Origin of the sequence: Streptomyces sp. NPDC102490 (genome assembly GCF_044765285.1) — a bacterium.
Classification (GTDB): domain Bacteria; phylum Actinomycetota; class Actinomycetes; order Streptomycetales; family Streptomycetaceae; genus Streptomyces.
Map to the genome: position 1 here is coordinate 1 of NZ_JBIWJU010000017.1, position 115343 is coordinate 115343.

Below are 115343 nucleotides of genomic sequence, written 5' to 3' on the forward strand. Positions count from 1 at the left end.
CCGCTGATGGAACCGATGCTGGACGACTTCCGGGCCGTCGCGGAGAGCCTGTCGTTCAGCGAGCCCGTCATCCCGGTGGTGTCCACGGTCACGGGCGAGCCGGCTGTCGGCTGGGACAGTGCCCAGTACTGGGTCGGCCAGGTCCGCGAGGCGGTCCGCTTCGCCGACGCGGTGCGCACACTGGAGGCTGCCGGGGCATCCCGGTTCCTGGAGCTGGGTCCGGACGGTGTGCTGTCCGCGATGGTCCAGCAGTCCGTCGCTGATGCTGACGGGGGAGTGATGGCGGTCGCGGCGACCCGTCGGGACCGCGACGAAGCCGAGACCCTGCTGTCCGCCCTCGGCCGGCTGCACACCACCGGCGTCTCCGTCGACTGGACGGCCTTCTTCGAGGGCACCGGTGCCCGCCGCGTCGACCTGCCCACCTACTCCTTCCAGCGCAAGCGGTACTGGCTCGACTCGCCCGCAGTCCTCGGGGACGCGACCGGCCTGGGCCAGCTCACCGCGGGTCACCCCCTGCTCAGCGCGGTCGTCCCCTCGCCGGAGGACGGCGGCCTCGTCCTGACGGGGCGCCTGGCCCTCGACACCCATCCCTGGCTCGCGGACCACACGGTGCTCGGCACCGCGCTGCTGCCCGGTACGGCCTACGTCGAGATGGTCCTGCGCGCCGGCCGGGAGCTGGGCTGCTCCCTCCTGGAGGAACTCACCCAGGAAGCCCCGCTGGCCCTGCCGGAGTCGGGCGGCACCGCCGTCCAGGTGGTCGTCGGCGAGGCCGAGGCCGACGGACGCCGCACCGTTTCGCTGTACTCGCGCACCGAGGACACCGACCTCCGGGACGCCCGTACCGAGGACACGACCGCGCGGCCGTGGACACGCCACGCCCGGGGCGTGCTCGCCCCGCGGACCGCGCCCGGGTCCATCGAAATGGAGGCGTGGCCCCCCGCGGGCGCGGAGCCGGCCGACGTGACCGGCCTCTACCAGGAGCTGGCCGCGGCCGGACTGCACTACGGGCCGGTCTTCCAGGGCCTCAAGGCCGCCTGGCGGCGCGGAGACGAACTCTTCGCCGAGATCGGGCTGCCCGAGGAGGCACAGGGCGACGCGGCCCTCTTCGGGATCCATCCGGCACTGCTCGACGCCGCCCTGCACGGAGACCAGATCCTCCGCGGGGGCGCGGAGGACCGGCGTACCACCCTCCCGTTCGCCTGGAGCGGGGTTTCCCTCCACGCCACCGGCGCCACCATGCTGCGCGTCCGGCTCACCAGCCCGGCTCCCGACGCGCTGTCCCTGAGCATCACGGACCCGACCGGCGCTCCCGTGGCGACCGTCGAACGGCTGGTACAGCGTGAGATGTCGGCCGCCGCCCCCGCCGCCGACGGTGCCGTCTTCCGGATCGAGTGGGAGCCGGTCCTCGTGCCCGAGACGGACGACCCGTGCGTCACCGTCGGCTGTGTCGTGCCCGGCCACCCGGCCGTCGAGGAACTCGCCCAGCTGGACGAACTCGCCGCCCTGGACATGCTGCCGTCGACCGTCCTGCTCCGAGCCGACGGCCTGCTCGCCGGCGAGGGGGCAGCCGAACTCCCCGACCGGGTACGGCAGACCGTCACCGCCCTGCTCACGACGCTCGCCCGGTGGCGCTCCGACGACCGGTTCGCCGACACCCGTCTGGTACTCGTCACCGACGCCGCCGTCGTGGTGGACCCGGCGACCGACGCCGTCGACTGCGTTCAGGCCCCCTTGTGGGGGGTCGTGCGTGCTGCCCAGGCCGAGAACCCCGGCCGTTTCACCGTCGTCGACATCGACGCGGACGAGGAGTCCCTGCGCGCTCTGCCCGGCGCCGTCGCCGCGGCCGAACCCGAACTGGCGCTGCGCCGGGGCAAGGCGTTCGTACCGCGCTACGTCGAGGTGAGGAGTGCCGCCGGGCGGACCGAACCGGCCCCGTGGGACGGCGAGGGAACCGTCCTGGTCACCGGCGGGACCGGCCTGCTGGGCTCCGTCCTCGCCCGGCACCTCGTCACCGCGTGCGGGGTGCGGCACCTGCTGCTGACCAGCCGGCGCGGCGCCGACGCCCCGGGCGCCCGGGAACTCCAGGCCGAACTGGCCGAGGCGGGTGCCGAGGTGCGCATCGCCGCGGTCGACGTCTCCAGCCGGGCGGCTCTGGCGGACCTGCTCGCGGCGATCCCCGCCGAGCATCCCCTCACCGGTGTGGTGCACGCCGCGGGCCTTCTCGACAACGCCCTGGTCGGATCGGTCACCGGGGAACAGGTCGACAGGGTGCTGCGGCCCAAGGCGGACGCGGCGTGGCACCTGCACGAACTCACCCGCGACCTCGATCTGCGGGCCTTCGTCCTGTACTCGTCGGTGGGCGGCCACGTGCTGGCCGCGGGCCAGGCCACGTACGCGGCGGCCAACGTGTTCCTCGACGCCCTGGCCCACCACCGCCGCGCGGCGGGCCTGCCCGCCACCTCGCTGGCCTGGGGGCTGTGGACCGGTACGGCCGGCGACGGCCTCGACCTCAGCGAGGCCGACCTGCGGCGCATGAGCCGCTCGGGTGTCCACGAGCTGTCCTTCACCGAAGGACTCGCCCTCTTCGACGAGGCTGTGCCGATGTCCGAGTCGGTACTCGTGCCGGTCCGGCTCGACCGGGCCGTGCTCCGTGCCCGCACCGACGAGGTGCCCGCCCTGCTGCGGGGTCTGGCAGGGCGTCGTACGCGGCAGCCGGCCGCTGCCACCGCCGCCTCCGCCTCCACCGCCGCTTCCACGGCGCAGCACGAGGGCAACGAGGTCGAGAACCGGCTCGCGGCGCTGTCCGGACCGGAGCGGGAGCGGTACCTGCTCCAGCTGGTGCGGGGTCACGCGGCGGCGGTCCTCGGAGTGAGCGACGTGGCGGCCGTGCCCGCGGACCGCGGGTTCACGGAGCTGGGCCTGGACTCGCTGGGCGCGATCGAACTGCGCAACCGCCTCCAGAAGGCGGTCGACGTCAGGCTCCCCGCGACCCTCATGTTCGACTATCCGAACGCCGGGGCGCTGGCCGAGTTCCTCCTGGAGGAGCTCGCCCTCGAACCGGCCGGCGAACCGGCGGCCGCCGATCCGGACGAGGACACCGTGCGGGCTCTGCTGCACTCGCTGCCCACGGCCAGGATCCGCGAGGCGGGTCTTCTCGACGCGCTGCTGGCCCTGGCCGGACCGCAGGACGCCACCGAGACCGCCACCACAGTGACCACGACGACATCCACGCCCACGGACCCGGACCCGGCCCCGGCCCCGGACGCGCAGACCGAGCCGGAGCAGGACCGGAGCACGGCCATCCGGGACATGGACGTCGAGGACCTCGTACGCGCGGCCCTCGGGAACTGAGCACCCGGCCCGCCGTCCGCGGCGGGCCGGAGCACGACGGCCAAGAGCCCGGCGAAAGGGGGCGTACCCCTTCGCCGGGCTCTTGGCCGTTCGTCCGTCAGTGCCGCACGCTGCCCGTGCTCCCCAGTTCCAGGTCCATCGGCAGGTCACCGCGGCAGCTGATCTGCAACTTGCGGTACACCTTCGTCAGATGCTGCTCGACCGTACTGACCGTCAGGTAGAGCTTCGCCGAGATCTCCCGGTTCGTCAGGCCCTGAGCCGCCAGCGACGCCACCCGCTGCTCGGAGGCGCTCAACCGGGCCTCCGTGGGCGTCCCCGCGAGCTCGGACGCGCTCCGCGCCCGGTCCTGGTCCCGGTCGCGGTCCTGGTCCCGGTCGCAGTCGCGGTCCTGGGGCAGGGCGTCCGGCAGTATCTCCTTGCACACGCCTGCCGCTCCGCACTCCTGCGCCTGGTTCCAGGCCGCGCGCAGCATCGACGCCCTCCTGGCCGTGGACCCGTCCGCCTGGAGCGCACGGCCCAGGTCCGCCATGGCCCGCGCCGCCTCCAGCCGGTCCCCGGAGCGCTGCAACTCGGCGACGGCCTGGCCGAGCACCGCCACCCGCTGCTGTGCCCCGCCCGCCAGCGCCCTCAACCGCAGCGAGACACCGCGTACCCACGGCATACGCGCGTCGGGGTGCGCCAGCTGCTGGAGGGCCAGCTTCTCCGCCTGTCGTGCCTTGCCCAGGCGCAGCAGCGCCTCCGCCGCGTCCGTGCGCCAGGGCAGGTAGGCCGGCCGGTCCACGTTCCAGCGCTCCATCAGCCGGCCGACCTCGCAGAAGTCCACCAGTGCCGCCTGCGGTCGGCCGGCGGCCAGCTGGTACATGCCGCGGGCCCGCAGGTAGTCCAGTCCGTGCAGGGAGGACATCAGCCTCGGCGGCACCTGCCGCTCCGCGTACGCCGCCGCGTCGCCCTCCCGTCCCATGGCGACGCAGGCCCGGATCAGAACCGCCGCCGGGGCATGGGCGAAGGTGCCGCCGTATCCGTCGGGCAGCTCTTCCAGAGCCGCCGTGGCCCGGGCGTGGGCGCCGCGGACGTCGCCCGTACGCAGCAGTGCCTCCGCCTGGAGGGAGGAGAACACCGCGGCCCAGCCGGGGGCTTGGCACAGGTGGGCCTCCTGGAGGATCTTCCCGCTCCACGTCACCGCCCGCTCGGGATGCTCCGAGCAGATCAGCGAGCGCACGGCCTGCGCCGTCCGCGCCAGGCCGGCATCGGTCAGCCGCGCGGACTCCAGCAGCCGCTCGGCGGCCTCCGCGCCGCGGTCGACGACCGCGTCCACGACGGACGTGTCGCCGTCCGCGGTCTGCGGGCCGGGCCGCAGCCCCTCCGCGTCCGCCACCCGGCCCTGCATCACCAGCAGTTCCGACACCGCCTGGGTCCAGGATTCGTCCAGGCGACCCGCACGCGCGGCGTCCAGCAAGGTACCGGCCTGCCGTTCGGCCGCGGCCGGATCGAACCGCCAGGCGACCTGCGCCGACCGGATGCGCACCGCCTGCCGCAGCCGTTCGTCGTCGCAGCTGTCGTCGGCGAGTTCGAGCAGCCGCATCGCCTGATGGGCGTCGTTCGCCGCGAGCAGGTCCTCGGCGGCGTCGCGCAGGACATCGATGTCCTCGCTCGCGGCGCCGCGGGTTCCCGGCTGCGTGTCGTCGTCGGCGGCGGCCAGCAGGTGCCCGGCCACGGCGGTCGCGGGGCTCCACGCCCTGCGCAGTACCCGGGCCGCGCTGCGATGCAGTTCGGCCCGCCCGTCCGGGCCGGTCGCCTCGAGTACGGCCGCCCGTCCCGCCGGGTGGCGGAACGTCACTCCGTCCAGTACGCCGCAGGCGTCGAGGGCGTTCAGCGCGCGGTCCACGGTGGACTGGCCGCATTCCAGCACCTGGGCGATGCGGGACGCGGACGCCGGTTCGCCCAGTACCGCCACCGCCCGGGCCACCGCGGTGACCGCGGGTCCGGAGCGGTGCAGGCAGGTCGACACGGCGCGGGCGAAGGGCCCGCCGTGCGCCGGCCCGGCCTGTCCCTGCGGCTCTTCGAGCAGGGCCCGCAGCAGGAGTGGGTTGCCGCCGGTGACCCGGTGCAGTTCGGCGGCGCGTTCCTCGTCGCCTCGGGGGGTGTCCGCGCGTGGGTCGCCCCGGAACCGGGCGGCGGCATCCGCGACCTCGGTGGGTGACAGCCGTTCCAGTCTGAGGCGCCGGAAGTGCGGCTGGCGCATCAGCTCGGTGGTGAAGTCCGCGTCGTGCCCTTCGACGGGGAGTGTCTCGGTGACCACCACGAGGACCGCCGCCGACCGTGCGTGCCGGGCGAGGTACTGGAGGTAGCGCAGCGAGGCGTCGTCGGCGTACTGCACGTCGTCGACGCACACGACGACCGGCCGGTCGCGGCTCAGTTCGCGCAGTTGCGCGCAGAACGCCTGCATGGCCCCGACCCGGGTGTGCACGACGGTGCCGTCCGGTTCGGCCGGCGGGTTGTCCGGCATGACGAGTGACGGTTCGCAGTCGGCGAGCTGACGCAGTACTCCGAGCGGGTCGTCGCGTTCCGCGGCGCAGGCGACGGCGTTCAGGACGACGGAGCCCGCCGCGGCGGCGCGTTCGGCGACGGTGTCGATCAGTGCGCTCTTGCCGCATCCCGCGGCGCCTTCCGCCAGCAGGATCTGGGCACGGCCCGCCGTGCATTCGGCCAGTGCTCTGTCCACGGCGCTGACCACCGCAGTTCTGCCCACAAACGTCATGCCGACCCCCGTCGTAGTGACCCACCCCTAAACCTCGTCCTACGGTGCAGGGGGCGCCTACAGGGGTGGTCGAGCGAAGGCAGAGCTGTGGGCCAAGGGTGACTCAGGGGTGTGTCACGCAGGGTGCGTCGTAGACCAGGCCCGCGTCGCGCATCTCGTTCACCCAGACCTCGAGGTCCGCCCGGACGTTGACCGGCTCGAGCCCCCACACCTGGGCCAGGCCGTGGGCCGCGGCTGCCATGTCACCGTCGTGCTGGCGCAGGGCGATCCACATGGCGGTGCCCACCGGGCCGCTCGAAAACCGTGCGATCCCGTCGGCCGTGGTGGCCAGGATCTCCATCTGCCCGTCGGCGTCGACGGTGAAACTCAACTCCGGCGCCGGTCGAACACACACAGACACCTCCGTGCCGACTCGGGCGGGCAGGTCGATCGAATATCCCTCAAGTTAACCGTTCGGCACCTCCGATCCACGTCCCCGGACGGACTCTGGGGTGGGTGGCAGCCCCCTACATTGCCGGGAAGCACCCCTTGAGGCCGGCCATCACTGAACCCATATCTACATAACAGCAAACAGCCGAATGCCCTGGTGACCGGGTCGGCCAAGGTGAGGACACGCGTGTCCGGGAGACCGGAGACCCGCATTGTCCGTACCGGACCAACCCGTACGACCCGGTTCGACACGAGCCGAAACGACGGGCTGGCTGACGAACGGGACCTGGCGATCCTCAGCTTCTTGCTGTTATGTAATGCATGAGCACGCGGACACGGCCAAGGGAGACACGTTGCCAAGACTGACCCTCGTCCTCGTCCTTGTCGCCGCCGGCGCGACGGAGCTGAGAGCCGCATGAGCATCCCGGCCCGCGGCACCGCCGCAGTGGAACGGTTCGTGGCCTCGCTGCGCGCGGAATCCACTCGGCGCCTGCGCAGGACGTACCTGGACGAGTACGTCGCATGGCTCGCCGAACAGCAGCAGTGCGGCACCGGCCAGGTCACCACCGGGGGCCTCCTGGACGAGGAGAACGCCCTGGCGTGGCTGGCCGCCGCCCAGCGCGGCCTCACCCGGCGCCGCCCGGGCCTGCACGGACCCACCGCCCCTGCCGCGACCAATTCCATGGCCGCCCGCACCAGCTCGGTCAACACCTTCTCCCGGTACTGCGGCCGCCCCCTCGCGCTGCGCCCACCGGCGGCGGAGTTCGCCGACCGGCTCACCCCGACCGAGGCACACCGCACCCTGCGGCTGCTGACCGGCCACCACCCGGCCGGAATGCTCGAAGCGACCTGGGAACGCTCCGTCGCCCTGATCGCGCTCGCGGTGTGCACCGGACACGGCACAACCGCGCTGCACCCCATGCGCCTGGCCGACCTGGAGCTGGAACGCCCACTGCCGCGCGCCCGGGTCGCCGGCGACTGGTACCCGCTGGACGCCGTCTCCCGCGACGCGCTCGCCCGCTGGAAGGCCACCCACCAGGCACTCACCGCCGGGCACCTGAAGGCCCTGAAGGGCGGGCGGGTGGAAGAAGTGTGGATCACCACCGCACCCGGGCGACCGCGCGACGGCCGGCCGGCACCCCCGGCCGGCCTGCCCGCGGCCGTACGCACACTGGAGTCGGCGCACCGAAAGCTGACGGCCACCGCCCTGGGCGCGCCCCTGCTGCTCGAACAGTTCTGCGGGGCCTCGGGCTGACCGGCGATCAGGGCAGCGGCTACAGCGCATCCCCGAGGGGCAGACGGCCCAGGGACTCGGACAGCTGGCGCACCGACACCGAACCCGTCTCGGGCAGACCCGCCTCGATCCAGGCCCGGCGCGCCGCCTCCTTGTCCCCCTCGGCCGCGGCCAGCAGGTTCTCCTTCGCGCTGTGCTCGTGCACCGGGTCGGTGTCCGAGCCGTAGTCGGTCAGGTGGACGACGGTCCGCACCTGCAACTTGGCGTTGGAAGCCATCTGCTCGTTGACGCGGTACACGCGCAGCCGGTGCCCGACCAGAGCCCTGGCCCGTTCGATCATCGCCCGGCCCACTTCGCTGTCCCCGCGGTCGGTCCGCAGGCGCTCCAGCTCGCCCGAGGTGTTGCGGACCAGCAGAAGCCCACGCGTACTCGTGGACTCGATGCGCACACAGAGCAGGGTGGCCGTGAACTGCTTCGCGGCGTCCAGCCTCTGGAGGTCCTGCCCGACGGTGTCGGCGAGAGCGTAGAGATGAACGGCCCGGGCCCGGACCTGTTCGGTCCACGCCGCCTCCTCTCCGGGCGGGCAGGGACCGACCGCACGGGCGGCCGCGAGAGTGAGTTCGAGGTCACGGGGGTTCACCCGCCCCATTCTCCCCGGCGCGGAGAAACATCCACGTCACACCCCGCACTGACGATAGGGCTGCACCACCGCCCTCGCACCACCCCGCGCTACAGGTCCGTGTCTCCCGTCTCCACGCGGAAGGGGTAGGTCCCGGCTGCGGTGAACGCGTCGTGGATCGGCCTGATGAGCGAGGTGAGGCGACGGGCGCCGGCGTCGCCGATCGGCGTCCACAGCGCCGCGCAGTGCGCGTCGGTCTCGGCCTCGATCTGCTCGCGCGCCGCGATGCCGGCCTCGGTGGCGGTGCCATCCGCGTTGAGCCAGCCGCGTGCGACGAGGCGTGCCGTTGCCGCGGCCACCTCCGCGTCGTCCCACAGCCGGGTGGCTCGCGCGATGGCTTCCGGGAAGTGACCTGTCGCGGTTTGCAGCACGTTGCAGTCACACGGCCCGACGCCGCCCGCCGCGAGCACGGTGAAATGCGCGTCGCCGCGCCACTCGCGCAGCACCGTGATCTGCTGCCACAGCGCGACGAGCGGATCGGCCGGGAGGGGGACCGAGGCGTTGGCGGCGGCCATCGTCTTCCCGGCGTAGTCGGCGCTCGCGACGACCGGGTCGATGAGCGATCGTGCCTCGGCGATCTGATCGGCGGTGAGGCGCACGCCGACGCGCCGCAAAGCACGGTCGACGGCTGCGAAGCGAGCGGCCTGCCACTCCTGCGGCGGCGCGGTGTCCCAGACGCCTGCCATGGCCCGCACCGACCGCGGGCTGAAGTTGTAGAAGGCCGCGAGCGTGACCTGCCAGGGCACTGCGCCCATCGCGGCCGACCGGAACGCGAAGTACGCCGGTGCGTACTCGGTCACGCCCAGCCTGGCGGCCTCTTGCGGTGCCTCGGGTATGAAGTAGACGAACAGGTGGGCCGCGTTGAGGGTGAGGCTGACCTCGCGGACGGCGTTCAGATCCTCGTCGGCGCGAGCGAAGGTGCTGGCGAGATGCATCGTGGTGGTCTCCCGGCAAGTGGAATGACTGAGGTCGTTCTTGGTGCGGCCGGTACGTCAGGACGGCTCCGGCGCGGTGATCCGTGCGGAGATCGCGCCGAGTTCCTGCACGTCGATCCGGACCGTGTCTCCCGGTGCCAGGTAGGGACGGCGGCCGGACAACTCCTGGATGCAGCCGGTGCCCACGGGACCGCTGGCGATGATGTCACCCGCTCGCAGCGAGGTGCCGCGCGACGCGTGCGCCAGCATCTCGCCGAACGACCAGTGGATCTCGTCCCAGCTGCCGCCGCCGTAATGCTCGTCGTTGACGTACCCGTCCATCCGCAACGCATAGCCCCGACCCGAGCGGTAGGGCTCCAGTTCGTCGGGGGTGACGAGGAAGGGACCGAGGCTGGTCGCGGTGTCCTTGCTCTTGGACGGGCCGTACACGAACCCCATCTCGCGCGCGGAGATGTCGCGTGCGCTCCAGTCGCAGTAGACCAGGTAGCCGGCGATGTGTTGCTCCGCCGTGGCGGCGTCGAGGTTCGAGCAGTCCCCGGCGATCACCGCAGCGACCTCGACCTCGTAGTCCCACAACTGAGCGCCCGGGGCGATGGCGACCTCGTCGTGCGGTCCCTTGATCGCCGCCGGGTTGGAGAAATGGAAGAGCGGATACTCGTACCAGACCGGGCTGACCGTGCCGTCGCCGCCGGCTGCCTTACCCGCGTTGCCGACGTGGCGTTCGAACGCGGCGAAGTCCCGGACCGCCGGGGGTACCGGTATCGGTGCCAGCAGGTCGACGGTGGCCGACTCGACGATCTCGGTCGGCTTCCTGGTTGCGGCGGCCTCCAGCCCGCCGTCGGCGCGCAGCAGCTCCAACAGGTCCGTGCCCACGGCGTGGATCGTGTGGTCGCGCAGCACGCCGCAGCGCGTGGAGCCGTCGGCGGAGCGGTAGCTGACCCACTTCATCGGGCAAGCACCCCCCGGGTGCGGTCGTAGCGGCGTCGGGCGTCGGCGAGGGAGGGAGGTCGGCGCGGAGTCGGCGGGCCGTCGGCGGTGTCCGTACGCCTGGGGCGCGGGAACCGGGCGCCGGGCTCGGCCTCGGCGCTGTCGGTCCCGACGGCCACGAACCGGTCCCCCCGCCCGATGCGGTCCGTGCCCCCGCTGATCTCGATCGGCATCACGCGGCCACCGTCCGCGCGAACTTGACGATCTCCTCGACGAACAGCTCAGGCTGCTCCAGGGCGGCGAAGTGGCCGCCCGCGGGGATGTCATCGTTGAAGTAGCGCAGGTCGCGATAGGCGCGCTCGGCCCAGATGCGCGGGGTACGCGTCAGTTCGTCCGGGAAGACGCTGACCCCGACGGGAAGGTCCAGCTCGGTGGGAGCGGGCGGCTGCCGGGCGTACTCCCAGTACAGGCGGGCGGAGGAAGCGGCGGTGCCGGTGAACCAGTACAGGGAGATGTGGTCGAGGATCTCGTCGGGGGTGAGGGCGTCGGGCCGGGCCCAGTCGAGGAACTTCTCGTAGATCCAGGCGGCCTGCCCGGCCGGGGAGTCGGTCAGGGCGTAGCCGATGGTCTGCGGCCGGGTGCGCTGCACGACGTGGTATCCGGAATGGACGGCGAGGAAGCGGCTGCCCTGTTCGAGTGCGGCCTTCTCCTGCGGGGCCGGGTCGTCGCCGACCGGTGGTGCGGCGAGGAACTCGGGGAAGTTGACGTGGATCGCACGCAGGCCCGTCAGGCGCTGCGCCCCCATGCGGGTCGCGACGACACCGCCCCAGTCGCCGCCCTGGGCCAGGTAGGAGTCGTAACCGAGGCGCCGCATGAGCACGCCGTACGCGCGGGCGATCCGGTCCGGGCCCCAGCCGGTCGAGGCGGGTTGGTCGGAGAAGCCGTAGCCGGGCATCGAGGGGACGACGAGGTGGAAGCCGTGCTCGGTGAGCGGGCCGACGGTCTTGAGGAACTCCAGGAACGAGCCCGGCCATCCGTGCAGCAGCAACAGGGGGGTGGCGTCGGGGCGGGGTGAGCGTACGTGCATGAAGTGGAGGCCGAGACCGTCGACGGTCGTGCGGAACTGGCCCAGCTCGTTGAGCCGCCGCTCCAGATCGCGCCAGTCGTACCCGGTGGCCCAGTACTTGAGCAGCCCCTCAAGGCGCTCCCGCTGCACCCCCTGGCCGCTGTCCGGCGCTGTCTCCCGGCCGGCAAGGCGTACCCGGTGCAGCCGGTCCCTCAGATCCTCCAGGGCACTGTCCGGAATGTCGATACGAAACGGTGTCACGCTCTCCGATGTCATGGTCACCACGGTGCGGCCGCGACGAGCGCGCAGTCCAATGATTGTTCCGGCACAGGTAATACAGGCTGCGTATAAGACCAGCTAGAGTGGGGTGGTGTCCGAACGCTTCCCCGCCCCCGTGGACCTCGACCTCCGGCTGGTGCAGTGCTTCACGGTGGTCGCCGAGTACCGGCACTTCGGCCGTGCCGCCGAGGCGCTGCACACCACCCAGCCGTCGCTGAGCCGGCAGATCCGCCGCCTCGAACAGCAAGTGGGCGTCCGTCTGCTCGACCGCACCACGCGCGGCACCCGGCTCAGCGAGGCCGGCGAGGTCTTCCTGCCGCAGGCGCAGGAGCTGCTGCGCACCGCGGTCGAGACGATGGCCCGAACCCGGGCCGCGGCCCGGCCCAGCAGCATCACCATCGGCTACACCAAGGGGCTGGTCATCACGCCGGCCGTGCGGGCCCTGCGGGACCGCCATCCCGATGCCGAGGTGCACACCCGCCTGCTGGACTGGAACGACTCGCGCGGCGCGCTGCTGGAGCACCGCGTCGACGCGGTGGTGACGCGGCTGCCGTTCCCCACCGACCGGCTGCGCGTCACCGTCCTGTACGACGAACCGCGCGTGCTGGTCGTGCCCCGGGACCACCGTCTGGCCGGCCAGGAGTCGGTCACCCTCGGCGACATCGCCGACGAGCCGATCCCCCACGTACGCCAGTCCGACCCGTTGCTGAACGCCTACTGGCGGCTCGACCCCCGGCCCGACGGGCGGCCCGCGCCCGACGGCCCCCTGGTCGAAGCCCTTGAGGACAAACACGAACTCATCGCCGCCGGGCAGGCCGTGGCCATCGGACCGCCCCTGGACCACGCGACCGGCCTGCATCCCAGCCTCACCACCGTCCCGTTGCGCGGAGTCGAACCGAGCCAGGTCGTACTCGCCACGCGCTCCGGCGACCGCGGCCGTCTGGTCACCGCTTTCCGCAAGCACGCCGAGGCTCTGCTCACCGGAACCCACCGTGCGGAACCGATCCGCACGCCATGACCAGCGGCAGCTCCGCCCGCACCCGCAAGCGACCATGGCCCGTGCCTGGTCCGCCGCCACAGCGTCCCGACGAGATCGGGGATGTCCTTTAGCGCCGGGCCGTGCTGTCGGACGCGAGGTCACCGGGGTGGCCCGGCCGGGTGTGGTGGGTCAGACGATGGCGAGCCGGTCCACGAGCAGCCCCACCCGCTGTTCGGTGTGCTCCCGCGGCAGCCGTCCCGACCGGGTCAGGGTCGCCACCCCGTGCAGGGACGCCCAGAACACCTCGGTGAACAGCTCCGGGGCGACGCCGTCCCCGGTGACCTCGCCGAGGCACTCCAGCAGTGCGGCGAAGGCGTCCTTGAGAGGCTCCGGGGTGTCCTCCTGCGCGTACGCCAGACCGCCGTCGAGCTGGAAGATGGCGTCGTAGACCGCCGGGTTGCGCTCGGCGAAGTCGAGGTAGGCGTGGGCGAGGGCGCGCACCCGCTCACGCGCGCCGTCCACGGCGGCGGTCGCGGCCCGCACCGCCGCGGCCAGCTCGGCGGCGCCCTGGAGGGCGACGGCGCCGATGATCTCGCGCTTGCCGCGGAAGTGGCTGTAGAGGACGGGCTGGCTGTATTCGATGCGTTCGGCCAGCCGGCGGGTGGTGACCGCGTCCCAGCCCTGCTGCTCGGCGAGTTCACGGGCCGTCGCCACGATGAGGCGCTCGCGCTCCGCCCGTTCCCGCTGCTTGCGTTCCTGTACCGACATGACTCGATCCTAGCACCGCTAGGCAAGAGAGCGCCGACAGCCCCGGCGTTGCCTCCTCCGGCGCCTTGTGGGCGCGCCCACCCCCACCTGACGAAGCACTACCGGTAGGAGCCGATCACTGGGGGGTAGTCCGTGTATCCCTCCGCGCCGCCCGCGAAGTGCGTGTCGGGGTTGCCGGCGGCGAGAGGGTGGCCGTGGGTGAATCGATCGACGAGGTCTGGATTGGCGATGAAGGGGGCGCCGAAGGAGACCGCGTCGGCCAGCTGCTGTTCGAGCAGCGCGTTGCCGCGCGCTTGCGTGAAGCCGAGGTTGGCGATGACGGCGCCGCGGTAGTGGGCGCGGTAGCGGGTGAACGCGGTGAGGGTGTCGGTTCCTGTGCCGGGTTCGGGGCCGAGGAGGTGGAGGTAGGCCAGGTTGCCGTCGTTGAGGCGCTTGAGGAGCTGGTCGTACTCGTCCAGCGTCTCGGCGTCCGCGGTGAAGGCAGGTCCGTGATTCCAGTAGGGCGAGAGTTTGATTCCGATGCGGTCGCTGCCCCACACGCTGGTGACGGCGTCCAGGATGTCGAGGAGGAACTGGGCCCGCTTTTCACTGGTGCCGCCGTAGGCGTCGGTGCGCTGGTTGAGCCGTGGGTTGAGGAACTGGGCCACCAGGTGGGACACCTGGGCGTGGATCTCCAGGCCGTCGAATCCGGCGCGCAGGGCGTTGGCGGCCGCCTGCCGGTAGGTGCCGATCGTGGTGGCGATCTCCGCGGCGCTCAGGGCGCGTGGGGTGAGGGAGTCCTTCGGGCCGTCGGGGGTGTAGGACATCTCGTGGGGATTGATCGCCGAAGGCCCGGCGGGGAGCCTGCCGCCGTGGTGATCCGGGTGGGAGGCGGCACCGGCGTGGCCGAGTTGCGAGACGATCCTGCCTCCCGCGGAGTGCACGGCTTCGGTGACCTTGGCCCAGCCGGCGGTCTGGGCGTCGGTGTAGATGCCCGGGACGTTGATGAAGCCGATCGCGTCCGTGCTGACCCAGGTCCCTTCGCTGATGATCAGGCCGGCGCCGGCGCGCTGCGTGTAGTAGGTGGCGTGCAGGGCGGTGGGGGCCAGATCCTCGTTGTCGGCTCGGGAGCGCGTCATGGGAGCCATGACGACGCGGTTGGGCAGCTTGAGCGCACCCAGTTGAACAGGCTGCAGGAGGGGCTGGGTGCCGGGTACCGGGGTCAGGTCGGACATGAACATCTCTTTCGTGACGGGAGGCGTTCCGCGCGCATACGAGGAGCACGAGCGGGTGGGTGGGATCAGTCCTGCTTGAGGGCGTGAAGGGCGGACAGGGGACCGCCGAGCTGGATGAGGCGTCCTCCCTCGCGCAGCGTTCCGAGGTCGACGGGAGCGAAGCCGAACTCGGAGGCCAGGTCTCTCACGGTGTTCTTGGCAGCGGCGTCGTCGCCGGCGAGGAACAGCACCTGGCGCCCCGCCTCGTGGCGGGGATCGGCGGCGATGAACTGCCCGTAGAGGGCGTTGAACGCCTTCACCACGCGTGCGCCGGGAAGCAGGGAGGCCACGTATTCGCTGCCGGTGAGGTCGCCCAGGTCGGCGATCTCCGGTTTCGGGGAAAGGGAGGCGAACTGGTTGGTGGCGTCGATGACGATGGTGTTGTCCAGGCCGGGGAGCCCGGCGACGGCGTCAGGGATCCGCGGCCAGGGGACCGCGAGCACGACGAGGTCCGCGGCGACGGCCTCCGCAGGAGACGCGGCTGCCGCGAGCGCGCCGAGGTCCTCGACCAGCGGGGCCAGGGAGGCAGGTCCTCGGCTGTTGCTGAGCACGACCTCGTGGCCGTGCCGGATCGCGTGCCGGGCGATGGCCTGGGCGACTGCGCCGGCTCCGAGCATGCCGATCTTCATCAGGCGGCCCCGTGTCCGGAGTCGGCCGTCCGCGGTGTGGTGAGCAGGACGGTTCCCCTCTTGGCCGGGCGGCGGGCGTGCTCGATGGCCGCCTTGAAGTCGGCGAGGTCGTAACTGGCCGCGACGTCAAGCAGGTCCGGCGTGTTCTGCGCCAGGTCCTGGGCGAAGGCGACATCCTCAGCCCGCTCCCCCGGGGTGCGGCTCAACCAGTGCAGTATCGACACTCCCCGCACCGTCAGCTCCCGCGCCACGAGAGGCAGCGCCTCCAACGACGTCGTGCCGGAACCCAGATGCCCGTAGGAGATCAGAGTGCCGCCGTCGGCGAGCAGTTCGGCGAGGTCCTGGGTCATGGAACCGCCGACACAGTCGAGGACCACCTGGACGCCCCGCTCGCCGGCATGGCGGCGGACTTGTTCCCGCCAGTCGTCGTCGCACGTCGCGACCGTGGGCTGGGAGGGGTACGACGTCCGCATCTTCTCGGCACCGGAGGTGCTGCGCACGAGGTTGATCAACCGCAGGTCGTGCCGGACCGCGGCTGCGCTGACCAGCCTGCCGATGGACGAGCCGGCGGCGGTCTGAACAACCGGACCCGTCTGCCCGCGCAGGGCCTCCTCCATCGCGCGATACAGCATGTGCAGCGTCAGCGGGTTGACCAGCATCAGGGCTGCCGTCTCGGCACCGACCCCGTCCGGCACCGGCACCGCCAGCTCGGCTGGGACCACGACGAAGTCGCTCCACGTTCCCGGGGCCGGGAAAACCGCCACCCGCTGACCCGGGCGCAGTGTGCGGACGTCCGCTCCGACGCTCTCGACGACGCCCATCCCCTCCACTCCGGGAGTCCGGGCCCCCGTCTGCTGTTCGGGCTGCCCCGGCAGACCCTCCACACCGATCAGGTCCCCCGGGTGGATGGGCCGGACCAGCATGCGGACCAGAACCTCTCCGCTGCCGGGAGCCGGCCGGCGGGCCTCCTCCCTCAGCGTCAGTACCTGGGTGGCTTCCCCTTGCCGCGTGTACTCCACGGTGCGCACAGGCGCCTCCCCTCACTCTTTGATGATGCTCAACATTAAAAAGAATGATGAGGGGTAACATCGAAAAACGTCAAGCACTGCCGACTCAGGAGGGCGGCCATGCCGCGGATCACCAGGGAAGACAAGGCCAGGAACCGGCAGAACATCGTCGAGGCGGCCGGGCGCATGTTCCGCTCGAAGGGCGTCGACGCCGTAGGCATCGCCGAACTGATGAAGGAAGCGGGCCTGACCCACGGCGGCTTCTACAACCACTTCGCGTCCAAGGAAGACCTGGCCGCCGAGGCGTGCGGCGCCTCGTTCACAGCCTCTCTGGGCTCCCTGGAGCAGCTTCTCGAGGAAGGCGCCGATCCCACCGGCCCACCGCTGAAGCGAGTGGTGGACACCTATCTTTCGGCCGCCCACCGCGATGCCCCGGACGGCGGCTGCCCCTCCGCCTCCCTGGTCGTCGATGCCGGACGGCACAGCGACACGATCCAGAGCGTCTACGCGGCCGGCGTGGAGGGGTACCTCACCGGCTTCGCCGAGGAGTTCGCCCGCGAGCACGAAGGGGAGATCACCCCACAGGAGGCGCGGGAGCGCGCGGTGCTGCTGTTCAGCCGGCTCGTAGGGGCGATGGTCCTCGCCCGCGCCGTGAGCCACGTCCAGCCCGACCTGTCCGACGAGATTCTGCGGACCTGCCGCGCCCGCCCTCTCGACTGACCGGCCTCGCACCCGCAGGCCCTGCGCCGTCCCGCCCGGCGGCGAGCCGCACGGTCACGGCAGCCTTCGGGTCAGGCCGGCGGGTTGGGGGTGTACCTGGCGAGCATGGTCTGGACGGCCTCTTCGACGGCGTGGTGGATGTCGGAGGCTGTGGGGTTCCAGCCCGTCAGAAGCATGCGGGGCCACAGGACGTAGTTGGCGATCATGCCGAGGAACTGGTTCGCGGCGCTCTCGGTGTCGGGCACGTCGGCATTGCCCGCCTCACGCTCGGATTCCAAGTAGCGCTGGACGGAGGCGAAGTAGGGCAGTTTGCCGAGCTGGAACTGCATCCGTCCCAGCTCGGGGAAACGAGGCAGTTCGGCGATGACGATCCGGAACAGGCCTGTCATGCGGGGCCGGCCGATCAGATCGGCGTAGCGGTGGCCGATGGCTGTCAGCCCGGAGCGCAGATCTCCCGCCTGCGGCCGCGCAGCGGTATCGCCGGCGTCGCGCTGCCAGGACTCGGTGACGATGGCCTCGAAGAGGGCCGCCTTGGTGGGGAACTGCTTGAACAGGGTGGACTTCGAGACCCCGGCCGCTTCGGCGATCCGCGCGAGGGAGGTGCCGTCGTAGCCGCGGTCCAAGAACAGTTCTGTGGCCGCGGAGGTGATCGCCTCGCGCTTCTGCTGGGCGAGCCTGCGGTGATGCGCGGTGAGTTCTGCTGCCATGCGGAGAGTATGCCGCAGTCCCGAGGCGAGTCACTTGACTCGCCTCGGGGGTCCGCTTACGGTGCAGCACTAAGGCGAGTCGAGTGACTCGCCTCTGAGCTGCGGCACCTGGACACATCCTGGCTGTCGCACGGTGGAGGACGTCATGACAGTTGGCAAGATCGCTTTGGTGACCGGTGCGAATCGCGGCCTCGGGCGCAGCGCGGCCATCGCCCTGGCCACCCGCGGGGTGCGGGTCGTGGTCACCCACCGCGGTGATGCGGCCGGGGCCGAGAAGACGGTGGAACAGGTGCAGGCCGTGGGCGGGACAGCCGCTGCTCTCCGGCTCGACATCAGCGACGTCTCCTCCTTCGCGTCCTTCACCTCCGCACTGGGCGCGCAGCTGGAGCGCTGGGGTACTTCGCGGCTCGACATCCTGGTCAACAACGCGGGAGTGGGAGTCTTCGGGCCGCTGGAGACGGTCACGACCGACGACTTCGACACGGTGATGGGCACCAACGTCCGGGGCACGTTCTTCCTCACCCAGTCGCTCGTGCCGCTGCTGGCCCAGGGCGGCCAGGTCATCAACGTTTCGACGTCACTGACCCGCCACACCAGCCCCGCCACCTCGGTCTACTCCGCCTCGAAGGCCGCCGTCGAGGCTCTGAGCCGCACGCTCGCCGCGGAACTGGGACCTCGCGGCATCCGGGTCAACTCCATCGCCCCGGGGCCGACCGCCACCGACTTCAACGGCGGAGCGATGCGGGACGACGCCGGAATGCGCCAGGTCCTGGCCGGACAGACCGCGCTCGGCCGCGTCGGCGAACCTGAGGAGATCGGCGACGCCATTGCCACGCTGGCCTCCGAGGGACTGCGCTGGGTCACCGCCCAGCGCATCGAGGTCTCCGGCGGCGCCCTCCTGTGACGCCGGGCGACGGCGGGTGGATGGCAACGCAGGGGACCTACTGGGCGGTGTAGCCGCCGTCGACGGGCAGGGCGATGCCGGTGACGTAGCCGGCGCCGGGGCTGGAGAGCCACAGGACGGCCTGGGCGATGTCGTCGGCGGTGCCGAGACGGGCGATGGCCTGGCCGGTTTCGGCCCGGGTGCGGTCGAGTTCGCCGCCCTCGATCATGGCGTCGACCATGGGGGTGGCGATGGTGCCGGGGCAGACGGCGTTGATGCGGACGCCGCGGGGGCCGTATTCGAGGGCGGCGCTCTTGGTCAGGCCGATCACGCCGTGCTTGGTGGCGTGGTAGGCGGCGCGGCCCGGGTTGCCGACGAGGCCGCCCAGGGAGGAGCAGTTGACGATGGCGCCGCTGCCCTGGTCGCGCAGGTGGCGCAGTTCGTGCTTCATGCTCGCCCAGACGCCGCGCAGGTTGATGTTCTGGACGCGGTCGAACTGGTCGGCGCTCTCGTCGGCGGCGTCGGTGAGCGGGGGCATGACGCCGGCGTTGTTGTAGGCCATGTCGAGGCGGCCGAAGGTCTCCACGGTGCGGTCGACGGCGGCGGCGACCTGGTCCTCGTCGGTGACGTCGCAGACCAGGGCGAGGGCCCGGTGCCCGGCATCGGTGAGTTCCTGCGCGGCGGCCTCGACGGCTGTCTCGTCGATGTCGGCGAGGCCGACGGCGGCGCCGGCTTCGGCGAAGGCGCGGGCGGTGGCCAGGCCCATGCCGGAGGAGGCTCCGGTGACGAAGGCGACCTGGCCGGTGAAGTCGTAGGCGGGGTTCATGGAGATGTTTCCTCGGACAGGAGTGCGGCGGGGCTTCGGACGGGGTGCCGGAGGGTTCAGGTGGTCTGGCCGCCGTCGACGACGAGGGCGGCGCCGGTGGTGAAGGCGGCGTCGGCGGAGCACAGCCAGAGCACGGCGGAGGCGATCTCCTCGGGCGTGCCGAGGCGGCCGACGGGTTCGTCGGCGACAAGTCCTTCGCGGCCCCCGGGGCGGGTGTCGCCGAAGCGGCGGATCATCTCGGTGTCGACGATCCCGGGGCAGACGGCGTTGATACGGATGCCCTGTGCGGCGTGGTCGAGGGCGGCGGAACGAGTGAAGCCGATGATCCCGTGCTTGGCGGCGGCGTAGGCGGCCTGGCCCTTGAAGCCCTTGACCCCGGCTCCGGAGGAGACGTTGACGATCGCCCCGCCGCCGTCCTGCTTCAGCATCTGCCGGACCTGCGTCCTGGTGCACAGGAACGCTCCGGTGAGGCTGACGCCGAGAACGCGGTCCCACTCGGTCCTGGCGGTGTCGGCGGCCGACTGGACGGGCTGCTCGACGCCGGCGTTGTTGAAGGCGGCGTCCAGGCTTCCGAAGCGCTCGACGGTCCGGTCGACCGCGGCGTGGACGTCGTCCTCGCTGGTGACGTCACAGGTGAGGGCGAGGGCTTCGCCTCCGGCGGCGTCGATGAGGCGGGCGGTTTCGTGCAGGCCGTCGCCGGACAGGTCGGCGAGGGCGACCCGCGCGCCCGCGCGGGCGAAAGCGAGGGCGGTGGCCCGTCCGATGCCGCCCGCGGCGCCGGTGACGAAGGCGGCCTTGCCGTGGAAGTCGTAGGTGACGCTCACGCGTGTTCTCCCTTCGGGAAGCGGGCCGCGGGCGCCCGGCCCGGAGGCGGGTCAGCGCCGCGGAGCGCCGGTGCGCCGGCGCCGGGGTGGAGGAGGTCGGGGGTCAGGAGGTGGCTTCGAGGGTGATGCGGGTCGCCCGGCCGAGCCGGTCGGCGCCGACGTCGAGGTGGCCGAGGACGAGCAGATCCGGGGAGGGGGCGGGCCCGTCCCGGTAGAAGAGGGCCAGGTTGCCCCAGGGGGCGTAGTAGGCGATGTCGCCGACCGTGGCCGCGGCCGGTTCGGGGGCACCGGCGGTGTCCAGCGTGCGCGGCAGGTCGGCGACCCGCTCGGTGCTGTGGAAGTCCTTCAGGTCCAGGGTGAGCGGCAGCAGCGCGGCGAAGTCGCGGGCGGCGGGGCTGTCGTTCAGGACGGCGTCGACGGGGCGGCCGTCGAGGGTGACCCGGATGTTCATGGACGTACTCCTTCCGGAGGCGGACGAAGAGAGGGAGGCCACCGGCTCCTGCTGTCCCGCCGAGGCGGCGGCGGAGGGCGTGGCGGCCGGGGCGCTCCCCCGCGTCCCGCTGGAACAGGCGCCCACGGCCAGCAGCAGGACGGCCACCGAAGCGGCGCAGCCCGGTCCGCGGCGGACTGCGGAGTGCACGAGCGGTGCCTGGGAGGTGGTCATGCGGGCAGGGGCTCGGCGTAGTGCCGGAAGGCGCCGCGCTCGGTGTGGAGGGCGTACAGGCGCTCGGCGAGCGCGTCGGGGCTGGAGTGCTCGGCGTCCGGGCGGATCGCGCCGGGGACGATCAGCTGGGCGGCGTGAATGTTCTCGGGCGCGAGGGCGTCGTGGAGCATCGCCGCGTAGGCGCTCTCGGCAGCGAACGCGACCGAGGTGCCGGCCACCTTGGGATTCGGGCGTACGGCGCTGCCGCCGTTGACGAACAGCAGCGTGCCCCGGCCCAGCTCCCGCATCCCCGGAAGGACGGCGTGCACACAGGTCACCGGCCCCATGACGGAGAAGGCCAGCGGGTCCTCCAGGTCGGCGGCGCTCGTCTCCAGGACCGGCTTCATGAAGTCGCCGCGGGGCACCGGGCTGAACTGGAGGACCTCGATCGGCCCCAGCTCCTTGGCCGCCGTGTCCAGGGCCGCGGTCAGGGAGGCGGGGTCGAGGACGTCGGCGGTGAAGCCACGCGCCCGGATGCCCCCACCGTCGAGTTCGCCCGCGAGGGCGTCGAGGTGATCGGCGTTGCGGGACAGGAGGGCGACGTGGTGGCCGGCGGCGCCGAACCGGCGGGCGGCGGCCAGCCCCAGGCCGGGGCCGGCGCCGACGAGAGCGAACGTGGTCACGGTGAGCCTTTCAGGTGCGGCGGTGCGGACACCGGGCCGGACGGACCGGGGTGTCAGTCGGTGGCCGGGGCGGCGGTGTACTCGCCGTCGGTGACCGGGTTCAGCCAGTGCACGACGGCGTGGTCGTCGTCGCCCTCGTTGATGGCCACGTGGACCATCAGGCGGTTCGGGGCGGCGCCGTGCCAGTGCTCCTCGTCGGCCTCGAACAGGACGCGGTCGCCGGGCCGGATGACCTCCACCGGGCCGCCGCGGCGCTGGCACAGGCCGACGCCCTCGGTGACGAAGACGGTCTGGCCCAGCGGGTGGCGGTGCCAGTGGGTGCGGGCGCCGGGCATGAAGTGCACCAGGGAGGCGGTGACCCGGGAAGGGGCCGGGGCGGCGGCGACCGGGTCGATGTAGACGTCGCCGGTGAACCAGTCGGCCGGGCCCTTGACGGTGTCGAGCGAGCTGCGGGTGATCTGCACGGTTGCTCCTTGTGCGGTGGAGGGGGTCGGTCAGGGGGTGAGGAGGGTCTTGATGGCACGGCGCTCGTCCATGGCCGTGTAGCCCTCGGCGACCTGGTCCAGGGGCAGCGTGAGGTCGAAGACCTTGCCCGGGTCGATCCGGCGGGTGAGGACACGGTCGATGAGGTCGGGCAGGTAGCGGCGTACGGGGGCGGGACCGCCGCGCAGACCGACGTGGGAGAAGAACAGCTCCTGCCCGTCGACGGCGACCTCGTGGGGCACACCGACGAAGCCGACGTTGCCGCCGGGCCGGGTAGAGCGCAGGGCCTGGCTCATGGCCTGGGCCGTGCCGACGCACTCCAGGACGCTGTCGGCGCCGATGCCGCCGGTCAGCTCCTTGATCTTCGCCACGCCCTCGTCGCCGCGCTCGGTGACGATGTCGGTGGCACCGAACTCCCGGGCGAGCTTCTGCCGGGACTCGTGCCGCGACATGGCGATGATCCGCTCCGCGCCCCTCTCCTTCGCCGCGATCACCGCGCACAGGCCCACCGCGCCGTCACCGACGACCACGGCGGTCGAGCCGGGCCCCACCTCGGCGGCGTCCGCGGCCCACCAGCCCGTGCCCATCACGTCGGAGACGGCCAGCAGACCGGGCCACAGCTCCTCGCCGGGTACCTCGTCGGTGGCGACCAGGGTGCCCTGGGCGTTGGGGATACGGACGTACTCGGCCTGGCAGGTGGACATGAACTCGCGGCGCAAGCAGCTGGACTGGAAGCCGTTCTTGCAGTTCTCACACGTGTTGTCGGACGTGGCGAAGGAGCCGACGACGAACTGCCCCGGCCTCACCGCGGTGACCCCGGAGCCGACCTCCTCGACGAAGCCGACGTACTCGTGGCCCATCGGGTGCGGGTCGCCGATCGGCTCGGCGCCGCGGTAGGGCCACAGGTCGGAGCCGCACACGCAGGTGACGGCCGTGCGGATGATCGCGTCGGTGGGGTGGAGCAGCTTCGGGTCGTCCAGGGACTCGAAGCGGACGTCGCCGGGGGCGTGGATGACTGCGCCGCGCATAAATGAGCTTCCTTCGCGTGCCGGAGGCGGGCGGTCCCGGAGGCCGGGGCCGTCGCCGGGTGCAGGGCCGAGTGCGAGATCCCGTCGTGTGACCGGGGGAAAAGCACCACGTCATCCAGGTAACCCGCTCTTCGCGCGGGGAGCGAGACACCATCAAGGGGTGTACCGCCAGTACATCCCTATGGGCGCGGGCCGGACGTACCGTCGAAGGCGTGGACACCCGAGCAGAGGTCCGCGAGTTCCTGACCTCGCGGCGAGCCAAGATCACTCCCGAGCAGGCCGGCCTGCCCTCCGGGAGCCGTCGGCGGGTACCAGGCCTGCGCCGCAGCGAGGTCGCCGCGCTCGCCGATGTGAGCGTGGAGTACTACGCCAAGCTGGAGCGCGGCAACCTCGCCGGCGTCTCCCCGGCCGTCCTCGAAGCCGTCGCCCGTGCGCTCCGGCTCGACGACGCCGAGCGCGCTCACCTGCTGAACCTCGCCCACGCCGCCGACGGCTCCGAGGCCCTCACCCGCCCCCGGCGCCGCACCGCGCAGTGGAAGGCGCACCGGAGCCTGCAATGGGTCCTGGACGCCGTCACCGCCGGCCCCGCCTTCGTGCGCAACGGCCGCATGGACCTGCTCGCCGCCAACGGGCTCGCCCGCGCTTTCTACGCCGACGTCTACGCCTCGGCCGGTAACCAGGCGAACCTGGCCCGCTTCCAGTTCCTCGACCCCGCCTCGCGCCGTTTCTACCCCGACTGGGAGCAGGCCGCCGACATTGCCGTGGCCATCTTGCGCACCGAAGCCGGCCGCAGCCCCCACGACAAGGGCCTGCACGACCTCGTCGGCGAGCTGTCCACCCGCAGCGACGACTTCCGCACCCGCTGGGGCGCCCACGACGTCCGCCACCACGGCACCGGCACCAAGCGCTTCCACCACCACACCGTCGGTGATCTCACCCTCGCCTACGAGGGCCTGGAGATGGCCGCCGCCCCGGGTCTCACCCTCACCATCTACGCCGCCGAACCCGGCTCGGCCTCCGAGGAGGGCCTGAGGCTCCTCGCCTCCTGGGCCGCCACGTCCCAGACCCTCGCACCCCACTCGCGCGACTGATGATCCCCGGCGGATGCTGCCGACGGTAGACCCCATCCGTTGACCGCAGTCCGACTGCGCTCCGGTATCCGCTGTTGTCGATGGCCAGGCACCGAACCACCTGAACACCCCAGCCACGAACCAGCCCGCCACGACGGCGGGAGCGCCGACCGGCCAGGCGCGCGTGTGCCACCTGAGCCATCGACCAGACCAGCCACGCTTCCTGTTGCCCTGTCAGCCGAGCCCCGGCCGACCCGCGGGTCAAGGACAGCCGGTGCACGACACGCCCGAGGACCGGCGTTCACGCCGGCCCGGAGGGCCACCACGAAGTCGCACGACCTTGGGCACTTTCATGCATGAAGAGAGCGTAACCCCGAAAACGCCTCTGACCTGCGAAAACGCGCTAGGCGATCCGACTCCAGGATCGGGTATGCCGATCCTGGAGTCGGGTTACCCGATCCTGGAGTCGGATCAACCCGACTCCAGGATCGGATTGATCCGACGCTGGAGTCGGATCACTTAGCTATGTGCACACATCAGCGCCCTGTGCACCTCGCGCACCGACCCGACTCTGCAGCGGGTTCGCTTAGCAATGTGGTAATGCTTTCCCCGGTAAGTGATCCGTTCCCCCGAGCCTGATCGCTTACCGCCCCCATACCGACTTGCAGGGACGGCCCTCACATGGCAGAGCAGGCGCGAAAGATCCTCGCCCTGGTCGATCAGGACACGGGAGAGTTCGAGGAGGTACACCGCGCCAACTACGCGTTCGACGGAGCTCACATCAACGTGGGCATCCGCAAGGGCCGGGAACTGGCCTCGGCGGCCTCGGGCCTGACGGACCGGGAGTTTCGCGTCCTCGTCTGGTACTGGTTCGCCACGGAGACGAGCGAGGAAGCCGTCATGCGTACGGGCTCCGCCATCGCTGAGGAGCTGGGGATGAGCCCGGATGCTCTGTCCAGAGCGGTGAAAGTGCTCAAGCAGGCTCGGCTGCTTGTCGAGGCAGGCGGGCTCGGGCGGACCACCTTCTACAGGTGCACGCCCTACCTTGCATTTATCGGTACCGGCTTCGCCCACCGTGAAGCCGTGAAGGACTGGAACCCTCCGGAGACCAGGGTGCGTGAGCCCAGAGTCCGTCGGCGTGGGAAGAAGGGCGAGGCCTGATGAGGATTCACGACGCGGCAGACGTGCAGTACCTGTTGAAGAAGACCGGGCGCGTCCTCAGCCCGAACCAGCGCATCGTCGTCATGCTCTACGCATCCTCGGAACAGCGTCCCGACGGCACGGTCATGATCAAGGCCAGCACGCTGGCCGCCACGGCGGGAATGACACCGCCGGTGCTGTCTCGGACCCGTAAGGAACTGCTCGAGGCGGGGTGGCTGGAGGTGACCGGCAGTGTGGGAAGCGTCAAGCACTACCGGCTCGCCCCGGCCCTTTTCGAGGACCGGGGCCAGGCCGGCCGCCACCTGCGAGCCGTGGGTGGCTGAAGGAGCGGCACCGTGAAGCGATCCGACGCCAGAGTCGGATCGTTTCTCCGCACGTCATCGTTTCCAAGCTCATCGAGCCGGCCCAGGGTCGGGCGCCCCGAGGCGGTGGCAGCGTGAACCGGCCCACCAGCGGAACGTTGCACCACGTCGAGTTGTGGGTGCCGGACCTCGACCGAGCAGTCGCCTCTCTCGGTTGGCTGCTGGAGGCACTCGGCCACGTCCCCTTCCAGAGCTGGAACAGCGGACGCAGCTGGCGGCTCGGGCAGACCTATCTGGTCGTGGAGCAGTCCCCGGCCCTCACCGCCGACAGGCACGACCGCTGCCGACCGGGACTGAACCACCTGGCCTTCCACGTCGAAGACGACATCGCGGTCGACCAGTTGGCCACCGACGCGACCCAGCACGGCTGGCATCTGATGTTCCCCGACCGACATCCGCACGCTGGCGGAGCACAGCACTACGCCGCCTATCTGGAGAACGACGACGGCTTCGAGGTCGAACTCGTCGCAATCAACCCAACACTCTGAAACCGAGTGGATCAGGCAGAGCCTTGCCGGAGGTCGGCTCGAGTTCGACAAGCGGCCGACGATTATCACGCCGTGATAATCGAGGCTGGGCGTCCGTGGGTGGGCCCCGGCCCTCCGGAAGCGCATCCACTGACCAGAGTCCGGGCCTCGGCCACCGAAAGCCCGCCACAGCGATGCGTGCAGATCACCGAGTAGGCGCGCGTATGCCTCCGTACCCCCCTCCGGCCTCCGCCACGCTGTGTAACTGCTGAGGTCGGTCAGTGGCACGCGGGTGAGGTCGACCAACGGCCCCGCGGGGCACCCCGAGTACCGCAGGGTGTCCCGGACGGCGGGTTCCTTCCTGTGTATAGAGAGTGCGCAGCCCCCGCAGGGCTTTGACCTGCGAAAACGCAGGCTTGATTGATACCTGGGGATGCCGATATCGGCATCCTAGGATGCCAATACATGTCGTCAGTGGTCATGTCGTCAGTGGTCATCGAGGGAATCGGCTGGTTCTGTCGATGGCCCGTGGCGACATGACGCAGTACGTCATCGAAGGAACCTCAGAGTTCCTTCGATGACCCTCAGCGACATGACGGTGGGGGTAGGCGAAGGAAACGCCACGTTCCCTCGGTTACCCCACACGACATGTCGCCAGTGGTAATGTCGCGGGCTGTCAGAGAACAAGCCCAGGTCAGGGGTCGCTAGTGCCACATCAGGGCCGCAGTGGACGCAGCCGTGCGCTGGTCAACACCGCGACTGGTGAGGTCCACGAGCTGCTGGAACCGGAAGACGAGGGCGCCCCACGCCGGTCCTACGCCTTCGGCGGACGGCACGGGCAGTTCAGCTTCGAACGAGTCCTCGCCATGCTCGCGGCCGATTCAGGGATCACCGGTAACGAGTTTCGGCTGTTCTTCTACTGCGGGATCATGACGTACAACGGGAAGGGCGGTGCCACCGCAGTGGAGGCCGCCGACTTCCTCGGACTGACCCCGCAGGCGACGAGGAGGATGGCGAAGAAGCTCGCCGAGCACAAGATGCTGTTGGTGGCCGACGTGATCGGCCGGACGATCAAGTACCGGGTGACTCCGCACATCGTGTCCAGTCTCTCCGGACGGGAACAATCCGAAGAGGCAGCCGCCTACCACCTGCCGACCCTGCCGGGCCGTCCGGCGCAGCGACGAAGGGCCTGATCATGGCACGCAACAGTCCATACCCAGAGCTCGAAGCCCTGCAGGCGCGTATAAGCGACCTCTCTCACCTCAAGCAGAACGTGCTGATGACCTACGCGATCCTGGGCGGCTTGGACAACAGTGTCGAGCGCACCGCGGCCGAGCTGGCCGAGCTGATCGGCGTACCCGCACCGCACTTCTCCCGGGCACGTCGCGAGCTCGAGGCAGCCGGCTATCTGGAGTGCACGCACAGCCTGGGCCAGGTGAAGTTCTTCCGCCTGGGCGAGGCGGCAACTGCGCGGCAGGTCGTGGTCCCCCTGCTGAACCGGCCGACCGGCTGAGCCTCGCCTTCCCAGCACCGCAGCGGCTCAAGAGGTGAAACGATCCGACTCTGGAGTCGGATCGCTTCACCGCGAGCGCACCAGTCCGACAGGTATCACGGCGTGATAATTGCGCGTGACGGCAAGGGGGAGCTCCCGCTCCGGTCCGCCTGGCAAGCCGGCGCAAAGGTGACTCCCTTCGGACGCCCATGGGGTGAAACCCCGTCAGACCTTGCAAAGCCGTTGTCATCGCGCCAACGGGAGTCAGTATGCTGACGCCATGGCTTCCCCCTACCCCGACGGAGACCGGGAAAAGGTAGCGTCCAAGCTGCCCTCGGCGCTCCAGCAAGCGCTCAAAGTCCGCGCCGCCGAACTCAGTCTGGACATCCAGGACGCCGTCGAGGCGGCCATCAACGACTGGCGTGACAGCACGAGCGGCGGCGCCGAGGTCGACACCGCCGGTGCGAGGTCGTTCTCCACGTGGCTTCCGCCCGGGCTGTATGAGCAGTTCAAGGAGACGTGCACCGATCGCGGCGTCTCGTACACACAGGGCCTGGCCCAGTCGATCCGCGGCTGGCTCGACGCCCACCCCTCCCCCCAGCACGGCGCCCGCGGAACCGACCCCGAACGGAAGATCGTCGGCAACCAGAAGGGCGGGGTCGGCAAGACCGCCATCTCCGCCGGTATCGGCGAGGCCTACGCCGAGGCGGGCAAACGCGTCCTCGTGGTCGACTTCGACCCGCAGGGGCACCTCAGCGAACAGCTCGGAGTCCCCCAGATCGAGCCCGACCACGACAGCCTGGTCTCGCACATGTGCGGCGACGGCAGCGGAGACCTGCGCGATCTCGTCGTGGTGATAGAGGACCCGCGGTTCGAGAAGCGCCTGCACGTCCTGCCCGCCTGCTTCGACGGGTTCCTCCTCGACGCGAAGATCGCCGTCGTGGCCACGCAGAAGCGCGGCTTCCAGAAGGAGGCCGCGCTGGAGCTTGCCCTGCGCCCACTGGAGGCCGACTACGACGTGATCATCGTCGACTGCCCGCCCAGCCTCGGCATCGCCATGGACGCCGCCCTCTACTACGGGCGCCGACGCCGTGGCGAAGCCGCCGGTGGCTCCGGGGTCGTCATCCCCGTACTCGCCGAGGATTCCTCAGCCACCGCCTACGGCATGCTCGCCCAGCAGGTCGAGGACCTCTGCGAAGACCTCTCCCTCGAGATCGACTACCTCGGCCTGGTCGTCAACCTCTATGACTCCCGCCGCGGTTACGTGGCCACCTCCTCCCTGGAGAATTGGAAGTCGCTCGGCGACCCGAAGGTGCTCGCCGTCATCGGCGATCTGAAGGAGCAGCGGGAAGCAGTCCGCAAGCGGATGCCGCTGCTGAGTTACGCGCCACAGAGTGATCAGGCGGAAGCCATGCGGCAGGTAGCGAGGGGAGCCACCCGGTGAGCAAGGCCGACACCCTGGGATCAGCACCCGCGTTCGGCGCGGCCCGCGGCGCCCGATCCTCCCGACGCAACCTCATCGACAAGACCATCGCGGGAGAGGAGTCGATCACGGCAGCCATCACGGAGCTGCCGGTCACCCTCATCAGCGACAACCCCGACAACCCGCGCAACCACCTGCGCAACCTCGACGAGACGGTGCAGAGCGTCCGCGAGGTCGGCCTCATCATCCCGATCGCCGTCGCCACGGTCGATGCCTACCTGCGCAATCGTTCGGACCGCGCGGCCGATCTCGACGACGGGGCCCAGTACATCGTCGTCGACGGCCACCGGCGCCTCGAGGCCGCTCGCCGCGTCGGCCTGGCCACCATCCCCGTCCGCGTGGACAACGGGCGCGTCGCCACCGACGAGTCTCTCCTCGAGGCCGCCTTCGTCGCCAACTACCACCGCGACGACATGACGGACCTGGAGGAGGCCCACGCCCTCAAGTCCCTGGTCGACTACTACGGTTCCCAGACCAAGGCGGCCAAGCGGCTGGGCATCCCGCAGAACACCATCTCCAGCAAGCTGTCCCTGCTGAAGCTCACTCCCGAGTTGCAGAAGGACCTGGTGACCGGGGCGCGGAAGGTCGAGCACGTCCGCAACCTCGGCAAGCTGTCCGCCGAGGAGCAGCGGGCCAAGGCGGACGAACGGGCCGAGGCGGCCCGGAAGAAGGCGGAGGCGCAGAGCCGCGATGTCGTCGAGCGCTCAGCGGGTCCCGCCGATTATCACGGCGTGATAATCCCGGAGACGCCTACCGTCCCGGCTGCTTCACCCGTTACCGAGCCGACCACAGCACCGGCCTCAGCGCCTCGGCCCAGTGCACCCACACCGCCCATCGAGCACGAGCAGGCGGCCACCGAGTCCATCCCGGTACCGCGTGCCGGCGCGGGAGAGCCCACCTCCGCGAGCGCGGAAGGGGCGGAGCCGAAGCAGCCGAAGCGACTCCCCTACGACGACGCCTTCTACTGCGTCCACCATCTTCACAAGAAGATGACGCCCGAGACGTTCGTTCAGGGGACCCGAGTGTGGATGGACATCCTGCGGGATCAGCACCCGGAGGAGTACGAGGCCCTGCTGGTCGAGCTGGCAGTCCGATAGCAGCAGCACGCCCCGGCCCCGGCCCCGTTCCCTGTCCTCTGTGACCGGAACGGGGCCGCCGTCGGTTCGGCTCTGTCGCCGGCCGGGCGTCTTCAGCCGGTGGGGGTGCCGACCTGGTCGCGTTCGAGTGCGGAGCGCAGCCGACGGAGGGCCTGGGCGGCGGCTGCCGTCGTGGACCGGTCGAGGGCTCCTTCGACCAGCTCGCTCAGGCCCGCGGCGAACGTGGTCTCGGCGGCGTCGAGGAGCTGTGCACCGTCGTCGGTCAGCGCCAGGAGCGAGGACCTGCGGTCCGCCGGGTTGGTCTGGCGGACGATCCACCCCTGCTTCTCCAGGCGGTCGGCGCTCTTACTGGTCGCGCCGGCGCCGATGGCGAACTCCGCGGCGACGTCGGCCACCCGGGAGCCCGGGTGCTCGCGCAGGAACCGCAGGAACTCGAACTGCGACGTCACGATCCCGTGTCGCTCGCGCAGGCGGTCGTTCAGGGCGTTGTACAGGCGCGTCTCACAGCGGACGAGATCCGCGAAGAATCCCTGGAGGTCGGCGCTGCCATCCGATTTATATGCCACGGCATATAGTGTAGAGGAAGCCAATCCACAGGAGGAAGCAGATGAGCAAGGAACAGCTTGCCAAGATCGACGCGATACTCCGTCAGCCCCGGCCCGAGGGCCCGCGCTCCGTCGAGGAACTGCGCGCCGGGTTCAGGGCACTCATGGACACGATGATCGTGCCGGACGACGTCCGCACCACGCAGACCGCGCTCGGCGGCCGACCCGCCCTGCACGTCACCCCGGACCAGAGCGCGCGACCGGGCACGATCCTGTACTTCCACGGCGGCGGCTTCGTCTTCGGCTCCCCCGAGACCGCGCTGTCGCTGACCGCGCAGCTCGTCTCGAAGACCGGGTTCGACTCGTACTCGGTGGACTACCGGCTGGCCCCCGAGCACCCGTTCCCGGCTGGTCTGGAAGACAACCTGAACGCTTACCGCGCCCTCCTCGACAGCGGCCTGGACCCGTCCGCCATCGCGTTCGCCGGGGACTCCGCCGGCGGCGGCTACGCGGTCACCACCGCCCTGGCCGCCCGCGACGCGGGGCTTCCGCTGCCCGCCGTGATCGTGGCCTTCTCCCCGGGCCTGGACGCCACCCGGACCGGGGAGAGCATGACGACCAAGGACGGCATCGATCCGATCTTCACCCGCGCGGCCGTGCTGCACACCGGAGCCATGTACCTCGCCGGCCAGGACCCCGAGCAGCCCCTCCTCAGTCCGGCCGTCTCGGCCGACCTGACCGGATTCCCCCCGCTCCTCATCCAGGTGGGCACCAACGAGATCCTCCTCGACGATTCCACCCGCCTCGCCGCCCGCGCCCGCGACGCCGGAGTCGACGTCATCCTCGACATCACCGCCGACGCCCCCCACGTCTTCCAGGCATTCGCCGGCGGCCTCCTCGACGAAGCCGACCAGGCACTCGACCGCGCCGCCCTCTTCCTCAGCCAGCACGTCCGATCACCGGTCTCCACCGGACGGAAGAGCGCGGAAACCCCGAGGGTGGAGGAGGGGGACGCGACAGCGAGGTCAGGCGGTCGGCAGACGGAGTGAGCGCAGCCGCTCGGCGACGGCGAACGAGTCGAGGCGCAGGGCGGTGATGTCGGCGATCAGGTCCCGCCAGGCCTCGAACTTGGTGGTCACCCGCTCACCGTGCATTCCGAGGTACGCCACGGCGACGCCGAAGCCGTACAGCTCGTTGCGGGCGGGCAGTGGCCGGAGCACGACGCACTCCTCCAGCATCACGGCCGCACGCCAGAAGGGGTCCGGGTGATGCTGGTCGTGGCGGGGCGGGTCGACCTTGTGCCGGGCGGCCAGGCCGACGAACACGGAGTAGTCGTTGACCGCGAGGTCGTCCAGCAGCTCGGCCTGGCGTTCCAGGAACCACCGGTAGTCGACGTAGTACTCGGCAGGCACGGATCAGGCCGCCTGCGGGGCGGACCGCGCCGACGCGGGGCCGCCGTACTCGGCGTCGAAGGCGGCGACGGTCTCCGGAGCACCGGTGACGCGGCGGAAGATCTCCGCGCCCTCGGCCAGCGCGCGCTCGCGCCGCTTCTCCTCGGCGACCTGCGCGAGGTAGGCGTCCAGCGGCAGCCCGGCCGCGTCGGCCAGGGCCCGCAGCGCGTCCGCGGTGGTGTCGTCGATCTCGATGCCAGCCATGCCCCGAGTATGCCGCGCGGGACGACACCAAGGCCAGCCACCTGGGAATTCGGCCCTGACCTGCGGTTCTCCGAACCGTTCCGGTCCTTCGGTCACGCAGCAGCCTTCCGCTACCGGCGGTCGAGGGGCTCGGCTGCGTAGGTTCCGTCCTCGAGCTGTACCTCGGTCAGCTCGTAGAGGCGCTGGCGTCCGTCGACCCACGGAGTGATCTTGGTCCCGGTCGGCCGGGTGGTCTCGTACCGTACGGGCGTCCCGTCGGCGTTCTCGGTGCGCAGCAGGGTGAAGTGGCGTACACGGGGAGGCTCGGGCGGGGTGGCCCGCATCCGTCGGTGCACCCAGGTGCCGGCGATGCCTGCGGCCAGAAACAGGACGGGCAGCCACTGCCCCAGGGTCGTGCCGAGGAGATCCAGGCCCTTGTCGAGGGCGAGGGAGACGAGGGCGGGCATGGTGCATCACTCCTGGGAAGCGGTGGTCGCGGCCCGCCGCGGTGACGGGCCGCGCCGACTGTCCGGGAGCGGGGGGTTAGCCGCGCAACCCCCTATGACCTGCCTCATCCGCCTTACTCCTGCCCGCTGTTGCGGTCGGACCCCGCACCGGTGCCGCTCTCGTCGAGCACGGCCCGCGGTACAGCGTCGGTGGCGTACCAGCCGGGGGGTACGTCGAAGGCGGACGGTGCCGCTCCGCTCCAAGGGGCGGGTGGCTCCGGTGCCGTGGAGGTGCCTCGGCCGGTGGCCAGGGCGGCGATGGCGGAGCGGAAGACGGGCACGTTCTCGCTGGCCATCTCGTAGGCGATGTTCTTGTGCCAGCTCGGGTTGTCCGGGTCGTACACCGGGGTGATGGGCGCGCTGATGCCCTCGGGCCACCAGCCCTCGCGCACACCGCGCGGGACGGCGCGGGACAGTGCGACGGTCGGGCCGTTGAGTTTCCCCAGGGCGGCGCGCAGCCGGTCCGCGTCGAGGTAGCCGTCGCCGTCGACGACGACCATCTCGGCGAACCGGCGGGCGCCGGCGGTCAGCGAGCGCAGATAGCGCGTGGCGCGCTCGACGGTCCAGCCGGTGTCGACGGTCGCGACGGTCAGTTCCGCGCCGTGCGCGGCGGCGAGCGCGACGAGCTTCTCCGCGAAGTCCTGGTCCGCGCCCTCGATGGTGATCTTCATATGGCCTTCCGTCAGATTCTCACCCGGTTCTCCGGGGTCTCCATGGAGAGTATGAGCCCGACCGCCCTCGCTCCGCATGCAGTTCCCGGAGAACAGCGTCACAATTCTCCACCGGGAGGCATGGCATCGGATAAGCTCTCCTTATCCGACGCCAGGAAAATCAGAGGCCAGCAATCGGGGAGCGCCCGTTGAGCACCGCCACCGAGCACCCGTCAGGAGAGGCGGGCACGGCTCCCGTTCCGGCGGAGCGGTCCCCTCTGGTCGCGCAGTGGGCGGAGCGCCACGGCGTGCGGGTCGCGCAGCGCCTGGCGGACGCGGAGGACTTCGCGGACGAGGTGCGGCGGCGGCTGAGGCCGGCCAACACCACGGACACGTACGCGAAGGCGTGGAGGGTCTGGACGCGGTTCTGCGCAACGCAGGGCTTTCCCGAACTGGAGTGCACGCGCGGGGCGTTGGTGGCGTTCGTCGTGTGGCTGCTGGACCGGGGCCGGGTGGACGGACAGGGCTACGCGGCCTCGTCGGCGAGCACGATCCTCGCCGGGGCCGTGGTCGAGCTGCGACGCCGTGGCGCCCGGGTGGGCCGGGACGACCAGGCGCAGGCGCGGGCGACGCTGGAGGCGGCGGCCGTGGAGCTGCTGAAGGCGGGGGAGCGGCGCGGCCGGGGCCAGGCCGCCGCGGCCGAGGTCCCCGACCTGTACCGGGTGGCGAGGGCCTGCCCCGACACCCTGGCCGGCTCCCGGGACAGGGCGCTCGTCCTGACCGGCTTCCACTACGCCTCGCGTGCCCAGGACCCCGCCGGCCTCCTCGCCGGGGACGTCGCCCTCACCCCGCGCGGCCTGGTGGTGTCGGTGCTCACCGGCAAGACCAAGCACAGCGTCCGCGACGCGAAGATCAACTACCAGCAGGACCCGGAGATCTGCCCGGTGGAGGCGTGGAAGGCGTACCGGGCCCGCCTCGCCGCCGAGGCCGGGCCGCGGTGGTCGGCCCCCGACGCGCCCGCGTTCGTCGGTGTCGACCGGCACGGCAACGTCACCGGCGGCATGGTCCCCGACTCCGTCACCCGGGCCGTGAAGCGGATCAGCGCCCGCGCCGGAATCCCGCTCGCCTGGACCGGCCACTCCCTCCGCATCGGCCTGGCCACGACCGCCCGCAGGAAGGGCAAGGACGCCGTGGCCATCGCCGACCAGGGCGGCTGGGCCCGGCACTCCCGCTCGATGAACGGCTACTTCCAACGGGTCGACGGCTGGGAGGACAACGCCACGGCCGGCCTCACCTGACCACCGGGCGGCGACCAGCGGCTCCGGTCCGGGCGGACGCCGTCCCGCACCGCTCTCGCCGCCGAGGCGCCCGCCGTGGAGGTTCAGCCGCCCTCCGTCGGGCCGTGGGCGAGTTGGCGCAGCGCCTGGTCGAGCGTGTGGTCCAGGTCGCTGTCCTCCTCCCGCAGCCAGTCGGTGTAGGCGGCCACGCACGCCCCCAGGACGGAGTGCGCGACGACCTGGGGGGCCAGGGCGTCCACCGGCTGCCGCAGCCGTCCGGCGGCGAACTCGGCGACGACCGCACGCCAGGCGGCGTAGCGCAGCGTGGAATGCGCCTGGAGGTCGGGCACCGTCAGGATCAGGGTCATGCGCTGGCGGTGCCAGGGGACCTGGGCGGGGTCCAGGTGGTTGAACGCGACGATCTCCTGGCGCAGCGCCTCCATCAGGGGGAGTTGCGGCGAGCAGGCGGCCAGCCCGGCGCGCATCCGGTCCAGCTCGTTCTCGAAGTCACCCCAGACCAGGTCGTTCTTGGACTGGTAGTAGCGGAAGAACGTCCGTCTGCCGATCCCGGCCGCGGCCGCGATGTCGTCGACCGTGGTCTTGGCGAACCCGTGCGTGACGAACAAGTGCAGGCCGACGCGCTCCAGTTCCGCGCGGGAGGTCAGTGGCCGGCGTCCCGCGCGAGGGGCGTGGCCGGCGGGTGATCGCGTCTGGTTCTGCACTCCTCTTCCTTTCGGCACCGAGTGCCGTTATGTTGACACACGGATCGTATTTCAGCACCGAGTGCCAAAATCAAGGCCCGCGGCAGGACCGTGAGCCCCCGGCGAACAGGGAGCCCTCCATGAGCGACACCACCGCGACCACACCCTCTCGCACGGAGCCGTCCGACGTGCAGGTCCCCGACGAGGACGTCGTGGCCGACGACCTGTTGGTCGAAGAGGTGTCCATCGACGGCATGTGCGGCGTCTACTAGTCCGGCCGGCAGATGTCCTCACACAGCGCCTCCCCGGCCGACGGCCCGTTCGACCTCGACGAGCCCTGGACGCTGCACCCGCAGGTGGCGGTACGGCCGGAGCGGTTCGGCGGGCTGCTGTACCACTTCGGCACCCGGAAGCTCTCCTTCGTCAAGGACCCCACGCTGCTGGCCGTGGTGCGCAGTCTGGCCGATGCCCCGGACGCCCGGACGGCCTGCCGCACCGCCGGGGTCGCGGACGCGGTGACGCCCCGGTACCAGCGGGCGCTGGCCGCGCTGGCCGCCTCCCGCATGATCACCCCACGGTGCTCGCCCCTGCCCGGTGAGCCGACCCCGGCCCAGGAGACGCGGCGATGAGCGACCCGACACAGGCGGCGAACGGTTCGAGCCCGTCCGTGGGCCGTCTGGTGGACCACTTCCAGTACGGCCTGGACGCCCCCATCTGCCTGACGTGGGAACTGACCTACGCGTGCAACCTGGCCTGCGTGCACTGCCTGTCCAGCTCCGGGCGCCGGGACCCCCGTGAGCTGACCACGGACGAGTGCAAGGCGGTCATCGACGAGCTGGAACGCATGCAGGTCTTCTACGTCAACATCGGAGGCGGCGAGCCCACGGTCCGTGCCGACTTCTTCGAGCTGGTGGACTACGCGACCGCCCATCACGTGGGGGTGAAGTTCTCCACGAACGGCGTGCGGATCACCCCCGCGGTCGCCGAACGCCTCGCCGCCAGCGACTACGTCGACGTGCAGCTGTCCCTGGACGGGGCGACGGCGGAGGTCAACGACGCCGTACGCGGGGCCGGTTCGTACGCGACCACCCTGCGCGCCATGGACAACCTCCGGGATGCCGGCTTCGAGGGCTTCAAGATCTCGGTGGTGGCGACCCGGCACAACGTCCCCCAGCTCGACGAGTTCAAGGCACTCGCCGACCGGTACGGCGCCCAGCTGCGTCTGACCCGGCTGCGCCCCTCCGGGCGGGGGGCCGACGTCTGGCACGAGTTGCACCCGACCGCGGAGCAGCAGCGGGAACTGTACCGATGGCTCGTCGCCCATGGCGACAACGTCCTGACGGGCGACTCGTTCTTCCACCTGTCCGCCTACGGCGATCCGCTGCCGGGCCTCAACCTGTGCGGGGCGGGCCGAGTGGTCTGCCTGATCGACCCCGTGGGCGACGTGTACGCCTGTCCGTTCGCCATCCACGACACGTTCAAGGCCGGCAACGTACGCGCCGACGGCGGTTTCACCGGCGTGTGGCGCGACTCGCCGCTCTTCCTCGACCTGCGGCGGCCGCAGTCCGGCGGCGCCTGCACCCAGTGCTCGGCGTACGACGCCTGCCAGGGCGGTTGCATGGCGGCCAAGTTCTTCACCGGGCTGCCGCTGGACGGCCCCGACCCGGAGTGCGTCAAGGGACACGGCGCCGCCGCCCTGTCCTCGGTCGACCGGGCGAGTGCCCCGCGCCCCACGGGCGACCACTCGCACACCGGGCCGGTACGGCAGGCGCCCGTGCCGCTCGGCATGCCCCGCACGCGCCGCCCGGACCGTATCTGTGACGAGAGCCCGTTGGCAGGGCTGGAACCGAAGGAGGCCCTTCATGGGTAACGGGGGATGGTTCGAGACGGTGGCCGAGGCCCAGAGACGGGCCAGGAAGCGGCTGCCGAAGTCCGTCTACAGCGCGCTGCTCGCCGGCTCCGAGAAGGGCGTGACCTACCACGACAACATCGCGGCCTTCGCGGAACTGGGATTCGCCCCGCACGTCGCGGGCCTGTCGGCCAAGCGCGAGCTGACCACGAGGGTGCTGGGCGAGGACATCTCCCTGCCCGTCGTGATCTCCCCCACGGGCGTCCAGGCGGTGCACCCCGACGGCGAGGTCGCCGTCGCCCGGGCCGCGGCGGCACGGGGCACGGCGATGGGGCTCAGCTCCTTCGCCAGCAAGCCGGTCGAGGAGGTCGTCGCGGCCAACCCGCGGACGTTCTTCCAGATGTACTGGATGGGCGACAAGGACTCCATGGTGCGCCACATGGAGCGCGCCCGTACGGCCGGAGCGAAGGCCCTGATCCTCACCCTCGACTGGTCGTTCTCCCACGGCCGGGACTGGGGGAGCCCGAGGATCCCCGAACGGCTCGACCTGAAGGCACTGGTCAGGTTCGCGCCCGAAGGAGTGACCCGGCCCGCCTGGCTGCTGGACTTCGCCAGGACCCGGCGCCTGCCCGACCTGACCGTCCCGAACGTGGTCGGACGCGGGGAACGGCCCCCGACCTTCTTCGGGGCCTACGGGCAGTGGATGCAGACGCCGCCCCCCTCCTGGGAGGACATCGCCTGGCTGCGCGCCCAGTGGGACGGCCCCTTCATGCTCAAGGGCGTCTGCCGGGTGGACGACGCCCGGCGGGCCGTGGACGCGGGCGTCACCGCGCTCTCGGTGTCCAACCACGGCGGCAACAACCTGGACGGCACCCCGGCGACGATCCGGGTGCTCCCGGCCGTGGCCCGGGCCGTGGGGGAGCAGGTCGAGGTCCTGCTGGACGGCGGCGTCCGCCGGGGCAGCGACGTCGTCAAGGCGCTCGCGCTCGGCGCCAAGGCCGTCATGATCGGGCGCGCCTACCTGTGGGGGCTGGCCGCCAACGGACAGGCCGGCGTGGAGAACGTACTGGACGTCCTGCGCGGCGGCATCGACTCCGCGCTGCTCGGCCTGGGCCACTCCTCCGTCCACGACCTGGGCCCCGACGACCTGGTCGTGCCCGCGGACTTCACCAGGTCGCTGGGCACCGACGGCTCCCGGAACACGATCGGCTAGCCATGCCGCTGCCCCGCACGGACCGGTCGGCTCCCCGAGAACTGGCGAGCACGGCCTGGCCGGACATCTCCCCCGACGCCTGGGTGCTCGTCCCCGTCGGATCGACCGAGCAGCACGGCCCGCACCTGCCGCTCGACACGGACAGCGTCATCGCGCGCGCGGTCGCGCTGCGGGCGGCGCGCGCCCTGGCCTCCGGCCCCGCGGGCCCACCGCTGGTGGCGCCGACACTCGCGTACGGCTCCAGCGGCGAACACGCGGGCTTCCCGGGGACGGTCTCCATCGGGCACGACGCGCTGGCCGTGGTGCTGGTGGAGATGGTGCGGTCGCTCTCGCTCTGGGCCCGGCGGATCGTCTTCGTCAACGGCCACGGAGGCAACACGCGGACCTTCGACGACGCCGTCGGCCGGATGCGCACCGAGGGCCACGACGTCGCCTGGACCTGCTGCGAGGCCCCCGGCGGCGACGCCCACGCCGGGCGCACCGAGACGTCGGTGATGCTGCACCTGGCACCCGCCGACGTGCGCACGCAAAGGGCGGCGCCCGGTGACACACGGCCACTGGCGGCCGTGCTTCCCGACCTGGTGGCCCGCGGGGTCCGGGCGGTGTCGCCGTCCGGCGTCCTCGGCGACCCGACGGGGGCGTGTGCCGAGGAAGGGCGCGGCCTGCTGGAGGAGATGGTGCGCGCCACGGTCCGCCGCATCGAGGCGGGCACCGCCGACCAGCGGGGCCGGCTCGTCGTCCCCGCACGACCCGCCCCGCGCCCGCCGCGGGCGACGACGGGGCCCGACGGAATGAAGACGGAGCACTGATGCCCCTCCCGACGGGCTTCACGGTCGTGCTGGACCGCAGGACCGAGGTCCTCGACGACGGCCGGGTCCTCCTCGGCGGGTTCCCGACCAGATTGCTGCGCCTGACCGCGCGGGCGCAGGCGCTCTTCGAGGGACGCACGCTGCGCGTGACCGGCCGGGCCGGGGCGCTGCTGGCGGACCGGCTGCTCGACGCGGGGCTGGCCCACCCGGTCGTCACGGCACTGCCCGCACCGCGCGACGCCCGCCACACCTTCGTCGTCCCGGTCCGCGACCGCCCGCGGGAGCTGGACCGGCTGTTGACCAGCATCGGGCCGGACCACGAGGTGATCGTGGTAGACGACGCCTCGCACCGCCCCGCGGCCGTCGCGGCCGTGGCGGCAGAACACGGGGCCCGGCTGCTCGCGCTGCCCGTCAACACCGGCCCCGCGGGAGCACGCAACGCGGGCCTCCGCCTGGTCCGAACCCCCTACGCGGTCTTCGTCGATTCCGACGTGGTGCTCCCCCCGGAGACGGTGCCGGTGCTGCTCCGGCACTTCTGCGACCCCCGGGTCGCCATGGCGGTGCCCCGGATCACCGGCCTGGAGACGGCGGCCTCGGCGAACTGGATCGGACGGTACGAGAGCGTCCGGTCCTCCCTCGACCTGGGGCGGCATCCCGCGGCGGTGCGACCGGCGGGCTCCGTCTCGTGGGCGTCGACGGCCTGCACGGTGGTGCGGGTCGACGCCCTGCGGGACGGTTTCGACGCGCGGATGAGAGTGGGGGAGGACGTCGACCTGTGCTGGCGGCTCTTCGCCGACGGCTGGCGGGTCCGGTACGAGCCGACGGTCGAGGCCGCCCACGAGCACCGTGTCGCGGTCGCCGACTGGTTCCTGCGCAAGGCGGTGTACGGCACCGGCGCCCACCCCCTGGCCGAGCGCCATCCGCAGCACATCGCCCCGGCCGTGTTCGTGCCCTGGAGCACCGTGATGGTCGGCGCCCTGCTCGCCCAGCGGCGCTGGTCGGTGCCCGTCGCCGGCGTCGTCTTCGCGGTGGCCGCCCTGAGGATCGCGCGCAAACTCGACGGCGTGCGCGGACGCCACCGTCTGGCCCTGCGGCTCACGGCCATGGGCGGCGTCGCGGCCCTGACCCAGACGTCGGCGCTGCTGACCCGGCACTGGTGGCCGGCGGCGGCGATCGGCTGCGTGGTGTCCCGCCGCATCCGCAGGGCCGTCGCCGTGGCCGCCGTGACGGACGTCGTGCTCGAGCGCCGCCGTGACCGGGCCCCTCTGGACCCGCTGCGCTACGGCGTGGCGAGGCGCCTGGACGACCTGGCCTACGGAGCGGGCGTCTGGTTCTCCGCGCTCCGGGGCCGCTCCACGGCAGCCCTGCGACCGCGCATCGTCCGCAGCTCCGGTACACCGGGGCAAGGCCGTTGACCCGCTACGACGTGATCGTCGTCGGGGCGGGAGCCGCCGGTGCCCCGCTGGCCGCGCGGCTGAGCGAGGACACCGACCGGTCGGTGCTGCTCCTGGAGGCCGGACCCCTTCCGCGGACGCTGTCCGGCTTCCCGGCCGAGCTGCTGGACGCGCGGTGGGTCCCGGGCGCGCGGACCGACCACGGGGCGGTACGCCGGTACGAGACCCGCCTGACGGCCCGGCATCCCTACCGGGTCTCCCGCGGCCGGTATCTCGGCGGCTCCACGACCGTCAACGGCGGGTACTTCATCAGGGCGCGGCGGGAGGACTTCGACCGCTGGGCCGTCGCCAGCCCCGCCTGGGCCTTCGAGCGGGTGCTGCCCTTCCTGCGCCGGCTGGAGACCGACCTCGACCACGGGGCGGACCGGGTCCATGGCGGCAGCGGACCGGTGCGGGTGCGCCGCGGTGCCCTCGGGCATCCGGCGGCCGCGGCGTTCCGGGCGGCGGCGCGCGAGATGGGCTTCCCCGACGAGCCCGACAAGAACGACCAGGGCCCGGGCGGTTTCGGCCCGGTCCCGTCGAACAGCGTCGACGGCATGCGGGTGAACACCGGCATCAGCTACCTGCTGCCCGCGCTCGGCCGACCCAACCTGTCCGCCGTCGGCGACTGCCGCGTCCGGCGCGTCGTCGTCTCCCGTGGCCGGGCCACCGGCGTGGAAGTCGACCACGAAGGGCGCGGCAGGGCCCTGGAGTGCGGTGAGGTGGTGCTCTGCGCCGGGTCCTTCGCCAGCCCGCAGCTGCTGCTGCTGTCGGGCATCGGCGACCGCGGGCAACTGGAGCGCCTGGGCGTGCCCGTGGTCGCGGACCTCCCCGCCGTCGGCGCACGGTTCGGCGACCACCCGCAGGTGGTCCTGGAGTGGTCGCCACGACGGGAGTTCGACGCTCCGGCCGACTCCTGGCTGGGCGGCTGCCTGCACCTGCCGTCGTCCGGGCCCGCCTCGCCCCTCGCGGGAGACCTGGAGATACTCCAGTCCCTCTCCCCGCTGCCCGCGCTGGCGGGCGTACGGCCGTCGGGGCCGCGCGCCCCGCTCGCCTTCCTGGTCTCGGATCTCGCGCCGCGCGGCACCGGCACGTTGCGCCTGGCCACCGCGGACCCCGCGGCCGACCCGTGCGTCGACTACCACTACCTGCGCACCGCCGACGACAGGCGCCGCCTGCGGGAGGCCGTGCGCACGACCGCCGAGTTGGTCAACACCCGCGCGTTCCGCCAGGTCGCGCGGTCGCCGCTCGGCCCCCCGGCCAAGGTGGTGGCCGACGACGGCGCACTGGACGACTGGATCGAGCGTCGCCTGGGAACGGCGCACCATGCCTGCGGCACGGTGCCGATGGGGCCGGCGGGGTCGCGGCGGGCGGCCGTCGACCAGTACGGCCGGGTGCACGGCGTCGCCGGCCTCCGCGTGGCCGACACGTCCGTACTGCCCACCGCTCCGTTGCGCGGCCCCGCGGCCACCGCCGTGCTCGTGGCCGAGGTGGTCTCCGACGCGATGCGGCGGCCCCGGACCTCAGATGTACAGGACGTCAACGAAGGCGTCCCAGGGGGCGCCCCTCATTGACGTGACGTCAATGAGGGGCGCCCCCTGGGACGGATCACGTTGCGCGGCGCAGCGGAACGACGACGTTCACCCCGAGTGCCTTCGGGCTGAGGCGGTAGTAGCGGATGTGGGCGAGCTTGTCGGACTCCTCGAGCCAGCCGGACTCGATGACCTGCTTGCGGGTGCGGGAGAAGACGGGTGCGGACATGCCGACCAGGGCGGCGAGGTTGGCCGCGGTCTCCACGACCGCGCCCCCGCGGTCGGTCGGGTGCAGTGCGTAGAGCATGACGACGAGACGCTGGTTGGCCGTCATGCCCGCCGTGGCTTGCAGCAGCTCCAGGTTCTTCTGCTTGTCGTCGCTGGTCACTGTGCCTCCCACCGTGCAGGGGTCATCTCGTTGAAACCCGGGATCTCCGGAGGATTGCACGTCTTCACCGCTTCGCGCTGCTCCAGCCCGGTTCCGTGGAACGCGATGTAGGGGCTGATCCTATAGAGGTTGTAGTTGCCGATGCGCCCCCGGACGATCAGGACGCGGTGCTTGGTCAGCTTGCGGTTGATCTTCCCGACGGCATCGGTGGACATGCCCACGCGCTTGGCGATGTCCGCTCCCGTCGCTCGCAGCGGGTCCATGCCCTCGGGAGAGACACCGATCCACCACAGGACCAGGAACTTCTGGCTGGGGGTGAACGCCTTGGATTCGGTGATCGCCTCGACGCGGGCCTTGTCCACCTGGGTGTGCCGGCCCGAGAAGGCGTACGGCGCGTAGGGGACCGGCTCGCCCGTCTGGGCGTCGACCAGTCTGCGTGCTGCTCCCAACAGACCCTCCGTGTACGGGGGTGACGGACGTATGCGAATGCCGGCTGCACCGACCTGATGAACCTAATGGACATGAGTCAGAAGTCAATCGACCCGGTTCACAGGCTCGGTTGCTTGCTCTTCAGGACATCGCCGACCGCAATCTACCGGCCCAGCTCATTGCTCTGAGAGCAATCTAGGGAGTCCACAGGATCGTGGCACTCGGTTCCTACGGACGCCCTCACAGTTCCCAGGAACCGCCTCACGGTTCGCACGGACTGGGTGTCACGGAACGTTTGCGCAGGTCAGTGGCCTGATGGCGAAGTCGCGCTCTTCAGCTCTCATCTGACGGCCGGAACGTGGGCGAGGTCCGGGCGGCGATCGCACCGCTCCGGACCCCGTCCACCCCTGCCCGGCACCGCGGGCCTTCACGGTTCGAGCACTTCTCCACCCGGCCTCAAGCACGACTCGACGCCCGTACGAACCGGTACCACCGAAAGCACGCCACGACGCGGCGGCACCCGACGTCCCAGGCACGCGTATGCCTCCCGCAACCCCGTGCCGGTGCCCGCCACGTCATGACTGTTCGTCACGGGCAGCCAACCGACGGCCCCGCGTGGGGGAGTCGGGCCCCCGCAGAAGAGCGACGGGGCGCGGTCACAACCCGGTGCCGCCGGACGCGTCGAGGCACTGGCCGGTGATCCAGCGGGAGTCGTCCGACGCGAGGAAGGCCACCACGTCCGCGATGTCGGCGGGTTCTCCCATGCGGCCGAACACGGAATGGGCGGCGTGCACGGCCTCGGCCTCCGGCGTGGACCAACGCCGTTGGTTCATCTCCGTCTTCACGAAGCCCGGCGCCACCGAGTTGACCGTGATGCCTCGCGGCCCGAACTCCTTGGCCAGCGTGCGGGTGAACGCCTCCAGCGCGGCCTTGGCCATGGAGTAGGCGAGGGAGGTGGGAAGGGCGAGCCGGGTGGCCGCGGAACTGATGTTGACGACGCGGCCGCCCTCCCGCAGCCGCGGCAGACCTTCCTGGACGAGGAAGAGCGGTGCCTTGGCATGGACGGCCATGAGCCGGTCGAAGTCCTCCGGGGTCACCCCGGTCACGTCACCCCGGAGGTTGAACCCCGCGTTGTTGACCAGGATGTCCAGCGCCACCGGCTCGGCCAGCTCCCGAAGACCGGAGTCGAACCCCTCGTACAACGCCCGCACGTCGCCGGGCACGCCGAGCGGTGCGCGCAGGGGGAAAGCACGCCCTCCGGCGCCGGTGATGAGCTCCACCGTCTCCCGGGCCGAGGCCTCGTCGCTGCCGAAGTGCACGGCGACCAGGGCCCCTTCGGCAGCAAGCCGGCGGGCGATGGCCCGGCCGATCCCCCGCCCGGCCCCCGTCACCAGAGCCGTCTTGCCCCGCAGCGAATTCATCGGTCTCCCCGTCCTGTGAAACGACACGTCATCGGCTTGCTGAGCGCAGTCTCCACGCACGAACCCCGCGCGGACCACGGCACGGAGCCGCCGCGGGCATGCGTCACCGGCTCCATTGAAAAAACCGTATGACCGGTTTATTCTTCGGTCGGTGACGTCTCCGGCCGGGTGGCGAGCTGGACGCCGCCTTCCCCATTCGCGCCGTACGACTGCCCGTGCGGCCCGGCGCAAGGCGGTTCCGGTGGCCCTACGGCGACTGCGTCTGATCGCGGTGAACATCGACGGCGTTCTGCTCAACGACACCTTCAGCCCGGTCATCCACCGGTTCGTGGTCGGTCGCGGGCACGCCTACACCGCCGAGCTGGAGCGCGCGGTGCTGTCGCAGACGCAGCTGCGGGCCGCGCAGGTGCTCGGCGGCCCGGGCTCCCCCGAGGAGGTCGTGGCGGCGTACTTCCGCGAACGGGAGGAGTACCTGAGGGACCACCCGGTGCGGGTGCTGGAGGGAGCCGGCGACCTGCTCGCGCGACTGCGCGCCACCGGGGCCTCGCTGGTGTGCTACGGAGGGCTCGGGCGGGCTCACTTCGACCGGCACCTGAGCCCTTGGGCCGAGTACTTCGACGGCCCCGGATACGTGTGCACCGACGCGTTCCGTCCCGGGGTGCGCGAGATCGCCGAGGACGTCTTCGGACTCCGGTGCGACCAGGCGCTGTTCATCGACGACGTCGCGCGCGTGGCCGAGGCCGCCCAGGAGCTGGGCGCGGGGTTCATCGGGCACCCGACCACCTATGAACACAGTTTCCAGAGGCAGGCCATGCGGAACGCCGGGGTGCGTCACGTGGTCGATTCGCTGGACGCGATCGACGCGTCCCTGGTGCGGGCCGTCGACCGGGAACTCGCTGATGAACACGGTGAGACGGTCCGGAAAACCGGCGACTGCTTTGGTTGACGGCTAAGGTACCACTTGGTCGGTTTTTCTTAGGGTCGGTGTGCGGCACTGGCACGGACGGTGGGTGAAGGGACGGTCCGGTGGCCCGGCAAGAACGTGCGGTCAGGACGCGCCGCGCAGTACTGGAGGCGGCTGCGGCGGTCTTCGCGGAGCACGGGTACGCGGCGGCCACGGTCGCCGACATCCTGAAGACCGCCGGCGTGACCAAGGGCGCGCTGTACTTCCACTTCGACTCCAAGGAAGCACTGGCCCGGGGCATCCTGGAGGTCCAGACGGACCAGCGGGTGGCCGAACAGGAGGTCAAACTCCAGGAGATGGTGGACGTCGCCATGACGGTGGCCCACCGGCTGGTGAACGATCCCCTGCTGAGGGCCGGAGCCCGGCTGTCGGCGGACCCGGTCGGCCGCAAGCACTACGGCAGTGCCTGGCAGCTGTGGGTCGACATACTGACGGAGATCCTGACGCAGGCCCGTGAACGGGGGGAGACCCTGCCGCACGTGGTGCCCCGCGAAGTCGCGGAGATGGTGATCGGCGCATACAACGGGGTCCAGCTCTACTCGCACCTGGAGGCCGACCTGCGGGACGTCGAGTACCGGGTCTCGGTGCTGCTGAAGCACCTGCTGCCCTCCATCGCCTCGCCCTCGGTGCTGATGCGCTTGGACGTGGCCCCGGACCGCGGAGCGCGCCTGGTCAGCGAGGCGGCCGCGGTCCCGGTGGCGACCTGACCCGCCTCGACCCGCTACGACACCGCGTCGACCCGGGTAGCCCGGGCGGCCCGGATCCGCGAAGAGTCCGGGCCGCTCCGGTCACCGTCCGTTCACCGCGCGCCGCCGCCGGCGCGGGACGCCCGGGTCAGGCGCAGGGCGGTGCCACCGAGATGGCCGAGGTGAAGACGAGCGCCCCTTCCTGCCTGCCGGTCACCAGCAGACGCTCCCTGCCCTGCGCGCACCTGGGAAGAGCCGTCACCTCTATCACGCACGGTGCGTCGAGTTCCGCGTAGCGGCTGAACTCGCCGGTGATGCCCACCGGCAGGCAGGAACGCCCGAGAAACGCGGCCGCGGCCTGCCGGGCGGCTTCCAGCAGAAGCATGCCCGGCACGTGGTCGACGGGGTGGTCGAAGAGGACCGGGTGCCGGGTGTCCACCCGCAGTTGCCAGCGGTCCGGTTCCGGCAGCGGGGACAGGACGACATCCGTGGGGGAGGTCCGGCCGACCTCCTGCGGTGCCGTCGGGCTGGTCAGGGGGAGAGGGGTGGGCGCCCCGTCACCGATCCGGGGGGCGCGCAGCCGCCGGTAGACGGCCGGGGACGTGCAGGTGAAGCTGGCGACGGCCGTCGCGGCCACCTGTTCGTCCCGGTAGATCACCGCCTCGAAGTGCAGACTCGACAGACGGTGTCCCCGGCGCTTGATGTCGATGCAGGTGATCTCGATGTCGACGGACGCCGGAGTGCTGCCGATGACCAGGTGCTCGGGCCGGACGTCGACCGAGAGATCCCGCATCAGGAACTGGTGACCGAGCGGAACCGCGAACTCTGCGTGCGCCAGCAGGATGCCGACCTGGCGAATCGTCTCGATGACGAGGAGCGGGTCGTAGCAGTCGTCGATGGCGGCGAAGAAGCCGTGCCGGCGCGGCCACTGACCCGCCACCGTGAAGTGGCTGTCGTCCAGGCGTTCCCAGTCGGTGAGCATCACCTCGGCGATACTGGCGCGGTGGACGAACTCCTTGGGAACGGTGGTGGTCAGATACGCGTACCTCGGTGCGACGGTCTCCGCGACCGTGATGCCGTCCTCCCGGCGCCTCGCGTCGAATCTGGGCCGGCCGACGTGAAACGTGCGCGCAGACATGCTGGTTCCCCCTGAGCCCGTTGGCGTGAGGCAATCGTGTCGCCTCTCCGGCCAAAGAAGATACATACCACCCGGTTTATTTTTAAGGTGCTATAGGATTTCTTGGGGCTGCCTTTACCGTATCAATGCCGTGGGGCCCTTTTCGGAGCGTGGCATGTCACTTGTGAATGCGGCCCCGGCCTTTTCGAGTGATTCCGGACCGCGTCTTGAGCGTTCCGGCGGACCGTGTTACCGCACGTCCGCAGGAGAGGGGATCGCGCGGATGAAAAACTCGGAAACTCTGCTTGTCGTGGAACGCGGTCGGGCCAGTGAGGAAGAACTGGCCGCGCTCACCGTAGTGGTACTCGCGGCGCGGGAGGGCCGCCAGAGGCGGGAGGCTCCGCCCGCGGTGCGCGCCGGCCGGTGGTGGGAGCGTTCGACGGCCTACGCGTCACCCCGCAGTTGGCGCTGACCGCCTTCCATTCGGTGTGAATGCTCTGAATATAGAAACCGCATAGGCGGTTTGTTAACATGCTCGTGAATCCGGGGCGGGACCTCCTCGGCCTTTGTCCCAGAAAGGGACCAGACATGGCGATGACGACCGCCCCGGCACCGACGGGGGCGACGCCGACCGATACCGGCGGCCGGGTGGGGGAGCTGTACGCGATCCGTGCGCAGGCGCTGGCCGGGCCGAGCGAGAAGGCGACGGCGGCGCAGCACGCCAAGGGGAAGCTGACGGCGCGTGAGCGGATCGAGTTGCTGCTGGACGCGGGTTCGTTCTGTGAGGTCGAGCAGTTGCGCCGGCACCGGGCGACGGGGTTCGGTCTGGAGGCGAAGAAGCCGTACACGGATGGTGTGATCACCGGGTGGGGCACGGTGGAGGGCCGGACGGTCTTCGTCTACGCGCATGATTTCCGGATCTTCGGTGGGGCGCTGGGTGAGGCGCATGCCACGAAGATCCACAAGATCATGGACATGGCGATCGCGGCGGGTGCTCCGCTGGTGTCGCTGAACGACGGTGCCGGGGCCCGTATCCAGGAGGGCGTGTCGGCGCTGGCCGGGTACGGGGGTATCTTCCAGCGCAATACCCGGGCGTCGGGGGTGATCCCGCAGATCAGTGTGATGCTCGGCCCGTGTGCGGGCGGTGCCGCCTACAGTCCCGCTCTGACCGATTTCGTGTTCATGGTCCGTGAGACTTCGCAGATGTTCATCACGGGCCCGGACGTGGTCAAGGCGGTGACCGGCGAGGAGATCACCCAGAACGGTCTGGGCGGCGCGGACGTGCACGCCGAGACGTCGGGGGTGTGCCACTTCGCCTACGACGACGAGGAGACCTGCCTCGCCGAGGTCCGCTACCTGCTGTCGCTGCTGCCGCAGAACAACCGGGAGAACCCGCCCCGCCACGAGTCCTCCGACCCCGCGGACCGCCGCTCGGACGTGCTGCTCGACCTGGTTCCCGCGGACGGCAACCGGCCCTACGACATGACCAAGGTCATCGAGGAACTCGTCGACGAGGGCGAGTACCTGGAGGTCCACGAGCGCTGGGCCCGCAACATCATCTGCGCCCTGGCGCGTCTGGACGGGCAGGTCGTGGGCATCGTCGCCAACCAGCCGCAGGCCCTGGCGGGGGTGCTGGACATCGAGGCGTCGGAGAAGGCCGCGCGGTTCGTGCAGCTGTGCGACGCCTTCAACATCCCGATCGTCACCCTGTTGGACGTGCCGGGCTTCCTGCCCGGTGTCGACCAGGAGCACGGCGGGATCATCCGGCACGGGGCGAAGCTGCTGTACGCGTACTGCAACGCGACGGTGCCGCGGATCTCGCTCATCCTGCGCAAGGCGTACGGGGGTGCTTACATCGTCATGGACAGTCAGTCCATCGGTGCCGACCTCACCTATGCGTGGCCGACCAACGAGATCGCCGTGATGGGCGCGGAGGGTGCCGCGGGCGTCATCTTCCGCCGGCAGATCGCGGGGGCCGAGGACCCCGAGGCCATGCGGGCCCGCATGGTCAAGGAGTACAAGTCCGAGCTGATGCACCCCTACTACGCGGCCGAACGGGGTCTGGTCGACGACGTGATCGACCCCGCCGAAACCCGCGAGGTGCTGATCAAGTCCCTGGCGATGCTCCACACCAAGCACGCCGACCTGCCCTCCCGCAAACACGGCAACCCGCCGCAGTAGCACACAACATCATCCGTCGAAGCAGCAGACGTCACGGGGCCGGCCGGTGCGCAACCGTCCGGCCCTTGGCCAGGAGTCCTACATGGTGAAGCAGGAGCGAGCGGTACGCACGCGGCAGTCCTTGGTGTGGGCCGCGGCCGAGGAGTTCGCCACGGACGGATACGCCAGGGCGTCACTCACCTCGATCAGCCGGGCCGCCGGAGTGAGCAACGGGGCGCTGCACTTCCACTTCGAGAGCAAGCAGGCCCTCGCGCACGCCGTCGAGGACGAGGCCGTCGCGATGTTGCGGCTGATCATCCGGTCGACCGACGGTTACTGGTGCGCCCTCCAGCGGCTGGTGGACGCGACCCACGCGCTGATCGGAACCCAGGGGCAGAACGCGGTGGTCCGAGCCGGCTTCCAGCTGAGCGGCGCCGTACCCCCTCGCGGGCACGGAACTGACGTGCGCCGGGAATGGGGTGAGTGGGTCGAGCAGGTCCTGCACGCCGCGGCGAGCGACGCCAGCCTCGCCGACGACGTCCAGGCGGCCGACGCCGCGGTCGCCGTCGTGGCCGCGACCGCGGGCTTCGAACGGCTCGGAGCCGACGACACCCAGTGGACTTCCGAGGTCACTCTCGTACGCTTCTGGAATCTGATGCTGCCGCGGCTGGCGGCGCGCACCGTCTTTCCGCGTCTGTCGTCGCGCAGCACCCAACATTTTTCGGCAGAAAACAAACCGCATGGACGGTCTTTTATTCACCGGCAGAGTTCATCGACAGACTGAACTGGCTGGTTCGCTTCCTCTATCCGCCGCAAAGATCGTCCGTGTAAGCGGCTCATTCCCCCGCCGTTCGGCAACGACCTGTAAAAGAGCAGGTCAAATGGCCTGCCGCTGAACCGATGCGGCAGGCTGGCCCTTTTAAAAACAGCACGGACGGTTTTATATTGACAAACCGTCTGGCCTGTTTTGTAATGTGCGAGCGGCACCACACATCACTCAGGGGGACTGACGTGGACATTGATGTACTAGGCGCATTGAACGTCAGGGAGAACGGGGCGTCCGTCGCACCGACGGCGCCGAAGCCTCGGCAGGTACTCGCCCTTCTGGCGTTGTACGCCGATCAAGTGGTGCCGGTCTGTGCCCTCATCGAGGAGCTGTGGGCGGGCCGACCGCCACGCAGTGCCCGCACCACCCTACAGACGTACATACTGCAGTTGCGCGAGCTGATCGCCGTCGCGCTGTTGAAGGACCCGGCCGACGGGACACCGGCGCGCAGCGCCAAGGACGTCCTGATGACCCTCCCCGGCGGGTACCAGCTCGTCTCCAGCGGCGGCAGCAGCGACGTGCGGGAGTTCGAACGGCTCGCGGGCATGGGCTACCGCGCGATGGACGGCGGGGACTTCCCGGGCGCCGCACGCCGGCTGCGCGAGGCGCTCACCCTGTGGACCGGCTCCGCCTTCGCGGACGTCCACGCCGGATCGCAACTGGAGATGGAGGCCAAGCGGCTGGAGGAGAGCCGGCTGTGCGCCCTGGACCAGCGCATCGAGGCCGATCTGCGCCTCGGCCGCCACCGCGAACTCCTGTCGGAGCTGACTGTCCTGACCAGCCGTTACCGCACCCACGAGAACCTGCACGCCCAGTTCATGCTGGCGCTGCACCGCTCGGGCCGGCGGGGCGAGGCGCTGGAGGTCTACCACCGGCTGCGCGGCACGCTCGTCCGGGACCTGGGCCTGGAGCCTTCCGGCCGGCTGCGCCGGCTCCAGCAGTCGATCCTGACCGTCGGCCCCGAGTCGCTCGCCCCGGTGGGGACGACGCTGCCCTCCATGGCTGCGACGGGGAACGCACCCCTCCTGCAAGCCCACTGACCGCGGACCTACGACAGCGCGCCGGCCGGGCGGCACACACGCCGCCCCGGCCGGCGCGCTGTCGTGCGCGCCGGGCACCGGCGGGTGGAAGTCCCGCCGCGGCAGGACGCGTGCAGATCCACTTGAGGGCCGCTACAGGACAGCGCTGATCGCGGACGACCCCGGCTAGCGTGCGACACGAAGCAGGTTTCTGGCCAGGAAAGGGACCAGACGAGGGCTCGACCACTACGGAGGAAACCGTGAGGATTCAGGTTTTGGGTCCGCTCAGTGCCGAGGTCAACGGGGGATCGATTGTTCCTACAGCGGCCAAGCCGCGGCAGATACTGTCGCTGCTGGCGCTCTACCCGGGACGGGTCATGCCCGTCCCGACACTCATGGAAGAGATATGGGGGACCGCGCCGCCGCTGAGCGCGCTGACGACCCTTCAGACGTACATACTCCAGTTGCGCAGACGTCTGGGCACCGCGATGGGGCCGACTGCCCCGGGCAGTGCGAAGGACGTCCTGGTGACCCGGCACGGGGGGTATCTGCTCCAGATCCCGCAGTGCAGCGTGGACGTGCACCAGTACGAGAACCTGGTGCGCGAAGGGCAGGCCGCCTTCGAAGCCGGTGACAACGCGGTGTCGGCCCAGCGGTTCGGCGCGGCGCTCACCCTCTGGCAGGGGCCGGCCCTGGTCGACGTACGGGTCGGGCCGGTCCTGGAGATCGAGGTGAGGCGGCTGGAGGAGAGCCGCCTGGTCACCGTGGAGCGGCGGATCGACGCGGATCTCAGGCTCGGCCGGCACGCCGAACTCCTCGCCGAGCTGACCGATCTGACCTCCCGGCAACCGCACCACGAGGGGCTGCACTCCCAGGCGATGGTCGCGCTCTACCGCTCCGGGCGGCAGGGAGCGGCGCTGGAGATCTACCGCAGGCTGCGGGTGCGGCTGATCGAAGAGCTGGGGGTCGAACCCTCGCCGCAACTCCAGCGGCTGCACCAGGCGATGCTCGCCGTCGATCCGCAGCTGGAGGTGCTGGCCGGACCGCGCTGCACGTCCACGTTCGACCTCTTCACGGCGGCGTGAGAGCCCGGACCGCCCGCCCTCGGGGGAGCGGGCCCGGTCGCCGGAGGCATCCTCGGCGGCCGGGCGGAGCGGGGCCCGGCGCGGCACGCGGTACGGCGTCGTCCCTCCCCGAGCGGAGTGCGCGGCCAGGACCGCTCGGGACCCGGTAGGGGACCGGCGGAGACGGCCGGTCAGGCGGCGGTCGCGGCGCTACCGTGCCCTTGCCGATCACGAGGTGCTGCCGCCACCAGTGCCTCTCGTGCCGAGAAGGGGAGGAGAAGCGCCGATGCCGTTCAACCGGTCCTCTGTCCCGGGCGTGACCGTGGTCCTGGACCCGGGGTGCCGGGCTCCGGACACCGGCACCGTCCTGGACCTGAGAGGCAGACTCGACACCGCCGTCCTGCGGACCGCGCTCGCCCAGATCGCCGCCGGACGCCCCGGACCGCACGGTGCGCCCCGGCTGCTGCGGCACGGTGCCGACCACCACACCCTCGAACTTCCCGCCGGACTCGGGGACTGGGCCACCTGCCCCGCGGGCATGCTGGCGGACCTGGTCACCAGCGGTCCCGCGGCGGTGGCGCGCAGCACCGGGCACGGCCGGGCCGGTGCTCACCCGCCGGGCCCGCCTCCCGCGCGGCGGCCGGCCCGGACCTTCCCCGTGACCCCGTTCCAGCGGGAACTGCTGGCGGGACCGCACCCACCGGACCAGCAGGTCGAGCAGTTCACCTGGCGCTGGCACGGCCCCCTGGACACCGGCCGGTTCACCGCTGCCTGGCAGTGCGTCGTCGACCGGGAGAGCGTGCTGCGCACCGCCTTCGCCTGGGACCCCCAGCTGCGGGCGGTGCTGTTCGACCACTGCGTGCCGGAGGTCGTGCGTCACCCGTACGACGCCTCGGTGAGCCGCGAAGCCCTGCTGGCGGCGGAACGCGAGCGCGGCTTCGATCTGCGGCGCCCGGGGTTGTTGCGCGTGGCCCTGCTCGACCGAGCGCCCGACGGGCCGTCCGTCGAGCCCTGCGCCGTCGACGTGGCGCTCACCTACCACCGCTCCGTGCTCGACGCCTGGAGCGTCCGCCTGCTGCTGCGCACGTTCTACCGCGCCTATCTCGCCGGAGGCCGGCTGCCCGGCGGTGAACGCCGGCCCGACCTGCGCGACTACACCCGCTGGCTGGACGACCGGAACCTGGACGCGGCCCGGGACTTCTGGCGGCGGCCGCTTTGCCGGCCGCCCGTCGCGCTGCGCCCGGCGGCCCCGGGCGAACGGACCGGGCAGGACGGCACCGGACGGGGCGGCGTCCGGCTGTCGCGGGCCGAGACGGCGCGGCTGACCCGGTGGGCGGCCCGCCGGGGCGTCACCGAAAGCAGTGTCCTCCAGGCCGTGTGGGCCCTGGTGCTGTACCGGGCGTCCGGCACGGCGGGCACCCCCGCCCCCGTCGTGCTCGGGGTGACGTTCTCCGGCCGCGGCGTCCTGCTGGAGGACGTCGAACGCGTCCCGGGGCCGCTGGCCGTCCCGCTGCCGATGAGCGTCGCCGTCGACCCCGCGCAGACGCTCTCCCGGCTGCTGCGGACCGTCCGCGACCAGGTCCTCGGCATGGCCGCGTACGAGTGGGTCCCCGCCGGCCGGATACGCGACTGGCTCGGGCTCGCCGACCGGCCGGGCCCGGGCGAGGTCTGCCTCACCTTCGAGCACCGCACCGTCGAGGACGGCACGCTCACCGGGGCGCTCGCGGCACACGGCGTCCGGGCCGGACCCGCGGCACTGACGGGGGCGCCGACCTCGGCGGCGCTCGACGTCGTGGCGTACCGCGACGAGCGGGACGGCCTCGTCGTGTCCACCGTGTACGACCGCGCGACGCTGGGGGACGCGGGAGCGCGGACCATGCTCGACCGCTGCGCCCGGCTGCTGCGCCGCCTGCCGGGCCTCGCGGACGAGTCGACCACCGTCGCCGACGTGCTCGGCACGCTCGGCGAGGCCGGGACGCCCCGCCTGCACACCGGGCCCGCGCGCGGCACCCGGGCCGGGACGCTCGTGCCGCTGCGCGCGCCGGGCACACCGGACGCGGCGACCGTATGCCTCGTGGGCGCCCCGGGCGCACCCCACGACTGGCACCACGGACTCCTGCGGTGCTACGAGGGCGCGCAGGCACTGGTGTTGCTGCGCACCGCGCCGCACGCGGTCCAGCAGGGCGCCGCGGCGCTGGGACCGCTCGCCGGGGCACCCGGGCGGCTGATCCTCGGCGGGTTCTCCGGCGCGGGGACGCCCGCCTACGCGATCGCCCGGCGGCTGGCGGAGTCGGGGCACAGCCCCCCGCCCGTCATTCTCGGCAGCGGCGAGGAGGGCGCGGGCGCGCACGCCCTGGCCGACGCCCTCAGACGGGCCGCGGAGAGCTGACCGGGCACACCGGCCGCTGGTCCCGTACCGGTGACGGGACGTACCCGGACCAGCGGCCGGAAGGTCACACGGCCACGTGGTCGGGGACCGGGCGGCCGGGGACCGCGGCCCGGAGCAGCTCGGCCTCGGCCTTGAGCCTGCGGGCACGGCCGAAGGCATGCCACGCGGCCCAGACCGCGGAGCCCGCCCCGGCCAGGGAGACGGCGGAGGCGATGCCGGCGAGCAGCATCCGTTCGTCGGGGTAGGCGCGGTCCTGTCCGTCAGCCGACACGGGCGTCACCGCCCGGACCGGTGAGGAGACCCGCGCGGCGTCCGGCGTCGGCCGGGACCCCGCGGGGCGGTAGGAGGGGACATCTCATGGACGACTCCCGTCGGAGAGCGGAACGGGCGCGGCACAGGCCGGCGCCCCGGTGTTCGAGAGGGTCCCGGCAACCGCCGGAAGCGCGCTCGAGGAATGGACGAGGTCGACGCGAGGACGCCGGGGGAGCCGGCCCCGCTGGGGTTGTCCGCAGCGCGCAAGGGGTGCTGGCAACACCCTCACCGGGGGTGCTGGGAAGGGGGGTTGCCACCATGGCCGCTTTCCCGGGGGCGTAGGAGGCTGGTGCCACTTCGGGGGGACCGACCGAACGACGAGCGACCGAGGAGCGGGCGATGCGCATCCTTCCGGCTGACGGAGTGACCGCGACGGTGCGGGAGAACGGCCACATGGAGTTGCGGACGACGGAACAGGGCGTCCGCGGCTGTCCCCCCGTGGGCACCGCCATGTGGATGGCGCTGCGGCACAGCGACGGCTTCCTGGACCTCGCCTCCGAGGTGCTCGCGGACGGCTGGGGCGCGGACCCGGGCACCGTGCGCGCCGCCATGGCCGCGTGGTCGCGGCGGTTGGTGGCGGACGGGCTGCTGAGGACGGCGACGTGATGGGCCGGCGGTGACCTCACGCCGGTGTTCGCGCGGCCAGACCCGGCCGGAACACGGGCCGCGCCCGCGGTGTGCGACCCATCGTCCGAGCACCGGCCCCGCCGCGAAAGCCCCTAACTCCCCCTACGACGAAGCGCTGTTGCGCGCCGCGGCCTTTTCCGGAGGGCCGCGGCTCCCCTAGGGGCCCCTGAGGATGTCGTCTCGCCCCGGTTAGGGGCGAGCGCCCGCCGAATGGCCGAGGAACCAGCGGTAGAACTGCTGGGGAATGCATCGGGCACGATGCCGATCGGTTCGGGAGGACCTCAATGGGCCGGGTTCAAGGAAAAGTTGCCGTGATAACCGGAGCCGCTCGCGGCCAGGGCCGCAATCACGCGGTCAGGCTGGCCGAGGAGGGCGCGGACATCATCGCGATCGACCTCTGCGAGGACATCGACGCCGCCACCTACGCGCTGGCCGGCCCCGAGGACCTCGAGGAGACGGTCCGGCTGGTGGAGAAGACCGGCCGGCGGGCGGTCGCCCGGCGCGTCGACGTCCGTGACGCGGTCGCCCTGAAGAAGGCCATCGACGAGGGGGTCGCCGAACTGGGCGGCCGGCTCGACGTCGTCATCCCCAACGCCGGCATCCTGCCGCTGGGCCAGGCCCCGGTCGACAGCTACACCACCACCCTCGACATCGACCTCGTCGGTGTCCTCAACACCGTGCACGCGGCCCTCCCGCACGTCGGAGAGGGCGGCTCGGTCATCCTCGTCGGCTCGGTGATGGCCTTCACCCCCTACGGTCCCGAGGACGCCATCGCCGGCCCCGGCATGGGCGCGTACAAGTTCGCCAAGCACACCCTCGTCGACTACGTGACCTCCCTCGCCGCGCAGCTCGGCCCCTCCGGCCGCCGCGTCAACGCCGTCCACCCGACCAACGTGGACACCCCGCTGCTGCTCAACGACACCGTGTACCGCACCTTCCGCCCCGACCTGGAGAACCCGACCCAGGAGGACGCGCTCCCGGTCTTCGCCTCGATCCAGTCGATGCCCGTCCCCTTCGTCGAGGTGGACGACGTCTCCAGCGCCGTGGTGTTCCTGGCCTCGGACGAATCCCGCTACGTCACCGGAACCCACATCCGGATCGACGGCGGTGCACTGGTCAAGCAGGGCCGGTGACGCACCGTGTCCACCCTCCTGGCCCAGGCCTCTGACGAGGCGGCGCGCTACCGCGCCTACGGGCCGCGCCACATCGACGACATCGCCGCCCGCTACGGGCTGCCCGACGACGTCGCCGAGACCGTGCGGCTCAGCTCGATGGTCCTGCCCTTCAGGGTGAACCAGTACGTCCTGGAGGAGCTCGTCGACTGGCAGCGGGTCCCGGACGACCCGATCTTCCAGCTGGTCTTCCCCCAGCGGGGCATGCTGAACACGGAGGACACCAAGCGTCTGGGAGTCCTCGCGGGCCAGACCGACCCCGCCGCGAAGCGGGAACTGCGCCGGACGATCGCCGAGATCCGGGCGGGGCTCAACCCGCACCCCTCGGGGCAGATGAGCCTGAACGTGCCCCGGCTGGAAGGGGTGGAACTGCCCGGGATGCAGCACAAGTACCGCGAGACGGTGCTCTACTTCCCCGGCCAGGGACAGACCTGCCACGCCTACTGCACGTACTGCTTCCGCTGGGCGCAGTTCGTCGGCGACGCCGATCTGAAGTTCTCCGCGCCCGACCCCACGGGGCTGCTCTCCTACCTCGCCGGTCACCCCGAGGTGGAGGACGTGCTGGTCACCGGCGGCGACCCGATGATCATGACCACCGACCGGCTGCGCAAGCACCTGGAGCCGCTGCTCGGCGTGCCGACGCTGAACACGATCCGGATCGGTACCAAGTCCGTCGCCTACTGGCCCCAACGCTTCGTGACCGACCAGGACGCGGACGATCTCCTGCGGCTGTTCGAGGAGGTCGTGGCCGCCGGCAAGAACATCGCCGTGATGGCGCACTTCAGCCATCCCCGGGAGCTGGAGACCGGGATCGCCCGCCGGGCGATCTCCCGGATCAGGTCCACCGGCGCGCTCGTGTACTGCCAGGCCCCGCTCATCGCGCACGTCAACGACGACGCCGCCGTGTGGAGCTCGATGTGGCGCACCCAGCTCTCCCTCGGCGCGGTGCCCTACTACATGTTCGTCGAGCGGGACACCGGACCGCACGAGTACTTCAAGGTCCCGCTGGCCAAGGCGGTGTCGATCTTCCAGGAGGCGTACCGGAGGCTTCCGGGGCTGGCGCGCACGGTGCGCGGCCCGGTCATGTCCGCGACTCCCGGCAAGGTCGCCGTGGACGGTGTCGAGGACACCCCGCAGGGCCGGCTGTTCCAGCTGCGGATGCTCCAGGCCCGCGACCCCCGGCTCGTCGGGCGGCCGTTCAGGGCCCTGTACTCGGACAGCGCCGCCTGGGTGGACGAGCTCGAACTGGCCCCGTCGACCCCCTCGGACATCGGCGAGGCGTTCCTCGGCCGGTCCGGCGGCCCGGGGGCCGGAACCACCGACGCCGACGACCGGTCGGACGTCTGAGAGGAGTCCATCGATGTCGGAGTCGAGGCTGTCACCCAACCTCGCCCTCAACCAGGCAGTGGCCCGGCGCCAGGCGGCCGGGGAGTCCCTGATCCACCTCGGCTTCGGGGAAGCCCGGCTGCCCGTGTTCCCCCCGCTGGCCGAGCGGCTCGCGGCGGGCTCGGCCCACAACGCCTACGGCCCGATCCACGGCGGCGAAGAGGTGCGTGAGGCCGTCGCCGGGTACTTCGGACGCCGGCGGCTGCCCACCTCCCCGGACCAGGTGATCGTCGGTCCCGGCAGCAAACCGCTGCTCATGGCGGTCCAGCTGGTCGTGGACGGCGACGTGATCATCCCGCGGCCGGCCTGGAACACCTACGCCCCGCAGGCGGCCCTGGCGGGCAAGCGGGCGTTCGGCGTCCCCATCCCGCAGGACTGCGGCGGCATCCCCGACCCGACGCTTTTGCGGCAGGAGATCCGGGCGGCCCGCGGCTACGGCCACGACCCGAGGATCGTGGTGCTCACCCTCCCGGACAACCCCACCGGGACCCTCGCCGGGCCCGAGCGGATCCGGGAGATCTGCGCCATCGCGGAGCAGGAGGACCTGCTGATCGTCTCGGACGAGATCTACCGGGACATCACGCACGACCCGGCCACCCCGTTCCTCAGCCCCGCCGAAGTCGCCCCGCACCGCACGGTGGTGAGTACCGGACTGAGCAAGACCCTCGCCGTGGGCGGCTGGCGCATCGGTGCGATGCGCTTCCCGGACGGGCCGCGGGGACGGCGGATCCACGACGCGGTGGCCGCCGCCGCCAGCGAGATCTGGTCCACGCTGGCACTGCCGATGCAGGAGGTGGCCCGGTACGCCTTCAGCGAGCCGCCGGAGATCCGGGACCGGCTCGCCGCCAGCGCCCGGCTGCACGGCGCGGTCGCCCGGGAGGTGCACCGCATCGTGACCGGGGTCGGCGCCCTGTGCCGTCCGCCCACCGGCGCGTTCTACCTCTACCCCGACTTCGAGCCGCTGCGGGAGCACCTGGCGGGCACGTGGGGCGTCACCGACTCGCCCTCGCTGTTCCAGCACCTCTTCGACACCTACGGCGTCGTGGTCCTGGCCGGGCACCACCTCGGGGACGACGAGGGCGCGCTGCGCTTCAAGATGGCCACCAGCCTGCTCTACGGAGACACCCGGGCCCGGCAGCAGGAGGCCCTGGAGGCGGCGGACCCGCTGCGGTTGCCCCACATACGCGACGTTCTCACGCGGCTCGAGGAGAGCTTCGTGAAGCTGACCTCGTAACCGCCAGGAGGCCGAACACTCATGGACACAGAAGCACACAGCGGTACCGCGGTGGTCTTCCCGGGCATGGCGCCGTCCCCGTTCGAGGACGTGTCCCGCTTCATGCTCGCCAACCCCTACGCGCGGGACCTGCTCAGGCGGGCCGAGGAGGTGCTCGGCTACGACCTGCTGGAACGTTTCCGTGACGACCCGGACGACTACTCCGAGTACGCCCAGACGGCGTTCCTCGTCAACAGCGTGGCGCTCGCCCGGTGGTCCTTCGACGGCGCGGGCGAGCAGCCCGACGTGATCGCGGGGGCGAGCTTCGGCGGGAAGGCGGCGGCCGTGTTCTCCGGCGCGCTGAGCTTCGAGGACGCCGTCTCGATGACCGCGCAGATGTACCGCCACGAGACCGCGTACTTCGCCGAGCACCACCGGGACGCCGTCACGCAGTCCTTCGCCCGTACGCCCCCGGACAAGCTGGCCGTCGTCCTCGCCGAGCTGGACGAACGGGGGGAGTGGTACGACCTGGCGTGCCACATCGACGACGACTTCTGGATGTACACGCTGCGCGAGGAGAGCCTGCCCCGGTTCAAGGAGCGGATACGCGCCCTGGGCGGCATGCCGATCTACACCATGCGGCCGCCCATGCACTGCGCCGCTTTCGGGGACCTGCGCGACACCGTCGAGCGGGAGATCTTCTCCGGCCTCACCTTCCACGAGCCCGCGCTGCCGGTCGTCGCCGACCAGGACGGGCGGGTACTGAAGACGGCCGACGACACCCGGGCGATGCTGCTGGACGGCTATGTGCGACCAGTGCGCTGGCCCGAGGTGGTGGGCACCCTCAAGGAACTGGGCGTCGCCACGGTGCGGGTGGCGGGTCCCGACGCGCTCTTCGGCCGGGTCGCGCTGACCACCCGCAGCTTCGAGGTGGTCCGGCTGACGCCCGCCGCGGCCATGCGGCCGCGCCGCACCGCCCCGCGCAGACCCGTGCGCCGGTCCGCCGCGTGAGTGAGCGCCCTCCGCCGGCCCGGCGGAGGGCGCTCGCACGTCGGCATGGGGGATCAGGCGGGCATCAGGGCCGCCAGGCCCCGCCACAGCGTGCCCGGGGTGGCGAAGTTCTCCATCCGCATCATGTCGTCGGCGAAGCGGATGGACAGGCCGCTCTCCAGATCCGCTATCAGACCGACCATTCCCATCGAATCGAGGCCGAGGTCGCGCAGATCGTCGTCCTCCTGGATCTCCTGCTCTTTCGCCAGGAAGGGAAGGTGGCTGCGGAGAATCTCCTCGAACTGCTCATTCCACATAACAGGCTCCGTTTTCTCGCTGTATTCCGGCGACCCAGCAGGTGGTGGCTCGCACGTCCATGAGTAAGGGGGCGACTGGAATGGGCGCAACCCTTCTCTGACCCCTATTCAGGAATCTGGAGTAACCATGGAAAGCACCGCCGGGCGGCCGTTGTACGAGCGTTTTCTCAGCGGCCTGCGCATTTCGCCGACCGGTACCGCCGTCCGGGACGGCGACCGCAGGATCAGTTACGAGGAGGCGCACGAGACCGCGCTCGCCCGGGCCGGGGCCCTCCTCGCCGGGCTCGAGGGCCCGCCCGCCGCCGTCGGTGTGCTGGCGGGCAAGAGCGCGGACGCCTACCTCTCCCTCCTGGCCGCGCTCTACACGGGCGCCACGGTGGTCCCTCTGCACGCCGAGTTCCCCGCCGTCCGCACCCGCCGGATGCTGGAGGCCGCCGGGGCGGGGGCGGTGATCGCCGACGGCCGGGGGCTGGCGGCGCTGAAGGAGACCGGACTCGAACTCCCGGCCCTCGCCGCCGGAGCCGACGCGGACCGGGGGCCGGCGGCGCACCGGACACCGTTCACCGGGCCCGCCCTCGACGAGCCGGTGCCCGTCGCGGCGAACGACACCGCCTACGTGCTGTTCACCTCGGGCTCCACCGGCCGTCCGAAGGGGGTGCCCATCTCCCACGACAGCGCGCACCACTACTTCCAGCTGGCCGACAAGCGGTACGACTTCCACGCGGGCGACGTCTTCTCGCAGACCTTCGACCTGAACTTCGACTGCGCGATGTTCGACCTGTTCTGCGCCTGGGGCGCGGGAGCGGCCGTCGACGCGGTGCCCGCCGGTGCCTATCGCGACCTGCCCCGGTACCTGGCCGAGCACGGACTGACCGTGTGGTTCTCCACGCCGAGCGCCATCACCATGGTGCGGCGGCTGGGCGGGCTGGTCCCCGGCGCGATGGCCGGGCTGCGCTGGAGCCTGTTCGCCGGGGAGGCGCTGCGCCAGGACGACGCCGCCGACTGGCAGGCCGCCGCGCCCCGTTCCACGCTGGAGAACATCTACGGGCCCACCGAGCTGACCATCACCGTCACCGGGCACCGCTGGGAGCCCGACACCTCGCCGGACCGCTGCGTCAACGGGCTGGTGCCCATCGGCCGCGTGCACGAGGGCCACGCGTACCTGCTGCTCGGCGAGGACGGACGGCCCACCGAGGAGCCCGAGGGCGAGCTGTGCGTCGCCGGCCCGCAGCTCACCAGGGGATACCTCGACCCCGGTGACGACGAGGGCCGCTTCCTGCGGCACGACGGCGTCCGCTACTACCGCACCGGGGACCGGGTCCGCCGCCCGGCCGACGGCGAACTCGTCTACCTGGGCCGCCTCGACTCCCAGGTGCAGGTGCAGGGGTGGCGGATCGAGCTCGCGGAGGTCGAGCACGCCGTCCGCGGCTGCGACGCGGTGCGCGACGCGGTCGTGGTGACGCGGACCGCCGAGGACAGGGCCGAACTGGTCGTCTTCTACACCGGCGATCCGGTACCGGCGGCCGTGCTCGCCCGTCAGATGCGCGACGCGCTGCCCAAGGGCATGCTGCCGAGGGACTACCGGCACCTGGAGGAGTTCCCCCTCAACTCCAACCGCAAGATCGACCGGGGCGCACTCGCCCGCCGGGCCGCCGGCCTGCCGTGACCCGCGGCGGGTCCCGCGCGGCCCGCACACCACGGGACGGCCCGCACACCGGGCGCGGGACGGTCCGCGCGCCGGGTGCGGGCCGTCCCGCGCCGGAGCCCTACGCCGTCTGCGCGGCCAGCGCCCTGCGGTCGGTCTTGCCGTTGGACGTGACCGGCAGGCGCGTCAGCACCGTGAACCGGGACGGCACCATGTACGGGTTCAAGGTCTGCTTGCAGAACACCGCCAGGGCCTGCTCGCTGAACGCCCCGGCGTCCGGGGCCGGTACCACGAAGGCGTGCAGGGCCAGCTCCCCGTCCGCCCGGGGCAGGGCCAGGACGGCCACCGAGGTCACGCCGGGGAACTGCGCGACGGCCCGCTCCACTTCGCCGATCTCGATCCGGTTGCCGCGGATCTGCACCTGCGAGTCGCGCCGGCCCAGGAAGTACAGCTCCCCCTTCTCGCCGTGCTGGGCGAGGTCGCCGGTGCGCAGGACGGTCCGGCCGGAGGCGGGGTCCAGCGGGTCGGGGACCAGGGCTCGCGCGGTGGCCTCCGGGTCGTCGAAGTACCCGGTGAAGAGCGAGGGGCTGTAGAGGTGGATCTCGCCGACCGCCCCCGGCTCGGTGACCAGGGTGCCGTCCTCGTCGAACAGCAGCATGTCCGCGCCGCGGTGGGCGTTCCCGATCGACAGCCGCTGGAGATCCTCGGGCAGCGGATTGGGCACGTCCGCGAAGGAGGCGGCCATCGACTCCGTGGCGCCGTAGCAGTTGATGACCCGGGTGCCCGGCCGCAGTTCCTGCATGCGCCGCAGCTCCGGCAGCGGGAAGTCCTCCCCGCAGAAGAGGAGGGAGGAGAGCGTGGACAGCGAGGCGAGCAGCTCGGGCTCGTGGCGCAGGGGGGCCCGCCAGATCGAGGGCACCCCGTCGACGTGCGTGACCCGGGCCGTCTCCAGGAAGCCCAGGAAGCGGCGCGGGAAGAACAGCACCTGGCGCGGTACGGGCACCAGCGTGGCGCCGCTGCCGAGGGCGAGCCCGATGTCCAGCAGGGAGAAGTCGAACTGCAACGGGGAGGTGGTGGCGACCCGGTCGTCGGCGCCGACCATCCCCTCGGCGAGCATGCCGCGGTAGAACGCCGTCACCCGGTGGCTCATCACCACGCCCTTGGGGCGGCCCGTGGTCCCGGACGTGAAGATCATGTACGCGGTGTCGGTCTCCACCACCGCACGGCGCGGCCGGGCCGAGGGCAGCGGGGCGCGCTCGACGGTGATGCCGTGCGTGCCGAAGCGCGCGGTGCCGATCGACTCCGCGAGCCCGGTGCGCCCGCCCCCCGGCGCTTGGAGGTGCAGGGCCGGGCGGGCCGCGTCGGTGATGGTGCGCAACCGCTGGTCGGGGGTCTCCGGGCTGACCGGGATGAAGGCGATGCCTTGCCGGGAGCAGGCGAGCAGCAGGGCGACCGCGGTGGCCGTGGTGTCCGATTCGATGACGGCCCGGTCCCCGATGCCGAGGCCGGCCTCCGCCAGCGCCGACGCGTACGTGTCGGACAGTTCGGCCAGCCGGCCGTAGGAGGTGGAGACCAGTTCCCCGGTCTCGGACAGTTCCACCACGGCCGGGCGGTCGGGCGTCGCGCGCCCCCGCGCCCACATGAATTCATGAAGCAGCATCATTTCAGGCTAGGCACGCGGGCCCGGGCGCGCCGGGCCGGACCGTGTTCCTAGGGGGCACGGAAGGGACCGCGCTTTCCGGAGCGAAATGTCAGCGGTACGGCCGGGGTGCCGTAGGGGTGGGGCGGCCGTTGCCCCGTCGGTACGTTCGAAGCCGCCATGCGCCCGCCGGATTTCCGCGCGGGGCAGGTCATGGGCAGCTATCCCCTGGGGTTGGGACCACACACATGGAAGTCGACCAGGTCGTCACAGCGCTGCGTCAGTCCCTCCTGGACAACGAGCGTCTGCGCCGGGAGAACGAGCAACTGACCGCCGCGGCGGCCGAGCCCGTCGCCGTGATCGGCATGGCGTGCCGCTACCCCGGGGGCGCCGCGTCGCCGCAGGAGCTGTGGCGGCTGGTCGTCGAGGGCCGCGACGCGATCTCCCGGTTCCCCGACGACCGCGGCTGGGACGTGCCGGGTCTGTACGACCCGGAGCCCGGCGCCCCGGGCAAGAGCATCACCCGGCAGGGCGGCTTCCTCCACGACGCGGGCGAGTTCGACGCCGAGGTGTTCGGCATCTCCCCGCGCGAGGCCAGGGAACTGGACCCGCAGCAGCGGCTGCTGATGACGGTCTCGTGGGAGGCCCTGGAACACGCCAGGATCGACCCGCTGCTGCTCAAGGGCAGCCGCACCGGCGTGTTCGCCGGGCTGATGTACCACGACTACGAGGGCGCGGACGGCAGCGGCAGCCTGGTCAGCGGCCGGGTCTCGTTCACCCTGGGCCTGGAGGGCCCGGCCGTGAACGTGGACACCGCCTGCTCCTCCTCCCTGGTCACGGTGCACACCGCCGCCCAGTCCCTGCGCACCGGCGAGTGCTCGCTCGCCCTGGCGGGGGGAGTGACCGTGATGTCGACCCCGCAGACCTTCACCTACTTCAGTGCCCAGCGGGGGCTGTCCGCCGACGGCCGGTGCAAGGCGTTCGCCGCGGCCGCGGACGGCACCGGCTGGGGCGAGGGGGTGGGGGTGCTCGTCCTGGAGCGGCTGACCGACGCCGTGCGCAACAAGCGCCGCATCCTGTCGGTGATCAGCAGCTCGGCCACCAACCAGGACGGCGTGTCCAGCGGCATCACCGTGCCCAACGGCCCCTCCCAGCAGCGTCTGATCCGACGCACGCTGCAACAGGCCGGGCTGAAGAGCGAGGGCGTGGACGCCGTCGAGGCGCACGGCACCGGCACCCGGCTCGGCGACCCGATCGAGGCGCAGGCGCTGCTCGCCACGTACGGGCAGAACCGTCCCGTGGACCGTCCGTTGTGGCTGGGTTCCGTGAAGTCGAACATCGGCCACACCCAGGCGGCCGCGGGGGTCGCCGGGATCATCAAGATGACCATGGCGATGCGGCACGGGGTGCTGCCCGCCACCCTGCACGTCGACGCGCCCACCCCCCAGGTCGACTGGGCGGCGGGCAACGTACGGCTGCTGACCGAGAACCAGCCGTGGCCCGAGACGGGGCGGCCCCGCCGCGCGGGTGTCTCCTCCTTCGGCATCAGCGGGACCAACGCGCACGTCATCGTCGAGCAGGCACCGGCCGGCGGCGACAGTGGGGCGGTCTGAGATGCGCCAGCCTCCGACGGCCGCCGTCCCGACCGACACCGGCCAGTTCCGTGCCGTGCTCGGGCACTTCGGCAGCGGTGTCACCGTCATCAGCGCCGTCGACGCCGCCACGGGCCGTCCGGTCGGCTTCACCTGCCAGTCCTTCACCTCCCTCTCGCTCGATCCGCCGCTGGTGGCCTTCACCGTCGCGCGCTCCTCCGTGACCTGGCCGCGCATCCGTGCCGCGGGCGCCTTCTGCGTCAACGTCCTGGCCGCCGGTCAGGAGACGCTGTGCCGGTCCTTCGCGCGCAGCGGCACCGACAAGTTCGCCGGTGTGGAGTGGCGTCCGGCCGCGGGCACCGGGTCCCCGCTGCTGGCCGGCGTGCTCGCCTGGATCGACTGCCGCATCGAGGCCGTTCATCCGGGCGGCGACCACAGCATCGTCATCGGCAGGGTGCAGGCGCTCGCCGGACCGGCCGGTGACACGCGCGAGCCCCTCCTCTACTACGGGTCGGAGTTCCGCCGCCTGGCCGCCACCGCCCCGGCCCCCTGACCCCCGGCCGCCCGGCCCCGGTCCCCGTCCCGGGACCCGCGGGGCGCCGGCGCCCCCTTCCTACCGAGACGTTCCGTTCTGGAGAGGACACACACATGCGATTCGGGCTCAGCTACCACCACCAGCTGCCCAAGCCGTGGGCCGACGGCGACGAGGAGCGCCTGTTCAACGAGGCCCTGGAACAGATCGAGCTGGCCGACCGCGTCGGGCTGGACTATGCCTGGGCCACCGAGCACCACTTCCTGGAGGAGTACTCGCACTCCGGTGCCCCCGAGGTCATCCTCGCGGCCGCCTCCCAGCGCACCAAGAACATCCGCCTGGGCCACGGCATCGTGCAGCTGCCGGGCGCGGTCAACCCGCCGGCCCGCATCGCCGAGCGCATCGCGACCCTCGACCTGATCTCCGGCGGGCGGGTCGAGTTCGGCACCGGCCAGGGCAGTTCCCAGCTCGAACTCGGCGCCTTCAACGTCGAGCGCAGCACCAAGCGCGAGCACTGGCGCGAGGCCCTCGACGTCGTCGTCCGCATGATGACCGAGACCCCGTTCACCGGTCACAAGGGCGACTTCTTCGACATCCCGCCGCGCAACGTCGTCCCCAAGCCCAAGCAGAAGGCCCACCCGCCGCTGTGGCTGGCGTGCAGTGCGCGCGACACCATCGAGAACGCCGCCCGGCTGGGGCTGGGCGCGCTGTCCTTCTCCTTCGCCTCTCCCGAGCAGTCCAAGGAGTGGGTGGACTCCTACTACTCCATCATCGAGTCCGACGAGTGCCGGCCGGCCGGCCGGGTGGTCAACCCCAACTTCGCGGTCGTGCTGCCCCTCATGTGCCACGAGGACGGGGAGACGGCCCTGGACCGGGGGCTGGAGGGGGCGCACTTCTTCTCGTACTCGCTCATGCACTACTTCGTCTTCGGCAAGCACCAGCCGGGTGTCACCGACATCTGGTCGGAGTTCCAGGCCACCAAGGAGATGCTGGGCTTCACCCGGGAGCTGCCGCAGCCCGGCAGTGCCCCGACGGCCCCCGGCGCGGAGCAGATGCTGGAGCAGATCACCGCCCTGCGCCGCGGTATCGGCACGCCGGCGCAGATCACCGAGCTGCTGAAGGAGTACGAGGCGGCCGGCGTGGACCAGGTCATCTTCTCGGTCCAGATCGGGCGCAACCGGCACGAGCACATCACCGAGTCCCTGGAGCTGTTCGCGCGCGAGGTGCTGCCGCAGTTCACCGAGGGGCGCGAGGAGCGCGAGGCGCAGAAGGCCGCCCGCCTGGAGGTCGCCGTCAAGGAGGCCCTCGCCCGGGTCGAGACGCCGGACAAGGACGTCTCGGACTTCGTCATCGACAACGAGCTCGCTCTCCTGTCGAACGACTCCTGAGCCCCGCGGGGGACGGGGTCCGGCTCCCACCGGACCCCGTCTCGTCGCGCCGTCGGAGTTATACGGGTGTACTAGAAGCTTGTATAGTACGGACGACCGGATGGGCTATACGTATGAATAGGACGCGTGTATGATCTCCCCCATGACTCAAGTGACCGCGAAGGCGGGGCGCAAGGAGTGGATCGCACTCTTCGTGCTGCTCCTGCCGCTTCTGCTCGTCTCGATGGACGTATCGGTGCTGTACTTCGCGGTGCCGTTCATCAGTGAGGAGATCTCTCCCACCAGCACCGAACAGCTGTGGATCTTCGACATCTACGGTTTCGTGCTCGCCGGCATGCTGATCACCATGGGCTGGCTCGGCGACCGCATCGGCCGCCGCAAGCTGCTGCTCATCGGCACGGTCGCCTTCGGCGCGGCGTCCGTGGCCGCGGCCTACGCCTCCAGCCCGCTGATGCTGATCATCGCCCGAGGGGTGCTGGGCATCGGAGGCGCCGTCCTGACGCCCGCGACGGCCGGTCTGATCCGGAACATGTTCCACGACGAGAAGCAGCGGCAGACGGCCGTGGCCATCTGGACCGGCGGCCTGGCCGGAGGCATCGGCCTGGGCCCCGTCATGAGCGGTCTGCTGCTCGAGCACTTCTGGTGGGGCTCGGTCTTCCTCGTCAACCTGCCGTTCATGGCGCTGCTGCTGATCCTCGCCCCGCTGCTGGTGCCCGAGTCCAAGGACCCGAGGGCCGGCCGCTTCGACTGGGTCAGCTCGCTGCTCTCCCTGGCCGCGATCCTCCCGATCATCTACGGCGTCAAGGAGTGGGCGGCCAACGGCGCGGACGGTGTCGTCATCGGGGCCATCGCGTTCGGAGCGGCCGTCGGCGTCCTCTTCGTGCTGCGTCAGCGCCGCCCGGACCCGATGATCGACCTCGCCCTGATGGGCCGCCGCGAGATCAACGGCCCGGTCTTCACCAAGATGATCGCGATGTTCTGCCTGGTCGGCATGTCGGCCTTCACCTCCCAGTACCTCCAGTCGGTGTACGGCATGCGTCCGCTAGTCGCCGGCCTGTGGAGCCTGCTGCCGTCCGCCGGGGTCAGCATCACCACCCCCATCGTCACGATCCTGCTCAAGAAGGGCGTGCACCGCAGCCTGCTGGTCAGCATCGGCTACCTCATCGGTGTCGCCGCCTTCGCCGTGCTCACCCTGGCGACGCCCGACTCCGGCTTCTGGATCGTCCTGCTCTCCGCGGGCCTGCTCGCCGGCGGCCTGGTCATCGTCATGACGCTCGCCACCGAACTGCTGGTGGGCTCCGCCCCTCCCGAGCGGGCCAGCGTCGCCGCCGCGACCCTGGAGACCGGCGCCCAGCTCGGCGGTGCCCTCGGACTCGCGGTCATGGGCTCGATCGCCGGCGCGGTCTACCGCGACGAGGTCGCCGAGAACCTGCCGGCCGGCCTGCCCGACGCCGCCTCCTCGGCGGTCGAGCAGACCCTCGGCGGCGCCGTCGCCGTCTCCGGTCAGCTTCCCGAGAAGCTGGGCGACGCGGTGCTCACCGCCGCCCGCGACGCCTTCGCCAGCGGCGTGCACACCACCGCGTACGTCTGCATGGCCCTGCTCGGCTTCGGCGCCGTGTTCGCGTCGATCTACCTCCGCAAGGTCAACGTCCGCCCCGACGCGGTCAACCCGGACCTGATCCCGGACCAGCCGGTGCAGCACGCCGAACCGGCCCGCGTCCGCTGACCCGCACGCCGCGCCGGGAATCCTCCCGGCCGGCCCCCGCAACCACCGGTAGCCGGAGTCATCCCCCGTACTCGGGCGGCCGGTCGCAGGGCGAGGCCCCCACCGCACACGCGGTGGGGGCCTCGCTGCGCATGCGGCGAACGCGCCCGCGGGCCGCGGTTGTTAGGGGTGCCCCCGTGCTCTTCAGGGGTTTGCCGCCCTGTCCGGCCGCAGGCGTCATCAGTTGAATTGAGGGCGCAGTGGCGGGACGTCCCGCGACGGTCCGATCGAGATTTGGAGAGCCAACCCGTGGTGAAACTTCCTGAGGCGGACGGCACGCTGACCGAATACCGGCCCAACAGGGCGCCGCGCGTGTTCCCGGCCGACAGCACGCCCTTCCGCACCCGTTCCCCGCTCGCCACCGCTCACCTCCTCGGCGACCCGCTGGCCGGCAACGAGCCCTTCGGCCCGCCCATGGCACCCCCGCCGCCGCCCGCGATCGACTGGGACGCCACCCTCCAGGTCCGCCGCGACCTGTGGGCCCAGGGCTTCACCCTGGCCGAGGCACTGGACACCGCCCACCGCGGGATGGGCCTGGACTGGCCGGGCTGCGTCGAACTGATCCGCCGTTCCGCGGACGAGGCCAAGGCGGTCGGCGGCAAGCTCGCCGTCGCCGTCACCACCGACCAGCTCAACCCCTTCGCCCCGGCCACGCTGGACGAACTCAAGCGCGCCTACGCCGAGCAGCTGGAGGTCGTCGAGAGCGTCGGCGCCTCCGCCATCCTGATGTGCAGCCCCCAGCTGGTGCCGCTCGGCCTCGGCCCGGACGCCTACGCCGAGTTCTACGGCGACCTGCTGCGCCAGGTCTCCAAGCCGGCCGTGCTGCACTGGATCGCCTCCGACTGGAACCCCGGCCACACCGGCTACTGGGGCCACCAGGATCTCGACGCGGCCCTGGACGCGCTGATCGACATCGCCAAGAACAACGCCGACAAGGTCGACGGCATCAAGATCGCCGCCCTGTTCCTCACCCCCGAGCGGCAGGTCGAGATCCGCCGCCGGCTCCCCGAGGGCATCCGCTTCTACACCAGCGACACCGAGAACTACGCGGAGCTGCTCATCGGCGACGAGCACGGCTTCAGCGACGGCCTCACCCCGGTGTTCAGCCCGATCGCCCCGGTCGCCGCCGCCGCGCTGCGCGCCGCCGAGGCGGGCGACCTCCAGGCCGCCCGCGACCTGCTGGTCCCCACCCAGGACCTCGTGCGCCACCTCTTCTCCGGCGCCGGCCGCAGCATCATCTTCTTCAAGACCGGCCTGGCCTTCCTCGGCTGGCTCAAGGGCCAGTCCAGCCACTACCAGATGGTCTGGGGAGAGTCCTCCGCCCGCTCGCTGCCGCACCTCGTCCAGGTCTACCGGCTCGCCGACGGCCTCGGCCTGCTCCCGGACCCGGACCTCGCCGAGCGGCGCATCCGGGCCTTCCTCGGCACGTACGGAATCGAGCAGTGACCGCGGCGGTCGTCCTGGGCGGTGGCATGGCGGGCCTCCTGGCCGCCGGTGTGCTGGCCGACCACGTCGACGAGGTCGTCGTCGTCGAAGGCGATCAGTACCCGGACGAGCCCGGGCCGCGCCGCGGGCTGCCGCAGGGCCACCACAACCACCTGTTCATGAAGGGCGGCGCGGACGCCCTCGACGAACTGCTGCCCGGGACCACCGACCTGCTGCGCGCCGCCGGTGCCCAGCAGCGCGGCCTGCCCCACGACATCCTCACCCGGGGTCCCCGCGACTGGTTCGAGCGCAACCCCACCGACACCTGGCTGCTGCTGATGAGCCGCGCCGTGCTCGACCACGTCGTACGCGGCCAGGCCCTGCGCAACCCCAAGCTGACGGTCCGGCAGAACACCAAGGTCGTCGGCCTGGTGGGCGACGCCCGGCGCGTCACCGGCGTCCGGGTCGAGCGCGAGGGGCGCGCCGCCGACGCGGAGGCGTCCGAGGAGACACTGCCCGCCGACATCGTCGTGGACGCCACCGGCCGGGGTGCCCGCACCCCGCAGTGGCTCGAGGACCTCGGTGTCCCGGCGGTCCAGGAGGACAAGGTCGACGCCGGGTTCGCGTACGCGAGCCGGTGGTACCGGGCCCCCGCCGACACGCCGAAGGACTTCCCCGGCGTGATGATCCAGGTCCAGCAGGGCACCGGCCGGCCCGGGCGCGGCGTGGCGCTGCTGCCCAACGAGGACGGCAAGTGGATCGTCACCCAGTTCGGTTCCAAGGGCGGCGAACCGCCCACGGACGAGAAGGACTTCGCCGCCTACAGCGGGGACTGGGGCCATCCGGTCGTCGCCAGGCTGCTGGCCAGGGCGACACCGCTCACCGCGATCCGCTCCTACCGCGGCATGCACAACCGCTGGCGGCACTACGAGAAGGCACGCCTGCCCGAGGGCTTCCTCGTCATCGGCGACGCCTTCGCGGCGCTCAACCCGACCTACGGGACCGGCATGACCGTGTCGGCCAGGAGCGCCCTGGTGCTGCGGGCCGAACTGCGGCGCACCGGACTCGCCCCGGACCTGGGCCGGCGGGTGCACAAGGGCATAGCGAAGATCGTCGCCTTCGCCTGGCAGAGCTCCGCCGGCAACGACGTGCTGTTCCCCGGCGCCGAGTCCACCGTCCCGGTGCGCGCCGAGAAGTTCCAGACCTGGTTCGGCGCGCGGATCTCACAGGTGGCCGCCCGGGACCGGACGGTCAGCAACACCACCTTCTCGGTCGGCACGTTCATCGCCCCGCCGACCCGGATGGCCTCGCTCGGCTACCTGTGGCGCATCCTGCGCGGACCGCGCCGGCCGGCGCTGACCGCGGAGCAGGCCATCGCGCAGTTCCCCGGTTTCGGGAGCCTGATCGAGGACCCGTCCGCGGTACCCGTGTCCCACCCCCAGTGATACCGGCCGGACTCGATAGGGGGCCCGCCTTTCCTTTTAAGGGTTGGCTCCCCAAGGACGGCGAAATAGCGTCGAAGTGACGGCACCCGATGGGTGCCGTCACGGCGTTGATAAAGCCGCGAACATTCATCAGGAGGGTGTCCCGCATGAGTGGCGACCAGAAATTCTCCTTTTCCGAGCGGGAATCGGGGGACCATGGCGTCCCGGGCGGGACGCCCCGCGGTCCGGCCGTCCTCCCGTGGGTGATCCACGCGGCCGGTCCGGCCGCCCTGCGCGCCCAGGCCCGCAGGCTGCACACCTTCGTCTCCTCGGCCGCGCCGGACGAGGAGCCCGCCTCCGCGGCGGACATCGGCCTGTCCCTGGTGACCACCCGCGCCGCCCTCGGCCACCGCGCCGTGGTGCTCGGCACCGACCGCGACAGCCTGCTCGCCGGCCTGGACGCGTTCGCCGGGGACGGTCTCGGCGGCGACGTCGTCGCCGGACCGGTGGCCGCCCGGAGCGCGGGCACCGTCCTGGTCTTCCCCGGCCAGGGCTCGCAGTGGCCCGGCATGGCCGTCGAACTCCTCGACGCCAGCCCGGCGTTCGCCGCCAGGATCGGCGAGTGCGCGAAGGCCCTGAGCGCCTTCACCGACTGGGACCTGCACGCCGTGCTGCGCGGCGAGCCGGACGCCCCCACCCTCGACCGCGTCGACGTCGTCCAGCCCGTGCTGTGGGCCGTCATGGTCTCCCTGGCCGAGCTCTGGCGCTCCCACGGCGTCGAGCCGGGGGCGGTCGTCGGGCACTCCCAGGGCGAGATCGCCGCCGCCGTGGTGGCCGGCGCGCTCACCCTGGAGGACGGCGCCCGCGTCGTGGCCCTGCGCAGCCGGCTCATCGCCGAGGAACTCGCCGGACAGGGCGGGATGATGTCCGTCCCCCTGCCCGCCTCCGACACCCGGGAACGCCTGGCCCCGTGGTCCGGCCGGGTGCAGCTCGCCGCGGTCAACGGCCCCGGCTCCACGATCGTCGCCGGGGAGATCGCCGCCCTCGACGAGGTCCACGAGGCCCTCACCGCGCAGGGCGTCCAGGCCCGCAAGATCCGCGTGGACTACGCCTCCCACTCGCACTACGTCGAAGCGCTCAAGGACCGGCTCCACACCCTCCTGGCCCCCGTCGCGCCCCGCCCCTCGCGGATCCCCTTCTACTCCACCGTGACCGGCTCCCTCATCGACACCACCGCGCTGGACGGCACGTACTGGTTCACCAACCTGCGCGGCACCGTCCGCTTCGAGGAGGCCACCCGCGCCCTGCTCGCCGACGGCTTCGACCTGTTCGTCGAGTCCAGCCCGCACCCCGTACTGCGCACGGCCCTGCACGAGACCATCGAGTCGGCCGGCGCGCAGGCCGCCGCCGTCGGCTCGCTGCGCCGGGACAAGGGCGGCCCCGGGCACTTCACCGCGTCCCTCGCCGCGGCCTCCCTCGCCGGTGCGCCCGTGCGCTGGGCCGACTTCTTCGACGGGACCGGCGCCCGGATCACCGACCTGCCGACCTACGCCTTCCAGACCCGCCGCTTCTGGATCGACTCCACCGGCGGCTCCGGTGACGTCGGCGCCGCCGGGCTCGACAGCACCACGCACCCGATGCTCGGCGCCGCCGTCACCTCCGCGGCCACCGGGGAGACGGTGTTGACCGGACGGGTCTCGCTGTCCTCGCACCCGTGGCTCGCCGACCACGAGGCACTGGGAGCCACCCTGGTGCCCGGCACCGCGTTCCTGGACCTGGCCCTGTGCGCCGGCTTGCAGACCGACACCGCGCAGGTGCGCGAACTGACGCTGCACACGCCGCTGGTGCTGCCCGGCGAGGGCTGGGTCCAGCTCCAGGTGACGGTCGGCCCGCCCGGCGACGCGGGCGGCCGCCCGGTCACCGTGCAGTCCCGCCCCGAGACCGGCGGCGGCCTCTGGACGCTGCACGCCACCGGCGAACTGGAGCCGTCCGGTGCCCCGGCCGCACCCGCCGACCTGCGGACCTGGCCCCCGAAGGACGCCGAGGCCGTCCCGCTCGACGGGGCCTACGACCGGCTGCTGGCCCGCGGCTACGCCTACGGTCCGGTGTTCCAGGGCCTGAGAGCACTGTGGCGGCAGGGCGAGACCCTGTACGCCGAGGCCGTACTCGACGAGCAGGCCCACGCCGACGCGGCCCTCTTCGGCCTGCACCCCGCCCTGCTGGACTCCGCGCTGCACGCGGGACTCGTCGCCGAGGACGACCGGTCCACGGACACCGTCCTGCCCTTCGCATGGACCGGAGTCTGCCTGCACGCCGCCGGCGCCGTCTCGCTCCGCGTCCGGATCACCCGGACCGAGTCCGGCACCCTCGGCCTGACCGCCGCCGACCAGTCGGGCCGGCTGGTGCTGAGCGTCGAGGCGCTGGCGGGCCGCCCCGTCTCCCAGGAGCAGCTGAACGCCGCCTCCGGCGGGCACGAGCCACTGCCGCACACCGTGCGCTGGACGGCCCTCGCGGCGGCGGACGGCGAGCTGCCGCCCGGCCCCCGGGCGGTCGTCGGCACCGGCCCCGCCCCCGCCGCACTCGCCGCCGCGCTCGGCTGCCCCCTGCACGCCTCCCTGACCGAACTCGCCGACAGCACCGACGACGGCTCCGTCCTCGGCGATGTCTTCGCCCTGGCCGCCGCTCCCGCCGTCGCGGACGCCGAGGACCCGCCCGCCGCGGTGCGACGGACCACCGCCCACGCCCTGGAGCTCGTCCAGACCTGGCTCGCCGACCAGCGCTTCGCCGACGCCCGGCTCGTCGTCCTGACCACCGGCGCCGTCACCGTCGACGACGTCCCCGCCGCTCTCGCCCAGGCCCCGGTGTGGGCGCTGCTGCGCTCCGTCCAGGCCGAACACCCCGGCAGGTTCCTGCTCGTGGACGGCGACGGCTCCCCGGACCCCGCCGCCCTCACCGCCGCCGTCGCCGCCGACGAGCCCGAACTCGCCCTGCGCGGCACCGGCCTCCTCGTCCCCCGCCTGCACACCGCCGCCCCGGAGGAGGGGTCCGCCGCCTTCACCGAGGGCGGGACGGTGCTGGTGACGGGGGGCACGGGTGGTCTGGGCGCGTTGGTGGCGCGGCATCTGGTGGTCGAGCACGGGGTGCGTCGTCTGCTGCTGACCAGTCGTCGGGGTGCGGATGCTCCGGGTGCGGTGGAGCTGCGGGCGGAGCTGGCCGGTCTCGGGGCCGAGGTGGAGCTGGTGGCCTGTGACGTCGCCGACCGGGAGGCGCTCGCCGCCCTGCTGGCGGGCATCGACCCCAAGCATCCCCTCACCGCCGTCGTCCACGCCGCCGGCGTCCTCGACGACGGGCTGGTGGACTCCCTCACCCCGCAGCGCCTGGACAGCGTCCTGCGCGCCAAGGCCGACGCCGCCTGGCACCTGCACCGGCTCACCCGGGACACCCCGCTCGACGCCTTCGTGCTGTTCTCCTCCGTCGCCGGCACCTTCGGCTCCGCCGGGCAGGCCAACTACGCGGCCGCCAACGCCTTCCTCGACGCGCTCGCGGCGCACCGCGCAAGCGCCGGACTGCCCGCCGTCTCCCTGGCCTGGGGGCTGTGGGCCGACGGCACCGGCATGACCGGTCACCTCGACGACAGCGCGGTCGCGCGCCTCACCCGGCAGGGCTTCCCGCCCCTGGCCGCCGCGGAGGGGCTGGCCCTGTTCGACGCGGCGCTGCGGTCCCCCGGCACCGCCGGCGCCCACCAGGTCCTGCTCCACCTGGACCTGACGGCCCTGCGCGCCACCGCGGCCGCCGGCGAGCTGCCCGCCCTGCTGCGCGGACTGGTCCGCGTACCCCTGCGGCAGGCGGCGAGGAACACCGCCGAGGACGGCACGTTCGCGCAGCGACTGGCCGCCCTGCCCGCCGCCGAGCGCACGCGGACCGTACTGGAACTGGTGCGCCGCCTGGTCGCCGAGGTCCTCGGTCACGGCAGCGTCGAAGCCGTCGCCCCCGACCGGGCCTTCAAGGAACTCGGCTTCGACTCCCTGACGGCCGTCGAACTGCGCAACCGGGCCGGCGCCGCGACCGGGCTCCGGCTGCCGCCCACCCTGATCTTCGACTACCCCACCGCACGGACCCTCGCCCAGCACCTGGACACGACGATCACCGGTTCCGCCGCCCCGGCGGTCCGGGCGACCGCCGGCGCGGCCGAGGACGAACCCCTCGCGATCGTGTCGATGGCCTGCCGGTTCCCCGGCGGTGTCACCTCGCCCGAGGACCTGTGGCGGCTGGTCGCCGAGGGCACGGACGCCATCGGCGGCTTCCCCGAGGACCGCGGCTGGAACATCGAGGAGCTGTACCACCCCGAACCCGGCGAGCCCGGCCGGACCTACACCCGCTCCGGCGGGTTCCTCCCGGACGCCGCCGAGTTCGACGCCGGTTTCTTCGGGGTCAGCCCCAACGAGGCCCTCGCCATGGACCCGCAGCAGCGGCTGCTGCTGGAGACCTCCTGGCAGCTGTTCGAGCGGGCCGGCATCGACCCCGGCACCCTGCGCTCCACCCCCACCGGGGTGTTCGCCGGCGTGATGTACCACGACTACGCCGACAGCGGCGCGGCCGGCTCGATCATCTCCGGCCGCCTCGCCTACCACTACGGCCTCGAAGGCCCCGCCGTCACCGTCGACACCGCCTGCTCCTCCTCCCTGGTCGCCGTGCACCTGGCCGGGCAGGCCCTGCGCTCGGGCGAGTGCTCACTCGCCGTGGTCGGCGGCGTCACCGTGATGGCCACTCCGGGGGTCCTGGTCGAGTTCGGGCGCCAGCGAGGGCTCGCCGCCGACGGACGCTGCAAGTCCTTCGCCGACGCCGCCGACGGCACCGGCTTCTCCGAGGGCGCGGGCCTGCTCCTGCTGGAGCGGCTCTCCGACGCCCGCCGCAACGGCCACCAGGTCCTCGCCGTGATCAAGGGCTCCGCCGTCAACCAGGACGGCGCCTCCAACGGCCTGACCGCCCCCAACGGCCCCTCCCAGCAGCGGGTCATCCGCCAGGCGCTGACCGCCGCCGGGCTGGACGCCGCCGACGTCGACGTCGTCGAGGCGCACGGCACCGGCACCCGGCTCGGCGACCCCATCGAGGCCCAGGCCCTGATGGCGACCTACGGACAGGGCCGGGACGCCGCCCAGCCGCTGTGGCTGGGCTCGGTGAAGTCCAACATCGGGCACACCCAGGCCGCCGCCGGTGTCGCGGGCGTCATCAAGACGGTCGAGGCCATGCGGCACGGCGTCCTGCCGGCCACCCTCCACGTCGACGCGCCCTCGTCGCAGGTCGACTGGGAGGGCGGCGCCGTCCGGCTGCTGACCGAGCGGCGGGAGTGGCCCGGCGAGGACCGCCCGCGCCGGGCCGGCATCTCGTCCTTCGGCATCAGCGGCACCAACGCCCACGTCATCGTCGAGCACGTACCCGACGAGGAACCGCGGCAGCCGGACACCCCGGCCGAGCAGGACGGCGGCCCGGTCAGCTGGCTCCTGTCCGCCGCGGACACCGACGCCCTCGCCGAGCAGGCCCGCCGGCTCGCCGACCACGTCACCGAACGGCCCGCCCTACGGCCCGTGGACGTGGCCTTCAGCCTCGCCGCCCGACCGGCCCTCGCCCACCGGACCGTCGTCACCGGGGAGGAACTGGCCGAACTGGCCGCCGCGCTCCGCGAGACGGCGGCCCGCCCGGCGGCGGCCGACGGCCCCGCCGCCGAACCCGGGCCCACCGCGTTCCTGTTCACCGGCCAGGGCTCCCAGCGCATCGGCATGGGACGCGAACTCCACACCGCCCACCCGGTCTTCGCCCGCGCCGTCGACGCGGCCGCCGAGGCGTTCGCCCCGCACCTGCCGCGCCCGCTGCTCGACGTCATGTGGGGGAGCGACCCCAAGGACCTGGAGCGCACCGAGTACGCCCAGCCCGCCCTCTTCACCGTCGAGATCGCCCTGTTCCGCCTCCTCGAGTCCTGGGGCGTCACCCCGGACTACGTCGCGGGGCACTCCGTGGGCGAGCTTGCCGCCGCCCGCGCCGCCGGCGTCCTCGGCCTCGACGACGTGGCCGCGCTCGTCGCCGCCCGCGGCCGGCTGATCCAGCGGCTGCCCGCCGGCGGCGCCATGATCGCCGTGGACGCCACCGAGGAGGAGGTGCTGCCCCTGCTCACCGGCGGCACGTCCCTGGCCGCGGTCAACGGCCCGTCCGCCGTGGTGGTCTCCGGCGTCGAGGACGAGGTCCTGGCCCTGGCCGGTCACTTCGCCGCACAGGACCGCCGGACCAGCCGGCTGCGCGTCAGCCACGCCTTCCACTCCCCGCTCATGGACCCGATGCTGGAGGAGTTCCGCCAGGTCGCCGGGAAGGTCGCCTACCAGGCGCCGCGCATCCCGGTGGTCTCCGGCCTCACCGGCCGGCTCGCCACCGGACAGGAACTGGGCGACCCCGACTACTGGGTGCGCCACGTCCGCGGCACCGTGCGGTTCCACGACGTCCTCGACACCCTCGCCGGCGAACAGGTCACCACCTGCCTCGAACTCGGCCCCGACGCCGTGCTCTCCTCCCTGGGCACCGCCGGCGCCCAGGACCGTGCCCCCGGCGGCCGCGACCTCGTCTTCCTGCCGACGCTGCGCCGCGACCGCGAGGAACGGCACGCCCTGAGCGACGCCGTGGGCCGGGCGGCCCTGCGCGGCGTCCCCGTCGACTGGTCCGCCCGCTACGCCGCCCACGCCCCGAGCCGTGTCCCGCTGCCCCCCTACCCCTTCCAGCGGCGCCGCTACTGGCTCGACTCCGTCCCCGGAGCCGACGACGTCACCTCCGTCGGCCAGGCGAACGCGGGCCACCCCCTGCTGCCCGCCCTCGTCGAACTCCCCGAGACCGGCGGGGCCGTGTTCACCGGACGGCTCGACACCGCGACCCACACCTGGCTCGCCGACCACGACCTGCTCGGCACCGTCGCGCTCCCCGGCGCCGCCCTGGCCGAGCTAGCCCTCCAGGCCGCCCACCGCACCGGCGGCGCGGGCCTGCGGCAGCTCACCGTCGAGACCCCGCTCACCCTGCCCGACCGGCACGGCGTCGATCTGCGCGTCACCGTCGGCGCCGCGGACGCCTCCGGCGCCCGCCCGATCGCCGTGCACTCCCGCACCGGCCAGGACCCCGACGACGGGTGGCGGCGGCACGCCACCGGCACCACGGCACCCGACCCGGCCACCGCGCCCACCGCCCCGGACACCTGGCCGCCGGCCGGCACCACCGCACTGGACGTCACCGACGCCTACGCCCGGCTGCTCGACCTCGGCCACGGCTACGGGCCCGCGTTCCAGGCCCTGCGCGCCGCCTGGCAACGGGGCACCGACCTGTACGCCGAGATCGACCTGCCCGCGCAGTCCACCGACGCCGAACGGTTCACCCTGCACCCCGCCCTGCTGGACGGCGCCCGCCACGCCGGACGGCTCCTCGCCGGCGCCCCGGCCACCCTCGACACGGTCTGGGAGGGCGTGACCCTCTACACCGGCGGCGCCCGCACCCTGCGCGTCCACCTGGCACCGGCCCAGGACGGCGACGGCACCACCCTCACCGCCACCGACCCCGACGGACGGCCCATCCTCCTGGTGGACCGCGTGACGGCCCGGCCCGTCAGCACGGCCGAGCTGACCGCCGGCCAGGACCTGGCACACCAGGCGCTCTTCACGTACGGCCCGCGGCCCGCCCCCGGCCCCGCCCCGACGCGGACCCCCCGGCTGGCGCTGCTCGGCCCCGACGCACCGGACCTGCCCGGCGACGTCCCGCGGCACGCCGGGCCCGACGCGCTGCGCACCGCCCTGGACGCCGGGGCCGAGGCCCCCGACCTGGTCGTCCACGCCGCGCACTCGGCCGAGGCCGTCCTGGGCCTGCTGCACCGGTGGACCGCCGACGAACGGCTGGGCGCCCTCCCCCTGGCCGTCGTCACCCGGGGTCACAGCGCCGCCGAGGGCCAGATCCTCTCCCTGGTCCGCGCCGGACGCGCCGAGAGCGGCTGCGCGCTGTCCGTCCTGCACCTGGACGACTCCGCCGCGTCCCTGACCGGTCTGCCCGCGGCCCTGGCCCGGATCGCGGACACCGGCGAACCGGAGACCCACCTGCGCGACGGCGCCGTGTCCGTGCCACGGCTGACCCCGGCCCCGCCCCCGGCGGCCACGGCACCGGCCGCCTGGAACCCGGACGGCACCGTCCTGGTCACCGGAACCGCCGCCACGACCGGTGCCCTCGCCCGGCACCTGGTCACCCAACACGGCGTACGCCACCTGCTGCTGGCCTGCCCGCAAGGCACCGGGCCCGCGCCCGAGACGCTCGCCGGTCTCGACGCGCACCTCACCCTGCGGACGGTCGACCTGACCGACGCCGAAGCCGTCGACGCCCTCGTCGCCGGCATCGGCGCCGAGCACCCGCTGACCGCGGTCGTGCACACCGCCGGACCGGCCGACGGCCGCACCTTCGCCGCGCTGGACGCCGCCGGCCTGACCGAGGCGACCCACGACGACCGGGCCGCCTGGCACCTCCACCGGGCCACCCGCACCGCGGACCTGGCCGCCTTCGTCCTCGTCTCCTCCGCCGCGGCCCTCCTCGACGGCGTGGGCCAGGCCGGCACCGGCTACACGAACACCGCCTTCGACGCCCTCGCCCGCCACCGGCACGCCCAGGGGCTGCCGGCGCTGTCCTTCGCGCACGGCCCGTGGGACCTGCCGGGCTCCGGCACCGCCCAGGACCGCCCCGGGCTGCCCGCCCTGACCACCCCGGAGGGCCTCGCCCTGCTCGACGCGGCACTGACCCGGGACGCCGTCGCCCTGACCGCGCTGCGACTGGACCGGGCCACGCTGCGCACCCGGCCCGAAGAACTCCCGTACCCCCTGCGCTCCGTGGTGCGCGCCCCCGGGGGCGGCGGCACCGCGGCGGGCGCCCGCACCTTCGCGCAGCGGCTGGAACCGCTCACCGCCGACGAACGCGAACGCACCCTGCTCGCCCTGGTCCGCGAACAGGTGGCGGCGGTCCTGGGCCACACCGGCGCCGACGCCGTCGACCCCGGGCGGGCCTTCCAGGAACTCGGCTTCGACTCCATGGCCGCCGTCGACCTGCGCAAGCGGCTCAGCGGCGTCACCGGCCTGCGGCTGCCCGCGACGCTGGTCTTCGACCACCCGAGCTGCCACGCCGCCGCGGCGTACCTCGCGGGCGCGTTCGCCCCCGCCGACACCGACCCGGCCCGGCCCGTACTGGACGAGGCCGACCGGCTGGAGGCCGCCCTCGCGGCGACCGAGCCGGCCGGCCCGCACGCCGGCCGCATCACCGCCCGCCTGGAGGCACTCCTGCGCAAGTGGCAGGACACCACGGGCGGCTCCGCACCCGAAGAAGACGACGAGTTCGCGACGGCCACGGACGACCAGCTTTTCCAGGCCTTGGACGACCTTGAGATTGGTTGATGAGTGCCATGGGCAACGAGGACAAGCTTCGCGACTACCTCAAGCGCGCCACGACCGACCTGCAACAGAGCAGGCGGCGACTGCGCGAGCTCGAGGCCAGGGACCACGAGCCGATCGCCGTGGTCTCGATGGGCTGCCGCTTCCCGGGCGGCATCGGCACGCCCGACGACCTGTGGGCCATGGTCGAGGAGGGCCGCGACGGCATCACCCGCCTGCCGGAGAACCGCGGCTGGGACACGGAGGGCCTGTACGACCCCCGCCCGGCCACCCCCGGCAAGTCGTACGCCCGCGAAGGCGGATTCCTGCTCGACGCCGGCGCGTTCGACGCGGACTTCTTCAAGATGAGCCCGCGCGAGGCCCGCGAGACCGACCCGCAGCAACGCCTGCTGCTGGAAACCGCCTGGGAGGTGCTCGAACGCGCCGGGATCGCCCCGGACTCCCTGGCCCACACCGACACGGGCGTCTACACCGGCATCGTCTACCACGACTACGGCGACGGCGGCACCGGAAGCATGGCCAGCGTCGCCTCCGGGCGCATCTCCTACGTCCTCGGCCTGGTGGGCCCGGCCGTCACCGTCGACACCGCCTGCTCCTCCTCGCTGGTCGCCCTGCACCTGGCGGCCCGCGCCCTGCGCGCCGGCGAGTGCTCCCTGGCCCTCGCGGGCGGCGCCACCGTCATGAGCTCCCCCTCCTCCTTCGTCGGCTTCAGCCAGGACCGCGGCCTCGCCGCCGACGGGCGCTGCAAGTCCTTCTCCTCGGACGCCGACGGCACCGGCTGGGGCGAGGGCGTGGGCCTGCTCCTGCTGGAGAAGCTCTCCGACGCCCACCGCAACGGCCACCCCGTGCTCGCCGTGCTGCGCGGCTCCGCCGTCAACCAGGACGGCGCCTCCAACGGCCTGTCGGCCCCCAACGGACCCTCCCAGCAACGGGTCATCGAGGCCGCGCTGGCCGACGCCCAGCTGACCGCGCAGGAGGTCGACGCCGTCGAGGCGCACGGCACCGGCACCGTACTGGGCGATCCGATCGAGGCACAGGCCCTGCTGGCGACCTACGGGCAGGACCGGCCCGAGGACCAGCCCCTGCGGCTGGGCTCCTTCAAGTCGAACATCGGCCACGCCCAGGCCGCCGCCGGTGTCGGCGGGGTCATCAAGATGGTGCAGGCCATGCGGCACGGCGTGCTGCCCAAGTCGCTGCACATAGCCGAGCCCACCCACGAGGTCGACTGGACCGCAGGCGGTATCGAACTGCTCACCGAGGCCCGCCCGTGGCCGCGCCTCGGCCACCCCCGTCGCGCCGGCGTCTCCTCGTTCGGCATGAGCGGCACCAACGCCCACGTCATCGTGGAAGAGGCCCCCGAAGCCCCCGAAGCCCCGGAACCGCGGCAGCCGGAGCAACCGCCGCACGCCGTGCCGGCGCCGGTGCCCCTGCTGCTGTCCGGCCACTCCGAGGCGGCCCTCGCCGATCAGGCCGCCCGCCTGCGCGCCGCCGCCCCCGGCCTCCCCCTGCCCGACCTCGGCCTCTCCCTCTCCACCACCCGCGCCGCCCTGAGCCGACGCGCCTGCGTCACGGCCGCCGACCACGCGGAACTCGACCAGGCACTCGACGCGCTGGCACAGGGCCTGCCGCACGCCGCACTCACCACCGACACCCCCTCCGACGGCAGGACGGCGTTCCTGTTCACGGGGCAGGGTGCGCAGCGGGTGGGGATGGGCCGGGGGCTGTATGAGGCGTTCGGGGTGTTCGCGGAGGCGTTCGACGCGGTGGTGGCCGCGGTGGACGAGCACCGTGAGGGGCCGTCGCTGCGTGAGGTGATGTGGGGCGACGATGCGGAGACCCTGAACCGTACGGAGTACGCCCAGCCGGCGTTGTTCGCGGTCGAGGTGGCGTTGTTCCGGCTGGTGGAGTCCTGGGGGGTGCGGCCGGACTTCCTGGCTGGGCACTCGATCGGAGAGCTGGCCGCCGCTCACGTGGCGGGCGTGCTCTCGCTGGGTGACGCCGCGCGTTTGGTGGTGGCGCGGGGCCGGTTGATGCAGGCCCTGCCCTCGGGCGGTGCGATGGCAGCCGTGCAGGCCACGGAGGCGGAAGTCCTGCCCCTGCTGACGGACGACGTGTCGGTGGCGGCCGTCAACGGCCCGACCTCCGTCGTGGTCTCGGGCGCCGGGCAGTCGGTGGCGGCGGTGGTGGAGCACTTCGCCGCTGAAGGCCGTAAGACGAGCCGGTTGAAGGTGTCGCACGCGTTCCACTCCCCGCTGATGGAGCCGATGCTGGACGACTTCCGGGCGGTCGCGGAGAGCCTGTCGTTCAGCGAGCCCGCCATCCCGGTAGTGCCGACCGCAGCCGGTACTCACACCGCGGACGACCTCGGCACCCCGGACTACTGGGTCCGGCACGTCCGCGCCTCCGTCCGGTTCGCCGACGGCATCGCCCGCCTGGAGAGCCAGGGCGTCACCACGTTCGTCGAACTGGGACCGGACGCCGCCCTGTCCGCCACCGGCCCCGAGTGCCTCACCGGCACAGAGGACACCGCGTTCGTGCCGTTGCTGCGCCGGGACCGCTCCGAGCAGCGCGAACTCACCGCCGCCGTCGGCCGTCTGCACGACCGCGGCGTACCCGTCGACTGGAACGCCTACTACGGCCCCCTCGGCGCCCGGCGCACCGACCTGCCGACCTACGCCTTCCAGCGCACCTGGTACTGGATGGACGAGACCGCGACCGCCACCGGCACCGCCGCCGTCTCGGCGGCCCCCGCCGATGCCGCGGACACCGAGTCCTGGAACGCCCTGGACACCCTGCGCGACGACGAACTCCCCGGGCTCGCCGACCGGCTCGGCGTGGACGCCGACGCCCTCGGCCGGGTACTGCCCGCCATGACCGCCTGGCGCAACGACCGGCGTGAGGAACTCACCGCGGACTCCTGGCGCTACCGCGTCACCTGGCGGCCCGTCGCCGCGGACACCACCGCACCGGCCGACGGCACCTGGCTGCTCGTCGTGCCCGCCGGACGGGCCGACGACACCTGGATTCCCAGGGTCGCCCAGGCCCTCGCCGACCGGGGCGCCGACGCCGTCACCGTCGTCGAGACGGCCGGCCCGGACCGCACCGCCCTCGCCGCACGGCTCACCGACGCCGGCGTCACCCGGGCGGCGGGCGTCCTCTGCCTGCTCGCCCTCGACGACCGCGCCCACGCCGACCATCCGTCACTGTCCCTGGCCGCCGCCACCACCCTCACCCTCGCCCAGGCCCTCACCGACCTCGGCGCCGGCGCCCCCCTGTGGATCGCCACCCGCGGCGCGGTCGCCGCCACCACCGCGGCGACCGAGGCCGTCGACCCCCTCCAGGCCCAGGTCTGGGGGCTGGGCCTCGGACTCTCCCTGGACCACCCCGACACCTTCGGCGGCCTGGTGGACCTGCCCGCCACCCTCGACGAGGAAGCCGCACAGCAGCTCATCACGGCCCTGACCGGAGCCGGGGACGAGGACCAGCTCGCGATCCGCGCACCCGGCCTCCTCTCCCGGCGCATGGTCCGCGCGGCCCTCGGCGACACGCCCGCGCCCCGCGCCTGGCGGCCCCGCGGAACCGTGCTCATCACCGGAGGGACCGGCGGGCTCGGCGCACTCGTCGCCAAGGAACTGGCCGACCTCGGCGCCGAACACCTCCTGCTCACCAGCCGCCGGGGCCCCCACGCCGAAGGCGCTGCCAGCCTCGAAGCCGACCTCACCGCCCGCGGTGCCCGCGTCACGATCGCCGCCTGCGACGTCGCCGACCGCGCACAACTGGCCGCCCTGCTGGGCTCCGTACCCGAGGACCAGCCGCTCACCGCGGTCGTGCACGCCGCGGGCGTGCTCCAGCGTCTGGCACCCGCGAGTGAACTGACGGTGGAGGAATGCGCGGAGGTCGGCCGCGCCAAGGTGCTCGGCGCGCTCCACCTCGACGAACTCCTCGGCGACCGCCCCCTCGACGCGTTCCTGATGTTCTCCTCCGGCGCCGCCGTCTGGGGCAGCGCCGGACAGGCCGCCTACGCCGCCGCGAACTCCTCCCTCGACGCGCTCGCCGCCCGCCGCCTCGCCCAGGGCCGTACCGCCACCTCCGTCGCCTGGGGTTCCTGGGCCGGCGGCATGGTCGACGAGGAGATCACCGACGTGATGCGGCGCCTCGGCGCCCCTCCGATGGACCCGCGGCCCGCGCTGCGCGCCCTGCGCCGGATCCTCGACCACGGCGACAGCCACCCGGTGGTGGCCGACATCGACTGGTCCCGCTTCGCCCCCGTCTACGCGGCGGCCCGGCCCAGGCCCCTGCTCGACGGCGTCCCCGAGGCCCGCGCCGCCCTCGCCGACGGGCCCGGGACGGCCACCTCGGCCGAGAGCGGGTCCGGCGCGGCCCTGGCGGAGCAACTGGCCCAGATGCCGCCCGCCCAGCAGGCCCGCACCCTCCTGGACCTGGTCCGCAGCCATGTGGCCGCCCTGCTCGGCTACGCGCGCCCCACCGACCTCGACCCCGGCCGGGCCTTCACCGACCTGGGGCTCGACTCGGTCGCCGCCACCGACCTGCGCAACCGGCTGACGGCGGCCACCGGCCACCCGCTGCCCGCCACTCTGGTGTTCGACCACACGTCCCCCGCTGCCGTGGCAGAGCACCTGCACGAGCAGCTCTGCCGGGACAGCGGCGGCCAGGCGCTGAGTCTGCTCGCCGAACTCGACCGGCTCGAACTGACGTTGACCTCCCTGTCCCCCCAGGAAGCGGAGGACCACGGCATCGCGGAGCGGCTCAGCCGCCTCGCCGCCCGCCTGGACAAGCGGGGCGGCCCGGCCGACGGACCGGCCTCCGCCCAAGGGCCGGCCAAGGACATCGAGGAGACGCTCGACGCCGCCTCCGCCGAAGACGTCCTCGCCTTCATCGACCTGGAACTCGGCCTCTCCTGAGGTTCGGCCGTTTCTCGAGAGACGCCGAGAAAGATCAGTTGTAAGCGTCCCGACCGGGACTGAAAGGTGTTGTGAGGCTGGGATGGCTGACGACGGCAAGCTCCTCGAGTACCTGAAGCGCGTGACGGCCGACCTGGCGCAGACCCGCCGCCGGTTGCAGGAGGTCGAGTCCGCCGACCACGATCCGATCGCGATCGTCGCGATGGCCTGCCGCTACCCGGGCGGGGTCGCCTCCCCCGAGGAACTGTGGCGGCTCGTCGAGTCGGGCGGCGACGCGGTGTCGGCCTTCCCCACCGACCGCGGGTGGGACCTCGACAAGCTTCTCGGCGGCGACGGGTCCGGCAGCAGCTACGTCGCCGAGGGCGGATTCCTCGACGACGCCGGCGCGTTCGACGCCGGATTCTTCGGCATCTCCCCGCGCGAGGCCCTCGCCATGGACCCCCAGCAGCGGCTGATGCTGGAGGTCTCCTGGGAGGCGGTGGAGCGCGCCGGAATCGCCCCGGACAGCCTGCGCGGAGGACGGGTCGGCGTGTTCGTCGGTTCCGGCTTCCAGGACTACGGCGACCTGCTGAACACCGCCCCCGAGGCAGCCGAGGCGTACCTCGGCACCGCCGCCGTCGCCGCCGTCATCTCCGGTCGCATCTCCTACGCCCTGGGACTCGAAGGCCCCGCTCTCACCATCGACACCGCCTGCTCCTCCTCCCTGGTCGCGGTCCACCTGGCCGCCCAGGCCCTGCGCAAGCGCGAATGCGGCCTCGCCCTGGCCGGCGGCGTCATGGTCATGTCCACCCCGGGACCGTTCGTCGCGTTCAGCAAGCAGCGCGGCCTCGCCGCCGACGGCCGCTGCAAGGCCTACTCCGACAGCGCCGACGGCACGGGCTGGGCCGAGGGCGCGGGCATGCTCGTCCTGGAACGGCTCTCCGACGCCCGCCGCAACGGCCACCCGGTCCTGGCCGTCGTCCGCGGCTCCGCCGTCAACCAGGACGGCGCCTCCAACGGCCTGACCGCCCCCAACGGCCTCGCCCAGCAGAAGGTCATCCGCCAGGCCCTCAGCGCCGCCGGCATCCCGGCGGCAGAGGTCGACGCCGTCGAGGGACACGGCACGGGGACCACGCTGGGCGACCCGATCGAGGCGCAGGCGCTGCTGGCGACCTACGGGCAGGGCCGCCCGCAGGGGCGGCCGTTGTGGCTCGGGTCGTTCAAGTCGAACATCGGCCACGCCCAGGCCGCCGCCGGAGTGGGCGGCGTCATCAAGATGGTGCAGGCCATGCGGCACGGCGTCCTGCCCCAGACCCTGCACGTCGACGAGCCGTCCACCCACGTCGACTGGAACGCCGGCGACGTCAGCCTGCTCACCGAGCAGGTGGCCTGGCCGCAGAACACGCACCCGCGCCGCGCGGGTGTCTCCGCGTTCGGCGTCAGCGGCACCAACGCCCACCTGATCATCGAGCAGGCGCCCACCGAGGAGGCCGACGCCGCCTCAACGCCCGCGCCGGATAGCCGGCCGACGGTCACCCCGCTGCCCTGGCTGCTCTCCGCCCGCAGCCGGGAAGGGCTCGCCGCCCAGGCCGAGCGCCTCACCGCCCGCGTCGGTGAGGCCACCGCCCTCGACCTCGCACACTCGCTGGCCACGGGGCGTGCGGCGCTGGACTACCGCGCGATCGTCCTGGCCAACGAGCCCGACGAGGCGCGCGAGGCTCTCACCGCGTTGGCGGCCGGTGCACCGCACCCGGCCCTGCACAGCGGCCTGGCCGTCGAAGGACCGACCGCGTTCGTGTTCACGGGGCAGGGTGCGCAGCGGCTGGGGATGGGCCGGGGGTTGTATGAGGCGTTCGGGGTGTTCGCGGAGGCGTTCGACGCGGTGGTGGCCGCGGTGGACGAGCACCGTGAGGGGCCGTCGCTGCGTGAGGTGATGTGGGGTGACGATGCGGAGACCCTGAACCGTACGGAGTACGCCCAGCCAGCGTTGTTTGCGGTCGAGGTGGCGTTGTTCCGGCTGGTGGAGTCCTGGGGGGTGCGGCCGGACTTCCTGGCCGGGCATTCGATCGGGGAGCTGGCGGCCGCTCATGTGGCGGGTGTGTTCTCGCTGGAGGATGCGGCGCGTTTGGTGGTGGCGCGGGGCCGGTTGATGCAGGCCCTGCCGTCGGGTGGTGCGATGGCGGCGGTGCAGGCCACCGAGGCGGAGGTTCTGCCGCTGCTGGCGGATGACGTGTCCGTGGCGGCGGTCAACGGTCCGACGTCGGTCGTGGTCTCGGGTGCCGAGCGGTCGGTGGCGGCGGTGGTGGAGCACTTCGCCGCTGAAGGCCGTAAGACGAGCCGGTTGAAGGTGTCGCACGCGTTCCACTCGCCGCTGATGGAGCCGATGCTGGACGACTTCCGGGCGGTCGCGGAGAGCCTGTCGTTCGGTGAGCCGGTGGTTCCGGTGGTGTCCACGGTGACCGGTGAGCCGGCTGTGGGCTGGGACAGTGCGCAGTACTGGGTCGGGCAGGTCCGTGAGGCGGTGCGTTTCGCGGACGCGGTGGGGACGCTGGAGGCTGCGGGGGTTTCGCGGTTCCTGGAGCTGGGTCCGGACGGTGTGCTGTCCGCGATGGTCCAGCAGTCCGTCGCTGATGCTGACTCGGGTGTGGTGGCGGTCGCGGCGACCCGCCGGGACCGTGACGAGGCAGAGGCCCTGCTGTCCGCTCTGGGCCGGCTGTACACCAGTGGTGTGTCCGTCGACTGGGCGGCGTTCTTCGCGGGCACCGGTGCCCGCCGCGTCGACCTGCCCACCTACCCCTTCCAACGCCAGCACTACTGGATCACCCCGGAGAACGGCGCGGGCGATGTCGCCTCCGCCGGTCTCGACTCCGCCGACCACCCGCTGATCGGGGCCGCGGTCGTCCTCGCCGACTCCGAAGGGGTCGTGCTCACCGGCCGCCTGTCCGCCGCCTCCCACCCGTGGCTCGCCGACCACGTCGTCGGCGGCACCGTGTTCTTCCCCGGCACCGGTTTCGTGGAGCTCGCCATCCGCGCCGGAGACCAGGTCGCCTGCGGAGAGGTGGAGGAACTCACCCTGGAGGCGCCGCTGGTCCTCCCCGAACGCGGCGCCGTGCAGTTCCAAGTCGCTGTCGGCGCACCCGCCGAGGGCACCGGCGCCCGCCCCTTCACGGTGCACTCCCGTCGCCAGGACACCGAGGCCGACACCGTCTGGACCCGCCACGCCACCGGCGTACTCCTCCCGGGCACGGTCGCGGCCCCCGCCGCCGACACCTCCCTCGAGACCTGGCCGCCGCTGGACGCCGCGCCGGTCGACCTCGACCGCCACTACGAGACGCTGGCCGCGGCCGGCCTGGAGTACGGGCCGGTCTTCCAGGGACTGAAGGCCGTATGGCGCTCCGGTGACACCGCCTACGCCGAGGTCGCCCTCCCGCCGCAGGTGCATGCCGACGCCCAGCGGCTGGGACTGCACCCCGCCCTTCTCGACGCGGCCCTGCACGCCATCGTGTTCACCGGAACGTCGACGGAGGGCGCCGCGATCCCCTTCGCATGGAACCGGGTCGTCCTGCACACCGCCGGTGCCACCACCCTGCGCGTGCGGCTCACCCGTACCGGCGACGACACCGTCTCGGTCGCGGTCGCCGACGGCTCCGGCCGGCTCGTGGCCACCGTCGGGGCGCTGTCCGTCCGGCCCATCTCGGCCGAGCAGGTGGCCCACGCCCGCGCGCCGCGCCAGGACTCCCTCCACCGCCTGGACTGGACGCCGGTGCCCGCCGCCGAGGCGCCGCGCACCGTCACCGCCGTCCTGCACTCGGAGCCCGGGACCGACGCCCGGTCCGTCCACCGTGCCGCCACGGAGGCGCTCACCTTCTTGCAGACCCACCTGGCGGACGAGGAGGACGACGGCCGGCTCGTCGTCGTCACCCGGGGCGCGGTCCCCGCGGGCGGTCAGGACGTGACCGACCTGGCCGGTGCCGCCGTCTGGGGTCTGACCCGTTCCGCCCAGTCCGAGAACCCGGGCCGCGTCGTCCTGGTGGACCTCGCCGACGGTGACGGCGACGGCGACCGGAGCACGGACACCGACGCCCAGGTCGCCCTCGCCCTGGCCACCGGTGAACCGCAGATCGCGGTGCGCGAGTCGACGCCGTACGCCCCCCGGCTCAGCCGTGTCCCCGCCGCGACGCAGGAGGCCGTGCCCGCCTTCGGCCCGGACAGCACCGTGCTGGTCACGGGCGGCACCGGAAGCCTGGGCTCGCTCCTCGCCCGGCACTTGGTGGCACGGTACGGGGTGCGTCGTCTGGTGCTGACGAGCCGGCGGGGCCCGGAAGCCCCCGGCGCGGCGGAGCTGACCGCCGAACTGACCGGAGCGGGTGCCGAGGTGACCCTCGTCGCCTGCGATGTCTCCGACCGGTCGGCACTGGCGGACCTGCTCACCCGTACGGAACCCACCGCGGTGGTCCACCTCGCCGGCGTCCTCGACGACGGCACCCTGGGCTCCCTCACCCCCGAGCGGCTCGACTCCGTCCTCGCCGCGAAGGCGGACGCGGCCCTGCACCTGCACGAACTGACCGCGGAGCGTGAGCTGTCGGCGTTCGTGCTGTTCTCCTCCGGCGCGGGCGTCCTCGGCACCCCCGGCCAGGGCAACTACGCGGCGGCGAACGCCTGCCTGGACGCGCTGGCCGCACACCGCCGCGCCGCCGGACTGCCGGCGCACTCCCTCGCGTGGGGCCCCTGGACCGGCGGCATGGCCGAGACCCTCGACGCGACGCACCAGCAGCGGATGTCGCAGGGAGGCATCTTCCCGCTCACCCCCACCGACGGCCTGGAGCTGTTCGACGCGGCCGTCGCCACCGGCGAAGCCTGTGTCGTACCCGCCACGTTCGATCTCGCGGCGATACGCAACGGCGGCGACGGCCTCCCGGCCCTCCTGCGCTCTCTCGCACCCACCGCCCGGCGGCGCAGCACCGGGGAGGCATCGGACGGCTCGGGGGCGCTCCGGCGCCAGCTGGCCGGCCTGGCCGCGTCCGACTGGGAAGCCACCCTGCTCGACCTGGTGCTCAACCGGGCCGCTCTGGTCCTGGGCTTCGCCTCCGGCCAGGCCATCGAGGCCGAGCGCGCCTTCCGCGACCTCGGCTTCGACTCCCTGGCCGCCGTCGAACTGCGCAACGGCCTGAACAGCGACACCGGGCTGCGGCTCCCCGCCACCCTGGTCTTCGACCACCCGACACCGACCGCCCTGGCCCGGCACCTGCTGGAAGAACTGTCCGGCGGTCTCGACGACGCGACCACCGCGAGCGGCCCCCGGCCGGCCGCCCCTCTGGACGACGACCCGATCGCGATCGTGTCGATGGCGTGCCGTTATCCGGGCGGGGTCGCCTCGCCGGAGGACCTGTGGCGGATGGTCGCGGACGGGGTCGACGGCATCTCGGAGTTCCCAGTCGACCGAGGCTGGGACACCGACGCCCTGTTCGACCCGACCGGTGAGCGTGCCGACACCAGTTACATCCGTGAGGGCGGTTTCCTGCACGAGGCGGCCGGGTTCGACCCCGGGTTCTTCGGGATCAGTCCGAATGAGGCCCTGTACATGGACCCGCAGCAGCGGCTGCTGCTGGAGACGGCCTGGGAAGTCTTCGAGCGCGCGGGCATCGACCCGGGGACGCTGCGGGGCAGTTCCACCGGCGTCTTCGCCGGAATGATGTACCACGACTACGCCGCGAGCAGCGGTACGGGCGCCATCGCCTCGGGTCGCCTCTCCTACGTCTTCGGTCTGGAGGGCCCGTCGGTCACGGTCGACACGGCCTGCTCCTCCTCGCTGGTCGCGTTGCACTGGGCGATGCAGGCACTGCGCTCCGGTGAGTGCTCGATGGCTCTGGCCGGCGGTGTCGCCGTGATGGCCACCCCCGAGGCATTCGTCGAGTTCAGTCGTCAGCGGGGGTTGTCCCGGGATGCTCGTGCCAAGTCCTTCGCGGCGGGTGCGGACGGCACGGTGTGGGGCGAGGGTGTCGGGATGCTGCTCGTGGAGCGGCTGTCGGACGCCCGGCGGCTGGGGCACCCCGTGCTGGCGGTGGTGCGGGGTTCTGCGGTCAATCAGGATGGTGCGTCCAATGGGCTGACGGCTCCTAATGGTCCTTCGCAGCGGCGGGTGATCCGGCAGGCGTTGGCGTCGGCGGGGTTGTCGGCCGCGGATGTGGACCTGGTGGAGGCGCACGGTACGGGGACGACGCTGGGTGACCCGATCGAGGCGCAGGCTCTGCTGGCGACCTATGGGCAGGACCGGGTGGAGGGCCGTCCGTTGTGGCTGGGTTCGCTGAAGTCGAACATCGGTCACACCCAGGCGGCTGCGGGTGTGGCGGGGATCATCAAGGTCGTCGAGGCGATGCGGCACGGGGTGCTGCCCAAGACGCTGCATGTGGATGAGCCGTCACCGCAGGTGGACTGGTCCGCCGGCGAAGTCGAGCTGTTGACGCAGGCGCGTGCGTGGCCGGAGCTGGAACGCCCGCGCCGGGCGGGTGTCTCCTCCTTCGGCATCAGCGGCACGAATGTGCATGTGATCGTGGAGCATGATCCGTCCCTCGCGGGGGTGGAGACTGCCGCTCCTGTCTCGGAGGGGCAGTTCGGTGGCCCGGTGCCGTGGGTGGTGTCGGCGAAGACGGCGGACGCGCTGACGGTGCAGGCGGAGCGGCTGCTGGCGCATGTCCAGGAGCAGGACGGTCTGTCTCCGGTGGATGTGGGCTTCTCCCTGGCCGCGGGCCGGGCGCTCCACGACCACCGGGCCGTGATCGTGGGCCGGGGCGGGGACGAACTCGTGCAGGGCCTGGCGGCCCTGGCGGCAGGTCGTGGCCTGGCGTCCGGGCGCCGTACGGCTGGCAGGACTGCGTTCGTGTTCACCGGTCAGGGTGCGCAGCGGCTGGAGATGGGCCGCGGGCTGTATGAGGCGTTCGGAGCATTCGCTACGGCGTTCGACGCGGTGGTGGCCGCAGTGGACGAGCACCTCGAAGGAGTGTCGCTGCGTGAGGTGATGTGGGGCGAGGACCCCGAGGTCCTGAACCGCACCGAGTACGCCCAGCCGGCGTTGTTCGCGGTCGAGGTGGCGTTGTTCCGGCTGGTGGAGTCCTGGGGGATTCGGCCCGACTACCTGGCGGGGCACTCGATCGGAGAGCTGGCCGCTGCCCATGTGGCGGGCGTGCTCTCGCTGGGGGATGCGGCGCGTTTGGTGGTGGCGCGGGGCCGGCTGATGCAGGCCCTGCCGTCGGGTGGTGCGATGGCGGCCGTGCAGGCCACGGAGGCGGAAGTCCTGCCCCTGCTGACGGACGACGTGTCCGTCGCGGCCGTCAACGGCCCGACGTCGGTAGTCGTCTCGGGCGCCGAGCAGTCGGTGTCCGCGCTGGTGGAGCACTTCACCACTCTCGGCCGTAAGACGAACCGGCTGAAGGTGTCGCACGCGTTCCACTCGCCGCTGATGGAGCCGATGCTGGACGACTTCCGGGCGGTTGCGGAGAGCCTGTCGTTCACCGAGCCGGTGATTCCGGTGGTGTCCACGGTCACGGGCGAGCCGGCTGTGGGCTGGGACAGTGCCCAGTCCTGGGTCGGTCAGGTCCGTGAGGCGGTGCGTTTCGCGGACGCGGTGGGGACGCTGGAGGCCGCGGGGGTTTCGCGGTTCCTGGAGCTGGGTCCGGACGGTGTGCTGTCCGCGATGGTCCAGCAGTCCGTCACCGACGCTGACTCGGGTGTGGTGGTGGTCGCGGCGACCCGCCGGGACCGCGACGAGGCTGAGACCCTCCTCACCGCCCTCGGCCGACTGCACACCACCGGCGTCTCCGTCGACTGGGCGGCCTTCTTCAAGGGCACCGGCGCCCGCCGCGTCGACCTGCCCACCTACCCCTTCCAACGCCAGCGGTACTGGGTCGACACCTTGCAGTACTGGGCCAGCCCCTGGGCCGGTGCGGGGGTCGGCGGCGGAGGCGCCGCAGGCGTGGAGGGCATCGGCCACCTCCTGCTGGGCGCGGTCGTCGAGTCCCCCGACGCCGAGGGACCCCTTCTCACCGGGCAACTGTCCCTCGCCACCCACCCGTGGATCGGCGACCACCGGGCCTTCGGCAGTGTCCTGCTGCCGGGCACGGCGTTCGTGGAACTCGCGCTGCGGGCCGGTGATCACGTCGGTCTCGACAGCCTCGCCGAGCTGGCTCTGCAAGCCCCGCTGGTCCTCCCGGAACAGGGCACTGTGGTGCTTCGGGTGGCCGTCGGAGCGATCCGGGCGGACGGCGGCCGTTCCGTACGCATCCACTCGCGCGTCAAGGACGCCGACGACGCACCGTGGAACCTGCATGCGGAAGGGCTCCTGACCGCCGAGGTGCCCGTACCCGCACGGGACCTCACGGAGTGGCCCCCGGCCACCGCCGAGTCGGTCCCCGTCGAAGGGGTCTACGAACGGCTGCTGAGCCGTGGCCTGCACTACGGACCGCTGTTCCAGGGGCTCAAGGCGGCTTGGCGGCGCGGTGAGGAGCTGTTCGCCGAGGTCGAGTTGCCCGAGGACGCCCACGAGGACACCGAGCGCGTGGGAATCCACCCGGCGCTGCTCGACTCCGCCCTGCACGTCAGCCTGATCGGCCAGGACTCCGGCGACGAGGACACGGAAGGGGGCACCCTCGTGCCCTTCGCGTGGAACTCCGTCTCCCTCCAGGCCACCGGAGCCACGGCGCTGCGCGTCCGTGTGGTTCCGACCGGCCCCGACAGCCGTGAAGTGACCGTCGCCGACAACGCCGGAAACACCGTGCTGAGCGTCGGCTCCCTCGTGGCCCGCGAAATATCGGCCGAACAACTGGCTTCGGCGTCCGGGAGCGGGCCCGCGGACCTGCCGTACGCGGTGCGGTGGGTGCCCGGACCGACGGCGGACGCGCTGCCGTTCGGGCCGGAATGGGCCGTTGTCGGCTCGCAGCTGCCCGACCTGGGCCTGGAGGTCGTACGCCATGTCGACCTCCCCACGCTGCTCGCCGCCGTCGAGGCGGGGGCCGACGTGCCCGCGACGCTGGTCCTGCCCGTGGCCGCCGCCGATGCCAGCGATGGCGTACCGGCCGAGGTCCGCCGGGTCACGAGCGAGGTCCTGGAAGTCGTCCAGACCCTGCTGAGCGACGACCGGTTCACCCGTACCCGGCTCGCTGTGGTGACCCGTGGTGCCGCAGGTCCGGACGCGTCCGCCGACCCGGGCTCCGTGGTTGCGGGTGCGGTGTGGGGGTTGGTGCGGGCGGCGCAGAGTGAGCATCCGGATCGTTTTGTGCTGGTGGATGTGGATGGTTCGGCGGGGTCGGTGGGTGTGCTGGGTGGGGTGCTTGCTGGTGGTGAGGGGGAGGTGGTGGTGCGTTCGGGTGCGGTGTGGGTGCCGCGTCTCGTCCGCGCCGCCGTGCCCGTTCTGGGGGAGGGGTCTGTCGCGTTTGCTGAGGGCGGGACGGTGTTGGTGACGGGTGGTACGGGTGGTCTGGGTGCGTTGGTGGCGCGGCATCTGGTGGTGGAGTACGGGGTGCGTCATCTGCTGCTGACGAGTCGGCGTGGGTTGGATGCTCCGGGCGCGGTGGAGCTGAAGGCTGAGCTGGCCGGTCTGGGTGCTGAGGTGGCGGTGGTGGCGTGTGATGTGTCGGATCGGGGTGCGGTGGCGGCGTTGGTGGGGTCGGTGCCGGTGGAGCATCCGTTGACGGGTGTGGTGCATTCGGCGGGTGTGCTGGATGACGGTGTGGTGGGTGCGTTGTCGGTGGAGCGGTTTGCGGGGGTGTTGGGGCCGAAGGCGGATGCGGCGTGGTATTTGCATGAGTTGACGTGTGGTTTGGGGCTTTCGGCGTTTGTGTTGTTTTCGTCGGTGGCGGGGACGTTGGGTGGTGCGGGGCAGGCGAATTACGCGGCTGCGAATGTGTTTTTGGATGCGTTGGCGGTTCATCGTCGTGGGCTGGGGCTGCCGGCGGTGTCCATGGCGTGGGGCCTGTGGGACACCGGGATGGGTGGAGACCTCGACGAGGTCACCGCACGGCGGTTGGCACGCCAGGGTTTCCCGCCGCTGCCGACCGAGGCCGGCCTCGGGCTGTTCGACCAGGCGCTCGGTTCCGACACCGCGCAGGCGGTGCTGCTGCGACTCGACCTTGCCGCGCTCCGCACGCAGGCGGCGGCCGGTTCCGGGGTTCTCCCGATGCTGCGCGATCTGGTGCGGGTGCCGGCGCGGCGGGTGGCTCGTAATGCGGGTGGTGAGGCCGGGTTCGGGGCGCGTGTGGCGGCGCTTTCGGCCGAGGAGCGGTTGCGGGTGGTGTTGGAGGTGGTGCGTGGTCAGGTGGCGGAGGTTCTCGGTCATGCGTCGTCGGACGCGGTGGAGCCGGACCGGGCCTTCAACGAGCTGGGTTTTGATTCGCTGGCCGCTGTGGAGCTGCGTAACCGGTTGGGTGAGGTCTGTGGGCTGAGTCTTCCGGCGACGTTGGTGTTCGACCATCCCACTTCGCAGGCGGTGGCCGGGTTCCTGGTGGCTGAGCTGACCGGTGCGGTGGAAGGTGCCGGGGTCGTCGCGGACCGTTTGGCCGTGGACGACGATCCGATCGCGATCGTGTCGATGGCGTGCCGTTATCCGGGCGGAGTTACCTCGCCGGAGGACCTGTGGCGGATGGTCGCGGACGGAGTCGACGGGGTGAGCGGGTTCCCGGTCGACCGTGGCTGGGACACCGACTCCCTGTTCGACCCGACCGGCGAGCGCGAGAGCACCACCTATATCCGTGAGGGTGGCTTCCTGCATGAGGCGGCCGGGTTCGATCCGGGGTTCTTCGGGATCAGCCCGAATGAGGCCCTGTATATGGATCCGCAGCAGCGGTTGCTGCTGGAGACGGCGTGGGAGGTCTTCGAGCGCGCGGGCATCGATCCGGGGACGCTGCGGGGCAGTTCGACCGGCGTCTTCGCCGGGATGATGTACCACGACTACGCCGACAACAACAACACCGGGTCGATCGCCTCGGGCCGGCTCTCCTACGTCTTCGGCCTGGAGGGCCCGTCGGTCACCGTCGACACAGCGTGCTCGTCCTCCCTGGTCGCCTTGCACTGGGCGATCCAGGCACTGCGCTCCGGTGAGTGCTCGATGGCCCTGGCCGGCGGTGTCGCGGTGATGTCCGCCCCGGACGTCTTCGTGGAGTTCAGTCGTCAGCGGGGGTTGTCCCGGGATGCTCGTGCGAAGTCCTTCGCGGCGGGTGCGGATGGCACGGTGTGGGGTGAGGGTGTCGGGATGCTGCTCGTGGAGCGGTTGTCGGACGCCCGGCGGCTGGGGCACCCGGTGTTGGCGGTGGTGCGGGGTTCTGCGGTCAATCAGGATGGTGCGTCCAATGGGCTGACGGCTCCCAATGGTCCGTCGCAGCGGCGGGTGATTCGGCAGGCGTTGGCGTCGGCGGGGTTGTCGGCTGCGGATGTGGACCTGGTGGAGGCGCATGGTACGGGGACGACGCTGGGTGATCCGATCGAGGCGCAGGCTCTGCTGGCGACGTATGGGCAGGATCGGGTGGAGGGTCGTCCGTTGTGGCTGGGTTCGCTGAAGTCGAACATCGGTCATACGCAGGCGGCTGCGGGTGTGGCGGGGATCATCAAGGTTGTCGAGGCGATGCGGCACGGGGTGCTGCCCAAGACGCTGCATGTGGATGAGCCGTCGCCGCAGGTGGACTGGTCCGCCGGCGAGGTCGAGCTGTTGACCCAGGCGCGTGCCTGGCCGGAGCTGGAACGCCCGCGCCGGGCGGGTGTCTCCTCCTTCGGCATCAGCGGCACCAACGCCCACGTGATCATCGAACACGTGGCACCAACGGAGGCAGAGCCGGAGACCGCTGCGCCGGAGCCTGGTGTGGTGCCGTGGGTGGTGTCGGCGAAGTCCGCCGACGCACTGGTGGTACAGGCGGAGCGGCTGCTGGCACATGTCCAGGAGCAGGACGGTCTGTCTCCGGTAGACGTGGGCTTCTCCCTGGCCGCAGGCCGGGCGCTCCACGACCACCGGGCGGTGATCGTGGGCCGGGACCGGGACGAGCTGGTGAAGGGCCTGGCGGCTCTGGCGGCGGGTCGGGGCCCGGTGTCCGGGCGTCGTTCTGCCGGGCGTACGGCGTTCGTGTTCACGGGGCAGGGTGCGCAGCGGCTGGGGATGGGCCGGGGGTTGTATGAGGCGTTCGGGGTGTTCGCGGAGGCGTTCGACGCGGTGGTGGCCGCGGTGGACGAGCACCGTGAGGGGCCGTCGCTGCGTGAGGTGATGTGGGGTGACGATGCGGAGATTCTGAACCGTACGGAGTGTGCTCAGCCGGCGTTGTTCGCGGTTGAGGTGGCGTTGTTCCGGTTGGTGGAGTCGTGGGGTGTGCGGCCCGACTACCTGGCGGGGCATTCGATCGGGGAGTTGGCGGCCGCTCATGTGGCGGGTGTGTTCTCGCTGGGGGATGCGGCGCGTTTGGTGGTGGCGCGGGGCCGGTTGATGCAGGCCCTGCCCTCGGGCGGTGCGATGGCGGCCGTGCAGGCCACCGAGGCGGAGGTCCTGCCCCTGCTGACGGACGACGTGTCCGTCGCGGCCGTCAACGGCCCGACCTCCGTCGTCGTCTCGGGCGCCGAGCAGTCGGTGTCCGCGTTGGTGGAGCACTTCGCCGCTGAAGGCCGTAAGACGAGCCGGTTGAAGGTGTCGCACGCGTTCCACTCCCCGCTGATGGAGCCGATGCTGGACGACTTCCGGGCCGTCGCGGAGAGCCTGTCGTTCACCGAGCCGGTCATCCCGGTGGTGTCCACGGTCACGGGTGAACCGGCTGTGGGCTGGGACAGTGCCCAGTACTGGGTCGGCCAGGTCCGCGAGGCGGTCCGTTTCGCCGACGCGGTGCACACACTGGAAACCGCCGGGGTATCCCGGTTCCTGGAGCTGGGTCCGGACGGCGTGCTGTCCGCGATGGTTCAGCAATCCGTCACCGACCCCGACGCTGACGGGGCAGTGGTGGCAGTCCCGGCGACCCGCCGAGACCGCGACGAAGCCGAGACCCTGCTCACCGCCCTGGGCCGGCTGCACACCACCGGCGTCTCCGTCGACTGGACGACGTTCTTCGAGGGCACCGGCGCGCACCGCGTCGACCTGCCCACCTATCCCTTCCAGCGCCAGCACTACTGGGTCGAGGCCGGGCGAGGGGACAGCGACCTCGGTGCGGCAGGGCTGGAGAGTGCCGAGCACCCGCTGCTCAACGCCGTACTCACTGCTCCCGAGGGAGACTCGTTCGTCCTCACGGGGAGCCTGTCGGTGGCGACCCACCCGTGGCTGGCCGACCACGCTGTCGGCGGTACCGTCCTCTTCCCCGGCACGGGGTTCATCGAGTTGGCGATCCGCGCCGGGGACGAAGCGGGCTGCCCCACGGTTCAGGAGCTCACCATCGCGGCGCCCCTGGTGCTGCCCGAGCGGGGCGCCGTGTCCCTCCAGGTGACCGTAGGAGGCCCCGACGACTCGGGCGCCCGTTCCTTCGGCGTGTGGTCCCGGCCGCAGCATGCCGAGGCCGACACACCGTGGACCCGGCACGCCACCGGCCTGCTCACCGAGACGCCGTCCGTCGCGGACTTCGAGCTGGGCAGCTGGCCGCCGGCCGGTTCCGAGCCCGTCCAGGTCGACGACCTCTACGACTCGCTGGCCGCCTCCGGCCTTGAGTACGGCCCGGTCTTCCAGGGCCTGCGGGCCGCCTGGAGGTCGGGTGAGGCCGTGTACGCCGAGATCGAGGTACCGGAGGAGCACCTCGTCGACGCGGACCGGTTCGGTCTGCACCCGGCGCTGCTGGACGCCTGCCTGCACGCCGTCGGCCTGCGCGACGCCGACGAGGTGGAGCATCCGGCGGCCCGGCTGCCCTTCTCCTGGGACGGGGTCGCACTGCACGCGGCGGGTGCGGGCACACTCCGCGTACGGATCACCCCGGCCGGTTCGGACGGTGTCGCCCTGGCGGTCGCCGACGCGGCGGGCAGCCCGGTCGCGTCCGTGGCCACCCTGGTCCTGCGCGAGGTCTCCGCCGCGCAGCTGTCCGCGGCCGGCGCCAAGGCCCATCACGACGACCTGTTCCAGCCCGGCTGGGTTCCGCTGACGCCTCCCCAGGTCCCCGCGCCCCTGCACTGGGCCGAGTGGGACTCGCTCCTCGACGACCGGCCCGTACCCGAGATCGTCGTGCTGCGCTGCCCGCCGGGCGACGACGCCGACGCCGTGCACGCGGCGGTGCGGCGGACCCTCGGCGTGCTGCAGACCTGGCTCGCCGACGAGAGGTACGAGGACGCCAGGCTGCTCGTCGCCACCGACGGCTCGGTCGCGGTCGAGGGGTCCGCCGTGACCGACCTCGCCGGTGCGGCCGTGTGGGGGCTGGTGCGCGCCGCCCAGTCGGAGAACCCCGGGCGCTTCCTCCTCGCCGACCTGCCCGGGTCCGAACTCACCGACGTACCCGCGCTCGTCGCCACCGAGGAGCCGCAGCTCGCGGTCCGGGACGGGAGGGTCTTCGCCGCCCGTCTGCTGAGGGTGCCCCGCACCGAGGAGGCCGCCGCCCCGCGGGCCCGTTTCGACGCGGGCGGCACCGTACTGCTGACCGGTGCCACCGGCACCCTGGGCAGTCTGGTGGCCCGGCACCTCGTCACCGAGTACGGCGTGCGGAGCCTGCTGCTCACCAGCCGGCGTGGCATCGAGGCACCCGGCGCGACCGAGCTGGTCGCCGAACTCACCGCCCAGGGTGCCCACATCGACGTGGTGGCATGTGACGTCACCGACCGGGACGCGCTGGCCAAGGTCTTCAGCAGTGTGCCCGCCGAGCACCCGCTCACCGGGGTGGTGCACCTCGCGGGCATGCTCGACGACGGCGTCATCACGGCGCTGACGCCGGAGCGGGTCGAAGCGGTACTGCGGCCCAAGGTCGACGCCGTTCTCCACCTGCGCGACCTCATCCTCGAAAGGGGAACCGACCTCACCTCGTTCGTCCTGTTCTCCTCGGCCGCCGGCACCTTCGGCACCCCGGGACAGGGCAACTACGCGGCCGCCAACGCCTTCCTGGACGCCTTCGCCGCCCAGCGGCACGCGGCAGGTCTGCCTGCCCAGTCCCTGGCCTGGGGACTGTGGGAGGACGAGGCGGGCATGGCCGGTGAGCTCGGCGACTCGGCCGCGCAGCGGATCAACCGCACCGGGGTCGAGGCACTCACCAACGAGCAGGGACTGGCCCTGTTCGACGCCTCCGGCACCGTGGACGCAGCCGTACTCGTCCCTGTGCGGCTGGACCTGTCACCGTCCCCGGACACCGAGACGCCCGCCATGCTCCGGGCCCTCGTCCGGCGGTCCGCGCGGCGTGCCGCACAGGGTGGTGGCTCCGCCGCTGCCACCGCCGCCCTGCGCAAGCGGCTGGCGGACGCCCGGGAGGAGGAGCGGTACGCGATCCTGCTCGACCTGGTCCGCACCCACGCGGCGGACGTCCTCGGACACGCCGACACGTCCGCGATCGAACCGGACCGGGCTTTCAAGGAATTGGGTTTCGACTCGCTCAGCGCCGTCGAGTTCCGCAACGCGGTGAACGCGGCCACGGGACTGAGGCTGCCGCCCACGCTGGTCTTCGACTACCCGAGCGCGGACGTGCTCGCCGAGCACATCGGCAGGGAATTCGCTCCGGCCGGCGACGAAACCGACCAGGACCAGCAGATCCGCAACGTCCTGCAAACCATCCCGCTCAGCCGTCTGCGCGACGCCGGACTCATGGACGCTCTGCTGGAGCTGGGAGGCGTTCTCGACCGTGGCTCCAGCCATCCGTCCGAGGATGACCCGGACGGGCAGCCGTCCATCGACGAACTGGACGCCGAGGCGCTCATCAGCATGGCGCTTGAAGGTCAGGAGTTCGACGACGCCACATCACGGGGAACGGGAGAACTGTAGATGGCCAGCTCCGACCAGAAGCTTGTCGAGGCCCTGCGGTCGTCACTGAAGGAGACCGAGCGGCTTCGGGCCCAGAACCGGAAGCTCACCTCCGCCTCCCGTGAGCCCATCGCGATCGTCTCGATGGCCTGCCGTTATCCGGGCGGGGTGACCTCGCCGGAGGACCTGTGGCGGATGGTCGCGGACGGAGTCGACGGCATCTCCGAGTTCCCGTCCGACCGTGGCTGGGACACCGACGCCCTCTACGACCCGACCGGCGAGCGCGAGAGCACCACCTACATCCGTGAGGGTGGCTTCCTGCACGATGCGGCCGGGTTCGACCCCGGGTTCTTCGGGATCAGCCCGAACGAAGCCCTACTGATGGACCCGCAGCAGCGGTTGCTGCTGGAGACGGCGTGGGAGGTCTTCGAGCGCGCGGGCATCGACCCGGGGTCCCTGCGGGGCAGTTCCACCGGCGTCTTCGCCGGGATGATGTACCACGACTACCCGGCCAACGCCGCCACCGGATCGATCGCCTCGGGCCGGGTCTCCTACGTCTTCGGCCTGGAGGGCCCGTCGGTCACGGTCGACACGGCCTGCTCGTCCTCCCTGGTCGCCCTCCACTCCGCGGTGCAGTCGCTGCGCAACGAGGAGTGCACCCTCGCCCTCGTCGGCGGTGTCGCCGTGATGGCCACGCCCGAGACGTTCATCGAGTTCAGTCGTCAGCGGGGGTTGTCCCGGGATGCTCGTGCCAAGTCCTTCGCGGCGGGTGCGGACGGCACGGTGTGGGGCGAGGGTGTCGGGATGCTGCTCGTGGAGCGGCTGTCGGACGCCCGGCGGCTGGGACACCCCGTCCTGGCCGTGGTGCGGGGTTCTGCGGTCAATCAGGATGGTGCGTCCAATGGGCTGACGGCTCCCAATGGTCCCTCGCAGCGGCGGGTGATTCGGCAGGCGTTGGCGTCGGCGGGGTTGTCGGCCGCGGATGTGGACCTGGTGGAAGCCCATGGCACGGGGACGACGCTGGGTGATCCGATCGAGGCGCAGGCTCTGCTGGCCACGTATGGGCAGGATCGGGTGGAGGGTCGTCCGTTGTGGCTGGGTTCGCTGAAGTCGAACATCGGTCATACCCAGGCGGCTGCGGGTGTGGCGGGGATCATCAAGGTTGTCGAGGCGATGCGGCACGGGGTGCTGCCCAAGACGCTGCATGTGGATGAGCCGTCACCGCAGGTGGACTGGTCCGCCGGCGAGGTGGAGCTGTTGACGCAGGCGCGTGCGTGGCCGGAGCTGGAGCGTCCGCGCCGGGCGGGTGTCTCCTCCTTCGGCATCAGCGGCACCAACGCCCACGTGATCATCGAACACGTGGCACCAACGGAGGCAGAGCCGGAACCCGCTGCGCCGGAGCCTGGTGTGGTGCCGTGGGTGGTGTCGGCGAAGACGGCGGACGCACTGACGGTGCAGGCGGAACAACTGCTCGCACATGTCCAGGAACAGCAGGACAGCCTCTCGCCCGTGGATGTCGGCTTTTCCCTGGCCGCCAGCCGGACTCTCCACGACCACCGGGCTGTGATCGTCGGCCGGGACCGGGACGAACTCGTGCAGGGCCTGGCGGCTCTCGCCGCGGGCCGTGGCCCGGTGTCCGGGCGCCGTACGGCTGGCAAAACCGCGTTCGTGTTCACGGGGCAAGGTGCGCAGCGGCTAGGAATGGGCCGGGGCCTGTATGAGGCGTTCGGTGCCTTCGCGGAGGCGTTCGACACCGTACTGGCCGCGGTGGACGAGCACCGTGAGGGGCCGTCGCTGCGTGACGTGATGTGGGGCGACGACCCCGAGACCCTGAACCGTACGGAGTTTGCTCAGCCCGCGTTGTTCGCGGTTGAGGTGGCGTTGTTCCGGCTGGTGGAGTCCTGGGGGGTGCGCCCCGACTACCTGGCCGGGCACTCGATCGGGGAGTTGGCGGCCGCTCATGTGGCGGGTGTGTTCTCGCTGGGGGATGCGGCGCGTTTGGTGGTGGCGCGGGGCCGGTTGATGCAGGCCCTGCCCTCGGGCGGTGCGATGGCAGCCGTGCAGGCCACGGAGGCGGAAGTCCTGCCGCTGCTGACGGACGACGTGTCGGTGGCGGCCGTCAACGGCCCGACCTCCGTCGTCGTCTCGGGCGCCGAGCGTGCGGTGTCCGCGCTGGTGGAGCACTTCACCGCTGAAGGCCGTAAGACGAGCCGGTTGAAGGTGTCGCACGCGTTCCACTCCCCGCTGATGGAACCGATGCTGGACGACTTCCGGGCCGTCGCGGAGAGCCTGTCGTTCAGCGAGCCCGTCATCCCGGTGGTGTCCACGGTCACGGGTGAGCCGGCTGTCGGCTGGGACAGCGCGCAGTACTGGGTCGGGCAGGTCCGCGAGGCGGTCCGTTTCGCCGACGCGGTGGGGACGCTGGAAGCTGCCGGGGTATCCCGGTTCTTCGAGTTGGGTCCGGACGGCGTGCTGTCCGCGATGGTCCAGCAGTCCGTCACCGACACCGACGGGGCAGTGGTGGCAGTCGCGGCGACCCGCCGGGACCGCGACGAAGCCGAGACCCTCCTCACCGCCCTCGGCCGGCTGCACACCACCGGCGTCTCCGTCGACTGGGCGGCGTTCTTCAAGGGCACCGGCGCCCGCCGCGTCGACCTGCCCACCTACCCCTTCCAACGCCAGCACTACTGGCTCGACACCCTTGAGTACCTCGCCGACTACTCCTGGCTCGGCAGCGAACTCGGAGGCAATCCCGCCGCCCTCGGACTCTCCGCCGTCGAGCACCCGTTGCTCGGCACGGTCGTCACCCTCCCGGAGTCCGACGGCCTGGTCTTCACCGCGCGGCTGGGTCTCGACACCCACGGCTGGATCGGCGACCACCACGTCCTGGGCTCCGCTCTGCTCCCCGGCACGGCCTTCGTCGAACTCGCCCTCCACGCGGGCGACCACACGGGCTGCGACGTCCTGGAGGAGCTGACGCTCCAATCCCCGCTGATCCTCACCGCCGAGACGGGCGCCCTGCTGCGCGTCACCGTCGGCGGCCCCGACGCCACGGGACGCCGCCCGCTGAGCATCCACTCGCGCGCCGAGGGCGACGAGGGACCGTGGACGCTGCACGCCGAGGGCGTCATCGGGAACGAGACCGCGTCGGTGGACTTCGACTTCACCCAGTGGCCGCCCGCGGGCGCAACCGCGGTCGACACCGAGGACGCGTACGAGCGGCTGCGCGAGCGCGGTTACGGCTACGGACCGGTGTTCCAGGGGCTGAAGGCCGCCTGGCAGCGCGGTGACGAACTCTTCGCCGAGGTGCGGCTGCCCGAGCAGGCCCACGACGACGCGGCCCGGTTCGGGCTGCACCCCGCGCTGCTGGACTCCGCGATGCACGCCGCGCTGCTGGAGGAGGAGGCGAGCGGTGACGAGACGCTGCTGCCCTTCTCCTGGAACGGCGTCGCCCTGCACGCCACCGGTGCCACCGCACTGCGCATGCGCATGGCCTCCGCCGGTTCCGACGCCGTGACCCTGGCCGCCGCCGACACCGAGGGCCGCCCGGTCGTCTCCGTCGGCTCCCTCGTGTCCCGCCCCGTCTCCACCGAACAGCTCGAGCTGGCCCGCAACACCGCCGGACAGCAGCACATGTTCCGGATCGACTGGACGCTGCTGCCGGCCGCCGGGTCCGCCGCGTCACCCGCCCCCGTCACGGAACTCGGCCCCGACGGATTCGACGGCGCCGGGGAACTGCCCCCGGGCGAGGTCGTGCGGCGGCTCGCCTCCCCGGCGGGGGAGGAGGTCCCCGCAGCCGTGCGCGCCGCGGCCGGTGACACCCTGGCCGTCGTTCAGGCGTGGCTCGCCGACGAGCGGTATGCCGACCGGAGGCTGACGCTGGTCACCGAGCGTGCGGTCGCGGCCGTACCCGGCGAGCGTGTCGAAGCCACGCTCGCCCCGGTGTGGGGACTGGTGCGTGCCGCGCAGGCGGAGAACCCCGGCCGGTTCGTCCTCGTCGACACCGACGGCACCACGGAGTCCGAGAACGCGCTGGCCGCCGCCCTCGAGACCGGCGAACCGGAAATCGCCCTGCGCGCCGGTGACATCCGGGTCCCGCGCCTCGCCCGCGCCGCCGTACCCGCCCCGGAGGAGGGGTCCGTCGCGCTCGCCGAGGGCGGGACGGTGCTGGTGACGGGCGGTACGGGTGGTCTGGGTGCGTTGGTGGCGCGGCATCTGGTGGTCGAGTACGGGGTGCGGCATCTGCTGCTGACGAGCCGGCGGGGTGCGGATGCCCCGGGTGCGTCGGAGTTGCGGGCGGAGCTGGCCGGTCTCGGTGCCGAGGTGGAGCTGGCGGCCTGTGACGTCGCCGACCGGGAGGCGCTCGCCGCCCTGCTGGCGGGCATCGACCCCGAGCACCCCCTCACCGCCGTCATCCACGCCGCCGGCGTGGCCCGCAACGGCGTGGTCACGGGGCTCACCCAGGACGACTTCGAGACCGTATTCGCCCCCAAGGCGGATGCCGCATGGCACCTGCACGAGCTGACCGCCGGACTCGACCTGGCCGCGTTCGTGCTGTTCTCCTCCGCCGGAGGAACCCTCTTCGCCGCAGGTCAGGCCGCCTACGCCACCGCCAACGTGTTCCTCGACGCGCTCGCCGTACACCGGCGCGCCGCCGGTCTGCCCGCGACGTCACTCGCCTATGGACTGTGGGGCGTCGACGCAGGTCTGGGCGCCTATCTCGGCGAAGCCGACCTCGTCCGCATGAAGCGCCAGGGCTACCCGCCGCTGACCGTGGAAGAGGGGCTGTCCGCGGTCGACACCGCGTTGCACGAGACCGCCGACGTACCCGCCGTTCTCGTCCCGCTCCGCGTGGACACCGCGACCCTGCGGGCACGCGGCGGCGAGATCGCCCCCCTCCTGCGCGGCCTCGTGCGCACCGCGGCACGCCGTACGGCCGCCTCAGGTCCGGCCGGTGCCTCGGAGCTGGCCCGCCGGCTGGCCGGACAGAGTGCCGAGAAGCGCATCGGGCTGCTGCTGGACCTCGTACGCGGCCACGTCGCGAGCCTCCTCGGCCACTCCTCCGCCGACGCCATCGAGCCGGACCGTGCCTTCAACGAACTGGGTTTCGACTCCCTCGCGGCCGTCGAGCTGCGCAACGTACTCAACGCCGAGACGGGCCTGCGCCTGCCCGCGACCCTGCTGTTCGACTACCCGACCGCACAGGCCGTGGCCCAGCACATCGATGAGTCCTTCGCGGGCGTCGACCACGCCACGGCAGGACCGGTCGTCCCGGTCACCGCGGTCCGTGACGACGAGCCCATCGCCATCGTCTCGATGGCCTGCCGTTATCCGGGCGGTGTCACCTCGCCCGAGGACCTGTGGAAGCTGGTCGCCGACGGGGTGGACGCCATCGACGGCTTCCCCACCGACCGGGGCTGGGACCCCGACGTCTACGACCCCGAGCCCGGCAAGCCCGGCAAGTCCTACGTCAACCAGGGCGGTTTCCTGCACGACGCCGCCGACTTCGACGCCGCCTTCTTCGGGATCTCGCCCAGCGAGGCCCTCGCCATGGACCCACAGCAGCGGCTGCTGCTGGAGACCTCCTGGGAGACCCTGGAGCGGGCCGGCCTGGACCCCGACTCGCTGCGGGGCAGTTCCGTAGGTGTCTTCGCCGGCCTCATGTACCACGACTACGGCATGGGCCACGGCGGCGGCAGCACCAGCGGCGGCAGCCTCGTCTCCGGCCGCATCGCCTACACCCTCGGCCTGGAGGGCCCGGCGGTCACGGTCGACACGGCCTGCTCGTCCTCGCTGGTCGCCCTGCACTGGGCGATGCAGGCGCTGCGCTCCGGTGAGTGCTCGATGGCCCTGGCCGGCGGCGTCGCCGTGATGGCCACCCCCGAGATGCTGGTGGAGTTCAGCCGTCAGCTCGGCCTGGCGCCCAACGGCCGTTCCAAGTCCTTCGCGGCGGGTGCCGACGGCACCGGCTGGGGTGAGGGCGTCGGGATGCTGCTGGTGGAGCGGTTGTCGGACGCACAGCGGCTGGGGCACCCGGTGCTGGCCGTCATCAGGGGCTCCGCCGTCAACCAGGACGGGGCCAGCAACGGCTTCTTCGCTCCCAATGGTCCGTCGCAGCGGCGGGTGATTCGGCAGGCGTTGGCGTCGGCGGGGTTGTCGGCTGCGGATGTGGACCTGGTGGAGGCGCATGGTACGGGGACGACGCTGGGTGATCCGATCGAGGCGCAGGCTCTGCTGGCGACGTATGGGCAGGATCGGGTGGAGGGTCGTCCGTTGTGGCTGGGTTCGCTGAAGTCGAACATCGGTCATACGCAGGCGGCTGCGGGTGTGGCGGGGATCATCAAGGTTGTCGAGGCGATGCGGCACGGGGTGCTGCCCAAGACGCTGCATGTGGATGAGCCGTCGCCGCAGGTGGACTGGTCCGCCGGCGAGGTGGAGCTGTTGACGCAGGCGCGTGCGTGGCCGGAGCTGGAGCGTCCGCGCCGGGCGGGTGTCTCCTCCTTCGGCATCAGCGGCACGAATGTCCATGTGATCGTCGAGCACGATCCGTCCCTCGCGGGGGTGGACACTGCCGCTCCTGTCTCGGAGGGGCAGTTCAGTGGTGCGGTGCCGTGGGTGGTGTCGGCGAAGACGGCGGACGCACTGACGGTGCAGGCGGAACGGCTGCTCGCGCATGTCCAGGAGCAGGATGGGCTGTCGCCCGTGGATGTCGGCTTCTCCCTGGCCGCCAGCCGGGCGCTCCACGACCACCGGGCGGTGATCGTCGGCCGGGACCGGGATGAGCTGGTGAAGGGCCTGGCGGCGCTGGCGGCGGGTCGTGGCCCGGTGTCCGGGCGTCGTACGGCTGGCAGGACTGCGTTCGTGTTCACGGGGCAGGGTGCGCAGCGGCTGGGAATGGGCCGCGGCCTGTATGAGGCGTTCGGCGCATACGCGGAGGCGTTCGACGCGGTGGTCGCCGCGGTGGACGAGCACCGTGAGGGGCCGTCGCTGCGTGAGGTGATGTGGGGCGACGATGCGGAGACTCTGAACCGGACCGAGTACGCCCAGCCCGCGTTGTTCGCGGTTGAGGTGGCGTTGTTCCGGCTGGTGGAGTCCTGGGGGGTGCGGCCCGACTACCTGGCGGGGCACTCGATCGGGGAGCTGGCCGCCGCTCATGTGGCGGGCGTGCTCTCGCTGGGGGACGCGGCGCGTTTGGTGGTGGCGCGGGGCCGGTTGATGCAGGCCCTGCCGTCGGGTGGTGCGATGGCGGCGGTGCAGGCCACGGAGGCGGAAGTCTTGCCGATGCTGACGGACGACGTGTCCGTCGCGGCGGTCAACGGCCCGACCTCCGTGGTCGTCTCGGGCGCGGAGCAGTCGGTGTCCGCGTTGGTGGAGCACTTCACCACTCTCGGCCGTAAGACGAGCCGGCTGAAGGTGTCGCACGCCTTCCACTCGCCGCTGATGGAACCGATGCTGGACGACTTCCGGACCGTCGCGGAGAGCCTGTCGTACACCGAGCCGGTCATCCCGGTGGTGTCCACGGTGACCGGTGAGCCGGCTGTCGGCTGGGAAAGTGCCCAGTACTGGGTCGGCCAGGTCCGAGAGGCGGTCCGTTTCGCCGACGCAGTGCGCACGCTGGAGGCTGCCGGGGCATCCCGGTTCCTGGAGCTGGGTCCGGACGGCGTGCTGTCCGCGATGGTCCAGCAGTCCCTCACCGACACCGGTACTGACTCGGGTGTGGTGGCGGTCGCGGCGACCCGCCGGGACCGTGACGAAGCCGAGACCCTCCTCTCCGCCCTCGGCCGGCTGCACACCACCGGTGTGTCCGTCGACTGGGCGGCGTTCTTCGAGGGCACCGGCGCCCGCCGCGTCGACCTGCCCACCTACTCCTTCCAGCGCCAGCGGTACTGGGTCGACTCGCTCCCCGGGGGCGAAGTCGACCTGGGGGCGGCCGGTCTGGAGAGCGTGCAGCACCCCTTGCTGACGGCGGCGCTGACCGCTCCGGACACCGACTCGGTCGTCCTGACCGGTCGCCTCGCGGCAGGAACCCAGCGTTGGCTGACCGACCACGAGGTGCTGGGCAGCGTTCTGCTGCCGGGTACCGCGTTCGTCGAGATGGCCGTGCGCGCCGGAGACCAGGTCGGCTGCGGCCGGGTCGAGGAGCTGTTGCTCCACGCCCCCCTGGTCCTGCCCGAGCGGGGCGGCGTCTCCCTCCAGGCGGCGGTCGGTGCACCCGACCCGTCCGGCTCCAGGACGCTGAGCATCCACTCCCGTTCCGACGAGGCCGGCGGGGCCGACCTCCCCTGGGTTCTGCACGCGACCGGCATGCTCGCACCGGCCACCGGCGCCGCTCCCGCCGAGGAGCTGGCCGTCTGGCCGCCCACCGGCGCGGAGGCCGTACCGGTGGACGGGGCGTACGAGTGGCTGCGTGAGTCCGGCTACCACTACGGACCGGTGTTCCAGGGGCTCAAGGCCGCCTGGCGGCGGGGTGAGGAGCTGTTCGCCGAGGTCGACCTCCCCGAGGACGCTCACGCCGATGCCGCCCGGTACGGTCTGCACCCCGCTCTGCTGGACGCGGCCCTGCACGTCAATCTCGTCGCCGCCGACGGCGAGGACGAACACACCCTGGTGCCGTTCGCCTGGCACGGGGTGGAACTGCATTCCACGGGCGGTACCGCGCTGCGGGTGCGGGTGTCCCCCCAGGAGGTCGAGGGTTCCGCGTCGGGCACGGCCCTCTTCATGACCGACCGCACGGGGCGGCCCGTCATGTCCGTCTCCGCGCTCGTGGCCCGCGAGGTCTCCCCCCAGCAGCTCGCCGCCGCCGACGGCGAACGCAACCAGGGTCTCTACGGCGTCGAGTGGACGCGCATATCCCTGCCCGAGAGCACGGGCCCGGCCGACGACTGGACCGTCGTCGGTCCCGATGCCGACCTGCTCGGCACCCTCACCGGTCACCGCTGCCCGGACCTCGCCGAGCTGGCCGCTCGCGTCGAAGCGGGCCTGCCCATGCCCGGCCATGTGCTGTACCCCGTCACGGTGGACACCGAGGACGGTGTCGTCTCCGGCCTGCACGACGCGGTACGCCGGGTTCTCGGCACGGTGCAGGAATGGCTGACCGACGAGCGGTTCGAAGGCTCCCGACTGGTGCTGGTCACGCGTGACGCGGTCTCCACCACCACCGACCCGGCGACGGGGCCCGACCCACTGAGCGAGAACTCCGTGGTTGCGGGTGCTGTGTGGGGGTTGGTGCGGGCGGCGCAGAGTGAGCATCCGGATCGTTTTGTGCTGGTGGATGTGGATGGTTCGGCGGGGTCGGTGGGTGTGCTGGGTGGGGTGCTTGCTGGTGGTGAGGGGGAGGTGGTGGTGCGTTCGGGTGTGGTGTGGGTGCCGCGTCTCGCCCGGGCTGCCGTGCCCGTGTTGGGGGAGGGGTCTGTCGCGTTCGCTGAGGGCGGGACGGTGTTGGTGACGGGGGGTACGGGTGGTCTGGGTGCGTTGGTGGCGCGGCATCTGGTGGTGGAGTACGGGGTGCGTCATCTGCTGTTGACGAGTCGGCGTGGGTTGGCTGCTCCGGGTGCGGTGGAGTTGCGTGAGGAGTTGGTGGGGCTGGGTGCTGAGGTGGCGGTGGTGGCGTGTGATGTGTCGGATCGGGGTGCGGTGGCGGCGTTGGTGGGGTCGGTGCCGGTGGAGCATCCGTTGACGGGGGTGGTGCATTCGGCGGGTGTGCTGGATGACGGTGTGGTGGGTGCGTTGTCGGTGGAGCGGTTTGCGGGGGTGTTGGGGCCGAAGGCGGATGCGGCGTGGTATTTGCATGAGTTGACGTGTGGTTTGGGGCTTTCGGCGTTTGTGTTGTTCTCGTCGGTGGCGGGGACGTTGGGTGGTGCGGGGCAGGCGAATTACGCGGCTGCGAATGTGTTTTTGGATGCGTTGGCGGTTCATCGTCGTGGGCTGGGGTTGCCGGCGGTGTCCATGGCCTGGGGCCTGTGGGACACCGGCCTCGGCATGGGCGGGGAACTCGACGCCGCTGCCGTCGCCCGCCTGAAGCGCCAGGGCTTCCCGCCCCTCACCGTCGAACAGGGTCTGGAACTCTTCGACCTGGCCATCGGCTCCCCGGCACCGCTGTCCCTGCTGGTCCACCTCGACCTGGCGGCGCTCCGTGCGCAGGCGGCTTCCGGATTCGTCCTGCCCGCTCTGCGCGGCCTGGTGCGGGTGCCGGCGCGGCGGGTGGCTCGTAATGCGGGGGGTGAGGCTGGGTTCGGGGCGCGTGTGGCGGCGCTTTCGGCCGAGGAGCGGTTGCGTGTGGTGCTGGAGGTGGTGCGTGGGCAGGTGGCGGAGGTTCTCGGTCATGCGTCGTCGGATGCGGTGGAGCCGGACCGGGCGTTCAACGAGCTGGGTTTTGATTCGCTGGCGGCTGTGGAGCTGCGTAACCGGTTGGGTGAGGTCTGTGGGCTGAGCCTTCCGGCGACGTTGGTGTTCGACCATCCCACTTCGCAGGCGGTGGCCGGGTTCCTGGTGGCCGAGCTGACCGGCGCGGTGGAAGGTGCCGGGGTCGTCGCGGACCGTTTGGCCGTGGACGACGATCCGATCGCGATCGTGTCGATGGCGTGCCGTTATCCGGGCGGGGTCGCCTCGCCGGAGGACCTGTGGCGGATGGTCGCGGACGGAGTCGACGGGGTGAGCGGGTTCCCGACCGACCGTGGCTGGGACCCGGACGTATACGACCCGGAGCCGGGCACGCCGGGCCGCACGTACACCCGTGAGGGCGGCTTCCTGCACGAGGCGGCCGGGTTCGACCCCGGGTTCTTCGGGATCAGCCCGAACGAGGCCCTGTACATGGACCCACAGCAGCGGCTGCTGCTGGAGACGGCCTGGGAGGTCTTCGAGCGCGCGGGTATCGATCCGGGGACGCTGCGGGGCAGTTCGACCGGCGTGTTCGCCGGGATGATGTACCACGACTACGCCGACAACAACAACACCGGATCGATCGCCTCGGGCCGGCTCTCCTACGTCTTCGGCCTGGAGGGCCCGTCGGTCACCGTCGACACGGCCTGCTCGTCCTCCCTGGTCGCCTTGCACTGGGCGATCCAGGCACTGCGCTCCGGTGAGTGCTCGATGGCCCTGGCCGGCGGCGTCGCCGTGATGGCCACCCCGGACGTCTTCATCGAGTTCAGCCGCCAGCGCGGTCTGGCATCCGACGGCCGCTGCAAGTCCTTCGCGGCGGGTGCGGACGGCACCGGCTGGGGCGAGGGCGTGGGGTTGCTGTTGGTGGAGCGGCTGTCGGACGCGCGGCGGCTGGGACACCCCGTCCTGGCGGTGGTGCGGGGTTCTGCGGTCAATCAGGATGGTGCGTCCAATGGGCTGACGGCTCCCAATGGTCCCTCGCAGCGGAGGGTGATTCGTCAGGCGTTGGCGTCGGCGGGGTTGTCGGCCGCGGATGTGGATCTGGTGGAGGCGCATGGCACGGGGACGACGCTGGGTGATCCGATCGAGGCGCAGGCTCTGCTGGCCACGTATGGGCAGGATCGGGTGGAGGGTCGTCCGTTGTGGCTGGGTTCGCTGAAGTCGAACATCGGTCATACGCAGGCGGCTGCGGGTGTGGCGGGGATCATCAAGGTCGTCGAGGCGATGCGGCACGGGGTGCTGCCCAAGACGCTGCATGTGGATGAGCCGTCGCCGCAGGTGGACTGGTCCGCCGGTGAGGTGGAGCTGTTGACGCAGGCGCGTGCGTGGCCGGAGCTGGAACGCCCGCGCCGGGCGGGTGTCTCCTCCTTCGGCATCAGCGGCACCAACGCCCACGTGATCATCGAACACGTGGCACCAACGGAGGCAGAGCCGGAGACCGCTGCGCCGGAGCCTGGTGTGGTGCCGTGGGTGGTAACGGCGAAGTCCGCCGACGCACTGACGGCGCAGGCGGAACAACTGCTCGCACATGTCCAGGAACAGCAGGACAGCCTGTCCCCGGCAGACGTGGGCTTCTCCCTGGCCGCGGGCCGGGCGCTCCACGACCACCGGGCCGTGATCGTCGGCCGGGACCGGGACGAACTCGTGCAGGGCCTGGCGGCTCTCGCCGCGGGTCGTGGCCCGTTGTCCGGGCGCCGTACGGCTGGCAGGACCGCGTTCGTGTTCACCGGTCAGGGTGCGCAGCGGCTGGAGATGGGCCGCGGGCTGTATGAGGCGTTCGGAGCCTTCGCGGAGGCGTTCGACACCGTGCTGGCCGCGGTGGACGAACACCTCGAAGGAGCGTCGCTGCGTGACGTGATGTGGGGCGACGACCCGGAGACCCTGAACCGTACGGAGTTTGCTCAGCCCGCGTTGTTCGCGGTTGAGGTGGCGTTGTTCCGGCTGGTGGAGTCGTGGGGTGTGCGGCCCGACTACCTGGCCGGGCACTCGATCGGGGAGCTGGCCGCCGCTCACGTGGCGGGCGTGCTGTCCTTGGATGACGCCGCGCGTTTGGTGGTGGCGCGGGGCCGGTTGATGCAGGCCCTGCCCTCCGGCGGTGCGATGGCAGCCGTGCAGGCCACCGAGGCGGAAGTCCTGCCCCTGCTGACGGACGACGTGTCGGTGGCGGCCGTCAACGGCCCGACCTCCGTCGTGGTCTCGGGTGCGGAGCAGTCGGTGGCGGCCGTGGTGGAGCACTTCACCACTCTCGGCCGTAAGACGAACCGGCTGAAGGTGTCGCACGCGTTCCACTCCCCGCTGATGGAACCGATGCTGGACGACTTCCGGGCCGTCGCGGAGAGCCTGTCGTTCACCGAGCCGGTCATCCCGGTGGTGTCCACGGTCACGGGCGAGCCCGCTGTGGGCTGGGACAGTGCCCAGTACTGGGTCGGCCAGGTCCGCGAGGCCGTCCGCTTCGCCGACGCGGTGCGCACACTGGAGGCTGCCGG

At 72.1% G+C, this 115343-nt stretch carries 76 protein-coding genes and 2 pseudogenes (1 of these 78 running past the window's edge); 46 read left to right on the forward strand and 32 right to left on the reverse strand.

The annotated features are described in order from the left end of the window. Nucleotides 1-3351: SDR family NAD(P)-dependent oxidoreductase (locus tag ACIRGB_RS32740; protein ID WP_403872571.1), on the forward strand; the 3351-nt coding region annotated here is incomplete at its 5' end. A 97-nt stretch (nt 3352-3448) separates the two neighbouring features. Here the strand turns inward: ACIRGB_RS32740 and ACIRGB_RS32745 are convergent. From ACIRGB_RS32745 to ACIRGB_RS32755, 3 genes and pseudogenes are all read right to left on the reverse strand, one after another. After that, complete coding sequence (locus tag ACIRGB_RS32745) at nt 3449-5593, reverse strand: LuxR C-terminal-related transcriptional regulator (protein WP_403872718.1); 2145 nt, start codon at nt 5591-5593, stop codon at nt 3449-3451. Nucleotides 5594-5659: 66 nt separating this feature from the next. Beyond that, nucleotides 5660-6124, reverse strand: a pseudogene (locus tag ACIRGB_RS32750) (ATP-binding protein); the annotation flags it as partial. A gap of 88 nt (nt 6125-6212) precedes the next feature. Further along, nucleotides 6213-6503 carry a PqqD family protein gene (locus ACIRGB_RS32755; protein WP_403872573.1) on the reverse strand — a complete coding sequence of 97 codons (291 nt, stop codon included), beginning with the start codon at nt 6501-6503 and terminating at the stop codon, nt 6213-6215. Between the two features lie 450 nt (nt 6504-6953). Between ACIRGB_RS32755 and ACIRGB_RS32760 the strand changes: the two genes are divergently transcribed. Beyond that, nucleotides 6954-7793, forward strand: coding sequence for a hypothetical protein (locus ACIRGB_RS32760; protein ID WP_403872575.1), 840 nt, complete (start codon nt 6954-6956; stop codon nt 7791-7793). Between the two features lie 19 nt (nt 7794-7812). On the opposite strand, the gene ACIRGB_RS32765 is transcribed toward ACIRGB_RS32760, so the two are convergent. From ACIRGB_RS32765 to ACIRGB_RS32785, 5 genes are all read right to left on the reverse strand, one after another. Further along, nucleotides 7813-8412 (reverse strand): hypothetical protein, encoded by a 600-nt coding sequence (locus tag ACIRGB_RS32765; protein WP_403872577.1) that lies wholly within the window; start codon nt 8410-8412, stop codon nt 7813-7815. Nucleotides 8413-8501: 89 nt separating this feature from the next. Beyond that, nucleotides 8502-9386 (reverse strand): hypothetical protein, encoded by an 885-nt coding sequence (locus ACIRGB_RS32770; RefSeq protein ID WP_403872579.1) that lies wholly within the window; start codon nt 9384-9386, stop codon nt 8502-8504. Between the two features lie 57 nt (nt 9387-9443). After that, complete coding sequence (locus ACIRGB_RS32775) at nt 9444-10334, reverse strand: fumarylacetoacetate hydrolase family protein (protein WP_403872581.1); 891 nt, start codon at nt 10332-10334, stop codon at nt 9444-9446. Continuing rightward, complete coding sequence (locus ACIRGB_RS32780; protein ID WP_403872583.1) at nt 10331-10546, reverse strand: hypothetical protein; 216 nt, start codon at nt 10544-10546, stop codon at nt 10331-10333. The genes ACIRGB_RS32775 and ACIRGB_RS32780 overlap by 4 nt, the downstream gene beginning before the upstream one ends. Beyond that, on the reverse strand, nt 10546-11655 hold the full coding sequence (locus ACIRGB_RS32785) for an epoxide hydrolase family protein (RefSeq protein ID WP_403872585.1): 1110 nt from the start codon (nt 11653-11655) through the stop codon (nt 10546-10548). Before ACIRGB_RS32785 ends, ACIRGB_RS32780 begins: the two co-directional genes overlap by 1 nt. A 94-nt stretch (nt 11656-11749) precedes the next feature. On the opposite strand from ACIRGB_RS32785, the gene ACIRGB_RS32790 reads away from it, so the two are divergent. Then, nucleotides 11750-12676, forward strand: coding sequence for a LysR family transcriptional regulator (locus ACIRGB_RS32790; protein WP_403872587.1), 927 nt, complete (start codon nt 11750-11752; stop codon nt 12674-12676). Nucleotides 12677-12826: 150 nt separating this feature from the next. Here the strand turns inward: ACIRGB_RS32790 and ACIRGB_RS32795 are convergent, their stop codons facing one another. From ACIRGB_RS32795 to ACIRGB_RS32810, 4 genes are all read right to left on the reverse strand, one after another. Further along, the gene (locus ACIRGB_RS32795; RefSeq protein WP_403872589.1) at nt 12827-13405 is read right to left on the reverse strand and encodes a TetR/AcrR family transcriptional regulator; all 579 of its coding nucleotides are present in this window, start codon (nt 13403-13405) and stop codon (nt 12827-12829) included. 98 nt (nt 13406-13503) lie between these two features. Further along, complete coding sequence (locus tag ACIRGB_RS32800) at nt 13504-14619, reverse strand: alkene reductase (RefSeq protein WP_403872591.1); 1116 nt, start codon at nt 14617-14619, stop codon at nt 13504-13506. A 65-nt stretch (nt 14620-14684) separates the two neighbouring features. Further along, entirely contained in the window at nt 14685-15287 is a 603-nt protein-coding gene (locus ACIRGB_RS32805; RefSeq protein WP_403872593.1) for an NADPH-dependent F420 reductase, read from the reverse strand. Next, nucleotides 15287-16315: a zinc-binding dehydrogenase gene (locus tag ACIRGB_RS32810; RefSeq protein ID WP_403872595.1), complete on the reverse strand. Its 1029-nt coding sequence runs from the start codon at nt 16313-16315 to the stop codon at nt 15287-15289. Before ACIRGB_RS32810 ends, ACIRGB_RS32805 begins: the two co-directional genes overlap by 1 nt. A gap of 99 nt (nt 16316-16414) precedes the next feature. Here ACIRGB_RS32810 and ACIRGB_RS32815 point away from each other — a divergent pair, with 99 nt between their 5' ends. Continuing rightward, nucleotides 16415-17014 carry a TetR/AcrR family transcriptional regulator gene (locus ACIRGB_RS32815; RefSeq protein ID WP_403872597.1) on the forward strand — a complete coding sequence of 200 codons (600 nt, stop codon included), beginning with the start codon at nt 16415-16417 and terminating at the stop codon, nt 17012-17014. Nucleotides 17015-17085: 71 nt separating this feature from the next. Here ACIRGB_RS32815 and ACIRGB_RS32820 read toward each other — a convergent pair whose 3' ends face one another. Continuing rightward, on the reverse strand, nt 17086-17721 hold the full coding sequence (locus ACIRGB_RS32820; protein ID WP_403872598.1) for a TetR/AcrR family transcriptional regulator: 636 nt from the start codon (nt 17719-17721) through the stop codon (nt 17086-17088). A 145-nt stretch (nt 17722-17866) separates the two neighbouring features. On the opposite strand from ACIRGB_RS32820, the gene ACIRGB_RS32825 reads away from it, so the two are divergent. Continuing rightward, nucleotides 17867-18625: an SDR family NAD(P)-dependent oxidoreductase gene (locus ACIRGB_RS32825; RefSeq protein ID WP_403872600.1), complete on the forward strand. Its 759-nt coding sequence runs from the start codon at nt 17867-17869 to the stop codon at nt 18623-18625. Between the two features lie 37 nt (nt 18626-18662). Here the strand turns inward: ACIRGB_RS32825 and ACIRGB_RS32830 are convergent, their stop codons facing one another. From ACIRGB_RS32830 to ACIRGB_RS32855, 6 genes are all read right to left on the reverse strand, one after another. Continuing rightward, nucleotides 18663-19430 (reverse strand): SDR family NAD(P)-dependent oxidoreductase, encoded by a 768-nt coding sequence (locus ACIRGB_RS32830; protein ID WP_403872602.1) that lies wholly within the window; start codon nt 19428-19430, stop codon nt 18663-18665. Nucleotides 19431-19486: 56 nt separating this feature from the next. After that, on the reverse strand, nt 19487-20254 hold the full coding sequence (locus ACIRGB_RS32835) for a glucose 1-dehydrogenase (protein WP_403872604.1): 768 nt from the start codon (nt 20252-20254) through the stop codon (nt 19487-19489). Between the two features lie 103 nt (nt 20255-20357). Continuing rightward, nucleotides 20358-20918 (reverse strand): cyclophilin-like fold protein, encoded by a 561-nt coding sequence (locus tag ACIRGB_RS32840; RefSeq protein WP_403872606.1) that lies wholly within the window; start codon nt 20916-20918, stop codon nt 20358-20360. Next, nucleotides 20915-21580, reverse strand: coding sequence for an SDR family NAD(P)-dependent oxidoreductase (locus ACIRGB_RS32845; protein ID WP_403872608.1), 666 nt, complete (start codon nt 21578-21580; stop codon nt 20915-20917). The genes ACIRGB_RS32840 and ACIRGB_RS32845 overlap by 4 nt, the downstream gene beginning before the upstream one ends. 53 nt (nt 21581-21633) lie before the next feature. Next, nucleotides 21634-22044 carry a cupin domain-containing protein gene (locus ACIRGB_RS32850; protein WP_403872610.1) on the reverse strand — a complete coding sequence of 137 codons (411 nt, stop codon included), beginning with the start codon at nt 22042-22044 and terminating at the stop codon, nt 21634-21636. A 30-nt stretch (nt 22045-22074) separates the two neighbouring features. Next, on the reverse strand, nt 22075-23091 hold the full coding sequence (locus tag ACIRGB_RS32855) for a zinc-dependent alcohol dehydrogenase family protein (RefSeq protein WP_403872612.1): 1017 nt from the start codon (nt 23089-23091) through the stop codon (nt 22075-22077). Between the two features lie 212 nt (nt 23092-23303). On the opposite strand from ACIRGB_RS32855, the gene ACIRGB_RS32860 reads away from it, so the two are divergent. The 8 genes from ACIRGB_RS32860 to ACIRGB_RS32895 all read left to right on the forward strand — a co-directional run bounded on the left by ACIRGB_RS32860 (nt 23304) and on the right by ACIRGB_RS32895 (nt 30223). Continuing rightward, nucleotides 23304-24182 (forward strand): helix-turn-helix transcriptional regulator, encoded by an 879-nt coding sequence (locus ACIRGB_RS32860; protein WP_403872614.1) that lies wholly within the window; start codon nt 23304-23306, stop codon nt 24180-24182. Nucleotides 24183-24842: 660 nt separating this feature from the next. Beyond that, nucleotides 24843-25322 carry a MarR family transcriptional regulator gene (locus tag ACIRGB_RS32865; RefSeq protein ID WP_403872616.1) on the forward strand — a complete coding sequence of 160 codons (480 nt, stop codon included), beginning with the start codon at nt 24843-24845 and terminating at the stop codon, nt 25320-25322. Further along, nucleotides 25322-25645, forward strand: coding sequence for a replication initiation protein, RepL2 (locus ACIRGB_RS32870; protein ID WP_232249462.1), 324 nt, complete (start codon nt 25322-25324; stop codon nt 25643-25645). The genes ACIRGB_RS32865 and ACIRGB_RS32870 overlap by 1 nt, the downstream gene beginning before the upstream one ends. Before the next feature lie 113 nt (nt 25646-25758). Then, nucleotides 25759-26172, forward strand: coding sequence for a VOC family protein (locus ACIRGB_RS32875; protein WP_403872618.1), 414 nt, complete (start codon nt 25759-25761; stop codon nt 26170-26172). A 686-nt stretch (nt 26173-26858) separates the two neighbouring features. Next, nucleotides 26859-27344, forward strand: coding sequence for a MarR family transcriptional regulator (locus ACIRGB_RS32880; protein ID WP_403872620.1), 486 nt, complete (start codon nt 26859-26861; stop codon nt 27342-27344). Between the two features lie 2 nt (nt 27345-27346). Then, a complete protein-coding gene (locus ACIRGB_RS32885) occupies nt 27347-27664 on the forward strand; it encodes a hypothetical protein (protein ID WP_403872622.1) in 318 nt (105 codons plus the stop codon). A gap of 259 nt (nt 27665-27923) precedes the next feature. Beyond that, entirely contained in the window at nt 27924-29087 is a 1164-nt protein-coding gene (locus ACIRGB_RS32890) for a ParA family protein (protein ID WP_403872624.1), read from the forward strand. Continuing rightward, entirely contained in the window at nt 29084-30223 is a 1140-nt protein-coding gene (locus tag ACIRGB_RS32895) for a ParB/RepB/Spo0J family partition protein (RefSeq protein WP_403872626.1), read from the forward strand. Before ACIRGB_RS32890 ends, ACIRGB_RS32895 begins: the two co-directional genes overlap by 4 nt. 92 nt (nt 30224-30315) lie before the next feature. On the opposite strand, the gene ACIRGB_RS32900 is transcribed toward ACIRGB_RS32895, so the two are convergent. Next, nucleotides 30316-30789 (reverse strand): MarR family winged helix-turn-helix transcriptional regulator, encoded by a 474-nt coding sequence (locus ACIRGB_RS32900; protein WP_403872628.1) that lies wholly within the window; start codon nt 30787-30789, stop codon nt 30316-30318. A gap of 41 nt (nt 30790-30830) precedes the next feature. Between ACIRGB_RS32900 and ACIRGB_RS32905 the strand changes: the two genes are divergently transcribed. Further along, nucleotides 30831-31817 carry an alpha/beta hydrolase gene (locus ACIRGB_RS32905; protein WP_403872629.1) on the forward strand — a complete coding sequence of 329 codons (987 nt, stop codon included), beginning with the start codon at nt 30831-30833 and terminating at the stop codon, nt 31815-31817. On the opposite strand, the gene ACIRGB_RS32910 is transcribed toward ACIRGB_RS32905, so the two are convergent. The 4 genes from ACIRGB_RS32910 to ACIRGB_RS32925 form a co-directional block, all read right to left on the reverse strand. After that, nucleotides 31794-32180: a toxin Doc gene (locus ACIRGB_RS32910; RefSeq protein WP_403872631.1), complete on the reverse strand. Its 387-nt coding sequence runs from the start codon at nt 32178-32180 to the stop codon at nt 31794-31796. The genes ACIRGB_RS32905 and ACIRGB_RS32910 overlap by 24 nt on opposite strands. 3 nt (nt 32181-32183) lie before the next feature. Then, on the reverse strand, nt 32184-32423 hold the full coding sequence (locus tag ACIRGB_RS32915; protein WP_403872633.1) for an antitoxin MazE7: 240 nt from the start codon (nt 32421-32423) through the stop codon (nt 32184-32186). A 110-nt stretch (nt 32424-32533) separates the two neighbouring features. Continuing rightward, nucleotides 32534-32869 carry a hypothetical protein gene (locus ACIRGB_RS32920; RefSeq protein ID WP_403872635.1) on the reverse strand — a complete coding sequence of 112 codons (336 nt, stop codon included), beginning with the start codon at nt 32867-32869 and terminating at the stop codon, nt 32534-32536. A gap of 113 nt (nt 32870-32982) precedes the next feature. Beyond that, nucleotides 32983-33579, reverse strand: a complete 597-nt coding sequence (locus ACIRGB_RS32925; protein WP_403872637.1) for a hypothetical protein — start codon at nt 33577-33579, stop codon at nt 32983-32985. Nucleotides 33580-33767: 188 nt separating this feature from the next. Between ACIRGB_RS32925 and ACIRGB_RS32930 the strand changes: the two genes are divergently transcribed. Continuing rightward, entirely contained in the window at nt 33768-34856 is a 1089-nt protein-coding gene (locus ACIRGB_RS32930) for an integrase (protein ID WP_403872638.1), read from the forward strand. A gap of 83 nt (nt 34857-34939) precedes the next feature. Here the strand turns inward: ACIRGB_RS32930 and mftR are convergent, their stop codons facing one another. Then, entirely contained in the window at nt 34940-35557 is a 618-nt protein-coding gene (gene mftR, locus ACIRGB_RS32935) for a mycofactocin system transcriptional regulator (protein WP_403872640.1), read from the reverse strand. Nucleotides 35558-35676: 119 nt separating this feature from the next. Between mftR and mftA the strand changes: the two genes are divergently transcribed. The 7 genes from mftA to mftG are packed head-to-tail and all read left to right on the forward strand — an operon-like array spanning nt 35677 to nt 42414. Next, nucleotides 35677-35808: a mycofactocin precursor MftA gene (gene mftA / locus ACIRGB_RS32940; protein ID WP_403872642.1), complete on the forward strand. Its 132-nt coding sequence runs from the start codon at nt 35677-35679 to the stop codon at nt 35806-35808. 12 nt (nt 35809-35820) lie between these two features. Continuing rightward, nucleotides 35821-36165, forward strand: a complete 345-nt coding sequence (gene mftB, locus ACIRGB_RS32945; protein ID WP_403872644.1) for a mycofactocin biosynthesis chaperone MftB — start codon at nt 35821-35823, stop codon at nt 36163-36165. Further along, on the forward strand, nt 36162-37406 hold the full coding sequence (gene mftC, locus ACIRGB_RS32950; protein WP_403872646.1) for a mycofactocin radical SAM maturase: 1245 nt from the start codon (nt 36162-36164) through the stop codon (nt 37404-37406). The genes mftB and mftC overlap by 4 nt, the downstream gene beginning before the upstream one ends. Next, on the forward strand, nt 37399-38598 hold the full coding sequence (mftD, locus tag ACIRGB_RS32955; RefSeq protein WP_403872648.1) for a pre-mycofactocin synthase MftD: 1200 nt from the start codon (nt 37399-37401) through the stop codon (nt 38596-38598). Before mftC ends, mftD begins: the two co-directional genes overlap by 8 nt. Before the next feature lie 2 nt (nt 38599-38600). After that, entirely contained in the window at nt 38601-39407 is an 807-nt protein-coding gene (gene mftE / locus ACIRGB_RS32960) for a mycofactocin biosynthesis peptidyl-dipeptidase MftE (protein ID WP_403872650.1), read from the forward strand. Next, nucleotides 39407-40822 carry a mycofactocin biosynthesis glycosyltransferase MftF gene (gene mftF, locus ACIRGB_RS32965; protein ID WP_403872652.1) on the forward strand — a complete coding sequence of 472 codons (1416 nt, stop codon included), beginning with the start codon at nt 39407-39409 and terminating at the stop codon, nt 40820-40822. The genes mftE and mftF overlap by 1 nt, the downstream gene beginning before the upstream one ends. Then, nucleotides 40819-42414: a mycofactocin system GMC family oxidoreductase MftG gene (mftG, locus tag ACIRGB_RS32970; protein ID WP_403872654.1), complete on the forward strand. Its 1596-nt coding sequence runs from the start codon at nt 40819-40821 to the stop codon at nt 42412-42414. The genes mftF and mftG overlap by 4 nt, the downstream gene beginning before the upstream one ends. A gap of 34 nt (nt 42415-42448) precedes the next feature. Here the strand turns inward: mftG and ACIRGB_RS32975 are convergent, their stop codons facing one another. From ACIRGB_RS32975 to ACIRGB_RS32985, 3 genes are all read right to left on the reverse strand, one after another. After that, nucleotides 42449-42760 carry a replication initiation protein, RepL2 gene (locus ACIRGB_RS32975; RefSeq protein ID WP_333748519.1) on the reverse strand — a complete coding sequence of 104 codons (312 nt, stop codon included), beginning with the start codon at nt 42758-42760 and terminating at the stop codon, nt 42449-42451. Then, nucleotides 42757-43209: a MarR family transcriptional regulator gene (locus ACIRGB_RS32980; RefSeq protein ID WP_403872656.1), complete on the reverse strand. Its 453-nt coding sequence runs from the start codon at nt 43207-43209 to the stop codon at nt 42757-42759. Before ACIRGB_RS32980 ends, ACIRGB_RS32975 begins: the two co-directional genes overlap by 4 nt. Before the next feature lie 636 nt (nt 43210-43845). Then, the gene (locus ACIRGB_RS32985) at nt 43846-44610 is read right to left on the reverse strand and encodes an SDR family oxidoreductase (RefSeq protein WP_403872658.1); all 765 of its coding nucleotides are present in this window, start codon (nt 44608-44610) and stop codon (nt 43846-43848) included. Between the two features lie 241 nt (nt 44611-44851). On the opposite strand from ACIRGB_RS32985, the gene ACIRGB_RS32990 reads away from it, so the two are divergent. After that, complete coding sequence (locus ACIRGB_RS32990; protein WP_403872660.1) at nt 44852-45556, forward strand: HAD family hydrolase; 705 nt, start codon at nt 44852-44854, stop codon at nt 45554-45556. Between the two features lie 80 nt (nt 45557-45636). After that, entirely contained in the window at nt 45637-46281 is a 645-nt protein-coding gene (locus ACIRGB_RS32995; protein WP_403872662.1) for a ScbR family autoregulator-binding transcription factor, read from the forward strand. A 127-nt stretch (nt 46282-46408) separates the two neighbouring features. On the opposite strand, the gene ACIRGB_RS33000 is transcribed toward ACIRGB_RS32995, so the two are convergent. Then, the gene (locus ACIRGB_RS33000; protein ID WP_403872664.1) at nt 46409-47398 is read right to left on the reverse strand and encodes a ScbA/BarX family gamma-butyrolactone biosynthesis protein; all 990 of its coding nucleotides are present in this window, start codon (nt 47396-47398) and stop codon (nt 46409-46411) included. 262 nt (nt 47399-47660) lie between these two features. Here ACIRGB_RS33000 and ACIRGB_RS33005 point away from each other — a divergent pair, with 262 nt between their 5' ends. From ACIRGB_RS33005 to ACIRGB_RS33030, 6 genes are all read left to right on the forward strand, one after another. Continuing rightward, nucleotides 47661-47849 carry an acyl-CoA carboxylase subunit epsilon gene (locus tag ACIRGB_RS33005; RefSeq protein WP_403872666.1) on the forward strand — a complete coding sequence of 63 codons (189 nt, stop codon included), beginning with the start codon at nt 47661-47663 and terminating at the stop codon, nt 47847-47849. Nucleotides 47850-47965: 116 nt separating this feature from the next. Then, nucleotides 47966-49558, forward strand: coding sequence for an acyl-CoA carboxylase subunit beta (locus tag ACIRGB_RS33010; RefSeq protein ID WP_403872668.1), 1593 nt, complete (start codon nt 47966-47968; stop codon nt 49556-49558). Nucleotides 49559-49640: 82 nt separating this feature from the next. Beyond that, complete coding sequence (locus ACIRGB_RS33015) at nt 49641-50321, forward strand: ScbR family autoregulator-binding transcription factor (RefSeq protein WP_403872670.1); 681 nt, start codon at nt 49641-49643, stop codon at nt 50319-50321. A gap of 227 nt (nt 50322-50548) precedes the next feature. Next, nucleotides 50549-51403: a BTAD domain-containing putative transcriptional regulator gene (locus ACIRGB_RS33020; RefSeq protein WP_403872672.1), complete on the forward strand. Its 855-nt coding sequence runs from the start codon at nt 50549-50551 to the stop codon at nt 51401-51403. 239 nt (nt 51404-51642) lie between these two features. Then, nucleotides 51643-52467, forward strand: a complete 825-nt coding sequence (locus tag ACIRGB_RS33025; RefSeq protein WP_403872674.1) for a BTAD domain-containing putative transcriptional regulator — start codon at nt 51643-51645, stop codon at nt 52465-52467. A gap of 265 nt (nt 52468-52732) precedes the next feature. After that, entirely contained in the window at nt 52733-54835 is a 2103-nt protein-coding gene (locus ACIRGB_RS33030) for a condensation domain-containing protein (protein ID WP_403872675.1), read from the forward strand. A gap of 64 nt (nt 54836-54899) precedes the next feature. Here ACIRGB_RS33030 and ACIRGB_RS33035 read toward each other — a convergent pair whose 3' ends face one another. Continuing rightward, complete coding sequence (locus ACIRGB_RS33035) at nt 54900-55106, reverse strand: hypothetical protein (protein ID WP_403872677.1); 207 nt, start codon at nt 55104-55106, stop codon at nt 54900-54902. A gap of 380 nt (nt 55107-55486) precedes the next feature. Here ACIRGB_RS33035 and ACIRGB_RS33040 point away from each other — a divergent pair, with 380 nt between their 5' ends. The 5 genes from ACIRGB_RS33040 to ACIRGB_RS33060 all read left to right on the forward strand — a co-directional run bounded on the left by ACIRGB_RS33040 (nt 55487) and on the right by ACIRGB_RS33060 (nt 60556). Then, nucleotides 55487-55753 (forward strand): PqqD family protein, encoded by a 267-nt coding sequence (locus ACIRGB_RS33040; RefSeq protein WP_403872679.1) that lies wholly within the window; start codon nt 55487-55489, stop codon nt 55751-55753. Nucleotides 55754-56058: 305 nt separating this feature from the next. Continuing rightward, entirely contained in the window at nt 56059-56907 is an 849-nt protein-coding gene (locus tag ACIRGB_RS33045) for a mycofactocin-coupled SDR family oxidoreductase (protein WP_403872681.1), read from the forward strand. Nucleotides 56908-56913: 6 nt separating this feature from the next. Then, a complete protein-coding gene (locus ACIRGB_RS33050; RefSeq protein ID WP_403872683.1) occupies nt 56914-58293 on the forward strand; it encodes a KamA family radical SAM protein in 1380 nt (459 codons plus the stop codon). Nucleotides 58294-58306: 13 nt separating this feature from the next. Further along, nucleotides 58307-59566: a pyridoxal phosphate-dependent aminotransferase gene (locus tag ACIRGB_RS33055; protein WP_403872685.1), complete on the forward strand. Its 1260-nt coding sequence runs from the start codon at nt 58307-58309 to the stop codon at nt 59564-59566. Nucleotides 59567-59587: 21 nt separating this feature from the next. Continuing rightward, nucleotides 59588-60556: an ACP S-malonyltransferase gene (locus ACIRGB_RS33060; RefSeq protein WP_403872687.1), complete on the forward strand. Its 969-nt coding sequence runs from the start codon at nt 59588-59590 to the stop codon at nt 60554-60556. A 53-nt stretch (nt 60557-60609) separates the two neighbouring features. Here ACIRGB_RS33060 and ACIRGB_RS33065 read toward each other — a convergent pair whose 3' ends face one another. After that, nucleotides 60610-60852 (reverse strand): phosphopantetheine-binding protein, encoded by a 243-nt coding sequence (locus ACIRGB_RS33065; RefSeq protein WP_403872689.1) that lies wholly within the window; start codon nt 60850-60852, stop codon nt 60610-60612. Between the two features lie 127 nt (nt 60853-60979). Between ACIRGB_RS33065 and ACIRGB_RS33070 the strand changes: the two genes are divergently transcribed. Further along, nucleotides 60980-62518: an AMP-binding protein gene (locus ACIRGB_RS33070; RefSeq protein WP_403872691.1), complete on the forward strand. Its 1539-nt coding sequence runs from the start codon at nt 60980-60982 to the stop codon at nt 62516-62518. Between the two features lie 100 nt (nt 62519-62618). Here ACIRGB_RS33070 and ACIRGB_RS33075 read toward each other — a convergent pair whose 3' ends face one another. Beyond that, on the reverse strand, nt 62619-64157 hold the full coding sequence (locus ACIRGB_RS33075) for an AMP-binding protein (RefSeq protein ID WP_403872693.1): 1539 nt from the start codon (nt 64155-64157) through the stop codon (nt 62619-62621). 119 nt (nt 64158-64276) lie between these two features. Here ACIRGB_RS33075 and ACIRGB_RS33080 point away from each other — a divergent pair. The 10 genes and pseudogenes from ACIRGB_RS33080 to ACIRGB_RS33125 all read left to right on the forward strand — a co-directional run. After that, nucleotides 64277-65725 (forward strand): annotated as a pseudogene (locus ACIRGB_RS33080) (type I polyketide synthase); the annotation flags it as partial. 25 nt (nt 65726-65750) lie between these two features. Beyond that, nucleotides 65751-66281 (forward strand): flavin reductase family protein, encoded by a 531-nt coding sequence (locus ACIRGB_RS33085; protein ID WP_403872695.1) that lies wholly within the window; start codon nt 65751-65753, stop codon nt 66279-66281. 95 nt (nt 66282-66376) lie between these two features. Beyond that, a complete protein-coding gene (locus ACIRGB_RS33090) occupies nt 66377-67648 on the forward strand; it encodes an LLM class flavin-dependent oxidoreductase (protein WP_403872697.1) in 1272 nt (423 codons plus the stop codon). Between the two features lie 142 nt (nt 67649-67790). After that, entirely contained in the window at nt 67791-69374 is a 1584-nt protein-coding gene (locus tag ACIRGB_RS33095; RefSeq protein ID WP_403872698.1) for an MFS transporter, read from the forward strand. A 288-nt stretch (nt 69375-69662) separates the two neighbouring features. After that, the gene (locus ACIRGB_RS33100; protein WP_403872700.1) at nt 69663-70859 is read left to right on the forward strand and encodes a DUF993 family protein; all 1197 of its coding nucleotides are present in this window, start codon (nt 69663-69665) and stop codon (nt 70857-70859) included. Then, nucleotides 70856-72283 carry an FAD-dependent monooxygenase gene (locus tag ACIRGB_RS33105; RefSeq protein WP_403872702.1) on the forward strand — a complete coding sequence of 476 codons (1428 nt, stop codon included), beginning with the start codon at nt 70856-70858 and terminating at the stop codon, nt 72281-72283. Before ACIRGB_RS33100 ends, ACIRGB_RS33105 begins: the two co-directional genes overlap by 4 nt. 146 nt (nt 72284-72429) lie before the next feature. Further along, on the forward strand, nt 72430-81711 hold the full coding sequence (locus tag ACIRGB_RS33110) for an SDR family NAD(P)-dependent oxidoreductase (protein WP_403872704.1): 9282 nt from the start codon (nt 72430-72432) through the stop codon (nt 81709-81711). Nucleotides 81712-81719: 8 nt separating this feature from the next. After that, nucleotides 81720-86630, forward strand: coding sequence for a type I polyketide synthase (locus tag ACIRGB_RS33115; protein ID WP_403872720.1), 4911 nt, complete (start codon nt 81720-81722; stop codon nt 86628-86630). An 82-nt stretch (nt 86631-86712) separates the two neighbouring features. After that, entirely contained in the window at nt 86713-102501 is a 15789-nt protein-coding gene (locus ACIRGB_RS33120; protein ID WP_403872706.1) for an SDR family NAD(P)-dependent oxidoreductase, read from the forward strand. Beyond that, a protein-coding gene (locus ACIRGB_RS33125; RefSeq protein ID WP_403872708.1) for an SDR family NAD(P)-dependent oxidoreductase crosses the window boundary here: on the forward strand, nt 102502-115343 show its 5' portion. Its footprint extends 3706 nt past the window's final position; the window shows 12842 of its 16548 coding nt (coding positions 1-12842); the start codon lies at nt 102502-102504; the stop codon falls past the right edge of the window.

Coding starts and splice junctions, on each gene's coding strand:
- ACIRGB_RS32745 (WP_403872718.1), bottom strand. CDS start 5,593: ATGCGCCAGCCGCACTTCCGGCGCCTCAGACTGGAACGGCTGTCACCC.
- ACIRGB_RS32760 (WP_403872575.1), top strand. CDS start 6,954: ATGAGCATCCCGGCCCGCGGCACCGCCGCAGTGGAACGGTTCGTGGCC.
- ACIRGB_RS32770 (WP_403872579.1), bottom strand. CDS start 9,386: ATGCATCTCGCCAGCACCTTCGCTCGCGCCGACGAGGATCTGAACGCC.
- ACIRGB_RS32775 (WP_403872581.1), bottom strand. CDS start 10,334: ATGAAGTGGGTCAGCTACCGCTCCGCCGACGGCTCCACGCGCTGCGGC.
- ACIRGB_RS32780 (WP_403872583.1), bottom strand. CDS start 10,546: ATGCCGATCGAGATCAGCGGGGGCACGGACCGCATCGGGCGGGGGGAC.
- ACIRGB_RS32785 (WP_403872585.1), bottom strand. CDS start 11,655: ATGACATCGGAGAGCGTGACACCGTTTCGTATCGACATTCCGGACAGT.
- ACIRGB_RS32795 (WP_403872589.1), bottom strand. CDS start 13,405: ATGTCGGTACAGGAACGCAAGCAGCGGGAACGGGCGGAGCGCGAGCGC.
- ACIRGB_RS32800 (WP_403872591.1), bottom strand. CDS start 14,619: ATGTCCGACCTGACCCCGGTACCCGGCACCCAGCCCCTCCTGCAGCCT.
- ACIRGB_RS32805 (WP_403872593.1), bottom strand. CDS start 15,287: ATGAAGATCGGCATGCTCGGAGCCGGCGCAGTCGCCCAGGCCATCGCC.
- ACIRGB_RS32815 (WP_403872597.1), top strand. CDS start 16,415: ATGCCGCGGATCACCAGGGAAGACAAGGCCAGGAACCGGCAGAACATC.
- ACIRGB_RS32820 (WP_403872598.1), bottom strand. CDS start 17,721: ATGGCAGCAGAACTCACCGCGCATCACCGCAGGCTCGCCCAGCAGAAG.
- ACIRGB_RS32825 (WP_403872600.1), top strand. CDS start 17,867: ATGACAGTTGGCAAGATCGCTTTGGTGACCGGTGCGAATCGCGGCCTC.
- ACIRGB_RS32830 (WP_403872602.1), bottom strand. CDS start 19,430: ATGAACCCCGCCTACGACTTCACCGGCCAGGTCGCCTTCGTCACCGGA.
- ACIRGB_RS32840 (WP_403872606.1), bottom strand. CDS start 20,918: ATGACCACCTCCCAGGCACCGCTCGTGCACTCCGCAGTCCGCCGCGGA.
- ACIRGB_RS32855 (WP_403872612.1), bottom strand. CDS start 23,091: ATGCGCGGCGCAGTCATCCACGCCCCCGGCGACGTCCGCTTCGAGTCC.
- ACIRGB_RS32865 (WP_403872616.1), top strand. CDS start 24,843: ATGGCAGAGCAGGCGCGAAAGATCCTCGCCCTGGTCGATCAGGACACG.
- ACIRGB_RS32870 (WP_232249462.1), top strand. CDS start 25,322: ATGAGGATTCACGACGCGGCAGACGTGCAGTACCTGTTGAAGAAGACC.
- ACIRGB_RS32885 (WP_403872622.1), top strand. CDS start 27,347: ATGGCACGCAACAGTCCATACCCAGAGCTCGAAGCCCTGCAGGCGCGT.
- ACIRGB_RS32890 (WP_403872624.1), top strand. CDS start 27,924: ATGGCTTCCCCCTACCCCGACGGAGACCGGGAAAAGGTAGCGTCCAAG.
- ACIRGB_RS32905 (WP_403872629.1), top strand. CDS start 30,831: ATGAGCAAGGAACAGCTTGCCAAGATCGACGCGATACTCCGTCAGCCC.
- ACIRGB_RS32915 (WP_403872633.1), bottom strand. CDS start 32,423: ATGGCTGGCATCGAGATCGACGACACCACCGCGGACGCGCTGCGGGCC.
- ACIRGB_RS32920 (WP_403872635.1), bottom strand. CDS start 32,869: ATGCCCGCCCTCGTCTCCCTCGCCCTCGACAAGGGCCTGGATCTCCTC.
- ACIRGB_RS32925 (WP_403872637.1), bottom strand. CDS start 33,579: ATGAAGATCACCATCGAGGGCGCGGACCAGGACTTCGCGGAGAAGCTC.
- mftA (WP_403872642.1), top strand. CDS start 35,677: ATGAGCGACACCACCGCGACCACACCCTCTCGCACGGAGCCGTCCGAC.
- mftB (WP_403872644.1), top strand. CDS start 35,821: ATGTCCTCACACAGCGCCTCCCCGGCCGACGGCCCGTTCGACCTCGAC.
- mftC (WP_403872646.1), top strand. CDS start 36,162: ATGAGCGACCCGACACAGGCGGCGAACGGTTCGAGCCCGTCCGTGGGC.
- mftD (WP_403872648.1), top strand. CDS start 37,399: ATGGGTAACGGGGGATGGTTCGAGACGGTGGCCGAGGCCCAGAGACGG.
- mftE (WP_403872650.1), top strand. CDS start 38,601: ATGCCGCTGCCCCGCACGGACCGGTCGGCTCCCCGAGAACTGGCGAGC.
- mftF (WP_403872652.1), top strand. CDS start 39,407: ATGCCCCTCCCGACGGGCTTCACGGTCGTGCTGGACCGCAGGACCGAG.
- ACIRGB_RS32985 (WP_403872658.1), bottom strand. CDS start 44,610: ATGAATTCGCTGCGGGGCAAGACGGCTCTGGTGACGGGGGCCGGGCGG.
- ACIRGB_RS33000 (WP_403872664.1), bottom strand. CDS start 47,398: ATGTCTGCGCGCACGTTTCACGTCGGCCGGCCCAGATTCGACGCGAGG.
- ACIRGB_RS33005 (WP_403872666.1), top strand. CDS start 47,661: ATGAAAAACTCGGAAACTCTGCTTGTCGTGGAACGCGGTCGGGCCAGT.
- ACIRGB_RS33010 (WP_403872668.1), top strand. CDS start 47,966: ATGGCGATGACGACCGCCCCGGCACCGACGGGGGCGACGCCGACCGAT.
- ACIRGB_RS33015 (WP_403872670.1), top strand. CDS start 49,641: ATGGTGAAGCAGGAGCGAGCGGTACGCACGCGGCAGTCCTTGGTGTGG.
- ACIRGB_RS33030 (WP_403872675.1), top strand. CDS start 52,733: ATGCCGTTCAACCGGTCCTCTGTCCCGGGCGTGACCGTGGTCCTGGAC.
- ACIRGB_RS33040 (WP_403872679.1), top strand. CDS start 55,487: ATGCGCATCCTTCCGGCTGACGGAGTGACCGCGACGGTGCGGGAGAAC.
- ACIRGB_RS33045 (WP_403872681.1), top strand. CDS start 56,059: ATGGGCCGGGTTCAAGGAAAAGTTGCCGTGATAACCGGAGCCGCTCGC.
- ACIRGB_RS33055 (WP_403872685.1), top strand. CDS start 58,307: ATGTCGGAGTCGAGGCTGTCACCCAACCTCGCCCTCAACCAGGCAGTG.
- ACIRGB_RS33060 (WP_403872687.1), top strand. CDS start 59,588: ATGGACACAGAAGCACACAGCGGTACCGCGGTGGTCTTCCCGGGCATG.
- ACIRGB_RS33065 (WP_403872689.1), bottom strand. CDS start 60,852: ATGTGGAATGAGCAGTTCGAGGAGATTCTCCGCAGCCACCTTCCCTTC.
- ACIRGB_RS33070 (WP_403872691.1), top strand. CDS start 60,980: ATGGAAAGCACCGCCGGGCGGCCGTTGTACGAGCGTTTTCTCAGCGGC.
- ACIRGB_RS33075 (WP_403872693.1), bottom strand. CDS start 64,157: ATGCTGCTTCATGAATTCATGTGGGCGCGGGGGCGCGCGACGCCCGAC.
- ACIRGB_RS33085 (WP_403872695.1), top strand. CDS start 65,751: ATGCGCCAGCCTCCGACGGCCGCCGTCCCGACCGACACCGGCCAGTTC.
- ACIRGB_RS33090 (WP_403872697.1), top strand. CDS start 66,377: ATGCGATTCGGGCTCAGCTACCACCACCAGCTGCCCAAGCCGTGGGCC.
- ACIRGB_RS33095 (WP_403872698.1), top strand. CDS start 67,791: ATGACTCAAGTGACCGCGAAGGCGGGGCGCAAGGAGTGGATCGCACTC.
- ACIRGB_RS33110 (WP_403872704.1), top strand. CDS start 72,430: ATGAGTGGCGACCAGAAATTCTCCTTTTCCGAGCGGGAATCGGGGGAC.
- ACIRGB_RS33115 (WP_403872720.1), top strand. CDS start 81,720: ATGGGCAACGAGGACAAGCTTCGCGACTACCTCAAGCGCGCCACGACC.
- ACIRGB_RS33120 (WP_403872706.1), top strand. CDS start 86,713: ATGGCTGACGACGGCAAGCTCCTCGAGTACCTGAAGCGCGTGACGGCC.